This window comes from Alistipes communis (genome assembly GCF_006542665.1).
In the GTDB taxonomy this organism is placed as follows: Bacteria; Bacteroidota; Bacteroidia; order Bacteroidales; family Rikenellaceae; genus Alistipes; species Alistipes communis.
Window position 1 is genome coordinate 3,169,415 of record NZ_AP019735.1, and the last position, 114,629, is coordinate 3,284,043.

The 114,629-nt window shown below is 57.8% G+C and carries 113 protein-coding genes, 1 tRNA gene, 3 pseudogenes and 1 riboswitch (2 of these 118 running past the window's edge); of the genes and pseudogenes, 54 read left to right on the forward strand and 63 right to left on the reverse strand.

Annotation, left to right across the window (positions count from 1 at the left end; translation table 11 throughout):
* From FMF02_RS12945 to FMF02_RS12955, 3 genes are all read right to left on the reverse strand, one after another.
* On the reverse strand, positions 1–243 hold the beginning of the coding sequence (locus tag FMF02_RS12945; RefSeq protein ID WP_244611585.1) for a TonB-dependent receptor. The gene continues 3,228 nt to the left of window position 1, outside the view; the window shows 243 of its 3,471 coding nt (coding positions 1–243); the start codon lies at positions 241–243; its stop codon lies off the left edge, out of view.
* Between the two features lie 129 nt (positions 244–372).
* Complete coding sequence (locus FMF02_RS12950; RefSeq protein ID WP_141413434.1) at positions 373–1,311, reverse strand: FecR family protein; 939 nt, start codon at positions 1,309–1,311, stop codon at positions 373–375.
* A 166-nt stretch (positions 1,312–1,477) separates the two neighbouring features.
* Positions 1,478–2,068: an RNA polymerase sigma-70 factor gene (locus FMF02_RS12955; RefSeq protein ID WP_244611586.1), complete on the reverse strand. Its 591-nt coding sequence runs from the start codon at positions 2,066–2,068 to the stop codon at positions 1,478–1,480.
* Positions 2,069–2,449: 381 nt separating this feature from the next.
* On the opposite strand from FMF02_RS12955, the gene FMF02_RS12960 reads away from it, so the two are divergent.
* The 7 genes from FMF02_RS12960 (at position 2,450) to FMF02_RS12990 (ending at position 6,695) form a co-directional block, all read left to right on the forward strand.
* Positions 2,450–2,725 carry a hypothetical protein gene (locus tag FMF02_RS12960; protein ID WP_141413436.1) on the forward strand — a complete coding sequence of 92 codons (276 nt, stop codon included), beginning with the start codon at positions 2,450–2,452 and terminating at the stop codon, positions 2,723–2,725.
* A gap of 19 nt (positions 2,726–2,744) precedes the next feature.
* Positions 2,745–3,749, forward strand: coding sequence for a fusion protein (locus FMF02_RS12965; protein ID WP_141413437.1), 1,005 nt, complete (start codon positions 2,745–2,747; stop codon positions 3,747–3,749).
* A gap of 47 nt (positions 3,750–3,796) precedes the next feature.
* Positions 3,797–4,054, forward strand: coding sequence for a hypothetical protein (locus tag FMF02_RS12970; RefSeq protein WP_019150797.1), 258 nt, complete (start codon positions 3,797–3,799; stop codon positions 4,052–4,054).
* The gene (locus tag FMF02_RS12975; protein ID WP_019150798.1) at positions 4,051–4,281 is read left to right on the forward strand and encodes a hypothetical protein; all 231 of its coding nucleotides are present in this window, start codon (positions 4,051–4,053) and stop codon (positions 4,279–4,281) included. Before FMF02_RS12970 ends, FMF02_RS12975 begins: the two co-directional genes overlap by 4 nt.
* 18 nt (positions 4,282–4,299) lie before the next feature.
* Entirely contained in the window at positions 4,300–6,024 is a 1,725-nt protein-coding gene (locus FMF02_RS12980; protein ID WP_141413438.1) for a ParB/RepB/Spo0J family partition protein, read from the forward strand.
* A gap of 50 nt (positions 6,025–6,074) precedes the next feature.
* Entirely contained in the window at positions 6,075–6,338 is a 264-nt protein-coding gene (locus tag FMF02_RS12985) for a hypothetical protein (protein ID WP_141413439.1), read from the forward strand.
* Positions 6,339–6,452: 114 nt separating this feature from the next.
* Complete coding sequence (locus FMF02_RS12990; RefSeq protein WP_141413440.1) at positions 6,453–6,695, forward strand: hypothetical protein; 243 nt, start codon at positions 6,453–6,455, stop codon at positions 6,693–6,695.
* A 223-nt stretch (positions 6,696–6,918) separates the two neighbouring features.
* On the opposite strand, the gene traN is transcribed toward FMF02_RS12990, so the two are convergent.
* The 6 genes from traN to FMF02_RS13020 all read right to left on the reverse strand — a co-directional run bounded on the left by traN (position 6,919) and on the right by FMF02_RS13020 (position 11,584).
* On the reverse strand, positions 6,919–7,824 hold the full coding sequence (traN, locus tag FMF02_RS12995; RefSeq protein WP_141413441.1) for a conjugative transposon protein TraN: 906 nt from the start codon (positions 7,822–7,824) through the stop codon (positions 6,919–6,921).
* A 1-nt stretch (position 7,825) separates the two neighbouring features.
* A complete protein-coding gene (gene traM / locus FMF02_RS13000; protein ID WP_141413670.1) occupies positions 7,826–8,956 on the reverse strand; it encodes a conjugative transposon protein TraM in 1,131 nt (376 codons plus the stop codon).
* Between the two features lie 79 nt (positions 8,957–9,035).
* On the reverse strand, positions 9,036–9,296 hold the full coding sequence (locus tag FMF02_RS13005; protein WP_141413442.1) for a hypothetical protein: 261 nt from the start codon (positions 9,294–9,296) through the stop codon (positions 9,036–9,038).
* A complete protein-coding gene (traK, locus tag FMF02_RS13010) occupies positions 9,286–9,909 on the reverse strand; it encodes a conjugative transposon protein TraK (protein ID WP_141413443.1) in 624 nt (207 codons plus the stop codon). The genes FMF02_RS13005 and traK overlap by 11 nt, the downstream gene beginning before the upstream one ends.
* Before the next feature lie 13 nt (positions 9,910–9,922).
* Complete coding sequence (gene traJ, locus FMF02_RS13015) at positions 9,923–10,942, reverse strand: conjugative transposon protein TraJ (RefSeq protein ID WP_162502326.1); 1,020 nt, start codon at positions 10,940–10,942, stop codon at positions 9,923–9,925.
* 9 nt (positions 10,943–10,951) lie between these two features.
* Positions 10,952–11,584, reverse strand: coding sequence for a DUF4141 domain-containing protein (locus FMF02_RS13020; protein WP_055203594.1), 633 nt, complete (start codon positions 11,582–11,584; stop codon positions 10,952–10,954).
* An 80-nt stretch (positions 11,585–11,664) separates the two neighbouring features.
* Between FMF02_RS13020 and FMF02_RS13805 the strand changes: the two genes are divergently transcribed.
* A complete protein-coding gene (locus FMF02_RS13805; RefSeq protein ID WP_179952767.1) occupies positions 11,665–12,009 on the forward strand; it encodes a hypothetical protein in 345 nt (114 codons plus the stop codon).
* Here FMF02_RS13805 and FMF02_RS13030 read toward each other — a convergent pair.
* The 6 genes and pseudogenes from FMF02_RS13030 to FMF02_RS13055 form a co-directional block, all read right to left on the reverse strand.
* Positions 12,006–14,510: pseudogene (locus FMF02_RS13030) on the reverse strand (TraG family conjugative transposon ATPase). The gene FMF02_RS13805 and the pseudogene FMF02_RS13030 overlap by 4 nt on opposite strands.
* A gap of 4 nt (positions 14,511–14,514) precedes the next feature.
* Complete coding sequence (locus FMF02_RS13035; protein ID WP_118406292.1) at positions 14,515–14,829, reverse strand: DUF4133 domain-containing protein; 315 nt, start codon at positions 14,827–14,829, stop codon at positions 14,515–14,517.
* Between the two features lie 3 nt (positions 14,830–14,832).
* Positions 14,833–15,057: a DUF4134 domain-containing protein gene (locus FMF02_RS13040; RefSeq protein ID WP_015546612.1), complete on the reverse strand. Its 225-nt coding sequence runs from the start codon at positions 15,055–15,057 to the stop codon at positions 14,833–14,835.
* A gap of 234 nt (positions 15,058–15,291) precedes the next feature.
* Positions 15,292–16,017, reverse strand: coding sequence for a hypothetical protein (locus tag FMF02_RS13045; protein WP_244611587.1), 726 nt, complete (start codon positions 16,015–16,017; stop codon positions 15,292–15,294).
* Between the two features lie 14 nt (positions 16,018–16,031).
* Positions 16,032–16,415, reverse strand: a complete 384-nt coding sequence (locus FMF02_RS13050) for a DUF3408 domain-containing protein (RefSeq protein ID WP_141413447.1) — start codon at positions 16,413–16,415, stop codon at positions 16,032–16,034.
* A complete protein-coding gene (locus FMF02_RS13055) occupies positions 16,408–17,181 on the reverse strand; it encodes a ParA family protein (protein WP_141413448.1) in 774 nt (257 codons plus the stop codon). Before FMF02_RS13055 ends, FMF02_RS13050 begins: the two co-directional genes overlap by 8 nt.
* Before the next feature lie 332 nt (positions 17,182–17,513).
* Between FMF02_RS13055 and mobA the strand changes: the two are divergent.
* The 4 genes and pseudogenes from mobA to FMF02_RS13075 all read left to right on the forward strand — a co-directional run bounded on the left by mobA (position 17,514) and on the right by FMF02_RS13075 (position 22,278).
* Positions 17,514–18,188: pseudogene (gene mobA, locus FMF02_RS14060) on the forward strand (conjugal transfer protein MobA).
* Complete coding sequence (gene mobB / locus FMF02_RS13065) at positions 18,173–19,468, forward strand: conjugal transfer protein MobB (RefSeq protein ID WP_141413450.1); 1,296 nt, start codon at positions 18,173–18,175, stop codon at positions 19,466–19,468. Before mobA ends, mobB begins: the two are co-directional and overlap by 16 nt.
* A gap of 21 nt (positions 19,469–19,489) precedes the next feature.
* A pseudogene (gene mobC / locus FMF02_RS13070) lies at positions 19,490–21,502 on the forward strand (conjugal transfer protein MobC).
* Positions 21,503–21,669: 167 nt separating this feature from the next.
* The gene (locus FMF02_RS13075) at positions 21,670–22,278 is read left to right on the forward strand and encodes a sce7726 family protein (protein WP_141413451.1); all 609 of its coding nucleotides are present in this window, start codon (positions 21,670–21,672) and stop codon (positions 22,276–22,278) included.
* Here FMF02_RS13075 and FMF02_RS13080 read toward each other — a convergent pair.
* The 3 genes from FMF02_RS13080 to FMF02_RS13090 are packed head-to-tail and all read right to left on the reverse strand — an operon-like array spanning position 22,261 to position 24,444.
* Positions 22,261–23,358 carry a beta family protein gene (locus FMF02_RS13080; RefSeq protein WP_141413452.1) on the reverse strand — a complete coding sequence of 366 codons (1,098 nt, stop codon included), beginning with the start codon at positions 23,356–23,358 and terminating at the stop codon, positions 22,261–22,263. The two genes, FMF02_RS13075 and FMF02_RS13080, sit on opposite strands and share 18 nt — an antisense overlap.
* Before the next feature lie 8 nt (positions 23,359–23,366).
* Positions 23,367–23,873 carry an ImmA/IrrE family metallo-endopeptidase gene (locus FMF02_RS13085; protein ID WP_162502317.1) on the reverse strand — a complete coding sequence of 169 codons (507 nt, stop codon included), beginning with the start codon at positions 23,871–23,873 and terminating at the stop codon, positions 23,367–23,369.
* Between the two features lie 19 nt (positions 23,874–23,892).
* Positions 23,893–24,444: a hypothetical protein gene (locus tag FMF02_RS13090; protein ID WP_141413454.1), complete on the reverse strand. Its 552-nt coding sequence runs from the start codon at positions 24,442–24,444 to the stop codon at positions 23,893–23,895.
* Positions 24,445–24,669: 225 nt separating this feature from the next.
* On the opposite strand from FMF02_RS13090, the gene FMF02_RS13095 reads away from it, so the two are divergent.
* From FMF02_RS13095 to FMF02_RS13115, 6 genes are all read left to right on the forward strand, one after another.
* Complete coding sequence (locus FMF02_RS13095; RefSeq protein WP_138265192.1) at positions 24,670–24,900, forward strand: hypothetical protein; 231 nt, start codon at positions 24,670–24,672, stop codon at positions 24,898–24,900.
* A gap of 198 nt (positions 24,901–25,098) precedes the next feature.
* A complete protein-coding gene (locus tag FMF02_RS13100) occupies positions 25,099–25,935 on the forward strand; it encodes a DUF3945 domain-containing protein (protein WP_232045493.1) in 837 nt (278 codons plus the stop codon).
* Positions 25,936–25,940: 5 nt separating this feature from the next.
* Positions 25,941–26,381: a DUF1896 family protein gene (locus tag FMF02_RS13105; protein WP_141413455.1), complete on the forward strand. Its 441-nt coding sequence runs from the start codon at positions 25,941–25,943 to the stop codon at positions 26,379–26,381.
* Positions 26,368–26,544, forward strand: a complete 177-nt coding sequence (locus FMF02_RS13745; RefSeq protein WP_162852323.1) for a hypothetical protein — start codon at positions 26,368–26,370, stop codon at positions 26,542–26,544. Before FMF02_RS13105 ends, FMF02_RS13745 begins: the two co-directional genes overlap by 14 nt.
* A gap of 27 nt (positions 26,545–26,571) precedes the next feature.
* Entirely contained in the window at positions 26,572–28,485 is a 1,914-nt protein-coding gene (locus FMF02_RS13110; RefSeq protein ID WP_244611588.1) for a winged helix domain-containing protein, read from the forward strand.
* Positions 28,486–28,623: 138 nt separating this feature from the next.
* Positions 28,624–31,824 carry a helicase-like domain-containing protein gene (locus FMF02_RS13115; RefSeq protein WP_518166014.1) on the forward strand — a complete coding sequence of 1,067 codons (3,201 nt, stop codon included), beginning with the start codon at positions 28,624–28,626 and terminating at the stop codon, positions 31,822–31,824.
* Positions 31,825–31,875: 51 nt separating this feature from the next.
* Here the strand turns inward: FMF02_RS13115 and FMF02_RS13120 are convergent, their stop codons facing one another.
* Both FMF02_RS13120 and FMF02_RS13125 read right to left on the reverse strand, forming a co-directional pair.
* Positions 31,876–32,223: a hypothetical protein gene (locus tag FMF02_RS13120; protein ID WP_015546599.1), complete on the reverse strand. Its 348-nt coding sequence runs from the start codon at positions 32,221–32,223 to the stop codon at positions 31,876–31,878.
* Positions 32,224–32,885: 662 nt separating this feature from the next.
* Positions 32,886–33,131, reverse strand: a complete 246-nt coding sequence (locus FMF02_RS13125; RefSeq protein WP_141413457.1) for a hypothetical protein — start codon at positions 33,129–33,131, stop codon at positions 32,886–32,888.
* A 159-nt stretch (positions 33,132–33,290) separates the two neighbouring features.
* Between FMF02_RS13125 and FMF02_RS13130 the strand changes: the two genes are divergently transcribed.
* From FMF02_RS13130 to FMF02_RS13140, 3 genes are all read left to right on the forward strand, one after another.
* Positions 33,291–33,491 carry a cold-shock protein gene (locus tag FMF02_RS13130; RefSeq protein ID WP_026074689.1) on the forward strand — a complete coding sequence of 67 codons (201 nt, stop codon included), beginning with the start codon at positions 33,291–33,293 and terminating at the stop codon, positions 33,489–33,491.
* 306 nt (positions 33,492–33,797) lie between these two features.
* On the forward strand, positions 33,798–35,030 hold the full coding sequence (locus tag FMF02_RS13135; protein WP_026074688.1) for a 6-phosphofructokinase: 1,233 nt from the start codon (positions 33,798–33,800) through the stop codon (positions 35,028–35,030).
* A gap of 84 nt (positions 35,031–35,114) precedes the next feature.
* Entirely contained in the window at positions 35,115–35,918 is an 804-nt protein-coding gene (locus FMF02_RS13140; protein WP_141413458.1) for a tetratricopeptide repeat protein, read from the forward strand.
* Between the two features lie 75 nt (positions 35,919–35,993).
* Here FMF02_RS13140 and FMF02_RS13145 read toward each other — a convergent pair whose 3' ends face one another.
* The 3 genes from FMF02_RS13145 to FMF02_RS13155 all read right to left on the reverse strand — a co-directional run bounded on the left by FMF02_RS13145 (position 35,994) and on the right by FMF02_RS13155 (position 39,529).
* A complete protein-coding gene (locus tag FMF02_RS13145; protein WP_019129352.1) occupies positions 35,994–37,112 on the reverse strand; it encodes a DEAD/DEAH box helicase in 1,119 nt (372 codons plus the stop codon).
* A 345-nt stretch (positions 37,113–37,457) separates the two neighbouring features.
* The gene (locus tag FMF02_RS13150; RefSeq protein ID WP_141413459.1) at positions 37,458–38,645 is read right to left on the reverse strand and encodes a cation:proton antiporter domain-containing protein; all 1,188 of its coding nucleotides are present in this window, start codon (positions 38,643–38,645) and stop codon (positions 37,458–37,460) included.
* 395 nt (positions 38,646–39,040) lie between these two features.
* A complete protein-coding gene (locus tag FMF02_RS13155) occupies positions 39,041–39,529 on the reverse strand; it encodes an SLOG family protein (RefSeq protein WP_141413460.1) in 489 nt (162 codons plus the stop codon).
* 98 nt (positions 39,530–39,627) lie between these two features.
* Here FMF02_RS13155 and FMF02_RS13160 point away from each other — a divergent pair, with 98 nt between their 5' ends.
* Together FMF02_RS13160 and FMF02_RS13165 are read left to right on the forward strand one after the other, a co-directional pair.
* Positions 39,628–39,822: a YtxH domain-containing protein gene (locus tag FMF02_RS13160; protein ID WP_019129349.1), complete on the forward strand. Its 195-nt coding sequence runs from the start codon at positions 39,628–39,630 to the stop codon at positions 39,820–39,822.
* A gap of 9 nt (positions 39,823–39,831) precedes the next feature.
* Complete coding sequence (locus FMF02_RS13165) at positions 39,832–40,143, forward strand: hypothetical protein (protein ID WP_019129348.1); 312 nt, start codon at positions 39,832–39,834, stop codon at positions 40,141–40,143.
* 75 nt (positions 40,144–40,218) lie between these two features.
* Here the strand turns inward: FMF02_RS13165 and FMF02_RS13170 are convergent, their stop codons facing one another.
* The 6 genes from FMF02_RS13170 to FMF02_RS13195 all read right to left on the reverse strand — a co-directional run bounded on the left by FMF02_RS13170 (position 40,219) and on the right by FMF02_RS13195 (position 46,607).
* The gene (locus FMF02_RS13170; RefSeq protein WP_141413461.1) at positions 40,219–41,949 is read right to left on the reverse strand and encodes an acyl-CoA dehydrogenase family protein; all 1,731 of its coding nucleotides are present in this window, start codon (positions 41,947–41,949) and stop codon (positions 40,219–40,221) included.
* Positions 41,949–42,968 carry an electron transfer flavoprotein subunit alpha/FixB family protein gene (locus FMF02_RS13175; protein ID WP_019129346.1) on the reverse strand — a complete coding sequence of 340 codons (1,020 nt, stop codon included), beginning with the start codon at positions 42,966–42,968 and terminating at the stop codon, positions 41,949–41,951. The genes FMF02_RS13170 and FMF02_RS13175 overlap by 1 nt, the downstream gene beginning before the upstream one ends.
* 20 nt (positions 42,969–42,988) lie before the next feature.
* Positions 42,989–43,867 carry an electron transfer flavoprotein subunit beta/FixA family protein gene (locus FMF02_RS13180; protein ID WP_141413462.1) on the reverse strand — a complete coding sequence of 293 codons (879 nt, stop codon included), beginning with the start codon at positions 43,865–43,867 and terminating at the stop codon, positions 42,989–42,991.
* Between the two features lie 74 nt (positions 43,868–43,941).
* A complete protein-coding gene (locus tag FMF02_RS13185; protein WP_026074686.1) occupies positions 43,942–44,637 on the reverse strand; it encodes a YiaD family glycine zipper/OmpA-like lipoprotein in 696 nt (231 codons plus the stop codon).
* 37 nt (positions 44,638–44,674) lie between these two features.
* Positions 44,675–45,940 (reverse strand): adenylosuccinate synthase, encoded by a 1,266-nt coding sequence (locus FMF02_RS13190; RefSeq protein WP_019129343.1) that lies wholly within the window; start codon positions 45,938–45,940, stop codon positions 44,675–44,677.
* Positions 45,941–46,277: 337 nt separating this feature from the next.
* Positions 46,278–46,607: a hypothetical protein gene (locus FMF02_RS13195; protein WP_026074685.1), complete on the reverse strand. Its 330-nt coding sequence runs from the start codon at positions 46,605–46,607 to the stop codon at positions 46,278–46,280.
* 135 nt (positions 46,608–46,742) lie between these two features.
* On the opposite strand from FMF02_RS13195, the gene ligA reads away from it, so the two are divergent.
* Genes ligA through FMF02_RS13215 form a run of 4 tightly spaced genes read left to right on the forward strand, consistent with a single transcriptional unit; the run spans position 46,743 to position 51,967 of the window.
* Positions 46,743–48,809: an NAD-dependent DNA ligase LigA gene (gene ligA, locus FMF02_RS13200; RefSeq protein WP_141413463.1), complete on the forward strand. Its 2,067-nt coding sequence runs from the start codon at positions 46,743–46,745 to the stop codon at positions 48,807–48,809.
* 21 nt (positions 48,810–48,830) lie between these two features.
* A complete protein-coding gene (gene dapA, locus FMF02_RS13205) occupies positions 48,831–49,721 on the forward strand; it encodes a 4-hydroxy-tetrahydrodipicolinate synthase (RefSeq protein WP_019129340.1) in 891 nt (296 codons plus the stop codon).
* Between the two features lie 30 nt (positions 49,722–49,751).
* Complete coding sequence (locus tag FMF02_RS13210; protein WP_019129339.1) at positions 49,752–50,483, forward strand: DUF4919 domain-containing protein; 732 nt, start codon at positions 49,752–49,754, stop codon at positions 50,481–50,483.
* Positions 50,462–51,967 (forward strand): clostripain-related cysteine peptidase, encoded by a 1,506-nt coding sequence (locus tag FMF02_RS13215; protein WP_141413464.1) that lies wholly within the window; start codon positions 50,462–50,464, stop codon positions 51,965–51,967. The genes FMF02_RS13210 and FMF02_RS13215 overlap by 22 nt, the downstream gene beginning before the upstream one ends.
* A gap of 105 nt (positions 51,968–52,072) precedes the next feature.
* On the opposite strand, the gene tsaB is transcribed toward FMF02_RS13215, so the two are convergent.
* The 5 genes from tsaB to dnaG form a co-directional block, all read right to left on the reverse strand.
* The gene (gene tsaB / locus FMF02_RS13220) at positions 52,073–52,777 is read right to left on the reverse strand and encodes a tRNA (adenosine(37)-N6)-threonylcarbamoyltransferase complex dimerization subunit type 1 TsaB (protein ID WP_019129337.1); all 705 of its coding nucleotides are present in this window, start codon (positions 52,775–52,777) and stop codon (positions 52,073–52,075) included.
* Positions 52,778–52,785: 8 nt separating this feature from the next.
* Positions 52,786–53,565 (reverse strand): Cof-type HAD-IIB family hydrolase, encoded by a 780-nt coding sequence (locus tag FMF02_RS13225; RefSeq protein WP_141413465.1) that lies wholly within the window; start codon positions 53,563–53,565, stop codon positions 52,786–52,788.
* Between the two features lie 4 nt (positions 53,566–53,569).
* Positions 53,570–54,034, reverse strand: coding sequence for an SsrA-binding protein SmpB (gene smpB, locus FMF02_RS13230; RefSeq protein WP_141413466.1), 465 nt, complete (start codon positions 54,032–54,034; stop codon positions 53,570–53,572).
* A gap of 949 nt (positions 54,035–54,983) precedes the next feature.
* Complete coding sequence (gene crcB / locus FMF02_RS13235) at positions 54,984–55,358, reverse strand: fluoride efflux transporter CrcB (protein ID WP_141413467.1); 375 nt, start codon at positions 55,356–55,358, stop codon at positions 54,984–54,986.
* 12 nt (positions 55,359–55,370) lie between these two features.
* Positions 55,371–55,444: riboswitch (Fluoride riboswitch) on the reverse strand.
* A 14-nt stretch (positions 55,445–55,458) separates the two neighbouring features.
* The gene (gene dnaG / locus FMF02_RS13240) at positions 55,459–57,453 is read right to left on the reverse strand and encodes a DNA primase (RefSeq protein WP_141413468.1); all 1,995 of its coding nucleotides are present in this window, start codon (positions 57,451–57,453) and stop codon (positions 55,459–55,461) included.
* A 226-nt stretch (positions 57,454–57,679) separates the two neighbouring features.
* On the opposite strand from dnaG, the gene uvrB reads away from it, so the two are divergent.
* Positions 57,680–59,728 carry an excinuclease ABC subunit UvrB gene (gene uvrB, locus FMF02_RS13245; protein ID WP_141413469.1) on the forward strand — a complete coding sequence of 683 codons (2,049 nt, stop codon included), beginning with the start codon at positions 57,680–57,682 and terminating at the stop codon, positions 59,726–59,728.
* Between the two features lie 112 nt (positions 59,729–59,840).
* Here the strand turns inward: uvrB and FMF02_RS13250 are convergent, their stop codons facing one another.
* The 7 genes from FMF02_RS13250 to FMF02_RS13280 all read right to left on the reverse strand — a co-directional run bounded on the left by FMF02_RS13250 (position 59,841) and on the right by FMF02_RS13280 (position 65,549).
* The gene (locus tag FMF02_RS13250; RefSeq protein ID WP_141413470.1) at positions 59,841–60,182 is read right to left on the reverse strand and encodes a hypothetical protein; all 342 of its coding nucleotides are present in this window, start codon (positions 60,180–60,182) and stop codon (positions 59,841–59,843) included.
* Positions 60,183–60,349: 167 nt separating this feature from the next.
* A complete protein-coding gene (locus tag FMF02_RS13255; protein WP_141413471.1) occupies positions 60,350–60,844 on the reverse strand; it encodes a GtrA family protein in 495 nt (164 codons plus the stop codon).
* Positions 60,841–61,845, reverse strand: a complete 1,005-nt coding sequence (locus FMF02_RS13260) for an SPOR domain-containing protein (RefSeq protein ID WP_141413472.1) — start codon at positions 61,843–61,845, stop codon at positions 60,841–60,843. Before FMF02_RS13260 ends, FMF02_RS13255 begins: the two co-directional genes overlap by 4 nt.
* 25 nt (positions 61,846–61,870) lie before the next feature.
* Positions 61,871–62,740 carry a prolipoprotein diacylglyceryl transferase gene (lgt, locus tag FMF02_RS13265; RefSeq protein ID WP_141413473.1) on the reverse strand — a complete coding sequence of 290 codons (870 nt, stop codon included), beginning with the start codon at positions 62,738–62,740 and terminating at the stop codon, positions 61,871–61,873.
* Between the two features lie 15 nt (positions 62,741–62,755).
* A complete protein-coding gene (locus tag FMF02_RS13270; RefSeq protein ID WP_019129327.1) occupies positions 62,756–63,802 on the reverse strand; it encodes a sensor histidine kinase in 1,047 nt (348 codons plus the stop codon).
* A gap of 61 nt (positions 63,803–63,863) precedes the next feature.
* Positions 63,864–64,460, reverse strand: a complete 597-nt coding sequence (locus FMF02_RS13275; RefSeq protein ID WP_141413474.1) for a riboflavin synthase — start codon at positions 64,458–64,460, stop codon at positions 63,864–63,866.
* A 516-nt stretch (positions 64,461–64,976) separates the two neighbouring features.
* On the reverse strand, positions 64,977–65,549 hold the full coding sequence (locus FMF02_RS13280) for a hypothetical protein (RefSeq protein ID WP_227043237.1): 573 nt from the start codon (positions 65,547–65,549) through the stop codon (positions 64,977–64,979).
* Between the two features lie 94 nt (positions 65,550–65,643).
* Here FMF02_RS13280 and FMF02_RS13285 point away from each other — a divergent pair.
* A tRNA-Arg gene (locus FMF02_RS13285) sits at positions 65,644–65,715 on the forward strand.
* A 264-nt stretch (positions 65,716–65,979) separates the two neighbouring features.
* On the opposite strand, the gene FMF02_RS13290 is transcribed toward FMF02_RS13285, so the two are convergent.
* Positions 65,980–67,254, reverse strand: a complete 1,275-nt coding sequence (locus FMF02_RS13290) for an outer membrane beta-barrel protein (RefSeq protein WP_141413475.1) — start codon at positions 67,252–67,254, stop codon at positions 65,980–65,982.
* Positions 67,251–67,796 carry an RNA polymerase sigma factor gene (locus FMF02_RS13295; RefSeq protein WP_026074683.1) on the reverse strand — a complete coding sequence of 182 codons (546 nt, stop codon included), beginning with the start codon at positions 67,794–67,796 and terminating at the stop codon, positions 67,251–67,253. The genes FMF02_RS13290 and FMF02_RS13295 overlap by 4 nt, the downstream gene beginning before the upstream one ends.
* A 147-nt stretch (positions 67,797–67,943) precedes the next feature.
* Between FMF02_RS13295 and FMF02_RS13300 the strand changes: the two genes are divergently transcribed.
* The 5 genes from FMF02_RS13300 (at position 67,944) to FMF02_RS13320 (ending at position 72,430) form a co-directional block, all read left to right on the forward strand.
* The gene (locus FMF02_RS13300; RefSeq protein WP_141413476.1) at positions 67,944–68,657 is read left to right on the forward strand and encodes a NigD1/NigD2 family lipoprotein; all 714 of its coding nucleotides are present in this window, start codon (positions 67,944–67,946) and stop codon (positions 68,655–68,657) included.
* A gap of 23 nt (positions 68,658–68,680) precedes the next feature.
* On the forward strand, positions 68,681–68,902 hold the full coding sequence (locus FMF02_RS13305) for a hypothetical protein (protein WP_141413477.1): 222 nt from the start codon (positions 68,681–68,683) through the stop codon (positions 68,900–68,902).
* Positions 68,903–68,995: 93 nt separating this feature from the next.
* Positions 68,996–70,000, forward strand: a complete 1,005-nt coding sequence (gene ruvB / locus FMF02_RS13310) for a Holliday junction branch migration DNA helicase RuvB (protein WP_141413478.1) — start codon at positions 68,996–68,998, stop codon at positions 69,998–70,000.
* Positions 70,001–70,452: 452 nt separating this feature from the next.
* Complete coding sequence (locus FMF02_RS13315) at positions 70,453–71,091, forward strand: hypothetical protein (protein WP_141413479.1); 639 nt, start codon at positions 70,453–70,455, stop codon at positions 71,089–71,091.
* A 100-nt stretch (positions 71,092–71,191) separates the two neighbouring features.
* Positions 71,192–72,430, forward strand: a complete 1,239-nt coding sequence (locus tag FMF02_RS13320; RefSeq protein ID WP_141413480.1) for a malic enzyme-like NAD(P)-binding protein — start codon at positions 71,192–71,194, stop codon at positions 72,428–72,430.
* A 57-nt stretch (positions 72,431–72,487) separates the two neighbouring features.
* Here the strand turns inward: FMF02_RS13320 and bla are convergent, their stop codons facing one another.
* Together bla and aroB are read right to left on the reverse strand one after the other, a co-directional pair.
* On the reverse strand, positions 72,488–73,372 hold the full coding sequence (gene bla, locus FMF02_RS13325) for a class A beta-lactamase (RefSeq protein ID WP_141413481.1): 885 nt from the start codon (positions 73,370–73,372) through the stop codon (positions 72,488–72,490).
* A gap of 15 nt (positions 73,373–73,387) precedes the next feature.
* A complete protein-coding gene (aroB, locus tag FMF02_RS13330; protein WP_141413482.1) occupies positions 73,388–74,410 on the reverse strand; it encodes a 3-dehydroquinate synthase in 1,023 nt (340 codons plus the stop codon).
* Positions 74,411–74,506: 96 nt separating this feature from the next.
* Here aroB and typA point away from each other — a divergent pair, with 96 nt between their 5' ends.
* Together typA and FMF02_RS13340 are read left to right on the forward strand one after the other, a co-directional pair.
* Positions 74,507–76,309 carry a translational GTPase TypA gene (gene typA / locus FMF02_RS13335; protein ID WP_141413483.1) on the forward strand — a complete coding sequence of 601 codons (1,803 nt, stop codon included), beginning with the start codon at positions 74,507–74,509 and terminating at the stop codon, positions 76,307–76,309.
* Positions 76,310–76,321: 12 nt separating this feature from the next.
* Complete coding sequence (locus FMF02_RS13340) at positions 76,322–76,636, forward strand: hypothetical protein (protein ID WP_019129313.1); 315 nt, start codon at positions 76,322–76,324, stop codon at positions 76,634–76,636.
* Between the two features lie 68 nt (positions 76,637–76,704).
* On the opposite strand, the gene FMF02_RS13345 is transcribed toward FMF02_RS13340, so the two are convergent.
* Positions 76,705–77,043, reverse strand: coding sequence for a YbaN family protein (locus FMF02_RS13345; RefSeq protein ID WP_141413675.1), 339 nt, complete (start codon positions 77,041–77,043; stop codon positions 76,705–76,707).
* Positions 77,044–77,409: 366 nt separating this feature from the next.
* Here FMF02_RS13345 and FMF02_RS13350 point away from each other — a divergent pair, with 366 nt between their 5' ends.
* On the forward strand, positions 77,410–77,856 hold the full coding sequence (locus FMF02_RS13350) for an RpiB/LacA/LacB family sugar-phosphate isomerase (protein WP_141413484.1): 447 nt from the start codon (positions 77,410–77,412) through the stop codon (positions 77,854–77,856).
* A gap of 70 nt (positions 77,857–77,926) precedes the next feature.
* On the opposite strand, the gene ispE is transcribed toward FMF02_RS13350, so the two are convergent.
* Entirely contained in the window at positions 77,927–78,745 is an 819-nt protein-coding gene (gene ispE / locus FMF02_RS13355; protein ID WP_141413485.1) for a 4-(cytidine 5'-diphospho)-2-C-methyl-D-erythritol kinase, read from the reverse strand.
* A 497-nt stretch (positions 78,746–79,242) separates the two neighbouring features.
* On the opposite strand from ispE, the gene FMF02_RS13360 reads away from it, so the two are divergent.
* From FMF02_RS13360 to FMF02_RS13400, 9 genes are all read left to right on the forward strand, one after another.
* Positions 79,243–80,214, forward strand: coding sequence for a GSCFA domain-containing protein (locus tag FMF02_RS13360; protein WP_141413486.1), 972 nt, complete (start codon positions 79,243–79,245; stop codon positions 80,212–80,214).
* 24 nt (positions 80,215–80,238) lie between these two features.
* Positions 80,239–81,858 (forward strand): alkaline phosphatase family protein, encoded by a 1,620-nt coding sequence (locus tag FMF02_RS13365; protein WP_141413487.1) that lies wholly within the window; start codon positions 80,239–80,241, stop codon positions 81,856–81,858.
* 12 nt (positions 81,859–81,870) lie between these two features.
* Positions 81,871–82,296, forward strand: a complete 426-nt coding sequence (locus tag FMF02_RS13370; RefSeq protein WP_019129307.1) for a SufE family protein — start codon at positions 81,871–81,873, stop codon at positions 82,294–82,296.
* 52 nt (positions 82,297–82,348) lie between these two features.
* Positions 82,349–82,669, forward strand: a complete 321-nt coding sequence (locus FMF02_RS13375; RefSeq protein ID WP_019129306.1) for a metal-sulfur cluster assembly factor — start codon at positions 82,349–82,351, stop codon at positions 82,667–82,669.
* Positions 82,670–82,673: 4 nt separating this feature from the next.
* Positions 82,674–83,657 (forward strand): DUF2851 family protein, encoded by a 984-nt coding sequence (locus FMF02_RS13380; RefSeq protein WP_141413488.1) that lies wholly within the window; start codon positions 82,674–82,676, stop codon positions 83,655–83,657.
* 4 nt (positions 83,658–83,661) lie between these two features.
* Positions 83,662–84,495 (forward strand): nitroreductase family protein, encoded by an 834-nt coding sequence (locus tag FMF02_RS13385; RefSeq protein WP_141413489.1) that lies wholly within the window; start codon positions 83,662–83,664, stop codon positions 84,493–84,495.
* Between the two features lie 264 nt (positions 84,496–84,759).
* Entirely contained in the window at positions 84,760–88,053 is a 3,294-nt protein-coding gene (gene secA, locus FMF02_RS13390) for a preprotein translocase subunit SecA (RefSeq protein ID WP_141413490.1), read from the forward strand.
* Positions 88,054–88,128: 75 nt separating this feature from the next.
* Entirely contained in the window at positions 88,129–88,566 is a 438-nt protein-coding gene (locus FMF02_RS13395) for a deoxycytidylate deaminase (RefSeq protein WP_019129302.1), read from the forward strand.
* Between the two features lie 17 nt (positions 88,567–88,583).
* Positions 88,584–89,315 carry an SDR family NAD(P)-dependent oxidoreductase gene (locus FMF02_RS13400; protein WP_141413491.1) on the forward strand — a complete coding sequence of 244 codons (732 nt, stop codon included), beginning with the start codon at positions 88,584–88,586 and terminating at the stop codon, positions 89,313–89,315.
* A gap of 211 nt (positions 89,316–89,526) precedes the next feature.
* Here the strand turns inward: FMF02_RS13400 and FMF02_RS13405 are convergent, their stop codons facing one another.
* The 4 genes from FMF02_RS13405 to FMF02_RS13420 form a co-directional block, all read right to left on the reverse strand.
* Complete coding sequence (locus FMF02_RS13405) at positions 89,527–90,042, reverse strand: single-stranded DNA-binding protein (RefSeq protein WP_141413492.1); 516 nt, start codon at positions 90,040–90,042, stop codon at positions 89,527–89,529.
* Positions 90,043–90,069: 27 nt separating this feature from the next.
* Positions 90,070–90,876, reverse strand: coding sequence for a purine-nucleoside phosphorylase (locus FMF02_RS13410; protein WP_019129299.1), 807 nt, complete (start codon positions 90,874–90,876; stop codon positions 90,070–90,072).
* A complete protein-coding gene (gene lpxK, locus FMF02_RS13415) occupies positions 90,857–91,858 on the reverse strand; it encodes a tetraacyldisaccharide 4'-kinase (protein WP_244611589.1) in 1,002 nt (333 codons plus the stop codon). The genes FMF02_RS13410 and lpxK overlap by 20 nt, the downstream gene beginning before the upstream one ends.
* Before the next feature lie 308 nt (positions 91,859–92,166).
* On the reverse strand, positions 92,167–93,816 hold the full coding sequence (locus FMF02_RS13420) for a DUF4886 domain-containing protein (protein ID WP_162502318.1): 1,650 nt from the start codon (positions 93,814–93,816) through the stop codon (positions 92,167–92,169).
* A gap of 378 nt (positions 93,817–94,194) precedes the next feature.
* On the opposite strand from FMF02_RS13420, the gene FMF02_RS13425 reads away from it, so the two are divergent.
* From FMF02_RS13425 to FMF02_RS13440, 4 genes are read left to right on the forward strand one after another with little or no spacing between them, the layout of a single operon-like run.
* Complete coding sequence (locus tag FMF02_RS13425; RefSeq protein WP_141413494.1) at positions 94,195–95,475, forward strand: M23 family metallopeptidase; 1,281 nt, start codon at positions 94,195–94,197, stop codon at positions 95,473–95,475.
* Entirely contained in the window at positions 95,472–95,906 is a 435-nt protein-coding gene (locus tag FMF02_RS13430) for a pyridoxamine 5'-phosphate oxidase family protein (RefSeq protein ID WP_141413495.1), read from the forward strand. The genes FMF02_RS13425 and FMF02_RS13430 overlap by 4 nt, the downstream gene beginning before the upstream one ends.
* The gene (ispD, locus tag FMF02_RS13435) at positions 95,894–96,589 is read left to right on the forward strand and encodes a 2-C-methyl-D-erythritol 4-phosphate cytidylyltransferase (RefSeq protein WP_141413496.1); all 696 of its coding nucleotides are present in this window, start codon (positions 95,894–95,896) and stop codon (positions 96,587–96,589) included. The genes FMF02_RS13430 and ispD overlap by 13 nt, the downstream gene beginning before the upstream one ends.
* Entirely contained in the window at positions 96,586–97,077 is a 492-nt protein-coding gene (locus FMF02_RS13440) for a PH domain-containing protein (RefSeq protein WP_019129292.1), read from the forward strand. The genes ispD and FMF02_RS13440 overlap by 4 nt, the downstream gene beginning before the upstream one ends.
* Positions 97,078–97,129: 52 nt before the next feature.
* Here the strand turns inward: FMF02_RS13440 and FMF02_RS13445 are convergent, their stop codons facing one another.
* Positions 97,130–98,296 carry an alkaline phosphatase gene (locus FMF02_RS13445; RefSeq protein ID WP_141413497.1) on the reverse strand — a complete coding sequence of 389 codons (1,167 nt, stop codon included), beginning with the start codon at positions 98,294–98,296 and terminating at the stop codon, positions 97,130–97,132.
* A gap of 89 nt (positions 98,297–98,385) precedes the next feature.
* Between FMF02_RS13445 and ung the strand changes: the two genes are divergently transcribed.
* Entirely contained in the window at positions 98,386–99,048 is a 663-nt protein-coding gene (ung, locus tag FMF02_RS13450; RefSeq protein ID WP_019129290.1) for a uracil-DNA glycosylase, read from the forward strand.
* A gap of 368 nt (positions 99,049–99,416) precedes the next feature.
* Entirely contained in the window at positions 99,417–99,620 is a 204-nt protein-coding gene (locus FMF02_RS13455) for a hypothetical protein (protein WP_019129289.1), read from the forward strand.
* A 123-nt stretch (positions 99,621–99,743) separates the two neighbouring features.
* Here the strand turns inward: FMF02_RS13455 and FMF02_RS13460 are convergent, their stop codons facing one another.
* The 9 genes from FMF02_RS13460 to FMF02_RS13500 all read right to left on the reverse strand — a co-directional run bounded on the left by FMF02_RS13460 (position 99,744) and on the right by FMF02_RS13500 (position 110,610).
* Positions 99,744–100,037, reverse strand: a complete 294-nt coding sequence (locus tag FMF02_RS13460) for a PG0541 family transporter-associated protein (RefSeq protein WP_019129288.1) — start codon at positions 100,035–100,037, stop codon at positions 99,744–99,746.
* Positions 100,038–100,052: 15 nt separating this feature from the next.
* Positions 100,053–103,190 carry an efflux RND transporter permease subunit gene (locus tag FMF02_RS13465; protein WP_019129287.1) on the reverse strand — a complete coding sequence of 1,046 codons (3,138 nt, stop codon included), beginning with the start codon at positions 103,188–103,190 and terminating at the stop codon, positions 100,053–100,055.
* A gap of 18 nt (positions 103,191–103,208) precedes the next feature.
* Positions 103,209–104,216, reverse strand: a complete 1,008-nt coding sequence (locus tag FMF02_RS13470; RefSeq protein ID WP_141413498.1) for an efflux RND transporter periplasmic adaptor subunit — start codon at positions 104,214–104,216, stop codon at positions 103,209–103,211.
* Positions 104,217–104,258: 42 nt separating this feature from the next.
* On the reverse strand, positions 104,259–105,629 hold the full coding sequence (locus tag FMF02_RS13475; protein ID WP_244611590.1) for a TolC family protein: 1,371 nt from the start codon (positions 105,627–105,629) through the stop codon (positions 104,259–104,261).
* Positions 105,630–105,636: 7 nt separating this feature from the next.
* Complete coding sequence (locus FMF02_RS13480; protein WP_232044677.1) at positions 105,637–106,218, reverse strand: TetR/AcrR family transcriptional regulator; 582 nt, start codon at positions 106,216–106,218, stop codon at positions 105,637–105,639.
* Positions 106,219–106,854: 636 nt separating this feature from the next.
* Positions 106,855–107,490 carry an HD domain-containing protein gene (locus tag FMF02_RS13485; protein ID WP_141413500.1) on the reverse strand — a complete coding sequence of 212 codons (636 nt, stop codon included), beginning with the start codon at positions 107,488–107,490 and terminating at the stop codon, positions 106,855–106,857.
* Positions 107,491–107,559: 69 nt separating this feature from the next.
* A complete protein-coding gene (locus FMF02_RS13490; protein WP_081584198.1) occupies positions 107,560–108,102 on the reverse strand; it encodes a DUF805 domain-containing protein in 543 nt (180 codons plus the stop codon).
* 12 nt (positions 108,103–108,114) lie between these two features.
* Positions 108,115–108,723: a DUF805 domain-containing protein gene (locus FMF02_RS13495; RefSeq protein WP_141413501.1), complete on the reverse strand. Its 609-nt coding sequence runs from the start codon at positions 108,721–108,723 to the stop codon at positions 108,115–108,117.
* Positions 108,724–109,077: 354 nt separating this feature from the next.
* On the reverse strand, positions 109,078–110,610 hold the full coding sequence (locus FMF02_RS13500; RefSeq protein WP_019129280.1) for a peptide MFS transporter: 1,533 nt from the start codon (positions 110,608–110,610) through the stop codon (positions 109,078–109,080).
* 436 nt (positions 110,611–111,046) lie between these two features.
* Between FMF02_RS13500 and FMF02_RS13505 the strand changes: the two genes are divergently transcribed.
* Complete coding sequence (locus FMF02_RS13505) at positions 111,047–111,409, forward strand: hypothetical protein (RefSeq protein ID WP_019129279.1); 363 nt, start codon at positions 111,047–111,049, stop codon at positions 111,407–111,409.
* 185 nt (positions 111,410–111,594) lie between these two features.
* Positions 111,595–113,622, forward strand: a complete 2,028-nt coding sequence (locus FMF02_RS13510; RefSeq protein WP_141413502.1) for an alpha amylase C-terminal domain-containing protein — start codon at positions 111,595–111,597, stop codon at positions 113,620–113,622.
* A 63-nt stretch (positions 113,623–113,685) separates the two neighbouring features.
* Here FMF02_RS13510 and FMF02_RS13515 read toward each other — a convergent pair whose 3' ends face one another.
* Together FMF02_RS13515 and FMF02_RS13520 are read right to left on the reverse strand one after the other, a co-directional pair.
* Positions 113,686–114,411 carry a DUF5131 family protein gene (locus tag FMF02_RS13515; protein ID WP_141413503.1) on the reverse strand — a complete coding sequence of 242 codons (726 nt, stop codon included), beginning with the start codon at positions 114,409–114,411 and terminating at the stop codon, positions 113,686–113,688.
* Positions 114,412–114,451: 40 nt separating this feature from the next.
* On the reverse strand, positions 114,452–114,629 hold the 3' portion of the coding sequence (locus tag FMF02_RS13520) for a NanQ anomerase/TabA/YiaL family protein (RefSeq protein ID WP_019129276.1). The gene runs 272 nt beyond the window's last position; 178 of the gene's 450 nt are visible here — the last part of the coding sequence; the start codon falls outside the window, past its right edge; its stop codon occupies positions 114,452–114,454.

Consider the following 114,629-nt stretch of genomic DNA (forward strand, 5'->3'; position numbering starts at 1 on the left):
CAGCGAGGCGTTACGAACATCGAGGCTTATTTTCCGTTCAAGATCCATCGTCTTGTCCTTGTACAGAAAAATATAACCTTCGTCCGTTTCGATTTGGTTGAGCACCTCTTTCAGCGGTTTGTCTTTCACACGCAGGGAGATACTCGTATTCTGAGCCAGAAGAGCGCTGCCTGCCCACAAACAGAAGGACAGACAAAGCAAACATCCCTTTTTCAGAACATGGGTTCGTAGATTTTGATTCATACAGGTTTGATTTTCAGATATAACACTATCGGAATTCGCAAAGAACGGAACGGTTCCCGCGAATAGTTCAGGATGGTTTTCGTATCGTCATAGGCAGTAGTTTAAGTCGGTAAATATCATGCGCATGTATCATTGTCGAATCGTGATGTCGATTTCCCGTTCGCCGGAGCGCATATAGGAAATGGGAGCCAACAGTTTAAGATGGTTCAAAGCGCTTTCGAGTCCGGTTCTGAGTTCCAGTTTGCCGCTGATCATAATCTCTTCCGTCAGGTGCGAATCGCAATTGATCCGAACTCCGTAAAAATGCTGCAACTGCATAAACACCTGTTCCAGAGGCGCGCTTTTGAATTGGAGGAAGCCTTCGGTCCAGGAAACAAAATTATTGGTATCCACCAAGCGTATCTGCCGTTCCCCGGTGCGGGCGTCGTAGGTGAACATCTCCTCGGGTCGAATGCGGCTGCTCTCACCCTGTTCGAGAGCGGTGACATCCACCGAACCCGACACCAGCACGACAGACTGTTTTTCATCGTAGGCATTGACGTTGAATCGGGTACCCAAAACCCGGACCTCCATGTGCGATGTCTCCACGATAAAGGGACGGTCGATGTCGCGCGCGACATCCAGATAGGCCTCGCCACAGAGTTTCACCCGGCGTTCGCCCTCGGCCCGCTCGCAGATTTCCAATTCCGATCCGGAATTGAGCCATACGACCGTACCGTCGGAAAGCACCGTTTTGGTCTGCTGACCGATCGGCGCGGAGAGCGATCGGAACTGCAAGTGCGGCGTCGGATCATCCCTGAAATTTTCGGGGAGATAAGAGATGCCTGCAACGAAAGCAACGACTGCCGCTGCTGCAAGCCACTTCCAGTAACGGCGGAGTTCTGTCCGGCGCTTCGACATTGCAATGTCATCATCCATGAGTAGTGTGGCATCGTAGATCCGCCGCAATGCATTGAATTCATCGCGCTGCGTATCATTCCCTTCAGCCCATTTCATCACTTGGATACGTTCCTCCAAGGAGGCATCTCCCCGCAGATATTTTCCGATCAGATTAAAATTCTTTTTCATAAAAATGAAATATGCGCATGTATATATTAGTTCCCCGAGAATCGGGAAACCCTAAACGAAAAATAATATTTTTCGGCCGATTGCTGAAATAAAAAGCCGGGCGACAACTGCGGCAAATGCACCGCAGACACGTTAACCCGCAAAAAACGAATGTATTGAAGGGTGGTTAAATCCCCAGAAAAAGATAGATGAGCGGCAGGTAGTCCTTCAGGTCGGTGCGAAGTTGTTTCAGCGCCTTGGTAACATGGTACTCCACGCTCTTTTCGCTGATGCCGAGTTCCTGAGCTATCTGCCGGTTAGACATTCCCTCGAACCGGCTGAGCATGAAAACGCGGCGGGTCTGCCTTCCCAGCGCATCCAGCGATTTGTGCAGAATGGTTTGCACATCCTCGGCATAAAGCGCATGCGGGTCGCATGCTTCGAGCGTATTGATTCGGAACTGTATTTCCCGGGAAGCATCCGATCCGACGCTTCCGTGTATCTGATATTTCAGGCTCTCGCGCCTCAAATAGTGAAGCGCTTTGTTGCGGATGACCGAAAACAAAAACGGAAGCACGAACTCGACCTGTTCACCGGCAGCCATCTTTTCCCACAGAACGGCCATGGCTTCAGCGGCCATACATTCAGCCTGGGCAGAATCATAAGTATAAGATTTCGCAAACAAGACACACCTTTGGTAATAACGGTTGAAGTCGTCGCCCAAAAATCGTATGTCAGTTTGATTTGAACCCACGCGGCCTTTTTCTTTATAATACAAAGTTAGAGAAAATATTTCGACATTCGCAAATCCTGATTCAATTTGAGGCTTGATAAAATGGCTATCAATTATTTATAAATGATTTGAAAATTCCACGTATGTCTTTGTGCTGTTTCCGAGACTACCTACTCCCCGTTTAGCACGTTATGCACCGCATTTGCCTTGCTTCCGTTTCCGTGGGCAAAGCTATGGCAGGGGGTCGGAAAACAACCAAGATCGGAGCCCTTCGGGTTCAGACAAATAAATCAGCCGCAATATATAAGTTGCGGCTGATTTATTTGTCCTGAAATCTTGTTTGTATTCCGCCCCTCTGAAATATAGCCCACAGAAACGGAAGCAAGGCAAACGCGGCCCATACGGCATAAAAAAAAGGTCGTAGTTATGAAACAGCACAAAGACATACGGGAAATTTTGAAACGGAGCGGCACCGCTCCCACCGGCATCTGCGGGTTTTGGGGGTCTGCGGCAAGTTTCGCGGCTGTGCTTTTCGGCGCGTTTGCGGCGTTCAAATTTCTCGCGGGTATCTATCTCGGCGCGGGCGGTTTTTGGGGGTTCTGCCTCTCGTTATGGCTCTTGCGGCGGTGTCGGGACATCGTGTGTCTCGTCCTTTCCCCTGGGGGCGTCCTCGTGCGGTTTCTTCTGCGGCTGTTTTACTAACATTCAACACTTTACAACTATGGGAAAAGTCACATTGTTATTCGCAGGAAAGAGTTACGACACCGACGTACAGAACGTGCGGGAGAATCAGATCGTCATTTTCGACGGCCCTTACAACATGCGTCAGCGCATGGTCGTGGCCGGAATCGCACACACACAATCCGGTTACAATTACCGATTGATCGACCCCGAAACCGCCGAGGAGCACACTGCCGATCTGATCCGCCCCTTGCGGGACAAATTCGGTATCGGGCACTATTACGACGACGAGCACCCCGAATTTATGGATGCCTCCGAGGTCGCGGCGCTCCGCACTCGTGCCGACGCCCTCAAAGCCGAGCAGGAAGCCGCCCGACGTGCGGCGGCGGACGACGCGGAACGGTTACGCACCATCGGCGCGGAGCGTCTGCGGCAGATCGTTCCCGACGATGCCGTGGCCGTCATCATCGGCGAACAGCACGAAAGCGAATGCGACCCCTATACGGACTATTTCGGCTCGCGTATCGTGCGCACGGTGCTTCTCGGATTCTCGACCCACACGCGCGATCTGTTCCCCGAAATGCGCAAGGCCGCGGCCCGGTTCGAGGGCACGGCGCACCTGGCCGAGCGTAATGCCGAGTACGAACACCGTGAAAAGTACAGCATGGGGCACGGCTATTACCTCGGCACGCACCGTTATTCGGGCTGGCAGGTCAGCAAGGAATCGTGCCGCGACAAAGAGGGCATTATCAAGCGTTTCGCCGTCGTGGCCGGAAATCCCGAGAACGTATGTATCGAGAACCCTGCACCCGTGCAGAACGCCGCCCCCGAAACCGTGGCCGACGCACGTGTCGAGATCGTGGAATACTCCGCGAAGTCGATCGCCGTATTCGGCGATACGAAACCCCTGCGCGACACGCTCCGCGATCTAAACGGGCTGTTTCGCGCCTACCTTACGCACGACGGCACCCGGTGCGCCGGGTGGATTTTCTCCAAACGCCGAGAACAAGAGGTGCGCAGCGCATTGGCCGCCTATCTCAAATAACATTCAACCCGGGGCGGGCATCCGCCTGCCCCACAACACCCGAAACCATGAACGAACAGATAACAGCTATCGCCGCGCTCCTGCTGGAGATCAACGGCAAAGAAAAATACACCGCCTTTTTCGATTTCAGCGGCCATGTACGCACTTTCAGCATCCGGATTTATTCCGGCAAGTGGTCGAAAGGGAAAGACCCTCTTTTCAACCTCTCGTTACAAAACAAGGACGGACAGCAATGGCGGAATTGGGACAACGCGCATGCCATGTCCGGCGATTCGATCCTCTCATTCTTAACGACTTTATTATGAAATCATACGAAGAAATCATACAGCGCACGGCGGATTTCGACTACATGATGCGCACCCGGTTGCCGGAAAAGTACATGCCGGAGGTATTCGGCGTCACGGCCGAGGAAGACCCCGATCTGCGGCAACTCCTCCACAACGCATCGCGTAACGGCATAGGCATTACCTACCTGCTGTTCAAAATACCGTACGACCGCCATAAGCAACTGATCAAATACCTTTCAAAATAATCTTAAAACCATCACACCATGAAAACGAACGAAAACAACACCACGACCGCAATCGCCGCTCAGAGCACGAAATCGACCGTTCTGCTCTCCATTGACAAAATCCGCCCCAACCCCAACAATCCGCGGCGGAGTTACGATGAAAACGCCCTCGCGGAACTGGCCGCCTCCATTGCCACACACGGCCTTATTCAGCCCATCCGGGTGCGAGCCGCAGAACAGGACGGCTACATCATTGTCTGCGGCGAACGCCGCTACCGCGCCGTGCAACTACTCGGCCAGACCGAGATCGAGGCCATCGTCGATACCGCCCCCGCGGACGAACGGGCGATCTTCGACCTCGCGCTTTCGGAGAACATTCAGCGCGAGGAAATGCCGCCGCTCGACGAGGCCGAAGCCTACAAAGCCGCCATGCAGACCCTCCGAGGAGATGCCGCCGCCGTGGCCGCACGCTTCGGCAAGAGCGAGCAGTATATCTACTACCGGATGAAACTCGACGAACTGATCCCCGACATCAAAAAACTTTTACGCGAAAACTCTATTACATTGGGTCTCGCTATGGAGTTGGCACGATACGGAAAAGACTTGCAAAAGACGATCTGCAAAGACCGCCTCAAAAACGAGGAGGGGTGGCGGAAATACTCTGTAAAGGAGTTCAAGCGAATGGTGGACGCCCATTATACGAACGATCTGGCCCGGTATCGCTTCGACCAGACGGCGTGTGCCGCATGCAAGTACAACGCAAATACCTACGATATGTTCGCCACGGGAAGCGGACGGTGTACAAACCGGGAATGTCTCGAAGCCAAAAACCGCGAATTCATCGAGCGAAAAAGCGGAGAACTGATCGCGCAAAACCCGAAATTCATCCTTTGCAAAGACCGTTACGGATACGACGACCATGATAAGGCCGTAGAGCATATGACCGAAAACGGGGTCGAATGCAAGGCGTTCGAATACGGGCAGGTGCAGGAAATGCCCGCTATACCCGCTGAACCATGTCCGGCGGATTATGCCGCCGATGCCGATTATACCGCGGCAATGCAGATCTATGAACAGCAGAAAAAGGCTGCCGAGGAAAAGACCGCCGACCTGCTGGCCAAGCACGACGCCGGGGCGATCCGTATCTTCGTCAAGACTTCGCGCGACGACGCCCGGCTGGTCTATGTGAACCAAGCCGCTAAAGGCAGGGAATCGACCGGGGAACTGATCGCCCGCCTTGAGGAGAAGAAAATCCGCAACACGGAACTCGCACACGAAAAAACCGTCGAAGCCGTCCGGCAGATCGTCCGCGACGAGGAGATCGCCCCGACGCCGTTTACCCAGCTGGAAGACAACATTCTCTATTACATCATGCTCGGAAGCCTGCGGCGCGAGCACCTCGCCGCCGTGGGATTCCCCAAGGCGTATTATTTGACATCCGAACAGAAAATCGCTGTCGTCAACGCGCTGACCGACGAACAACGCGATCTCATCACCCGCGATTTTCTTGTAAAAAGCCTTACATCCGACATCGGTTTCGACAAAACGGGGAAGCAACTGCTGATGGAATTCGCAGCCCTGCACCACAAAGAGAAATACGAGATTACGAAAGCGCAGTTCGACGAGGAATACACGAAGCGCAACGACCGTCTCGACGAGCGTATTGCCGTGGCCGAAGCGCAGGAGAAAGCCAAGACCAAAGCCGCCAAGAAAGAGGGCAAAACGGGTAAGAATTCTAAGAAAATGACAAAGAAAGCCGCCTAAAGTCTGATCGGGGACGACCTGCGGGCCGTCCCCATAAAACCGAATGAATCATGTTGAAAGAATTTATCGACGATCTTCGCCGGCATGGAATCGCCGTTTTCGATCTGATCCATGTAGGTGCGGGGAATCACATTTTTTTCGCACGCCGAAACGGCCATACTTGGGGTATCCGGATTTCCCGGCAACGAGGCGAACACCGTTATACCGTGCATATCTTCTCCGAAGAATCGGACATAAGGGGCACTTATTCCTGTCCGCCGGGATTGTTGCTGACAACTATCGAACTGCGATTCAACGACCTTGCGACACCATAAATAAGTCCCGGTTTCCGTCTGCGGCATGACTGCCGCAGACGCGAACGGGCGGACGCCCGCGGCTCCCGCCATACCGCCACCCCGAATTGTGTCAAAACATCATCTGACGAACCTATGAAATCTTATATACGTATCACTCCCGATGTGGAATATTTCACCGATTACGACCGTTTCCGCGAGGCGCAAATCTACTGCGCCGTCGCCGAAGACGGCACAAGCCTGTTCAGCCGCATCGAGAACCGCCGCTTCATGCACACGGTGCGGCACGATCTTTCCGAACGGGTTATCGAGCTGCTATGCCGGCAGATACATCGTGAAATATGCACATTGCACTATGGCGGACAAGTCGTGGAATGACCTGCCTGCCACACCAGAGAATTGTAAGTTGTAAAATATTAAAAGTGCCCGGTAAAACCGGGCACTTTTAATTGGGTTCAACCCCGGATCAATATCTGTGTTTCGGATACTCCGGAAAGAGGATCAACCAACATAGTCCGATGGCGACCAGTACCGACAATATTCCCATTGTCAGGCAAAGAGCCGTTAGAAAGTGTGCGAACATCGAATCTTATTTTTCCCGTTACAGCAGTTTTGCTTCTAACAACTCTTTGGCAGGTATTTCCACCGTCTGATGCCGGGCTCCGTTCTTCTCGATGATTTCCAGCAAAAGCACCTTGTCGTCGGAGATCGTCAGTTTGGGCAGTGCGAATACCGTCCGCTGACGCTGGTGTCCCCTCACGACTGCCGGATCGTTGCATACACGCAGGATTTCGAGCGTCGACTGCTGTTGTGCCGTACGCTTGGTGAGTTTGCGATCCGCTACAATGAAATGTCGTGCATCTACCTCGAATGAGATATTCGTGTCATTCGAGATACAGGAGTGAATGTATATCACGTCATTGAACACGTAAATCCCCAACACTTCGACTTCAATGCCGTACTTCTTCGTGCGAATGCCCTTCACGTCCGTACGGTTTTGGCGGTATATGTCGCTCAACATGCGTTTTATGGTCGCAGGTTTCTCGCGCCCTACCTCGCGCAGCAGCACCCGGCCTTCGGATGCTGGGGCCGTTGGCTGCGGATAGCCCACGGCAGCCGGTTTCTTCATACTTTCTGGTTGCGGTTCCTGTACTGTAAGATTGAGGGTCGAGACAGCCGGATTCTCGGCATAATAGACATCGAAAGTGAAAAATCCGCCGTCCTCGGTGATGACCGTCAGGTTTGTTTCTGCTGCGAAATTCCGCACGGCGGCTTTCACGCGCACGACGTTCTCGGCTCCGTCGGCCTTACCGGCGATGATGTCCATCGAACCGATGTCGATATACGTAACGGGCGACGGGAAAAGGATATGCACGGTTTTGGTGAATCCCGCTTCGATCTTGCGGGATTCGATCTGCTGCGGCCCGTCCTGCATGGCCTTCGCCGCAGCGTGTGCTGCCCAAATTGAGGAGACAATCAGGAATAGATAAATGAGGTTTCTTTTCATGTTACTGCTGTTTTGAAATCAATAATAGCTGATGGTTGGCTTTGAGGGTGATCTTCACCTCACGGAGCTTCCCGGCGACATACTGCGACGAAGCCTGCAATCCTCCGCGCGCCAGCTCGGACAATACCTGCTGCCCGGCCGAACGGGTGACGTTTACGCTCGTGCCGGCGGTCTGCCCGACGGACGCCAGCGCCTCTTTGAGAGCCGTCCGCTCGCGGGAGTTCGGGACGTTGAGTCCCGGCTGGCCGTCGAGGTCGTAAGCCGCGGCTTCGACGGCGAAGATTCGTCCGCCGTATTCGACGGACGACACCGTGACTTGCAGCCGCATCCCGGAGATCGTCGCAAGACCGTATAACGGAGTGTTGCGTGGGATCACCGTATCGTCGATGCGCACGGCTTCCAGCAGCCGCAGCTGCACGATGCTTCCGGCACGTATGACCTGTGTCTGAGCGACGCAGGCCTTGACGGTCGGAATATCGGCACGCGCAACGCCTCCTGCCGCCGTGAGAAATGCCAAGTTACGCTCGACGGTGAAATCCGCCCGCGGGTCGAGCGTCGAGGCTTCGACCGTACCCTCCCGAACGGGCCGCATGACGGAAAGGCGCGAATCTTTCCGCTGCTTCGTCGGCTCAACAGCTTCTTCATCTACGGCCACTCCGCCGCCGAGATACTTCCGGGCGAGCTTGTACTGCTCCTCGGCCAGTTCCAGCGGGTCGGGCTGCTGCCGCTCGGCGTCGAGCTGGGATTGCAGGGCCGCGACCTGCTCTTTCAGTGCTTCGACCTCGGTATTGCCGCAAGAAGGGGCCGGGGTGTAGAAAGCCGCCATTTCACCCGATATCCTCCGGTAGGCAGCATCCGATTCGTCGATCGCCGTCGGTGCTGCCGGAACTGTAGCATCCGCCATTTCCCCGGTCACAGGCAAGCGGTCGTCCATAACATCACCCAACGATTGTAGTTTCTCGCGCCGCTGCTGCTCGTACTGCTCCTGTTCGTAGACCTTGCGTTTGTCCGTTTCCGCCGGCTTTACCGTCGCTTCCGGAATCGTAACATTGTATCCGTCCGTTCCCGCCTGCTGCGGAGCCGGTTTCGGGGCGAACAGGTACCATAGGAAAATGCCGCACAGCAGTGTCATCACCGTCACGACACCTACGAACTTAAGTTGCCGGAGGTGCTGAGGCGTGAGAAAGTGCGATAGTTTTTCAACCGCTCCGTTATCGCTCCTGCGTATCATCTTCATCTGTATTTAGAGGTAACGGGCGCGTTTCCGGTAGTAGCAATGGCTGCCGGAGGTGTCCAACGGCGGGAATCGACGTCTCCCGACTCCGCATTCCACCGAACAGAATCATCAGGGCGACCGCCGCATAGACGAGCAGCAGCACAGTAACCAGCCCGAGCCGCTGGCGCGGCGTAAGACGTTCCATGCGGGCCTTCAGCCACGCTTCGGCCCGCGTCTGTAAATCCTTAGCGCTCATAACTTCCGAGGTCTTTGTTTTCGAGAATGCGCAGGTCTTCGATCAAGAATCCCTGCGGGTTGTTGTCCGAGCGTACGGCATTTCGCAGGCGGCATGTCGTGACGAGCGTCCGCTCCGTCACGTTGCTTTCACGGACGATCTTCTGCCGTGCGAAGGTCTCGACAGCATAGGGATAGCAGTCGAAATCGCATCGGATGCTGTCCACGACGACATTCTGCGATACGTTCGAGGCGATGATGCGGTTGAAATATCCTTTCTCTGCGAGACTTTGGTAATAGGCGATGGCGCTTCCGTCCGCAAGGTACAGCGCCCTGCGGACATTGCCTTCGATGGCCTCGCGGTCGGGAGAGAGGGTGAAGAAGAGCTCGTGGAAGCGCCGCACGTGTTCGCGGGCTTCGACGGGACGGTTCTGGGCCATATCCTGCGAGAGAGCCAATATCAGCGACTTGCCCTGATCCAGTACGTAGATCTTCTGCCGCTGGGCTTCCGCGAAGCGGTAGGATGTCCACACTGCCGCCACCGAGATCAGCGTGCAGGCTCCCAGAAAGAGCATGCTGAAGAGCCGCAGGTGGCGAAAGGACGATTCTATATTCCTCAATGTTTTGAATTCCATATTTTATTACGTTTTATCGTTTCTTCAAAGCCCCTTTTATACGGCCTCCGACATTTCCGATCGCCGCTCCGGCGACTCCGGCAGCGCCCATCGCCACGGCACGTCCTGCGCCTGCGACTTTATCGCCGTAACTTCCGGCGCCTCCGGCCTGAATGATCCACGACGCAACGGTCGGCACGCAGAAATATCCGATGATTCCGATAATCATAAAAATGCAATAGACCGTATTGCTTCCGTCGGGTATGAACGTCGGGTCTTGCAGTCGTTCGATGTCCTGCTGGAGCATTAGAATCTGGATGCGCGAAAGGATCGCACCGAACAGGTCGCTGACGGGCAGCCACAAATAGATACAGATATAGCGTGCCAACCAAGATGCCAGCGTATTGTGGAAGCCGTCGTACACGGAGAAGGCGAAGGCCACGGGCCCCAGCAATGCCAGAACGATCAGGAAAAACGTCCGCACGGTGTCGATGGTCAGCGATGCCGCCTGGAAGAGCGTTTCCAGAAACGTCCGGAATGCCTCACGGACTTTCTGACCGAATTGATACCCGGCTCGCTCGGCATACATCCCGGCAATCGCCATGAGGTCTTTAGGCTTCCAGCCCAATTCGTCAAGCCGTTTGTCGAACTCTTCATTACTGATAAGATAGGCTTTTTCCGGATCGCGGAGCATCGCCTGACGCTGCAATTCATCCTTCTGTGTCTGGTATTTTTCCAGATCGAACGCCTGTCGATCGACCAAATGCGATGTGGCATTGCTGATGGGTGACAATAGGCCGTTCAAAGGCCCCAGCACGAGGGTCGGGAAAGCCATGATGCACAGCCCCAGCACAAAAGGCCGCAGCAGCGGGAATACCTCGATCGGCTCCGCGGCGGCGAGGGATTTCCAGACCCGGTATGCGATGAAAAACAAGGCGCCCAATCCGGCGAGTCCTTTGGCAATGCCCATCATATCGCTGCACAACGGCAACATATCGGCGTACAACGAGCGGAGAATCTGATGCAGGTTCGTCCACTCTACGGCTAACGGCATCGTCATAGGTTACCAATATCTGTCGTTATGGCCGCCGTACAAGGCCCGCACACGCTCCGAATCCCCGCGCTGACGGCTGCGCAGGAACGACACGGAGATATTCTTGCGTGTATAATATTCCGTAAGATTGCGGTATTCGAGCATCTCGTAATAGATCCTGTCGATAATATCCAGCCGCTCCTTGTCGGTCATCGAAAGCCCCGACGGAGTGATGATCTGCTTCAGGTCATTCAACAGGTCGGCACTCGCCGACAGCAGCTTCGTATAGCCTGCGGCCATTGCCGTGAGTTCCTCGGCCGAGTAGTTCGTATCGTCGAGCATCGACCGGAAATTCGAGATGTATATATCGGAGATGTCGCCCACGAGCAGCATCGTCTGCTGCACGCGACGGGCGCTTTTGACGAGGTTATGCACCGACCGCAGCGCATCGTAATATTTCTTCGACTGCTCGTAAATCTTTACCGTCTGCTGAAAACTCTGAAGCAGCGTACTTCCGTTCCGGGATGCTTCGACGACCTGCTTGGTGGAATTCACGATACCCTGCGCCAGATTCGAGGGGTCGCTCACCACCCACTGCGCCCGAAGCGGATGGCCTGCCAGCAGCATCGCTGCCAGCAGGCCGAAGCCTATTCGCCGTCCCATCGCACCGGAGCCTGAAGGATTACTTCCCTCCCTATACGCTGCGGCCGGTCGTCGCGGACGAAAAGCCCGAAACATCCGATATGCAGAATATCGTTGGTCGTGTGATGAATGACGCATCCGCCGGTTTGCCCGTACAAGACATGGAGCCACAGACCGTCATCGCGTTTGAGAATGACCATGTCCCGCACGGGACGCTCGCCGCAGAAAAGCGTCGCGGCATATCCCGGAGCCGTTTTGCGGATCGTGATCCGCTCTCCGTATTCGTTCTTTCAGCAGCCGCAGATACGGTCGTCGGCAGCCTCGGATTGCAACTCCCGGATGGTCTGTTTCAGCGACTCGATCTCTTCTTGTGCCCGGCGCAGCCGTTCGTCTCGCGCGGCGAGTTCTTTTTTGGATATGAACATGATTTTCGGATTTTAGGTTAATGATATTCATTGCGTTTTCGCTCGGCCAACTGGCGTATAGCCAGCTCGATATTGCCGCCGAGCTTCTCCGTGAGACGTTGCAACTCCAGTTTTTCAGTCTCTTCGGTGGTATAGCAGAGGTATTCCTCAAGACTCGTTTCGGTAGCATAGACAGCAGAGTGCACGCCTCCGAGTCCGATCCACACCTCTTTGTAGCGGCGCTTGGGGTCATTGGCCCGATTGATCGACAACACCTGATTGCGTTCCTTATCACTCAATCCCAACAACTCCTGAATCTCGTCGAACTTGTTAGCATACTTACGCATGTCCAAAAGGATGCGGCAGTCGCAGTTGGCGATGACGCTCTCCTTGAGGACGGGCGACGACAGCAGGTCGTCCAACTCCTGCGTTACGCACATACACTCGCCGAAATACTTGCGGCAGGTTTTATACAAATACTTGATAAATCCCGCCATGCCCGCCTTGGCGATAGCTTTCCATGCTTCTTCGAGCAGTAAAACTTTGCGAATACCCTTCAGCCGCCGCATTTTTGTAAGGAAGGTCTCCATGATAATCAGTGTAATGACAGGATAAAGGACTTTGTTTTCGCTGATATTATCCAGTTCGAAGACGATGAATCGCTTATCCAACAAGTCCAACTGCTTGTCAGAGTTCAAGAGGTAGTCGTACTCCCCGCCACGATAGTAAGGTTCGAGAACATTCAGAAAATTTTCAATATCGAAATCCTTTTCCCGGACGCGCTTTTTTTCCAACAGACGGCGGTAATCCGTTGCGACGAACTCGTAGAAGGTGTTGAACGAAGGTGTGGCCGCAGTGCCGGTCTTGAGTTGCGAGAGGTATAGGTTCACGGCATTCGACAAGGCCACCTCTTCCGCACGTGTCGGTTCCTCGGATTCGCGCTTCCACAAGGTCAGCAACAGCGCCTTGAGCGATTCGCGCTTCTCGACGTCGTACACTCCGTCTTCGACAAAGAAGGGGTTGAAGGCAACGGGGGCATCCTCCTGATAGGTGAAATATATCCCATCCCGACCTTTGGTTTTCTGCCGGATAAGCGAGCACAATCCTTGATAGGAGTTTCCCGTATCGACAATCACGATATGTGCGCCCTGTTCATAATATTGCCTGCATATATGATTGAGGATAAAACTTTTGCCTCCCCCTGAAGGCCCGATGACCACACGGTTCCGGTTGCTTATCCATCCTTTTTTCATCGGGTAGTCGGAGATGTCGAGGTGGATGGGGATACCGCTCACCCGATCCGCCATCTTAATGCCGAAAGGCGACAAAGATGAGCGATAGTTCGTCTCTTCGTTAAACAGACACAAGCCCTGTTCGAGAAACGTATAGAAACTTTCTTCGGCGGGAAAATCCCCTTCGTTGCCGGGGATCGCCGCCCAGAAAAGCGTCGGAACATCCACAGTATTATGACGCGGCGTGCACCCCATAAGTGCCAGCTGCGCCCCGACATCGTTACGGATCTGCTTCAATTCCTCGCTCCCTTCGCCCCATGCCATGACATTGAAATGGGCGCGTATCGAGGTCAGAGAGAAGGAGTGCGCCTCATTGAGGTAATCGTCGATCCATGCTTTATTGATCTGGTTCGAACGGCTGTACTGCGCGAGCGACTGCATGTTACGGGCCGTACGCTCGAACTGCCTGAGGTTCTCGTCGCTGTTATCCAAAAACAGATATTGATTGTAGATGTGGTTGCACGAGAGCAGCAATCCTACGGGAGCGGCAAATGAAAGCCGACAATCGGAACGCTCCGTCGAGAGGCGTTCGTAGCGGTCATCCGTACGAACGCTGCCGGGAAGGTCGTCCAGATCGGAAAGCGTATGCAGACACAACGCCTTGTCGCCGATCCACATCCGGTCGGGATCGAGACGCATGTCCTGCAACGGGGTCTTCCCGGACGGTGACAGCGTGAGATAACGTTCGAGGATTCCCGAAGATTCGGGAGTTCCGGCAATCTCGTCCGCTCCGAGACGCCGCAGCCGAATATGGCCGCTCTCGCGGACGATGCTGGCGAACTGCTCCACAGCTTCCAGAAAGCGCGTCGTCGTATCTTTGTCCTGCAACTCTTTCGGGACGAGCGTACCCCGGCACAGCACACTGCAATCGCTCTGACGGCGGCTTTGCGCACGGGTTGTCTTCGTAATAAACAGGTAGCAAGTATGATGCAGAAAAGGACGTTCGTTGAAATGCCGCTCGAACGACCGGCTCAAGAAACTCAAATCGTCTTTCCCGATATCGGAACGATACCGCTCCTGAACGAAAATATCCTGCTTGTGCACCACGGTATAGTCCGGAAGCACCTTCACCGCTTTGAGCCATACGCCGTGCAGCGCTTCATATTCCTGCGAAGAGACGGTAAACAACTCCGGAAGCGTAACCTCGAACGCCACCGTGATGTTGGCGTCTTTGGAGAGGATACAATCGTGTTCGACCTTTCAGATCGGGAATTTCCGTTCGAGGGTTTCGGTTTTCAAGGTGTTATTCATGTTCTTAATGTCGGTTTAGAATTCTTGCCACACTTTTTCGGGAGACGATACGTCGCGGATGCCGCCGTGCGGCGAGGAGCTTCATCAGTCCGTAAGCCCCGTACTTGCGGTTCAGACGGAAGGTCAGCGCCACAAGCGCGCCGCCCATCCCCACGCCCGCGACAAGGCATGCCACCTGATCGACTCCGCCCATATAAAGTACGACTACGAGAATGAAAACGGCGAGCAGGCCGCCGGCGAAGAGGAAGAGGTACTGCGCCCGCAGCCCCTTGAACTCCACCTGGCGGCCCACGCCTTTATTGATCGGATATTCGGCCATCGTCTAAAGGAAAAACGAACGCAGAATCGTGGCGGCGACGATCAGGAAGATACAGGCTCCGAACCAGCTCGCAGCGGTTTTAGACGTATCCGGATCGCCCGAACTAAACTTCTGATAGACCCGCACTCCGCCGATCAGGCCGATGACGGCGCCGATGGCGTAGATCAGCTTGGTCGCCGGGTCGAAATACGACGTGACCATCTGCGTAGCCTCCTGAATGCCGGCCATGCCGTTGCCTTGCTGCGCTGCGGCGTGCTGCACCGTGGCGAGCAGTCATACGGCGATTCATGCCGAACTGAAAATGAGTTTTCTTTTCATGGATGATTGTGTTTTTTAATTCGACTTCAGATTTTCTCTCCGGGCGCTGGGCCCGTGATTCATGCGTGCTGCTCATCCTGCCGTCAGCCTGAATCGTAGTATCCGGGAGCTTTCATAGCTTCGCTTTTTTTTAAGTTGAACAATCTATTTCGGAGCGGCAGCCATACGCTGCGCCGCTTCCTTCTCGGCATCGTCCAGATAACGGGCGATGATCGGGCTGGCGCCGGAGATGGCGTCCATGAGTGTACGCTGCACTTCCGTATGGCGGATGTCACGCAGCACTCCGGCCAGGGTTTGCCGCTGCTCTTCAGGCACGGCCTGCCCCTTGCATAAGGCGAGGATGCAATCCAACTGCTGCGGAGAGAAACTCTGCGTCCCGGCAGGCGGGGCCGTCGTTTCGCATCCTATGTCCATCACCTCTTCGGTCGCAGCTTCGCACATCAGGGTGTTCTCTTCCTCCGCGGTGAGCGCCGTAGGTTCCTTATGTATCCACCCCTGAACGGTCGCTTGCACAGCGCGATGTTCCTTATCGCTGTCGCTTGCCGGTACAAATGTATGGTCGCTCTTGTCTGAATTGTTCCCCTTGCGCCGGGAGTGGCGTGACGCGGCGCGTGCTGGCGTCCGCTGACCGGCGCCGTAGTCCCGGGTGACGACCAGCGCATCGTCTTTAGGGGTAACGGCTGCCGTCCGACGCGTGCGGCGGCGCGGCGGGTCGAGACGGTCGGCTTGCCGTCGATGCCAACGCGCCAGCGCCCGGCGCATCGGGCTGAAGCAAATTTCGCCCAACTCGCCCCGGAAGAGGAATTTATCCAGAAACAAATAGCAGAACAACACAAGGAACAGCACGACGAGGGCTTCCGTGATTTTCATAACGGGTGTCATTCTTACAGGATTTTATTGAGTCCTTTGGAGCAGAGCGACCGTATTTCCGTCCGGTGCCGCTCGAAGTGCTGTTCCAATACGTTGTCTATGAAGTTTCCGACCGTAAAACGCCGGTTGCCCGCAACGCCCACGAGGGTCGTGATCTTACGGAGCAGACGCCGATCGATATAGACGCATTGCCGGGCTTCGGAAGGAGTGTTCTTCAGAAACCGCGACGCATAGTCTTCCGCATCCGAACGCCTAACGCGCGGCTCCGAAGCAGACGCTTCCGCCGGCTCCGGGGCTATGGCATCTGACGCCGAGGCAGCCGGTTCGGGGCTGGCCATCAGGCTGCGCAGGTACTCTTCGTCGATCTCCTGTTGGGCGGGAGCCTTCCTGCTACTCATGGCTCGGAAGTTTCAGTACGGCGCAGATCTCCGTCATCAGGCGGTCGAAACCGCACTCGGCGACGAAAGCCCGGTCGGGCGGCAGCAGCGTACACCGGTACACCGGGCCGCCCGCTTCCTGAATATCCTTATTGAAGTTGCTCCGCACGGGAATATGCGTGCGCAGATGCCGCAGCCCCAACTGATCGAGGACTTTCTCGTACTGCTCATAGAGCGGCGTCCGCTCGCGGCGATCCACCAAGTTCCAGAACAGGAACAGCTCCCGAAGATGCGCCCGTCCCGTCTTGATCAGACGGTCGTTGAGAACAGAGGCGAAATTGAGCGTGCTTTCCAGCACGATCCGGTCGGCTTTCATCGGGATGAAGAGGTAGTCCAGTTCGACGATCGTGGAGAGGACGCCTTCGTTGCCCACCGTTCCCGGAAGGTCGAACAGCACGACGTCGTATCGTTCTTCGGCGACAGCGGCCCATTTCCGCCATTCCGACATCGCCTCGGAAGGTTTGCAACAGAGAATACGATAAGGTTTCACCCCTTTGTTCTCGGCGAGTGAAACGAGGAGTCTGCCGTAGATCGCCGAAGATTGCACGACGGCCTTGTCGCGGTTCGAGAGTTTGAGGATGGAGTGCTGCGGGTAGTCGCAGTCCACCACCGCGACGCGGATGCCGTGCAGGTAGTGCAGCCACGAGGCTGCCAGTACTGTGAGGGTCGATTTGCCGACGCCACCTTTCTGGGAGGCGAAAGCGATGCACAAAGGGTTCTGTTCCATACGAGAATAATTAAGCGATTAATATTTAACTTGTTCCGATACGCGGATACGTACTTGCGTATTCACGTATCTTCGGCGATTCATACGCCTTTGCGGATTCGCATACTTTTGTCGGCAGATACGGATATAAGCTGTCACATACGAACTTCGGCATCTATGCAGACATCTACATCCGTATCCGCATAGCCGCGCAATGACGGATGTACGGGAGGAAGAGGCTACGCGGGCAGGTAGATTCGTAAGTACCGATCCGCGCACAAAGAAAATGCGAAAACGCCCCCGTTCGGCGGCTCCGAAAACGGGTGGCGCCCAAAGGCGCGTATCGGCGTCCGTTGGCAGGTATATATCTGATACAACATAAAATAAAACGCTCTACCTTTGCCTCCGAAAAGAGTAATCCCGCCGCGACGCCGAAGGCGCGCACCTTCATCCGGCCCCTGGCCGGATTTCTATATGCGCCCGCATATAGCAAGGGGTACTTTCAGCCGCTCGGAATATTCCGAGCCGCCGAAAGTGCCGCCGCGACCTGCGGCGCGGCGGACGGTTACTCCCGAGTCGTAACCTCAAAACACGGATGCCCTATGGATGCTGCCGATAAACCGACCTCCGCCGCGGGCCGCAAAGCCCTCGACGATCCGCGCATACATCGCTATTACGTTCGCCTGACAAGCGAGCAAAACGAGCGTTTCCTGCGCATGTACGAACAGTCCGGAATGAAGAATAAAGCCGATTTCATCTGCCACCGCATCTTTGGATGACCCTTTACGGTCGTCGTCCGAGACAAGAACACCTACGATTTCTATGTCCGGCTGACGGGATTTTACGCCCAGTTCCGGGCTATCGGGGTGAACTACAACCAGTGCGTCAAAGCCATACACACGACCTTCGGCGATAAGAAAGCGTTGGCCTATCTCTACCGTCTGACGCTCGAAACACAACGGCTGGAACAACTCGTGAAGGCGGTCGTCGAACTTACGAAGGAGTTGCTGCAATGGTGCCGAAAGTAAACTCCGGGGCCAACGTCTACGGCATACTTCAATACAATCGCATCAAGGTCGAAGCCGGTGAGGGCCGGATATTATACATGCAGGGAATACCCGAACGCAGCGACGGCAGATTCAGTATCGAGGAGTGTGCGGAAGCCTTCGGGTACTACACGGCGCTCAATCCCCGTATCCGAAAACCGGTCGTGCATTTCTCGCTCAACCCCTCACCCGAAGACCGGCTTTCGGAAGCGCAGCTCACGCGACTTGCCGCCGAGTTCATGGAACGCATGGGATACGGTCGCCAGCCCTATGTCGTCTTTCTGCACGAAGACATCGCACGGCGACACATGCACGTCGTCTCGGTGCGGGTGGACGAGCAGGGCCGGAAGATCGACCACAACAACGAACTGCGGCGCGCCATGGCGGTTTGCAGGGAATTGGAACACGAGTACGGCCTGCATGTGCCCGAAGACGGCGGCGGCATGCAAACAGAACCGGAAGAATTGCACCGGGTCGATTACCGTCGGAGCGATCTGAAGCATCAGCTGCGCAACGTCGTGATGACACTCAAACAGCAGTACGGATTCCAGTCCCTCGCGGAGTTCAATACGCTGCTCGAACGCTTTGGCGTCGCAGCCGAAGAGATCCGAGGCGACGTGCGAGGCAGACCATATCGGGGGCTCGTTTACCACGTGCTCGATGACGACGGGCAGCGCACGGGAGCGGCGGTCAAAGCGTCCCGGCTGGGCGATTTCTTCGGATGGAAGGCGCTGGAAGAAAAATTCGACGCCTCGAAACAACGGCTTCGGCAACATCCCGCAACGCTCGACCGCACACGCCGCGAAATCGACCGCGCCCGGAGCGGAGGCCGCAACCGCAAGGAATTCACGGCCGAACTTCGGGAGAACGGTATCGACGCAGTTTTCCGGGAGAACGACGCCGGGCGGATTTACGGCGTCACCTTCATCGACCGCACGAAACATCAGGTGTTCAACGGCTCCCGGCTCGGAAAGGAGTATGCGGCCGACGCTTTCGAGGCGTGGTTCAACGGTCGGGAGCAAGAGTCGTCCACACCCATGCCGGAAGAGTTACGGCCGTTGCCACCCCTCGAACCGCCCCTGCCGGGACTATCTTCGGTCGAAGAGTTCGAGGAGTACATCGAGACCCATTACGTTTCGATGCCCGGTGTAATGGGCGAACTCATGGAATATACGCCCGAAAAGGAGTGGGAAACAGCTCCCGAATACCGGCTCTTCCCCCGCAGGAAGAAGCGGCGGCGGAAAATCCGGAAAAGAATTTAACAACCTCGATACGTTACGATCATGCAAGAAGAAGACGATCTGCGCGGCTTGGCCAAAGTCGCGGATTTCATGCGGGCGATCAGCTTTCTGTTTCTCGCCATTCACATCTACTGGTTTTGTTACGAGTGGTTTACGCAGGCGGGATGAACGCTCCCTGTCGTAGACCGCATCCTGCAAAATTTCCAGCGGACGGCTGCCTTGTTCTCATCGCCGCTCTGCACCAAGCTCTTCTGTACGGTATTTCTTGCATTGTCGTGCATGGGAAACCGTGGCGTGAAGGACGAGAAAATATCGTGGAAGCATATCACCGCGGTAGGCGGCATCGGCATACTGCTATTCTATGGCAACGGCTGGCTGTTCGGGATGAATGTCGCTACGACCCTGCGGGCGGCGCTTTATACGGCGACGCTGCTGGCGGGATTCCTCGGAATGCTGGCGGCCGGGCTATGGAGCAGCCGTCTGCTGAAAAACCGTATGACGGATGATCCGTTCAATGCCGAAAACGAGAGTTTCATGCAGGAGACACGCCAGCTGAAAAACGACGATTCGTTCAACTTCCCGACCGAATTCACCTTTCGGGGAAGGAAACACAGCGGATGGCTGAACGTCGTAAATCCCTACCGTTCAAGTGCGGTTTTAGGGATGCCCGGCTCGGGAAAATCCTATGCACTCATCAACAATTACATTAAGCAGGCCATCGAGAGGGGCTATGTGCTTTATACTTACGATTATAAATTCGACGATTTGTCGCTGATCGTCTACAACCACCTGCGAAAAAACCTTAAGGCTTACGGCGCTACGCCACCGAAATTCTACGTTATCAATTTCGACGATCCACGCCGCTCGCACCGATGCAATCCGCTCGCGCCCAATCTCATGTCCGACATCACCGATGCATACGAGGCCAGCTATGTCATCATGCTCAATCTCAACCGTTCGTGGATACAGAAGCAGGGCGATTTTTTTGTCGAATCGCCGATCGTGCTGCTCGCGGCGATCATCTGGTTCCTGAAGATTTACGACGGCGGAAAATACTGCACCTTTCCCCATGCCATCGAACTGCTGAACAAACCCTATGAAGAGTTATTCACAGTATTGATGGCCCACGAAGAGTTGGAGAACTATCTTTCACCCTTCGTCGATGCATGGAAAGGTGGAGCCGCAGAGCAGCTGATGGGACAGATTGCCTCGGCGAAGATTCCTCTCTCGCGCATGATCTCGCCGCAGCTCTACTGGGTCATGTCGGGAGACGATTTTACACTCGACATCAACAATCCCAAGGAACCGAAGATTCTTTGCGTGGGAAACAATCCCGACAGGCAGAACATATACGGTGCGGCGCTTGGATTGTATAATTCGCGCATCGTCAGGCTGATAAACCGCAAGAAGCAACTTAAAAGCTGCATTGTGATCGACGAATTACCGACGATCTATTTCCGGGGGCTGGACAACCTGATCGCAACGGCGCGTTCCAACAAGGTCGCCGTATGTCTGGGTTTTCAGGATTTCAGCCAGCTAAAGCGCGACTACGGCGACAAGGAAGCCGCCGTGATTCAGAATACCGTGGGCAATATCTTCAGCGGACAGGTGGTCGGAGAAACGGCCCGGACGCTCTCCGAACGATTCGGAAAGATCGTGCAGAAGCGCCAATCCGTAAGCATCAACCGCAGTGATACCTCGACGTCAATAAACACCCAGCTCGACAGTCTTATTCCTGCGTCGAAAATCTCGACGCTCTCGCAGGGCGTATTCGTCGGGGCTGTATGCGACAACTTCGGAGAGGAGATCGAGCAGAAGATTTTCCATGCCCGGATCGTCGTGGACAACGAAGCCGTGAAAAAAGAAATGGCGGAGTACAAACCGATCCCCGAAATATCGTCGTTCCTCGACGCCGACGGACGGGACATCATGCAGGAGAAAATCAAGGAGAATTACCGCCGCATCAAGCAGGATGCGCTCGACATCATTGAAGCCGAGATGAAACGCATAGAGAAGGATGGAAAACAGGATACAACTGAAAAATCAATAATTTAATAGTATAGAATAAACTGTAACTAAAATGGACACAAGTGTCATTTAGAAATGAATATTAAGAGTTTTTTTGAAATTTGAGTGTAGGCTCTTTTCTTTTTCGTAATTTTGGGAAATAAAAATTTAATAAGACAGGGTATTAAAGTGTTATAAACTGATTATTAGACATAATGAAGGACATTGATACACATCCAAACGAAAATATAATAAAGGCTGCGTTAATCAATAATTATGCTCATATAAATAGCAAACCATTCGTGGTTTGTAATGAATTAACTATTTCTGAAGAATACAAAATCGTTGATTTAGTTTTTTGTAAGGATCATTTAAGCTATGCGTATGAAATCAAAGCGTGGAACGATGATATGCGCAGATTGCCATCTCAATTAGATGTCTATTGCAAACTCTTTGATTATGTCTATGTAGCTACTACCACAAATCATCTTAATCAACTCCAATCAATACCTGACTTTGTTGGTATTGTTCTTTATTCAACAAAGACAAAAAAAATCTTATATAAACGACAGGCAAAAAGGAATCATTTAATAGATAAACAAGAGCTGTTAATGTCTATTCCGATTCTCTTCATTAGGAATAATAGCTTACATCCTAAATATACAAGATCAGATAATAATTTGTTTTCCTTATCACAAGCACATAAACTTTTTATAGAACATATATCGAGTAAATGTCGTTGGACAAACAATGATCTTAAAACAATTTTACATTACGAGGATATCTTAATGAATACAGACTATATATCATTGGATTATAGATAATCTTTTTAATTGCTCAATAATAAAAATATTCATTCGTACAGACAACCAAAATGAAGGTGTTGCTCCCGGCTTAAAACCCGTTGCTGCACTTCTTATTGTTTTAACTCCCCAACAATCAACATCACTCGGGAAAAGAGAATCTGATATACATTTTTTTGCTACATCTATATAAACGTCTGCATAGTCTCTCTTTTCTCTTTTTTGACGATAATAATATATTTGTTGTTTAGAAATTGTAGGGACATCTATTCTTGGAGTCCATCCTCTGCTGTAGTATGCCGCTTCATCATTACGTTTGGGAGTAATACTACCATAATCGGAATATGACACCTTAATATCTTTGACTGCACTAATTATTTGATCATAAAGCAGCATCTCTGAACATTTAATATGTCCGTCCATATTTCCGCTTAAACTGGTTACACTGTCAGGAAAAGATGTGCTGGTAAATATATACTCCACATTACGGACAGTCTCTAATATTGCAGATGTTTTGCCCAAATAGTCCACAGCTCTTGCTGTTGCCATCTTTATAAGACCATCAACAATATATCCTTGATCATAAAAGATAAACAGCTGTGTATCTTCTTTAATATTGTCTCTTATGATTTTTATTTCTTCTTCAATAATATCTTCATCTACAGCTGGATATATTTTATATCCAATTTTATTGTATTCCGCTGTAAATGTTTTAATTTGTGCTACAAAGTTTGTATAATCATTATCTTGATCATTGACAAGGAGCATAGGAACGGCATTAGGGTATTGCGTATGTAATTCGGCGAATAATATTCTCCAATTTACATACCCATATTGAAAATCATATAACTGATCTATTTGCTCATTACTTAAACTTTCTTCAGATGTAATATCGAAAAATACAAATGAAGAAGGATCTAAAAAATCATCTAACGCATCAACCCTTTTTTGCAAATCTCCTATTTTGTCGTTTTTGCTTTTTCGTCCACGAGTAATCTCAATCAATAATCGAAAATTAGGATTAGCAAATATCTCTTTAGGAATGTTTTTCAAGGCACGATATTCTGCATCTCCTGTTTTAATTTGCAATGTATATTTCATAGATCAAACTAATTAGGGAATGACTTTATTATACCGAGTTTATATGCACGATATAAAATAGCTTTTTCCGTTACTTGAAAAAGATTGCTTAACTGTTTGGGTGTATTTTTCCCAGATTTAATAGCATCTTCAAATGATTCTTTTGGAATTAACAATTCAGCTGCAAAATCATTTGCTGCATACTCGATACCTAAACTATCTTCGTTAGCATCACGGAATAATACTGTATCTTGGTGCTTGCCTTCCAAATCTGCTTTATGCAATGAATAATGCCCAAATTCATGTGCAAGCGTAAATCTTTGGCGAAGAGGCGACTGTAAACTATTTACAACTATAACAAATTTATCTCCCACCTTTTCTATATATCCAGATATGTCATCGCACAAAGGCTCAATTTTTAATTCGACATCTGATAATGATTTTACATAGGAAAATATATCAAATGTGGAATTTTTGACATATTCTGGTTTATTTCTGATAATATCTGCAGCAACCTCTTGTGAAGAATTTTTCACGATTGAGGTTGAATTTTGTTTAGTCATTCGCCGTCCCATCGTTATCTGTTGTTTCAAAACGTATTGATGTATCTTCTAATTTTTTTATTCTTTTACCCAATTCTTCAAGATCGTGAGATATATCGGATAAACCGCTACTAATCTTATCATCAATAATGCCTCCAATTGTAGCGTCTACCTCTTTGTCGACTCTCATCAACTCCAACCATTTAGTTTTAAGATGAGAATTAATAATTGTTTCTATTTTTTTATCAACGTTCAATCCAAACACTAATACAACAATCCCAATTACTGCCACTAAAATAGTAAGCAGCCATGAAAAAAAGTTATATGTATGATTCGTATATTCTTGTGGAGATAAAACTAACCCATCACGTTTTAATGACGTAAGTAATTCCATTGAGTTATTACTTAATGAATCAACTTTCAATAATTCTTCAGAATTAACAACCCACGGATATTTTTCTCCATTAACTATATAAACTTCATATCCACAAGCATGAAAAAGAAAGAATGCTATTGGAATTAATACTAAAATAATTGTTGGTAACCACGTGCAAAATCTTTTCATAAGCAATAAAACCATCTTTATATACAAATATACAGAATTCTATCTAATAAAGAATATGAATTAACTAATATTTGTCACCAAGTTATACTCCCATAAGTCATTTCCTGCCACCTCGCGCCTCTTCCCGCCAGAAGGGGCGCATTTGGTGTTATGAACTGAAAAAGGCTTTATCTTGCCGGCGGATTTTCACCATTCATTCGATTTATTCATTTAATTATCTGCATTATGGCAAGAGAACAGGAAAAGCTATCGAAGGACGTGCTGGCCGTCCTCGACAAAAAGACGAACGATCTGCGTCTGGTCAGCGAGATGAACGAGCAGACGGGAGAGTTCAACACCGTGAGCACGGCTCCTGGTGACCGGCGTAGAGCCCTTTCGTTCGACAGCCGAACGGTTTTGGGAACCTTTTTCGAAAATCTTCGCAACCAATACGGACGCCCGTCCGACCTGGGCTGAAGTTTCTTTCGGATCGGAATCGAAAAACTCGACCGTATCCTCGATTCCATCATCCAAGTCCGCGAAGGCAAGGATCAGGACGGCTCCCTGGCCAAAGAGGTCTCCGACTACGAACTCAACAACGAGGGGCGTATCGCCAAGTTCGCCGACCGCTATAAGTTCGAGGAGCGGGAGCTCCCGTGGGATCAGATTCAGGCGTTGGGCCTGAACAAAGAAATCCTGCTGGAGAATCAAAGCATGGGCGACATCCTCAAGGGACGTATCCCCAACAAACTGGTGCCGCTCAAACATAAGATGGACGGCCGCTGGGTCGATCTGGGACTCGGCACGATTTCGCCGATCCGCGACGATGCGGGCAATGTCCAACTCCGTATCTTCACACGTCTGGACGAGCCGCAGTACAAAATATCGCCGTATAAGGAGCTCTTCACGGACAAGGAAATCGAGCGCCTCGAAACCGACGGACATCTGGGTTCCACCAAGAAAATGAAAGATTTTACCTCGGGCCGCGAGTGCGAGTGTTATGTCAGCGTCCATGAGGCGACGAACCGCCTGACGACGCTTCCGGTCGATGCGCTGACGCTCCCCACCCGAATCTACGGCAAAGAGATCGGCGACGACATCGAGGCGCTGCGCTCCGGCAAGGAGATCTTCGTCGAAGACATCCACCTCAAGGACGGTCGGGTCATCTCGGGCCATGCACGCGTGGACGCCAACCGCGGAGACGTGGTGTTCCGCAACGACAATAATCCGCATCTGCGCATCCACGATACGGTTTTCGGAGTCAAGATAAGTGCAGACATCCAAGCGAAGCTGGCCAACCACGAGGTCGTCTTCATCCCCGGCATGAAAGTCAGCGGCAAGACGATCAGCACCGACCTTCGTTACAGCGACACGGGCCGGCCTCTGTTCGGCAACAACGCCCGCAATTACCGTTCGCGTCTGGGCGAGGAGAATCCGCGTCCGCGCCAGCGCGTCCGCCGGCGTCTTCCGTCGCTTCCCGGCGCACAACCCAAAGGCATGAAAATCGGTTAGCCATTATGAAACGACACGTAGAAGAGAAAGAGTTGCCGTACTTCGCGGCAACTCTTACCGCTTATTTGCGCGAAAGCCATCCCGAACTGCTCCCCGACAAACACTTCATCGCCGAGCGGAGCGACCATGCGGCGCAGACCTATGAACGTGCCGTTCGCAACGGCAACAGCGTCTACGAGGCTCTGGAACTCTCGAACGCCGTTCTGTACCAAGACCTGCGCTTTTCGAAATACGATGCGATCTTCGAGGTCGTGTCGGAATGGTTCCCGGAGGTCGCAGCCCGGCAGCGCACCGCTTTCTGCCTGAAACTGCTTCCCGTCTGCGAAGAGGCGTTCGAGATGTACGACCTGACCGACGACTTCGAAAGCAGCCCGTCCTATAAAAATCTCCTTTTAGAACTCACCGGACTCATCCAAACCCACATCGAACGGCATGGCATACAATAAAAGGAAACATCTGGAGGCGAACATCGTCGCCCTGCGTATCGCTTTCGCTCCATCGACGGTACTTACCCCGCAGCAGCGAGATGCCCTGGCTGCGTACAGCGGCTTCGGAGCGTTGAAATGCGTCTTACAGCCGGCCGCTGCGGACGACGACCTCACGCAATGAAAGACCGACCGGGAACTCTTTCCACAGGTGAGGGAGCTGCACGAACTGCTGCGCCATTATGCCGGCAGCGAACAGCGGTATAAAGACTTCGTGCAGAGCATGCGCAATTCTACGCTGACGGCATTCTACACACCGCCGGCCATCGTGCGTACGCTCGCCGAGACGCTCCGGAATGCAGGAGTCGTTCCCCGCAGGCTGCTCGATCCCAGCGCCGGGGCCGGGATTTTCCCGTCGTCGTTCCGGGAAGCCGCCGACGGCGAAATCGAAATCCTCTCCTTCGAGAAAGACCTGCTGACCGGACAAGTGCTCTCCGCACTGGCCCGGGAACGAGAGCAGGTCGTCATCGACGGTTTCCAGACCATCGAAACGGCCTATGACGATTATTTCGACGTAGTAACGTCCAATATTCCCTTCGGTGATACCCGGATTTTCGACGCTGCCTTTCGGAAGAGCGACGACCCGGTTCGAGGACAAGCGCTCAAGGCCGTTCACAACTATTTCTTCATCAAGGGTCTGGATACGCTCCGCGAAGGCGGTATTCTGGCGTTCGTCACCTCGGCGGGCGTCATGGACGCTCCCGGCAACGAACCTGTCCGCCGCTATCTGATGGAGCATGCGCGGCTGGTTTCGGCCGTGCGGCTGCCGAACAACCTCTTTACGGAGTATGCCGGCACGGAAGTGGCCAGCGACCTCGTCGTCCTTCAGAAATGGAGCGAAAAGCGGGAGCTTACCCCCGACGAGCAATGCTTCGTCAGTTCGTCCGAGATCGGCAACGGAATTTACCTGAACGACTACCACCGGGATTTCAAGCACGCGATCCATACGATGGTTTCGCATGAAAAAAGTCTCTATGGACAATCCGCTCTCGTACTGCACTACGACGGAGGTCCGGAACGGATCGCCGAGCGGCTGCGCGGAATCCTCGCAAATGATTTCACAGCCCGCCTCGACACCGAACGATATACGCAATATCTCCGTCCGCTCCATATCCCGCAGGCGCAAACCGTGCCGCCGACCGCCCGGAGGCAAAATCGGGTCGCGGCTCCGCAGCCCATGCTGACACCGGAGCAGGCATCCGTTGCACCGACTCCGGAAGTATCGGCTCCGGCCGCATCGCTTTTCGGCAGCGCTGCCGCCGTTCCGATCGCCCGCCGTCCGCTGGGACAGCGGCGGGCCGGGCGCAGAACGGATACGACCGGCATGTCCGATCTCTTCACGCAGGGAAATCTGTTCGCACAACCGGCGGAGGCCGCGGAGGCCACGGATGCCCCGGCAGCAATCGCTGCGCTGGTTTCGGAGAATAAAGATCCGCGGCCCTTTACCGGCACGATGCTTCCGCACTACAAAGAGCGGTCGTTGGTTCTGTTCGAAGGGCAAGTCGGGCGTCTGGGCGGCCTGACACGACAGGGCTGTACGTTCCATCCCGAAGAGCTGGGAACCTTGTCCCGATACCGGGCCGAACGCTATATCCCGCTGCGGGATACCTACCAGCTGCTCTGCCGGCTCGAAATGCAGAACGAGATCGAATACAAGGGCCTGCGGCGCAAACTCAACGGATGTTACGAGAACTTCACGGCTCTGTTGGGCGATCTGAACAAGAAGGAGAATGTCGCCTTCATCCTGAACGATCCCGGCGGGCGGGAGGTGCTGGGGCTCGAACGTTTCGTCGAAGGCCGAAAACAGCTCTCCGACATCCTCCGACGCCCCGTATCGTTCGACTCTAACGAGATCAAACAGGTCGATACGGCGACCGAAGCGCTGGCCGCCTCGCTCAACAAGTTCGGACGGGTGGAGTTTCCCTATATGGAGTCGCTCGCATCGCGTTCCCGGCAAGAGCTGATCGACGAGCTGGGCGATCGCATTTTCTACAATCCGATGGTTAAGGGGTATGAAATCCGCGAACGGCTCGCGGCTGGGAATGTCGTCGCCAAAGCCGAATGAATCGAAAATTACCTCAAGGAGAATCCCGATGACGATGCCAGCCGCCGCTCGCTCGCACTGCTTCGTGAGGCCGCACCCAAACGCATCGAGTTCGAGGAGCTGGATTTCAACCTCGGCGAGCGATGGATACCGACCGATATTTACGAAGGCTTCTGCGGGCATTTCTTTCAGGCTCCCGTATCGGTAAGCTATTCGTCGAAGATGGATGCCTTCGGCATCGAGAACCACGGGTACAGCCCTCTGATCTCCCAGAAATACGTCGTCAAAGGGGACTTCGAGGTCTACGACGGTATGGATCTGCTGCACCATGCCATGCTCAACACGCTGCCCAACATCAACAAGGACGGCGGCAAGGACGAACACGGCAAGACCATCCGGATTCCCGACTTCGAGGCCCGGCAGAAGGCCGACACGCTCATCACCGAAATCCGGCAAGCGTTCGTCGAATGGCTGCATGCGCAGCCCGACGATTTCAAGGAGCGGCTTACCGATCTCTACAACCGCAAATTCAACTGCTATGTCCGTCCACGCTACGATGGCAGCCACCAACAGTTTCCGGGGCTCGACCTGCGGGGGCTGGGCATCGAAGACCTGTATCCCAGCCAAAAGGATGCGATCTGGATGATCAAGCAGAACGGCGGCGGCATCTGCGACCACGAGGTCGGTACGGGCAAGACGCTCATCATGTGCGTCGCAGCGTATGAGATGCACCGTCTGGGACTGGCCCGCAAGCCGATGATCATCGGTATCAAAGCCAACATCCACGAGATCGCCCGAACCTTCCGCACGGCCTATCCCAATGCCCGTCTGCTCTATCCAGGCAAGGAGGATTTCACGCCGGAAAACCGCCTGCGGATCTTCAGCGACATCAAGAACAACAACTGGGACTGCATCATCCTTACGCACGAACAGTTCGGCAAGATACCCCAGTCGGCTGAGGTGCAGCAACGGATTCTCCGGCAGGAGATGGACGACATAGATGAAAATCTGGCGTCCTACGAAAAGCAGGGCGGACATGTGGACGGCTGGATTCTGCGCGGTCTGGAAAAACGCAAGGAGAATCTGGATGCCAAGCTCCACGAGTTGCAGGAGACAATCGACGCGCAAAAGGACGATACGGTGGATTTTCAGCAGATGGGAATAGACCATCTGTTCGTCGATGAATCGCACAACTTCAAGAATCTGATGTTCAACACCCGCCACAGCCGTGTGTCGGGACTGGGAAATACCGACGGCAGTAAGAAGGCCATGAATTTGCTGTACGCCATCCGCACCATTCAGCAGCGCACGGGGCGCGATCTCGGCGCGACGTTCCTTTCGGGAACGACCATTGCCAACTCCCTGACGGAGCTGTATCTGCTGTTCAAGTATCTGCGTCCCAAAGAGCTGGAGCGGCAGGACATTCCCTGCTTCGATGCGTGGGCCGCGGTATTCGCGCAGAAAACATCGGAGTTCGAGTTTTCGGTGACCAACGAAGTGATCTCCAAAGAGCGTTTCCGCTATTTCATCAAGGTTCCGGAGCTGGCCATGTTCTACAACGAGATTACCGACTACCGCACGGCCGCAGACGTGGGAATCGACCGTCCCGAGCTGGACGAGGAGCTATGCCAGATACCTATGACCGACGATCAGCAGGCGTTTTTGGACAAACTGGTGCTCTTCGCCAAGACGGGAGATCCCGAACATATCGGACGCACCGACCTGAGCGACGGGGAGGTCAAAGCCCTGATGCTGTTGGTGACGATGTACTCCAACAAGCTCTCGCTCGACATGCGGCTGATAAGTCCCGCGTATGCGGATTCGCCGGGCAACAAGGCCAGCCGCAGTGCCGCCAACATCGCAGAATACTACCGGCGATACGAAGATCAGAAAGGCACGCAGATGGTCTTTTGCGATCTCTCGACCTATAAACCCGGCATTTGGAACGTATATTCGGAGATCAAACGCAAACTGGTCGAAGACCACGGTATTCCGGCGCAGGAGATCCGCTTCGTACAGGAAGCCGCGAGCGACAAGGTGCGGCAGGCGATGTTCGACGCCATGAACGAAGGGAAAATCCGGGTGCTTTTCGGCTCGACGCAGAAACTCGGAACGGGAGTCAATGCCCAGAAACGAATCGTCTGCATGCACCACCTCGACATTCCGTGGCGGCCGATGGATCTGGAACAGCGCAACGGCCGCGGCGCACGGAAAGGCAACATAGTCGCCAAGGAGTATGCCGGCAATAAAGTCAAAGCCTATGTCTATGCCGTTCTGCGCACGCTCGATGCCTATAAGTTGAATCTGCTGCACAACAAGCAGCAGTTCATCGACCAGCTCAAGCGCAACCGGTTAGGTGCGCGGCGGCTGGACGAGGGGGCCATCAGCGAGGATTCGGGGATGAACTTCGCGGAATGGATGGCAGTGGTATCGGGAAATACCGACCTGCTGCAAAAGGCCAAGCTCGAAGGCAGGATCGCGGCGCTGGAGAGCGAGCAGACGATCTTCATGCGTACCCGACATGAGGCGCAGAGCCAACTGCAGCGCTACACGGCAGAGATCGGACGACGGGCTACGATGCTCGAACGTCTGAAACGCGACTGGGACTATATCAACGAGGTGGCGCCGCTGGACGCCAAAGGCAAGCGGGCCAATCCCCTGCGGATCGACGGCGTAGAATCCGCGGATATTGTCGCTCACGGCAAACGCCTCGTGGAAATCGACCGCACGGTAAATACCGGCGACGATTACCAGAAAATCGGCACGCTGTTCGATTTCCGCATTCTCGTCCGCACCGAGCGGATGCAGAAAGACGGGCTGGCGCTTACAGTCAATAAATTCATGGTCGAAGGGTTGGACGGCATCAAGTACACGTTCAACAACGGGCATTTGGCTGCGGAGCCGAAAACCGCAGCGACGAACTTCATCCGGGCGCTCGACACGATACCGTCACTGATGGCGACCTACGAGAAAGAGAAAAAGCAATTCACCCGCGACATTCCGACCTTCGAGCAACAGATCGCAGCCGTATGGCCCAAAGAGGAGGAGCTGAAGCGGCTCAAGGCCGAGGCAGAGTCGCTGACTCGGAAGATTCAGCTCGACATCGCACAGAAGCAGCAGGAGATGCAGGCGAAAACAGCTGATAACGGCAATGAGCTGAAGATCGAAAATGCGGAGATTGTGGACGAGGCCGCCAGACCGTCGAAGGCAGAGCTGCTTTCTGCGGCATCCGGGAGCCAAGAAGAACCGCCGGAAGAACGGGAGCACGTCGTGTCTCCGCCCGAATCGGACTTTATTCGCAATCATATTCTTCTCGTGCGGCCCGCGACGAACGTGAAGGCCAAAGGGCCGAAGTTATAAAAAAACGAGGCTGTCTAAAATTTGTTAGGCAGCCTCGTTGAATTTGAGTGGTTATTCCCGATCAATCGTAATCGCCGTATCCGGCACTGCTTGTTCCATTGTCTGATAGAAAATACGCTTACTCTCCTGCATGTCTTTCAGATTGATGAAATCCAGTACATTGTAATATTGTTTGCCATCCTGATCCTCGACGGGACAGAGTTTTCCGCGACGTTTGTATTTCTCGACGAAATCCGGATCGAGTCGGATGAGCTGGCAGACTTCCTCCTGCGTCATCGAAAGAGAAATACGGCGCTCCCGGCAGACATGCTGCAATACGAGGAGCATGTTCGAGGCTTTCATGTGGCTGCGAACGAGCAGAGCGAATTTGCTTCGCTCAATAAGAATCATCTTTTTCATGACTTCTTTACTTTATTAGTTGATGTGGTATTGGGTTCATTCCGGAGGGCTTCGAGAACGCGCGATCTGCTGTAATAGATTTTGCCGCCGTGCTTGACATAAGGGATCGTGCCGTCGCTCCGACGACGGGAGAGGGTACGGTCGGACATCCGGGTAAGCATACGGACTGCCGGAGTGTCGATCAGGTCATCGGGTAAAGGTCGAGAATTGTTTTGGATGAGTAGTTCGAGACGATTGAATCGCCGCAATACCAGACGTAACAAACGCAGAATCGGATTACCTTTCAATGGCTTCATTACAATGATCGTTGGTTAGACGATGCAATGATAGGAAACATTCCGATAGCAATAATTTAGTTAAAACAGGCAACTAAATAATCAACCCGTCGTAGCACAAAAAAGCATATCCAACTCGGATATGCTTAAATAGTACTTAATGCTTTTCTATTCGTTAATTTGCTTATGTATAATATTTTAACTATATTTGTCGTGAGTTCTTGGATATATTGTATAAGGGTGCAACAAAATGTAAGACTTCCGTCACCAATTCGTAACCCTTGCTCTTTTCAATAAAAATACCGTTCTGATTTACAGAACGGTATCTCAAAAACAGTCAGCCGTTTGGCAAGCCGGGGTTTTCGTATCGCAGCAGAAAGGGCGCCGTCACTTCGCCGGAACATCTTCCGGCTGCGCCTCGGCGGACGGAAGCCGCCCTTCGCCGCGAGCCGAATCGGCCAGCGGCCGTGCCTGGAATTCGCGCACCGGCACGCCGTACATCAGGCGGATCGGCCGTTGGACCCTCACGCTGTCCGCACGGCTGCCCGCACTCTTCGCGGTCTCCTTCACGCCCGAACAGGCCGCTCCGAAACCCAGCAGAGCGAGCAGCGCGGTTATGATTCTGGCATTCATATTCTTAGTTCTATCGGTCACGTTTCTTGCCGAATTCACAGACAAATATACTAATAATTTCGCATTTTTTCATGAATCGGTTCAAAAAACAAGCCAAAAAGTTTTGACATTCAATTGTTTTTATTTTACTTTGCCAGACAAATCTATTATTCTATTTTTATGAAAGGCAAAGTTAAATGGTTCGATGGCAAGAAAGGCTACGGATTCATTACTGGCGAAGACGGTAAGGAAGTGTTCGTTCACTACTCGGGCATCGTCAAAGACGGTTTCAAGGCTCTCAACGAGAAGCAGGAAGTTGAATACGAACTCGGCGAGGGCAGCAAGGGCATTCAGGCGATCAATGTGAAAGTAGTTGAGTAACAATCATACATTTTCACCCAGTGGTGGACGGTCCGCACGAAGCGGACCGTCCTTCTTTTTCAAAACGCCGTGCCGACGGAGACGAAAGACGCCCCTCGGAAACGGAACTCTTTGCCGTCCGGCATACGACGGACTGCCTCCGCCCGCATTCCGGGAAAACCGGCCGGCGACGGACAAAGGTAGATTTTTGCCCCGACCGGCCGGAATTTTGCCGAGGATTGTTTCGGGTTTATTAAAATATTTTGTAATTTTGGACGCGAAAAGAACAGATTCGGAACATCTGAACAATCATAACTTTAAAGCACTATGAAAGAGGCAATTGCAATTCTTACAGGTGGCGGTCCCGCACCGGGCATGAATACGGTGGTGGGCAGCGTCGCCAAAACGTTCCTTGCCAAAGGGTATCGCGTGATCGGTCTGCACTACGGTTATTCGGGTCTTTTCAATCCCTCGCCCCGCTACGAAGACCTGACTTTCACGCAGGCCGACTACATCTTCAATCAGGGCGGTTCGTACCTCACGATGAGCCGTTTCAAACCGACCGACAAGGATTTCGAGGAGAATTTCAACCTCAATTTCTTCACCGAGAACAACGTCAAGCTGCTCGTGACCGTCGGCGGCGACGACACCGCATCGACGGCCAACCGCATCGCCAAGTTCCTCGAAGCGAAGCACTACCCCATCGCCAACATCCACGTCCCGAAGACGATCGACAACGACCTGCCGCTGCCGGCCGGCACGCCGACGTTCGGCTACCAGTCGGCCAAGGAGGGCGGAACGGTCATCGGCCGCGCCGTCTACAACGACGCACGCACGTCGGCCAACTGGTTCGTCGTAGCGGCCATGGGCCGTTCGGCGGGGCACCTCGCCTTCGGCATCGGCTCGGCCTGCCACTACCCGATGATCGTCATTCCGGAGATGTTCAACAAGACGGAGATCACCGTCGAGAAGATCGTCAACCTGGTCGTTTCGTCGATCATCAAGCGCAAGATCATGGGCATCGACTACGGCGTGGCCATGATCTCGGAAGGTGTGTTCCACGCCCTGAGCGATGAAGAGATCAAGAAATCGGGCATCCATTTCTCCTACGACGAGCACGGACATCCCGAACTGGGCAAAGTATCGAAGGCGCATATCTTCAACGAGATGCTGGAAAACAAGCTCAAAGAACTGAAAATCAAGGTAAAGTCGCGTCCCGTAGAGATCGGTTACGAAGTACGCTGCCAGACTCCGATCGCCTACGATCTGGTCTACTGCTCGGAGTTGGGCATGGGCGTCTACAAACTCTTCTCGGAGGGCAAGACGGGCTGCATGGTCTACATCAGCCAGGACGGCTTCGTGTCGCCGCTCTATCTCAAAGACTTGCAGGATCCCGCCACGGGCAAGATTCCGCCCCGTCTGGTCAATATCGACTCGGACAAGATCCAGCAGGTAATCGACAACCTGATGAATTACATCACGCCGGCCGACTACGAGGCCGCCAAGGCGTACGTGGCCGACCCCGAAGTCTTCGATTTCAAGAAGATTCTCAACTGGTAGCACGCTGCCGAACCCGAAAGAAAACACTGCGGCAGCCGATCCGGTCTACCGCAGCGTTTTTTTCAATCCTTATCCCAACCGACCATGAACTCCGACAAAAGAGCCGAACGGGAGCAACACCGAGCCTGGCTACGCGAATGCATCGCCCGCTGCCGCGCGGAGGTCGCCCGCTACGAAAAGGCCGTCGAACGACGCCCGAACACCTACCGTCCCAGACTCGCAGAGGCACAGCATACGCTGGGAAAATTCTACTGGTGGCGCCACACGCCCGCCTCCTACCGCACGGCGCTTCGCCTGTTCACGCAGGCGCTCCGCAACTACGACAGCTACCGGGGGCGGCGCGACCTGACGCTCAACCGCCTTACGCTGATGAGCGATCTCCAACAGTTGAGCCTTCGTCTCGACGACGACCGCGCCGAGGAGGTGCTGCTCGGCCTGCTATCCGCTTACGAAAGCATGGCCGCCGCTGCACCGCTCGTCTACGGCGAGGACGTAGCCTCGACGCTCTGGCAGTTGGGAAACCTCCATGCCGACGCACGGCGCTTCGGCGAGGCCGAACGCATGTACCTGCGTGCATTGGACAAACACGCCGAGTTCGACGGGGAAGACCCGCACCGCTACCGTCCCGCAACGGCACAGTGCCGACGATCGCTGGGACGACTCTACGAGGAGATGCACGACGATGCCCGCGCCGAAGAGGCCTACCTCGCATCGGCCGCCATACTGCGCGAACTGTGCGAAGATCCCTTCGAACGGTGCAACCATCTTCGTTCGCTGGCCCGTACCCTCGTGTTGCTGGCCGACCTCTGCGAACGGCGGGGCGCCTGCGGCGAAGCGGCCCGATACCGCACCGAAGCGGAGGCGCTGGAGGCCGAACGCGGAGCATGACGGGAAGCGAACGATGGCGACGCCCCGCATCCGTGACGGATGCGGGGCGTCGTTGGTTTTCCGCAGAGACCGGCCTTAGCCTGCGATCACGCGCAGTTTCTTGCCCGTGAGTTTCTGAATATCGGCCAGCATGGGACGTTCGTCCGATGCACAGAAAGTCAGTGCCATCCCCGAATGCCCCGCACGGCCCGTGCGGCCGATCCGGTGCACGTAGGTCTCGGCGACATCGGGCAAGTCGTAGTTGATGACCATTTCCAACTGATCGATATCGATACCGCGCGCGGCGATGTCGGTCGCTACGATCACGCGCGTTTTTCCCGCCTTGAAATTCGACAGGGCGCGCTGGCGCGCCGTCTGCGACTTGTCGCCGTGGATCGCGTCGCAACCGATACCGGCCTTCGACACGATCCGCGCGATGCGGTCGGCACCGTGCTTCGTGCGCGAGAAGACCAGCACCGAACGGCCGTCGTTCTCTTTCAGCGCCGAGATCAGGGCCTGCTTCTTTTCGGGTTTCTCCACGTAGCAGAGCCGCTGCTCGATCGTATCGACCACCGACGCCACCGGTTCGACGGCGACGCGCACGGGATCGTTCAGCAGATCGGCGGCCAACCGTTCGATCGTCTTGGGCATCGTCGCCGAGAAGAGCAACGTCTGGCGCTGTCCGGGAAGCAACGGCAGCAAGCGCCGGATGTCGTGGATGAATCCCATGTCGAGCATCCGGTCGGCCTCGTCGAGTACGAAAAATTCGATCTGCTTCAACGAGATATGCCCCTGCCCGATCAAGTCGAGCAGACGCCCCGGCGTAGCTGTCAGCACATCGACGCCGCGCTTCAAGCAGTCGATCTGCGGACGCTGGTTCACGCCGCCGAAAACGACGCAGGTACGCAGCGGCGTGTACTTGGCGTAGTCGCCGAGCGACTCGTCGATCTGCAACGCCAGTTCGCGCGTGGGCGTGAGGATCAGCGCCCGGATCGGACGTCCGCGGCCGACGGGCGGCCGACGCAGCAGGTTCGCCAGAACAGGCAGCGCGAAGGCTGCCGTCTTGCCCGTACCCGTCTGGGCCGTACCGAGGATATCCCGGCCTTCCAAAGCGGCGGGGATCGCCTGCATCTGAATGGGCGTGGGTCGTTCGTATTCCTTGTCCCGCAATGCGCGCAACAGCGCATTCGGCAAATTCAATTCCTGAAAATTCATGTATTTATCCGTGAGTCCGACGTAAGATAAGTTTATCGATAATTGTAAAGTCGTGTGAATATGGAATCTCGCCGAACTCGTATTACGGCATCCTGCGGAGCCGGATTTCATATTGACATTTCCCGTAAACACCCGTTGCGGGCGCTTCACCCTTCGCACCTTCGCTTCGCCGGCCGGATCGATACCTTACGACGCGCTTCCCGCCCTTCGGTTCGGGCTGTCGGATTCGACGGATTCGTAATAAAATAACGGGGAGAAGAGCGGCTCCGAAAGCCGGCGCGAAAGATTATTACGCCGTAAAGATAGGTATAATTTCCCGAATAAACAAATTTTGGACGAAACTTCCTATGACGGCTGCGTCCCGTAGGCTTTCAGCGCCAACCGTTTCACCAGCAGGACGAAGCCGCCCGTGAGGATCAGGTTGAGCACGATCGTCAGCACCGAGACGATCAGCACCGGGCCGCCGAGGTTATACCCCAGCGCGATGAAGATCACGCCGGCGCCCACTTCGCCGCGTGTGAACATACCGATCGAAAGCGCCAGCCGCTCGCTCAGTTTGCGGTCGCGGTAGAAAAAGACGGGAAAGAGCTTGCCGAGATTCGACAGCAGCGAGACGATCAGCACATGCACGGCGATCGTCCCCCACGACATCATGGGCTGCGAGCCCGTCACCGAATGATGGCCGGACAATGCCTCGGCGTGCTGCACGCCGATGAACAGCGGCATACTGACGCCGACCAGAAACATGAACAGGAACGACACGAACGACGACGCGCGCGCCTCGGCCGCCGAATCCACATGGCGGTGACGCATCGTCATGCCCAATACGAAGGCAGGCAGGAGCACCTCGATATGAATGCCGCCCGACTCGCCGAACAGCGAAGCGGTGAGCGCGTAAAGCCCCTGCGTAAGTGCAAAAACGACGACGGCGTAGAGCAGGATCGATTTCCAGTCCTGCCGCAGGTCGTAATGCCCCAGTTTCCGCCATCCCGCGACCAGCAACAGCGTCACGATCGCCACGACGACGAACATCTGCCATTGAAGGCCGATCATCGCTATTTGCAGGGGAATCATCAGCAGGATGGTGTCCAGGTCGTCGAAAATCGCCAGCACCTGGATCTTGCGGTACATCCAACTCGATTTGAGGTGCAGCGCCGCCAGCATCGTGAAGAGGATACCGGCCGAGGTCGGGGCGGCGAACCGGCTCAGCAGCAGGTTCTCCTTCCATGCTTCGGCGTCGCCCCAGTAGACGGACGGGAGCATCACGAACATGTAGTAGAGCGTAATGAAAATCCACGGCACGGCGGCCGTGGCCATTGCGATGAAATAGTCGCTTACATAGGAGCGCCACTCGCCCTTTTCGATCTCGAACTCCCGGCCGACGTTGATCATGATAAACGCCAGACAGACGTACAACAGCGTATCGGAGCACATCTTGAACGAAGTGTAATCGGCACCCAGCAGCCCCGGCAGCAATTGCGAGGCGACGAGCCCCAATACGAGTAAAAGGGAAAAGGTAAGGACTTTTTTCATAATCAATCTTGTCGGTTCCGACGCGGTTCGGTCCGCGCGGCCGGCCGAGGCGGCTTTCCCCTCCTTCGGCTCCGCCCATGCGGGCAAGTATCGCCCGATCGCCACCGAAGCGGAATCCATCCGCAGGAGGGCTTCTCCCGCAGCCCGTGCGGCCCGCCGTCCCATCCGCATGCAAAGATACGAAAAGTCGAGCGCAGAAGCAAGCGTTAGCTTGATTATGCCGAGACGGAGTATCTAAGACACAGTCAAAGATACGAAAAGTCGAGCGCAGAAGCAAGCGTTAGCTTGATTATGCCGAGCGGGAGTATCTAAGGCGAAGCCGAAAACTATTAAGGCACTTCGGCCGATCTGTCCCGAAATTCACCCGATAACCGCAAAAAAGAGGCCGCAATGCCTCAGAAAAGTTCCTGTTGACCGTCGCACCACAAGTTGATCCGCTCCGCCTTGCAGCGCCGCGCATAATCCCAGGTATAGCGCGTCCCTCCCTTGCCGCCGTCGAACCATGCCACGACGGCGGCCGACCGCTCCACCATAAACTCGTCGCGGCGCAGGTAACAACGCGGTTCATAACGCGGAGCGAGCGTCGCCACCTCGTCCGCCCGATCGAGAATCCGCATATATCGGAGGCGATCCGCCTCCGGAAAACGATCCGCCTGCCCGGGGAAAGGAACGGCGCAGCAGAGCCACAATCCGGGCAGTTCCCCGCGCAGGGCGAGCACCGCCTCGGCGGCCGCGAGGTCGAATCCCAGGGCCATGCCGCTCCAAAACACACGGAAACCCCGGCCGTACAGCTCCCGCACGACGGCACGCAATGCGTCGTCGCACTCGCCGTCGTAGCGTCGATGTCCGGTAAATGCCGCCGTATGTTCCCTCGATCGATCCATTCGGTACGTCCGCTTCGTGCGGGAATGATGCTGCAAGTTACGCTTTTGGTCTGAACTTTGCAATCGTAGCGGGTGAATTTCAAATACATTTTGCCACTATGAAAGGTTCTTGTTTTTTCGCGATGCTGGGCGGTATGGTGCTCGGCTCGGTCATTACCCTGCTGGCTACCCCGAAGTCGGGAGCCGAAGTGCGGGGACAGATCAAAGATCTCGTAAACCGCGAAGCCCGGAAAGTCCGCGACAAATACCACGAGGTCGAGGGTAAGGTCGAAGAAGCCGCCGCCAAAAAGTAATTCGCAGCCATGTATTCCGACTCCACCGAACGCTCCTTCGCCGGCGCACTCGTATTCTTCCTCGTCATGGCCCTTTCGGCCTACGTCCTGCTGGTGACGGCGCTCGTATTCTGGCTGGCCGAACTGCTCGGGTCGCTGCCGCTGGCAGCGGTTCTGCTGGGCGGATTCACGCTGCTGATCGCTCTGCTCACCTACCAGCTGGCCGTCCGCGACGCCATCGCACGGCTGCGCGAACGTTGGGAAGTCGTCTACGAGGTCATGCGAACCGTCCACGACGGGTATCGGCGCGTGTCGGGATTCCTTCACCGGCTCCTGTGGTAAGGCCCCGCGCCGCCACGCAACCGAAAACGCCGGACTGTCGATGCAGTCCGGCGTTTTCGGTCTATATACCGCCGCTTAACAGAGCGTCTCCGACTCGATCTTCTTGAACAGCTCCACGTCGGCGGCCGTCGAAGCCATGACGTAGGCGTAAGCCTCTTCGATCTTCGAGGCGGCGAGTTTTCCGTAGATTTCGGCCGAAAGGAGGTACTCCTCACGATCTCCGGCCTGCAACGCCAACAGGTGCGTAATGGCCAGGTAACCGGCCATTTCGACCAGACGGCGGGCATGGAGTTCCTTGAAGCCGCAGGTCTCCTTCTCGATCTGCTCGACATGGGCGACCGCCTCCTCGAACTTCGCGCGCAGCGAGACGAGCCGCTCCACGAGCGGCTGCACGGCCTCGATATGCCCGGCTTCCTCGTAACGCTTGATCTGTTCGAGATAGGTGCCCTTAGTCACGTGGTTGATCGCCGCCACGACCTGCAACTGCGACGTGCCCTCGTAGATATTCATGATACGGGCGTCGCGGTAGAGCCGTTCGCAGGCATAATCCTTCATGAAACCCGAACCGCCGTGAATCTGGATCGCGTCGTAGGCCATCTGGTTGGCGTACTCCGACGAGAAGAGTTTCAGCAGCGGCGTGAAGCCGTCGGCCAGTTTGTTGTAGTATTTCATCTCCTGGCGCTCCTCCGCTTCGAGCGGACGCTCGTGCGAGATATGGGTGTACTGCTTGTAGATCTCCACGAAACGGGTCGTCTCGTAGAGCAGCGCACGCACGCCCTGCGTCTTGGCCTTCATGTTCGACAGCATCTCCGAAATCGCGGCGAAGCGGATAATGTTCTTGCCGAACTGCGCACGCTCGTTGGCGTATTTCAGCGCTTCGCGGTAGGCCGCTTCACACAACCCCACCGACTGCGCGCCGATACCCAGACGGGCGGCGTTCATCAGCGACATCACATATTTGATGAGGCCCATCTTACGGTCGCCGACCAACTGTGCCGGAGCGTTGGTGAAGACCAGCTCGCACGTGGGCGAGCCCTTGATTCCGAGCTTGTTCTCGATGCGGCGCACCTTCACGCCGCCGTCGCGCTTGTCGTAGACGAGCATCGACAGGCCGCGGGCGTCGGTCGTACCCTCCTCGGTACGGGCCAGCACCAGCGATACGTCGCCGTCGCCGTTGGTGATGAAACGCTTCACGCCGTTCAGGAGCCATGTGCCCTTCTGCTCCGACCACGTGGCCTTCAACATCACGGCTCCCAGATCCGAACCGGCATCCGGCTCCGTGAGATCCATCGCACAGGTCGCACCGGCCGAAACCCACGGCAGGTACTTCTGTTTGAGCTCCTCCGAGGCGAACTCGTTGAGCGTCTCGGCGCAGTCCTGCAAGCCCCAGATATTCTCGAAGCCGGCATCGGCGCGCGCCACCATCTCGTTGGTCATCACGAAGCAGAGCAGCGGGAAATTCAGGCCGTCGTACTTGCGCGGCAACGTCAGACCGCTCAGGCCGGCCTTGACGACCGCGTCCAGATTGCGCTGCGTGCCCTCGGCGTAGACCACATGGTCGTTCACCACCTTCGGCCCCTCGTGATCCACGCTCTCGGCGTTGGGGGCGATCACGTCGCCGCACACCTCGCCCGCGATCGCCAACACCTTGCGGTAGGAGTCCATGGCGTCTTCGAAATTCTGCGGCGCATAATCATAGGTGTCCTTCTCGGCGAATCCGCGCTCTTTCAGTTCCACGATCTTACGCATCAGCGGATGCTCGAGGTGGTACTGCAAATCCTTGTTATCTAAAAAGAAATTAGCCATTACTTCGAGTTTTGTTTGTAATACTTAATCATCTTGGGGATCACCTCGTTGACGTCGCCCGTAATGGCGAAATCGGCGATCTTGCAGATCGGCGCCTCCGCGTCGGTGTTGATCGAAATGATCATCGACGACTGATCCATGCCCGCCGTGTGCTGGATCTGGCCCGAAATACCGCAGGCGATGTAGAGTTTCGGACGCACGGTGACACCCGTCTGCCCCACCTGACGCGCATGTTCGGCGAAGCCCGCGTCGACGGCCGCACGGCTGGCGCCCACCTCGGCGCCCAGCACCTCGGCCAGTTCGTGCACGAGCTTGAAGTTCTCCTTCGAACCCATCCCGTAGCCGCCGGCCACGATCACGCCCGCACCCTTGATGTTGATTTTGCGCTCCTCGATCTGGCGGTCGATGATCTTCACCGCCAAATCCGTATCCTGCACCATCGGACGCCAGTCGATCGGCTTCACCTCGCCGGCGCCCGCTTTGGCGGCGTATTCCTTGCGCATCACGCCCTCGCGGACGGTCGCCATCTGCGGACGGTGGTCGGGATTGACGATCGTGGCGATGATGTTGCCGCCGAAGGCGGGACGAATCTGGTAGAGCAGGTTCTTATAGTCGGTCTTGGTCTTAGGATCGGTGTGGTCGCCGATCACGAGCTGCGTGCAGTCGGCTGTCAGACCGCTGTGCAGCGCCGACGACACGCGCGGCGCGAAATCACGGCCCACGGGCGTCGCACCGAACAGGGCGATCTGCGGCTTCTCCTGCCGGATCAGGCCGCACAGCACAGCCGTATGGGGCAGCGTGCGGAACGGCGCGAAGATCTCGTCGTCGGCCACCCAGACCGTGTCGGCGCCGTATTTGGCCAGCTCCTTCTCGATGCCGGCGACGCCGTGCCCCAGCACTACGGCTTCGAGCTTGACGCCCAGCTCGTCGGCCAGCTCCCGGCCCTTGGTCAGCAATTCCAGGCTCACGTCGGCGACCGCGCCGTTTTCGAGCTCGATATAGACAAATATGTTGTTCATAACAGAATATCCTCCGATCTTTAACCGAGCGTGTGGCTCGCAATGAGTTCAACCATCAGTGATTCGATATCGGCATCGGCCGCCGTGAGCCGCTTGGACTCCTTGGCCTGGAAAACGACGTTCTCGATCTTCTTGACCTTCGTCGGCGAGCCGACAAGCCCCAGCTGCGTCTCGTCGGGATCGACATCGGCCGCCGCCAGCTCGACGATCTGCAAATACGCTTTCGCCGAGGCCATCGCCGAAGCCATGCAGTCGGGAGCGGCCGCAATCTCGGACTTGGTCTGCGCGAACTTGTACTTCATCACGCGCTTGGCATTCTGCGGACGGCATTCGGGCGCTGAGCCGTTGACGGTCATCACCAGCGGCAGCGGGCATTCGACGATCTCCGTACCGTGTTCCAGACGGCGCTTGACAACCAGCGAGTCCGCCTTGATTTCGAGCAGCTCCTCGGCATAGGTCACCTGCGGCCAGCCCAGCTTCTCGGCCACCTGCGGCCCCACCTGCGCCGTATCGCCGTCGATCGCCTGACGACCTGCGACGATCACGTCGGGACAAATTTTGCGCAGCGCGCACGACAGCGCATAGGAGGTCGCCAGCGTATCGGCACCCGCGAACTTGCGGTCGGTCAGCAGATAACCGCCGTCGGCGCCGCGGAACATGGCGTCGCGGATGATGTCGGCTGCACGCGGGGGACCCATGGTCAGGATATGCACGGTCGAACCCTCCGTCTCGTCCTTCAAAGCGAGCGCCATTTCGAGGGCGTTCAAATCCTCGGGATTGAAGATTGCCGGCAGAGCGGCGCGGTTGACCGTCCCTTCGGGCGTCATCGCATCCTTACCCACGTTGCGGGTATCGGGCACCTGCTTTGCCAATACAACGATTTTCAACGCTTTTTTCATTCGTATAGTTTTAAGTTAGCATTGTATATTCACGAAAAACGGCAGGTTTCCCACCGGAAAACCCGCCGAAAATCCTATTGGAGCGTCCCCTCCTGCGCCTGCCGGATCATCGCCTGACCGGCCGAGATATAAACCTCGACGCGGCGGTTGGCCGCCCGGCCCTCGGCCGTATCGTTCGAGGCGACCGGCTCGGTATAGGCCTTGCCCTCGACTTTGAGGAAGCGGTTCGAGGCGATTCCTTTCGTCTCCAAATAGTTGCGAACGGCCTGCGCACGTTCGAGCGAAATACGCTCGTTGACCGCGAGCGTCCCCGTGCTGTCGGTATGGCCGAAAACGGTCACGTCCGTATCGGGATTCTGCAACAGGCTGATGGCGAACTTGTCGAGCGCAGCCTTCGCCGAAGCGTTGAGCGCCGTCCCGTTGGTCGGGAAGAGAATGCCCGTGTCGAAGGTTACCTTGATGGCGTCCAGCCCGTTGGTATCGGTCACCGTTTCGACTTCGGCCCCCTCGATAGCCGCCAATTCGGCCTTCTGCTTCTCCATCTTGCGGCCGATCAGCGCACCGGCCGTCGCGCCGAGCGCCAGCCCTACGCCGGCACCGATCGCAGCGCCCTTGCCGCCGCCGGCCAACGCACCGATACCGGCGCCGACGGCCGTGCCGCCTCCGCCGCCGATGAGGCCGCCTTTGAGCGTCCCCGACATCGACGCGCAGCCGCCGGCCACCATCATCGCCGCAGCGCACGTCACGCACAGCAAAGAGATTCGTCTCATAGAATATTCAATATTTTGATATCGTCAATACGTCTATCTACTGCCGAACGATCGTCTCGTCGCGGTCTGGCCCGACCGAAATGATCGCCACGGGCACGCCCGTCTCGCGTTCGATATATTCCACATAGGTCTTGAACTCGGCAGGAAAATCCTCGTAACGGCGCACCTGCTTCAAATCGGTTTTCCACCCCTTGAACTCACGGTAGACGGGTTTCACGTCGTCCTGAATGTCGTAGGGGAACTCCGTCACGCGACGGCCGTCGATCTCGTAGGCCTCGGCCACCTTGATCGTATCGAAATCGTTCATCACGTCGGCCTTCATCATGATGAGTTTCGTCACGCCGTCGACCATGATGGCATATTTGAGCGCCACCATATCGAGCCAGCCGCAACGACGCTTGCGCCCCGTCACCGCACCGAACTCATGACCGAGCCGGCACAGTGCCTCGCCCGTCTCGTCGAACAACTCCGTCGGGAAAGGCCCGCTGCCCACGCGCGTACAATAGGCCTTGAAGATGCCGTAGACCTCGCCGATACGGTTGGGGCCGATGCCGAGGCCCGTGCAGGCGCCCGCACAGATCGTATTCGAAGAGGTCACGAACGGGTACGAACCGAAATCGACGTCGAGCAGCGTACCCTGTGCGCCTTCGGCCAGAATGGCCTTGTCTTCGGCGAGGAAGCGGTTGATTTCGTGCTCGCTGTCGATGATGCGGAACTTTTTGAGGTATTCGATCCCCTCGAACCACTGTCGTTCCAGTTCGTCGATATCGTAGTTGTAACCCAGCGATTCGAGAATGTTCTCGTGACGCGCCTTGGCCACTTCGTAAATCTTCTTGAAGTCGAGGAAGATGTCGCCCACACGCACGCCGTTGCGGCTGATCTTGTCCGTATAGGTCGGGCCGATGCCCTTGCCCGTGGTGCCGATTTTCGAACTGCCCTTCGCCGCTTCGAACGCAGCGTCCAGCACGCGGTGCGTGGGCAGGATCAGGTGCGCCTTTTTCGAGATGTAGAGCCGCTCCGTCAGGTCGTGGCCGCTGCGGGCCAGTGCCTCGGCCTCCTCCTTGAAGAGGATCGGGTCGAGCACCACGCCGTTGCCAATCACGTTGACCTTATCGCCCTGAAATATACCCGAAGGGATCGAACGCAACACGTACTTCTCCCCGTTGAACTCCAATGTATGCCCGGCATTGGGGCCACCCTGAAAGCGGGCCACGACCTGATAATGGGGGGTCAACACATCGACCACTTTGCCTTTTCCTTCGTCGCCCCACTGCAAACCGAGAATGACATCGACTTTTTTCATCTCTTTTCCGTTATCTGTTTTATGCAAAAGACATTTTTTGCATTCAAAGATACGAATTATTCTCCGAAATACCCAATCCCGCTGCGGGACTTTTCAACAAATTGTCAAGAATCCGGAGTTGCCGGCGCTTTGCCGACGGGCACCCGCAACCCCCTCTCCCTGCAAAGCAAGGGCCGAAAAAGCCGGTCCGCCTCCATTCGGGTTCTCGGCGGTTCCGCCTGCGGAATCGGGCCGCCGCCCGCAGGGCGCACATCCGTTCGGAACGCCGTCTGCGGCGGCAATGAAAAACCCGACCGTCCTCTCGGAAAGTCGGGTAGCGCACCGGCAGCACCGGCCGTCAGATTTCCACGTCGTCGTCCGTCGCCTCCTCCGCCTGGGAGCTCTCCTCCTGGATGTCGTCGGCGCCCTTGATCTCGTCGTCGTAATACTCCTTCTCCTCCTCGTCTTCGGACAGATCGTCGATCTTTACGTCGATTTTAACGAGATAACTGATCTCGTCGGTATCATAAGGAACGGCATAGAAGAAATCGCCGTTCGGTTTATCGACACGAATCATCGCATCGGTAAAACCAAGCGGATATTTCTGCTTGATTTCCTCCTGTAATTCAGGAGAGAGATTGTGGAAACTCGCTACCAAATGTTTCTTATTCGCCATGGCTTTTACCATAAAACTCGTAAAATTTTGTGCAAGTATAAACAAAATTTGTATACCGCCCTTCATCTTCCGATTTTTTTTGCATTTTTTTTGATTTTTATGGATGTTCCAAACAAATTGTGTAATTTAGCGCGAACAATAATATATATGGGTATACTCGAACGCATACGCGAACTGCGCACGCAGCTCAACGATCATAACCGAAAATACTACGTCGAAAACGCACCGGAAATCTCGGATTTCGAATTCGACCGCCTGCTGCGCGAGTTGCAGGAACTCGAAGCGGCGCACCCCGAATACGCCGATCCCAACTCCCCCACCGTGCGCGTGGGCAGCGACATCACCTCGGAGTTCCGCAGCGTGCGGCACCGCTTCCCGATGCTGTCGCTGGGCAATACCTATTCGCTCGACGAGTTGCACGAATTCATCGAACGGGTCGAAAAGGAGGTGGGCGAAACGGAATTCGTCTGCGAACTGAAATTCGACGGTACGGCCATTTCGCTCACCTACGACCACGGCCGCCTGTCGCAGGCCGTGACACGCGGCGACGGCACCGCGGGCGACGACGTGACGGCCAACGTCCGCACGATCCGCAGCGTGCCGCTGGTGTTGTCGGGCGAGGGCTATCCCGATCTGTTCGAAATACGGGGAGAGATCCTGATGCCCTATGCGTCGTTCGACCGTCTCAACGCCGAGCGCGAAGCCGCCGGCGAGCCGCTCTTCGCCAATCCGCGCAACGCCGCCGCAGGGACGCTCAAACAGCTGTCGTCGGCCGTCGTGGCCCGCCGCGGCCTGGACTGCACGCTCTACCAGCTGGCGGGCGACGACCTGCCCTACGACTCGCATTGGGAAAACCTGCAAAAGGCACGCGAATGGGGATTCAAAATCTCGAACGAAATGCGCATCTGCCGGAGCATCGCGCAGGTCGACGAATTCATCGCCCATTGGGACGAAGCGCGCAGCCGGCTCCCCTTCCCCACGGACGGCGTAGTGGTGAAGGTCAACCGGTATGCCGACCGGCGGGCGCTGGGATCGACCGCCAAGGCCCCCCGCTGGGCCGTAGCCTACAAGTTCAAGGCCGAGCAGGCGCTCACCGAACTGCTGAGCGTCGACTTCCAGGTCGGGCGCACGGGCGCCGTCACTCCCGTGGCGAACCTCGCCCCCGTCCAACTGGCCGGAACGACCGTCAAACGCGCCACGCTGCACAACGCCGAACAGATCGCGCAACTCGACATCCGTCTCGGCGACAGGGTCTACGTCGAGAAGGGCGGCGAGATCATCCCCAAGATCACGGGCGTCGATTTCGCACAGCGCAAGGCCGACAGCCGTCCCTTCGAATACATCACCGTCTGTCCGGTCTGCGGCACGCCGCTGGTGCGTTACGAGGGCGAAGCGAAGTACTATTGCCCCAATCAGAACCACTGCGAGCCGCAGATTCTCGGACGCATCATCCACTTCATCCGCCGCAAGGCGATGGACATCGACGGATTGGGCGAGGAGACCGTCGAGCTGCTCTACCGCAACGGTCTGGTGCACGACGCCGCCGACCTCTACGACCTGCGGGCCGGACAGATCACCTCTCTGCCCCGCATGGGCGAGAAATCGGCCGAGAACATCATGGAGAGCATCCGCCGTTCGAAGCTGGTGCCCTTTCCGCGCGTGCTCTTCGCACTGGGCATCCGTTTCGTAGGCGAAACGACAGCCAAATACCTCGCCTCGCATTTCGGGTCGATGGACGCCGTGATGCGTGCCACGCGCGAAGAGTTGGTCGAAGCCGAGGAGGTGGGGCCGAAAGTCGCCGACGGCATTCTCGACTACTTCGCCGACGAGGGCAACCGGACGCTGATCGAACGGCTGCGCCGCGCCGGGCTGAAATTCGAGGCCGAGGCGCCTCGTCTCCGCTCCGACGCGCTGACAGGCAAGAGTTTCGTCATTTCGGGCAAGTTCTCGACGCACAGCCGCGACGAATTGAAGGAGTTGATCGAACTGCACGGCGGGCGCAACCTGGCCGCCGTGTCGGCCAATGTCGACTACATCGTGGCCGGTGAGAATATGGGCCCCGCCAAACTGAAAAAGGCCGAGAAACTGGGCATCCCGATCCTCACGGAGAAGGAGTTCCTCGCGCTGATCGCCGACGACGAACCCGCAGCGGCGACCTTCGCGGCGGAGGAACCTGAAACGCCCGCGCAGCCGACGCAGGGCGCATTGTTTTAACCGAAATACAAATCCCACGATATGAAGCCAAACCTTTTCCGCGGCGCAGGAGCCGCCATGATCACCCCCTTCACCGCCGACGGCCGCGTCGATTACGAAGCGCTCGGACGCATGATCGATTACGTCATCGAAGGCGGGGCCGACTATATCGTCGCACTCGGCACGACGGCCGAGACGCCGACGCTCTACATTCAGGAGCGCGCCGTCGTGGCCATGTTCATCGCCAATCAGATCCGCCACCGCGTGCCGCTGGTGATCGGCGTGGGCGGCAACTCGACCTCCGAGGTGCTCGACCAGCTGCGCGAGTTCGACCTGCGCGGCGCCGACGCCATCCTGAGCGTGACGCCCTACTACAACAAACCGTCGCAGGAGGGACTTTACCAACACTTCAAGGTCGTGTCGGAACACTCGCCGCTGCCGATCATCCTCTACAACATCGCAGGCCGCACGGGCGTCAACATGACCGCCGAGACGACGCTGCGCATCGCCGCCGATTTTCCCAACGTCATCGGTATCAAGGAGGCGTCGGGCAACATCGGCCAGATTCAGGAGATCATCGACCGCCGGCGCGAAGGGTTCCTCGTCCTGTCGGGCGACGACGGGATCGCCGTCGACGTGATGCGGCGCGGCGGCGACGGCGTGATCTCGGTGGCGGTCAACGCCTTCCCCCGACGCTTCATGGCGTGCATCGACCTGGCCAAGAGGGGCGATTTCGATGCGGCCGAAACGGCCTTCGCCCCGATGCACGAAGTCGTCGAAGCCCTCTTCGCCGAGGGAAACCCCACCGGCGTGAAATGCGCGCTGAGCATCCTGGGGCTGATCGGCAACCGCCTGCGCCTGCCGCTGGTCGCGGGTACTCCGGCGCTCGAAGCGCGCCTGCGGGAGTTGATCCGTACATACGATTTGCGCTGAAACGGCGTTTTCCGAAGAAATCGACGCATTATGAAACGACTTCTCATCCTGTGGCTGCTGCTGCCGTTGCTGTCGGCTGCGAAGGTTCCCGTGGAGAGCGACATCAAGGCCCGCATCGAAGATCCGGCCTCGGAACAGTACTATCCGAACCTCCGGCTGCGCTACGAGCAGGCCGACTCGACCCTCACGGCCGACGACTACCACTACCTCTACTACGGCTACGCCTACCAGCCGCAGTACCGCCCGTTGGAGACGAACCCCGCACTCGACCGTTTCTACGAAACGCTCGCACGGCTGAACGTCGACGCACCCGCCGACACCGACCTGCTGGCCGTCATCGAGGCCGGTACGGAGGCGTTGGAAGCCGATCCGTTCTCGCCGCAGGTGCTCAACTTTCTCTCGTTCGCCCACGCACAGCGGGGCGACACGGCACAGGCGGCCGCCTACCGCGACAAGATGAACCTCGTACTGGCGACAATCGAAAGTTCGGGCGACGGCCTGACGGAAGAGACCCCATGGCATATCCTGATGTACGCGCACGCCTTCGACCTGTTGGCCGCCAAGAACATTCCGGTGCGCGAGAGCTCGATCATCAGCCGCACGGTGGAGTACATCCCGCGCGTCAAGAAGGACGAAAAGGGAGTGAAAGGGTACTATTTCGACTACGGCCGCATCTATTGGAAAAAGCCCGAACAGGGGTATAAACGCGAACGCTCGTGGCAATTCAACAATCTCAAACCGTGGAAAAGCGACAAAAAATAAGGGGCCTCGCGCTGGGACTGCTCTGCGCCGCATTCGCATTGTCCGGCTGCGAGCGCTCCGAGGAAGAACCCCTCGCACTGCTCACGCTCGACAAGGAGCGGATCGTCTTCGATAATCCGGCCGAAGGCGAAACGGCACAGGCCGTGCTGCGCATCGAGGCCGACCGCCGTTGGAGCGTCGGTTTCATCGGGAACGGGCACGACTGCCGCGTGTCGGTCTTGTCGGGCGAAGCCGGCGTGCACGAACTGCGGATCGAAACCTCCGAGACCAACACGGGGCGCGACCTGCACAGACTGGGACAACTGACCGTCGCGCTCGACGACGGCTCGGCGAACCGGACCGTCGATCTGCAACAGCGTCCGCAGGCTGCACGTCAGACCTTGCTCATGTACTTCTGCGGCACCGATCTCTACTCCTATTATAAAAACAATCTGTCGGACGTCGCCAAGGCGCTCTCGCGGAATATCCTGCCGCTGGGCCGTATCGTGGCCTTCACGCAGCCCGCCGCCGGCGAAGGATACGTCGTGGAGTACCGTTACGACGAAGCGGCGAACGCCTGCGAACGCGACACGCTGATCCGCTATACGCCGCTGCCCGGGCGCACGACCGATCCTGCGGTCATGGAACGCATCCTCGGCGACATGGCGGCCGCCGCGCCCGCCGAACGTTTCGGGCTCCATCTGGCCTCCCACGCAAAGGGATGGTTGCCGGCATCGATCGAAAGTTCGTCATGGCTGCGCAGCAACGCCCGTCGCACCGACGATCTGTGGCGGAAGATACCCGGTGCGGCCGAAACCCGCTGGTTCGGCCATGACCGGGGGCGCTACATGGATATTTCGGAGCTTGCCGCCGCGATCGACGGCTCCGGCGTGCGGTTCGACTACCTGCTCTTCGACGCCTGTTTCATGTCGTCGGTCGAAGCACTCTACGATCTGCGCCGCGCGGCCGACTACATCGTCGCCTCGCCCTGCGAGGTCATGGCGCACGGATTCCCCTACGACACGGTGATTCCCTCGCTCTTCGCCGACGACGGCGCACGGTACGATCTGGCCGCGGCCTGCCGGAACGTCTACGAATACTACAACGCCGTCGACTCCTACAAATCGGGGTGCGCGACGCTCACGGTCTGCGATGAATTGGAGGGGCTGGCCACGGCCCTGCACGACATCAACGCCGGCGCCACGAAAGCCGTCGACGCGACGACGCTGCAAAGCTACGACGGAATGGAGACGCACCAGTTCTACGATCTGGAAGAGTACGCCCTGGCGCTGACAGCCGACGACGCTCGCGGTCAGGCGTTCGTGCAACAGATGGAACGCTGCTTCCCGCCCGAAGGACGGTTCCACACGGCGCAGTTCTTTTCGGTTTACAACAATCGCATGAACGACATCCGCTACTATTCGGGCGTAACGACCTATGCTCCGGCCGAGACCTACCGCAACGAGTGGCAACAGACCGCGTGGTATGCCGCGACGAAGAGATAACGACTCGGTATCCCGATACGAATTCACCCCTGCCGCAAACAGTGCGGCAGGGGTGAATTATTCCATTCAGCGGCCGCATCGAACGGCCTGTCATCCTCCGGCGACCTAAAACAACTTCTTGCGCGAGGTCGTCACCACGAAATCTTTCAGATAGAAGGGTTCGAAATAGGCCAGATCGGCGAAATCGCCCCCGTCGAAAGCCGTCTGCGCCAACCGCGCCAACCCGCGCGCCGAGGGGGCAACGTGCACCAGCACGGCGTCCGACAGCACATCGGCGCACTTCGCCGCACCGCTGCCGAAAATCACGAAAGGCCCTTTCGCCCGCCATGTGGAAAAACTCCCCGCATCGACCACCTCGGCCGACACCTCCGTGAGCGGCCGCCCCTGCGCGTCGAACAACTGCGTATAAACCTCCATGCGCCGCGCGTCGACCATGGGACACAACACGGCGCGCTCCCAATCCTCGACGGCGAGAATCCCCGCTTCGTAATCCTCGCGCGCCACCTCGCAGAGCGCATCGAGCGAACCGACGGCGACGAGCGGCTTGCGCAAACCGTAGCACAGTCCCTTGGCGAACGACACACCGATGCGCAGCCCCGTGTAGGAACCGGGCCCCTTGCCGACGGCTACGGCATCCAGATCGTCGGGATCGAGCCGGTTCTCTTTGAGAATTTCATCGACGAAAACGCCGACCTTGCGGGCGTGGTCGCGGCCTTCGTCGCTCTCGCGCAACGAAACCAGTTCGCCGTTTTCGGCGATCCCGACCGAACAGATGTCCGTGCCCGTTTCGATACATAAAATCAATGCCATATCTCTCGCTATAATACTTCGTAATGTTGCAGTGCACGCAGCACACCGTCGTCGTCGACCGTGGCGGTGACATAGTCGGCCGCCCGTTTGGCCGCGTCGACGGCGTTGCCCAACGCCACGCCGACACCCGCATGGCGGATCATCTCCACGTCGTTGCCGCCGTCGCCGAACGCCATCGAACGGCTCCGGTCGATGCCGTAATGCCTCAGAAAGACGTCCATGCCGCTCGCCTTCGTTACGCCGCGCATGTTGATGTCGGCCATGAGCGGACTCCAACGGCTCGACACGCACTCGGGAAATTCGCGCATGATCCGCTCCTCCTGTTCGGGCGACATGAAGACGCACATCTGACGGCAGGGCGTACGCTGCGCCACCTCGCGCAAATCGGCCACCGCAGGATCGAGCGGCATCCCCAACGCACCCAGAAACTCGCGCATCCCGTCGTTTACGCTACTGGCGACCATCCCCTCGTCGGTCAGCATCGAGACGGGAAATCCCTCGCGCATTCCCACATGCAGCATCCTGTCGAGAATCTCCATCGGGATCGGACGCTCGGCCAGCACCTCGCCGTCGGTCGTCAGGCAATGGCCGCCGTTGACCAGAATGTATCCGTCGAAAGTCAGCCCTTCGAGCGGCGGAAGGCTCCGCCGGTCGCGGCCCGTGGCGATAATCACCTTCGCCCCGCGTCCGCGCAGGCGGGCGAGCGCTTCGCGCGCCGATGCGGGCACCTCGTGCGTCTCGAAACTGCGCAGCGTACCGTCAATATCGAAAAAGAAGATTTCGTACATTTATTTAACGTTTATGGGTTTTCATCGCCTTGTCCATTTCACGGCGGGCGTCGTTCTCTTTGAGGTATTCGCGTTTGTCGTACGCCTTGCGGCCGCGCGCAAGCCCGATGACGATCTTCACCAATCCCCGCTCGTTGAGAAACATCCGAAGCCCCGCTATCGTCAGGCCGCGATCCTGCAACGACCGCTGCAACTTATTCAGTTCCTTGCGGTTGAGCAGCAGCTTGCGGTCACGTTTCGGGACATGGTTATTGCAGGTTCCCCAATGGTATTCGGCAATCGTGACATTGCGGATCCACAACTCGCCCTTGTCGAAATAGCAATAGCTGTCCACCATCGACGCCTTGCCCAGCCGCACGGACTTGATCTCGGTACCGACCAGCACGACGCCGGCGACGAACTCTTCGAGAATCTCGTAGTCGAACGTCGCCCGCTTGTTGCGGATATTTATCGTTTTATAATCGCCCATCTATCTCTCTGGCTTTGAAACGTGTAAAACTTATCTCTCGACTTCCCGCCCGTCGGCGGCGATTCCGGCACTCGGTTTGCACGTAAACGGGCGTAAGGCTGGGTGAAGGTAACTAATTCTTTTATCTTTGATATGTTTTACACATCTTTCTGTTTATTTTCTGTTTGCACACGGTATGCGTAGCGATACGTGTACGACCCAGCCTTACTTTTTTGACATTCTGCGAATGTAAAAAAGTAAAAAGTTATTTTTACATTCCTTCCCTCATGCTCCCTCCCTTTGACAAAGGGAGGGACTTTTATAGTCTTTTCTCCTACTTCTTTGACATTCTGCGAATGTAAAAAAGTCATTTTTACATTCCCTCCCTCATGCTCCCTCCCTTTGACAAAGGGAGGGACTTTTATAGTCTTTCCTCCTACTTCTTTGACATTCTGCGAATGTAAAAAAGTAAAAAAGTTATTTTTACATTCCTTCCCTCATCTCCCTCCCTTTACCTTCGCTGCGCTCGGTTTCTGCGGCGGCGCCTCGGCATCCCGCAAGCGGGTGCGCTCGGCTTGCACACAGTCGACAAAGGGGTGGGACTTTTAGAGCCTACGTGCTGCATCGGCAAAACGTCTCCTCTCATACCCCGCTCAGCGGGAAAATACGGCTCTCTGCGCCGTGCGGGCCGAAGTCTCCGCACGCGGAGGCCCGCCACACGGACGTGCTCCGCAGTCTTCGCCCCGTACGAATTCGCATAAAACCGCACTCCGCAAATCCATCACCCTCCGTTCAGTACGGTCGGAGAGCGGCTGCCTGCAACCGCTCGGTACGGCAAGCCGACCGCCCTGCCCGTGGCGTCCGGAATATCCTTCGCCGGCTGCGGAGTAAAACCGCAGCACCGGCCGGGAACTCTATCTTGCAAAAATAGTGACTTTTTCCGGATATCCAATCAAAATCCCCGCACGGACTATCCCATTTTCACAAGCCAATGCCCCGCATGGACGGCCAGCAGCCCCGACGCCACGCTCAACGAGACGTAGAACGCCAGCCCCGCCAGATCCGACTGGCGGACCAGCAGGAGATTCTCGTGGATAAAGGTCGAAAATGTCGTGAAACTGCCGCAGAACCCCACGATAAAGAGCAACCTGATCTCCTCCGACAGCACCCGGTAGTGCTCCAGCAGACCGTAGCAAACCCCGAGCAGCAGGCATCCGAGGATATTCACGCAAAAAGTTCCCAACGGCAGGGAGAGCCACTGGCTACCCTGCAACAACCGCGACACGCCGTAGCGCAATACGCCACCGGCGAAGCTGCCGCAGCCGATCAACAGCAATGTTTTCATCCAAACCGAAATTTCAGGGCAGGCATCATCAGCGTCCGCGAAGGGGACACGGTTTGGATCGGGCGGATACCATCGCCCGGCGTTATCGACATCGAACGAATCAGAGAATCGTCCGCTGCACCTTGTGCGAAATATTGGTTTTCTCGCAGTTGAGCGTATTGATGAGAGTCGTCGCCTCCAACTCCTCCTCCTCGGTAAGTTGCCCCGAAGCCAAACGCTGCATCTGCTCGTCGATCAGTTTCTTGATCGCGTTCGACTTGTAGAGGATCACCGCCTTCGGCACACCCTGCGCGAGAATCTCCTCGACGCTCTCGACATGAACCTCCTTCTGCTTCCAGAGCTTACTCGGCACGTAGTTGTCGTCCGACGTAAGGATGTCGACCGCCGCATTGCAGACCGCGGGATCGGGGTGATTGATGAACAGATGCGCCGGCACCTCCACCCCTTCGCCCAGTTCGGCGCGCTGCTCGCGGTAGGTATCCAGCATCTTCCGGTAGACCTCGGTCTGGAAATGGAGTTCCTGCGCATCGAGCGTCGACAGGATCACGTCGGCGACATTCATCTGGATGACGTCGCGCCCCTCCTTGAAGTCGAAATTACGGTGGCCGTATTTGAGCAGGTATTTCAACAGTTCCTTCTCCAACTCCTGCGTGGCGCTGCCGGCCGCGACGCCCTTCGTGAAATCGACCTGCGGCTCCGGCACGGCGGCCTGCTCCTCGCTCCGCTGCCGCATCTGCTGACGGCGGATGAAATCCGAAGCCTCGCGGCCGCCACCCGTCTGGACGACGCGCTTGCGCGCCACCTCCTCGACGAGCACCCGCTCGTCGATGTCCATCAGCCGCGCGCACTCCTTGACATAGACCGAACGCTGGATCGAATCGGGAATCTGCGTAATCGACTGCACCATGTCGCCGATGAGCGCCGCCCGCTTGATCGGGTCGTTCTGAGCGTCCTTCATCAGCAGCTGCGCCTTGAAGGTGATGAAATCGACCTCGTTGGCCTTGATGTACTCCTGCACCTCGGCAGCCGTGTGCGCGCGCGCGAAGGAGTCGGGGTCTTCGGGTTCGGGCAACAGCACCACGCGCACGTTCATCCCCTCGGCCAGGATCATGTCGATTCCGCGGATCGAGGCGTGGATACCCGCCGAATCGCCGTCGTAGATGACGGTGATGTTCTTCGTGAAGCGGTTCAGCAGCCGGATCTGATCGGTCGTGAGCGATGTACCCGACGACGACACGACATTCTCCACACCGGCCTGATGCATCGAGATCACGTCGGTATACCCCTCGACCATGATCGCATAGTCCTGCTGCTGGATCGCCTTCTTGGCGAAATAGAGGCCGTAGAGCTCGCGCTTCTTGCTGTATATCTCGCTCTCGGGGGAGTTCTGGTACTTGCCGACATTCTTGTTCGTTCCCAGAATGCGGCCGCCGAAGGCGACGATCCGCCCCGAAATGTTGTGCACGGGGAAGATCACCCGATCGTGGAAGCGGTCGAACAAATGCCCGTCGCGTTCACGTCTGATCGACAGTCCGGTCGAGAGGAGAAACTCCTCCTTGTATCCGGCAGCCAGGGCGGCGCTCGTCATCGCATCGCCCTTGGCCGAACAATAGCCCAATCCGAACTTCTGGATCGTGGCCTCCGTAAACCCGCGCTTCTGCCGGAAATAGCTCATGCCGACGCTTTGCCCCTCCGACGACTTACGCAGGTAGTCGGCGAAATAGTCATAGGCCCAGCCGTTGAGGGCGAACATCGATTCGCGGTTGTCGTTGCGGCGGATATCCTCCTCGGTGAGCTCCCGCTCCTGCACCTCGATGCCGTAGCGCTTGGCCACGGCTTTGAGCGCTTCGGGGTAAGAGATGCCCTCGTGCTCCATGACGAAGGTAACGGCGTTGCCCGCCTTGCCGCAGCCGAAGCACTTGAAAACACCTTTCGAAGGCGATACGACGAACGAGGGAGTCTTTTCGTTGTGGAAGGGACAGCACGCCTGATAGTTCACACCCTTGCGTTTGAGCGTGACGTAATCGCCGATGATTTCGACGATATCGGCTGCCGCATAGATGCGGTCTACGGTGGCGCGGTCGATGAGTCCCATGCTCGCAAAGTTACGAATAATTCGGCAGGCGGAACAACGTTTGCGGAATTAAATTCGATGCGCTCCGTTTCGGCTTCTGCGACAGCTGTTTCGCCGCCGCACGCAAACCGGCTGCCGCCGGACGGACAATATCGCCGGCAGGTTTCGCGTTGAAAAGGGCATTCCGGAAGCGGAATTATCCGTCGTTGCGGCCTCCGAATTCCGAATTTATCGTACCTTTGCATCTATGGATTTCAAACTCGTCTCGGAATACAAGCCCACGGGCGACCAGCCCGAAGCGATCGCGCAGCTCGTCGATTCGATCCGCCGCGGATCGAAACACAACACGCTGCTGGGCGTGACGGGTTCGGGCAAGACCTTCACGGCCGCCAACGTCATCGCCCAGATCAACAAACCGACTCTCGTATTGAGCCATAACAAGACCCTCGCGGCGCAGCTCTACGGAGAGTTCAAGAATTTCTTTCCCGAAAACGCAGTCGAATATTTCGTCTCCTACTACGACTACTACCAGCCGGAGGCCTACCTGCCGGCCACGGATACCTTCATCGAAAAAGACCTGTCGATCAACGACGAGATCGAAAAGATGCGTCTGCAAACCTGCGCGACGCTCCTTTCGGGCCGCCGGGACGTGATCGTCGTCTCGTCCGTCTCGTGCCTCTACGGCAGCGGCAACCCCGAAGACTTCCATGCGACGGCCGTCTCGTTCAAGGTCGGCGACATCGTCAGCTACAAGCAGTTCCTCTACAAACTGGTCGAAGCGCTCTACACCCGCACCGAACGCGACCTGCTGCCCGCGACGTTCCGCGTCAACGGCGACACGGTGGACATCATGGCCGCCTTCGGCGAATTCGGCAGCCAGTGCTACCGCGTGATGTTCTACGACAACGAAATCGAAGCGATCTGGATCGTCGATCCCGCGACGGGCGCCCGCATCCAGACGATCGACACGCTGACGATCTACCCCGCACGTCTCTTCGTCACCACGAAGGAGCGTATCAACGCTGCCGTACAGCAGATCTACCTCGATCTGGGCAAGCAGATCGAGTTCTTCGAACGCGAAGGGAGGACGATGGAAGCGCAGCGCATCAAGCAGCGGGTGGAATACGATTTGGAGATGATCAAGGAGCTGGGCTACTGTCCCGGCATCGAGAACTACTCGCGCTACCTCGACGGGCGCGCCGCCGGAACGCGCCCCTTCTGCCTGCTCGACTACTTCCCGAAGGACTATCTGCTGCTCATCGACGAGAGCCACGTGACGCTGCCGCAGGTACACGGCATGTTCGGCGGAGACCGGGCCCGCAAGGAAAATCTCGTGGAGTACGGATTCCGTCTGCCGGCGGCGAAGGACAACCGCCCGCTGCGCTTCGAGGAGTTCGAGCAGATGATGGGCACGACGGTCTACATCAGCGCCACACCCGCCGACTACGAGCTCATGAAGAGCGAAGGCGTGGTGGTCGAGCAGCTGATCCGCCCCACGGGGCTGGTCGATCCGCCGCTCGAAGTGCGCGTCACGGAGAACCAGATCGACGACCTGCTCGAAGAGATCGACAAGCGGGTGCGCGTCGAGGACAAGGTGCTCATCACCACCATCACCAAACGCATGGCCGAGGAGCTGTCGAAATATTTCGACCGCATCGGCGTGCGCAACCGCTACATCCATTCGGACATCGACACGCTGGAACGTATCCAGATCCTCGAAGACCTGCGCGCCGGCATGTTCGACGTGCTGATCGGCGTCAACCTGCTGCGCGAAGGGCTGGACCTGCCGGAGGTGGGGCTCGTCGCCATTCTCGACGCCGACAAGGAGGGGTTCCTGCGCAACGTGCGGTCAATCACCCAGATCGCGGGACGCGCCGCACGCCACGCCAACGGCAATGTGATCCTCTACGCCGACCACTGCACCGACTCGATGCGCTACGCCATCGTCGAGAGCAACCGCCGCCGCGAAAAGCAGGTACGCTACAACCTCGAACACGAGATGCTGCCGCGGCAGGCGCAGCGCAGCGGCACGGGACAGAGCACGCTGCTGGCTTCCCAGGGCGAAAAGATCCAGGAGGCGACGCCAGCCTTCTACCTGCCGGCGGAGGATCACTACATGCAGGCCGCCGACGTACAGGGAACCTACGTGGCAGGCGAAAACCTCGACACGCTGATCGCAAAGGCGAAGGAGGATATGGAACGAGCCGCCAAATCGCTCGATTTCCTCGCCGCAGCGAAGTACCGCGACCGCATGTACGAGTTGCAGAAACTGCGCGAGGAGAACCGCAACCGCTGAAACCGCGTCTGAAACCGCAAGCGGGCCTTAATCCGCCCTCTCACAAAGAAGGAGAATAGAAAACGGGAGGACGTCATTTCCCGGAGACATCCTCCCATCGCATTCCGAAATGTTATCTACCGAAAATACGGAACAATACCCGAACGAGCAAAACAGCGAAAAAAACGGCGAACGCCGCATTGTTCCAACAGTTCCAGCGGCGAACCTGCCGTTTGTCGATCGGCAGCCTCTTCCATCGTCCGCAGGGCAGCCGCAGCAAATAGACGAAGCGCACGATCAAAGCCGTAACGGGAACCATGCACCCCCACGACACCACATCGGCAAGCAACGAAGAAGCGGGCAGAAGAAACAGTACCGCCACGCACAACGCACCGACCGTTGCGAATCGCAGCACCCATAAGTCGTTGAAAGCGAGATCGAGTTTTTGCGCCCATTTACCTATATTCTCACTCATAGCACTCCCAATATTTCGCGCTGTATGCCGCAACGGTCAAGCCGATATAGATACATTGTGTCTCCTCCTCGGTCAATTCCGGCGAAGGATCGATATTCTCATAATAACAATTGACGATCGCAGACAGCTCCTTCGGAGCATTCCGTAATGGATTATTTTCTCAAGACTCAATCCTCGATCGCCCCGCGAAAGGTGAAATACCGTGCTGCAAGAAAACTGTATGCGGCCGAAAGGAGAGAGGTCGCGAGTTTCGCGGGTGTAGGCCAGATACCGACGACCTCCACGAACAGTTTCATGCATAGATAGTTGAGCAGGATCGCTCCGGCGACCGACAACGCATAGCGCAGCAGTTGCGTGCGCGTGCCGAGCGGCGACGCACGGAACGCCACGTTGCGATTGAGCCAGAAACCGGTGAAAAAGGTAATCGGAAAGACGAGGAACAGCGACGCGATCGGGGCAGACATGTAGACGAAGCCCAGATCGATCATCCGCCCTTCACCGATCAGAAAGTGATAGATCACGAAATACCACACCGCATCCAACGCCAGATTCATCCCGCCGCAAAAGGCGTAGCGGAACAACTGCCGCGAGACGACCCCTTCCAGCCGACACCAGTAGAACGCATCGACAGCACGGGTTACCAACGAAGCGGGAGAACTCATTTTTTCGCGTAAATCCACAAGTCGGGCCACGCCGAACGGTGTTCCCGCGCGAAACGCTCGCAGACGCCGCGATCCTGCGCGGCGAAGAGCGAGACCATGTACTTCGCACCGAAAGGATAGACCCCGACAGCCAGCGACGGCGCCTCGCGCAACAACTGCTCGCGGCACCGCGCAGCGTTCTCCTCGGTCGAAAATACACCGAAAACCACGTAACACCACCCCGACTGCATCCGTTCGGAGGCAGGCTGCGGTGTGGCGGCCGGTCGTGCGGATGTCGTCTGCGGGACTTCGGTTGATGCCGTGGCGACGGTCGGTTGTGCAGACGCCGCCTGCGGAATTTCGGCAGACGCCGTGGCGCCGGCCGGCCGGTCAGGGCCGGCAGCTCCGTCCGGTCCGGCCGCCGATTCTTCCGTACTCCGTTCGCCCCCCGTCGCAACGGCAGCGGCCGAAACGCCGTCCTCCGCCGATCCGGAAGAAGCTTTCGGCCTCTCGACGTTCGACTTCTCCGCCTGCGCCGCGAAACGCGATACGGATTTCGGGGCGAACTCGATATAACCGAACACGGCGACAGCCACGACAATCGCAGCAACGGCGATCGCCACCACGGCCCGATTCATACGGGGCTGCAAGGTCACGACCTCCTCGCCGGCCGGATTCAGTTGCGCGGCGAACGCCGGTTCGGAGGTAAACGCACGGTGGCGCAGGATTCCGATCCCTTCGAGCGTCAATACCTCGTCTTCGCGCGTCTTAGCCAGCCAACGCCCGAAAACGGCCTGCGCCTGCGCTTCGTCGCACCCTGCGGCGCGGCGGATCAATTCCACGAGCGAAACGCCCTCTTCCGACGGGCGGAAATCGATTTCGTTGCGGGGCGCCGCGATCTTCTGCCGCGACAGGCGGCGCGCACCGCGATGCGCCACATAGAGCATACCTACACCGGGAATTACGACGGAACGGTGATTCAGCAGCTCACCGGCAATGATCTTATTTACCTCTGCGACCATGGTGTTCTCTGTTTCGGCGAAAAGGCTATTTCCGCGCAGGTTTCGTTTTACGGCCGGGCGAAGCGGGCTTCGCCTCGACGGCAGGGCGCGACAACGCCCGCCAGATCATATAAATTCCGAAAAGGATGAAGGGGATACTCAACAACTGCCCCATGTTGAGCAGCATTCCCTGCTCGAAGGCCTCCTGATCCTCCTTGATGAACTCGATGAAAAAGCGTGTCAGGAAGACGCCGATAAGCCCCACGCCGAACAACAACCCCGGCCGGCGGACACCCGTGTCGCGGCGGTAATAGAGCCACCACAACACCCCGAACGTCACCACATAGCACAACGCTTCGTACAATTGCGTGGGATGCTGCACGGGAACCGCGTCGAGCGGCAGGTCGCGGTAGAGACGCACGAACTTGAAGCCCCACGACATATCGGTCACACTGCCGACGATCTCCGAATTGAACAGATTGCCGAAACGCACCGCCGCACCGCCGATCGCCACAGGGATCATGATGCGGTCGAGCGACCAGATGTAAGGCAGTTTGTTCCGGCGCGAAAAGAGCCACAACCCGATCAGAAGCCCCACGGCCGCACCGTGGCTCGCCATACCGCCGTTACGGATTTCGGTGATGATCGCCAGCGGATGCGCAAGATAGTGCTGCGGCTCGTAAAAAAGGCAGTGACCCAGCCGCGAACCGATGATCGTAGCCAGCGTGCCGTAAATGAAAATCGACTCCGAAACCGACGAAGGAAGCCCCTCGCGCTTGCAGAAATTATCGAAGAACTTGGCACCGACGAGAATCGCCAGCGCCCACATCAGCCCATAGTAACGGATATCCAACCCGCCGACGGAGAAAAGCACCGGGTTGAAATTCCATACGATGTACAACGGATTGAATACCATTTTATCGAAATTGGTTTACTTGATTTCGTTCGGGTCCGCCTTCTTGAGCGTGAAGGAGAAGGTACTGCCCACGCCCACTTCGCTGCGCAGCGTGATATGCTCGCCGTGCGCTTCGACGATATGTTTGACGATCGCCAGCCCCAGCCCCGTGCCGCCGTGTTCGCGCGACCGCCCCTTGTCGGTGCGGTAGAACCGTTCGAAGACACGCGGGATATCCTCCTTGGCGATGCCGACGCCCGAGTCCTCGACCTCGATCAGGATCTTGTCGAGCATGTCGCGGAAACGCACGCGCGTCTGGCCGCCCTCGCGGCCGTAGCAGATCGAGTTGGTCAGCAGGTTGACCATCACCTGCCCTACATAGTGCTTGTCGGCCAAGACCCAGAAGGGCGACGGCAGATCTTCGGCCCCCTTCACCAGCAGTTTGATGTGCCGCTCGCCGGCCTTCATCTCCAACTGGTCGGCGATCTCCTTCGTGAGCGCCACGACGTCGAACGGCTCCATTTTGAGCCGCGTCATGTCGCTTTCGAGTTTGGAGATCGTGTCGAGGTCGTTGACGATATTGATCAGCCGGTCGATGCTCTTTTCCGTGCGTTCGAGATACTTGCGGTTGATGAGTTCGTCTTCCAGTCCGCCGTCGAGCAGCGTCGAAATATACCCCTGAATATTGAAAATCGGGGTTTTCAATTCATGCGCCACATTGCCGAGATACTCCTTGCGGAACTTCTCCGTCTCTTTCAGGCGGGCGATCTCCATGTCGCTGGTCTCGGCCCATGCCGACAACTCTTCGGAGATGCTCTCCACGTGCTTGTCCTTCAACTCGTCGAGAATCTCGTGCGTATGCACGTTGCGCGAAAAGACGATCGAATAGATCGGTTTTAGCTTGTAAGCCACATATTTACGGATCACAAAGAGGGCGAACAGCGCCACGATCAGGAACGTCCCGACCGCCACGCACAAAACGACCCACCACGCCACATGGGCCAATGCCGTCGCCAGAGCGACGATCGCCGCCGCCAGCACCGCAACCAACAGCGAGGAGGCCTCTTTCGTCTTGATGTTCATCGTAACAAAAATTAAAGGTGAGACAAATCCGCACTCCGCCCCGTCGAAGGACGACCGTGCGTCAACGCTTCATGTAATTGCGCATCAGGCGGGCGATGTACTTGCCCACGATGTCGAATTCGAGATTCACCACCGAACCGACCCCGATGCGGCAGAAATTGGTATGCTCATAGGTATAAGGAATGATCGCCACACGGAAACCGTCGTCGCGCGAATCGCACACCGTGAGGCTCACTCCGTTGACGGCCACTGAACCCTTCTCGACCGTACAGTTGTCGCCCTGGGGTTCGTAGCGGAAGGTGAAATACCAGCTTCCCTCGGCATCCTCGACCGCCGTGCAGACGGCCGTCTGATCCACATGCCCCTGCACGATATGCCCGTCGAGCAGCGCATCGGGTTTCATCGACCGCTCGACGTTGATCAGATCGCCGACCTGCAACGCCCCCAGGTTGCTGCGCAGCAGCGTCTCCTTCATGGCCGTCACCGTGTAGGTATCCTCCGTAAGGTCTACGACGGTCAGGCACACGCCGTTGTGGGCGATGCTCTGGTCGATCTTCAATTCGCGGCAGAAATCGGCGCGCAGGATGAAATGCTTGTTCTGTCGTTCGCTGCGGACGGCCACCACGGTCGCCGTCTGCTCTATGATTCCGGAAAACATACGATCGTCAATACTTAAATTTAAATGGATTGTTAAAGTTAAGCATAATTTTTCAAACACCCAAACCCGAAGGGACGGAACAACTCCCCCAGCGGGACGAATCGTTTCGGATTCACACCGTCCGGAATCGCAGGACGAACCGACAACTGCCTAACAATTCAAGGTTTTGCGCCATAAGTCCGGCGAGGAAGACAACTATTGCGCCAGGATCGTATGGTAAACTTTTTCGATGAACGTTTCATAGTCATTCAAGATGACTCCCGGCTCCATCGGACCGAACTCAACCTCCGACAGCATGACCGAACAATCCTGATTTCGATAATAGCCCATATATCCATCTTCGGCTCGCAGGACCCGATCGGCAGTTCACCGTGCAGGACGGCGGGCCGCTTTTGGGCGAACCTCGTGCGTCTCAGGCAGGTCGCGACGGACAGTTATTCGCCCGAAGTTATTGGAGATGGTGCTGCGGACGGCCAACCGAGTCCGATCCGTTTGCGAAACCGGAAGGCATGTCGCTCAGTCGACGATAAGATGCGCTTTTACCCGATAAATTTTCTGTATATCCTTGCTTTTGACGACCATTTCGTCGAACCCGGCCTCGCACGAAGCCGTCAGCCGTACCGACTGTGCGCCGGCTTCCAGATGGAGCTGCCGCAGCGTCACGATCTTGCGCGTCACGACGACATACATGCCGCCGGGGATAACCGACTCCACATCGGACTCCTTCAGAAAAACCAGCGTTCCGGCAGGCAGCGTATCGCCCATCGCACGGCCGTAATAGTAGAGCGCGCAGTCGGCATCGTCGCCCATCGGCAGCACGACGTACCCGTCGGGACTCAACAGCTCCACGCCGCGGATCGACTTTTCGACATCAGCATTGAAAAAGGGTATCTGCGCGCCGCGGTCCTCGCTTCCCGAAACGAACATCTGGCCCCTGCCGGTCAACAGCCACAACAGGTCGATCTGCGGAAAATGCTGGACGATCCGTTCGCCGAGTTTCCGGGAGATGCCGTTGTGCCCCCGTTTGATCTGGTAAAGATTTTCACCGCGGGAGAGTCCGATATAACGGGCAAAATAATTCGTCGTCATGTTGGCCCATTTGACGACACTCTCGATTCTTTGCCAATTATTTTGATTTTCGTGCATTATTTCAAATTTTTTTTGCATCTTTGCATCATCATTTGGTCTCGTAGTTCAATGGATAGAATATAAGATTCCGGTTCTTACGATGTGGGTTCGATTCCCGCCGAGACTACTTTTTATCTTATTTTCAGTCACTAACCCCTTTCGATTCATTCTTATATTTTACTACAAAATTAATAACAAATTTCTATTCTCCAATAAAAAATAGCAAATTTAGGCAACTTGATATTGTAAAAGGGTTTTATCGATCTTCCGGTACCGGAAATGAATTCCGACAAAAAAATGCACAAATGTTTCCGAAAGGCGGAAACGGGAGCGAAATAGAAAAGTCCGGCAATGTTTCGACATCGCCGGACTTATTTTTACCGAAACCTTCTCAATAAGTCAGACGCACGCCCAACTGCAAAGACAAATTGACCGGCGAAACCGTCCGGGCCGTCCGCAACGCGGTTTCCGTCAGGTAATAGGAGACGCCCGGTTCGAAGTAGAGGGCCGTCCGCCGCGTAAAATCGTACTGCACACCCGCGTTGGCGGTCAACGACCATTGCAGCTCCTTTTCGGCGACGGACTCGGAGCCGAATTTCGCATAGAGGCACTTTTCGACCATTCCGCCGGCACCCAGATAGAGCTTCCAGTCGCCGCGCGACAGAAAATCCCAGTTGACACGCAGCGGAATACCCAGCATGTGAAGCGTCTGCGAGAACGACTCGTCATTCTGCGATACCCTGACATCCGAACGCAACAGCGAATAGACCAGACCGCTTTCGAGCGACAATCCGTATCCGAATTCCTTGCGAACGGAGATGCCGAAACTGAGCGGTTGCTTATGCCGGTAAAGATAATCGTCGTAACCGCGTTTCATTCGGAAAATGCCGCTCGAACTGAGCACATGAGAGGGCGAAGCCGAAGCCAACGGCGTCGCCCGCCCCGACGACACCTGCTGCGCCGTCGGCAATCCGGCGGCGAAAAGCCCCACCGACGTCCGCCGCTGCACCCGCTCCGGTTCGAAGGAACGCCGTGCGGCTTCCCCGGGAAGCGTGCGGGCGATCGTCCGCTCCGACGAACGCGAGGCGGCGGCCTTTGCGGCAGGTTGCGCCTCTTTCTCCTCGGCTACCGCTTCTTCCCCGGCCGCAGAGGGTTCCGCATCCGACGGTGCTGCGGCTTCCGTCTCGCTTCGGGACGACCGCACCTCCGCTAACGCATCGCCCGAGAGAGTCTGTACCGACCCGTCGGCCGCAACGATCGCAGCCGGCCGACTTTCGGCCAAAGCCTGCCGAACCTTCGCTACCAGCGGCGCCGGGGCTTCGGAGAGTGCCGTCAGCGCCTCGTTCCGCAACGGTTCGTCATCATATAAAAGCTGACCGTCCGCCGTCGTAAGTTCTCCGGCAAAGAACGTTGTTTGTCGATCACCGTCCACAACACCTTGATTTACGACAGTCTCACCTATTAATACGGCAATCGCTACGACGGCGGCGACGGCAGCTATTTTTTTCCAGGCGGGAGTGAAAGCCCTGCGCCGCCGGCCGGCAGCGGCCAAGTCGCGCTCCAGCGCCTCCCAGCCTCCTTCCGGCAACGACTCGTCGGCACCTCTCAACTTCTCCCGAACCGTTGCAATCCACCGTTCCTCCCGCTCCATCCTATTCCGTTTCATTTGTCCTTTACATACTCCTTAATGCGTCGCGCCAACAAGGCCTTTGCGCGAAACAGCTGCGACGACGAGGTTTTCTCACTGATTCCCAACCGCTCCGCAATCTCCCTATGGGAGAGCTCCTCGATACAATAGAGGTTGAAAACAGTCCTGTATCCGTCGGGCAGCTCGGCGATCAACCGTTTCAGATCGTCGTAGGGCAACCGCTCCATTTCGTCCGACGTCGGCTCTTCATAGCGTTCGGGCAGCCGGTCGACCGTAGTCGGATAGTGCAACCGCCGCTTCTGACGCAGCGCTTCGAGCGAAACGTTCACCGCGATCCGTTCCATCCACGCCCTCAAGGAACCCTCGCCGCGCCATGAAAAACGGTCGATTGCCGCGAACACCTTGATAAAACAGTCATGGAGCAGATCCTCGGCCGTCGCCCGATCCCCGACATAACGCAGGCAGATACCCAACAAACGTCCTCCGAAACGAGTATACAGCTCGCGGCGGGCATCGTTATCTCCGGCTTTACAACGCTCTGCGAGTATCCGTTCCTCCATGCTCATCGTTCGTCATATAATAAATGGTGTCCTCTCCCGAATACTGCATCCCCGTAAAAAAAATATTTTTTTATCTCTTTACGCAGTATTTCGTACTTTCGTGCGTTTATAGAAAGGAACAAATTTAGAAATAAAATAGCTAAACCCATGAAAAAGTTCAAATTATTTCTCCTCGCGGCGGTCGCGGTGCTGCCCGTGCTCCAGTCCTGCAACGACTCCGACGTAGAGGGCGCCGACAGCATGGCGCTCGTGACCATCCTCAATCCGGGCGGATTGAGCGGGACGTTCTATTTCAAGGCGGACAACGGACAGACGCTCTATCCTTCGCAATTCGCCGTACCTACCGGCGGCTACAATCCCGAAGACGGACAGCGCGCCTTCATCTATTACTCGCTGCTCGAAGAGAAGAGCCAACAGTACGACTACAACATCAAGCTCTACGGCATCAGCGAAATTCTCACCAAGGACGTCGAAGAGATGAATGACTCCAACGAAGCCGAGTTCGGCGACGAGCCGATCGAATTGGTGAAACTCAGCGGCGAGGACAGATTCGACTGCCTGATCAGCGCCGGATACTTCACCTGCTCCTTCCAGATCAAAGTCACCGGAAGCGAGAAACACAAGATCAGCTTGGTTCGAAGCGCTTCGGCGGACGATACCGAAGACCCCGACTACACGCTGCTCGAACTGCGCCACAAACCCGACGACATGGGATCGGACACTCCCGTAGCGAGATCCAGCATGGCTTCGTTCAAACTCAACTCCTACGATCCGGCCGTCACTCAGAAGAAAGGTCTCAAAATCCGCTATAAGGATTTCGACGGGAATCTGCGTACGGCGCTGATCGATTACACGGAATAGACACATCCCATCTCAATTAATAAATGATTCAACCGGAAGGTCTGTCCGCTGCGGCGGACAGGCCTTTTTTCTTTTGCGGGAAAAGTCCGCCGCATCGCCGCAAGGCGATGACGGCGTTTTTTGAAGCGGCGAATGCGGAGATTTTCCGAAAAATAAGTATATTTGTAACACGATTGCATGTTTCGGGTACCGGCAGCCGCAACCTGTTACAGTCAGGCCGCAGGCGGGGAAAGAAGGATCCGTAAATGCAGCCGCCGCTGCGAATGGCGGCGACCGGAAAATGAAAAACCGTACCGGAACTACCGGCATACCGGAACATACGATTACCCTTTGTAACCATGTCTACGATCCGAAACATAGAGAGCGATCTCGAATTCGAAAATAAAATCCGCCCGCAGGAGTTGCAGAATTTCGCCGGACAGGAGAAGATCGTCGAAAACCTGCGCATCTTCATCCAGGCGGCCCTCATGCGCGGCGATTCGCTCGACCACGTATTGCTGCACGGCCCTCCCGGACTGGGCAAGACCACACTGGCGAACATCATCGCCAACGAGATGCACTCCCAGCTCAAAGTCACCTCCGGCCCCGTTCTGGACAAGCCGGGCGATCTGGCGGGCCTGCTGACGAACCTCAATCCGGGCGACGTGCTCTTCATCGACGAAATCCACCGCCTGAGCCCCATTGTCGAGGAGTATCTCTATTCGGCCATGGAGGACTACAAGATCGACATCGTGCTCGACAAGGGTCCTTCCGCCCGTTCGATCCAGATCGAACTGGCGCCCTTCACGCTCATCGGCGCCACGACGCGCAGCGGCCTGCTGACCTCGCCGCTTCGCGCGCGTTTCGGCATCCAGTGCCATTTGGAGTACTACGACACCGCGGTGCTGTCGGGAATCGTGAAACGTTCGGCACGCATTCTCGACGTTTCGATCGACGACGACGCGGCGATCGAAATCGCCCGCCGTTCGCGCGGCACCCCCCGTATCGTCAACGCCCTGCTGCGCCGCGTGCGCGATTTCGCCATGGTCAAGGGCGAGGGGCACATCGACTTGGCGATCACGCGCATGGCACTCACAGCACTCAACATCGATGCGCGCGGGTTGGACCAGATGGACAACCGCATCCTCCAAACGATCATCGGCAAGTTCAACGGCGGCCCTGTCGGGCTGAATACGATCGCCACCGCCGTGGGCGAAGATGCCGGAACGATCGAGGAGGTCTACGAACCGTTCCTCATCATGGAGGGGTTCCTCAAACGCACCCCCCGCGGCCGCGAAGCCACCGAAACGGCGTTCCGGCACCTGGGACTCACGCCGCCGACGCTCGGCGACACGCTCTTCTGACGGGATTTCCCGACCGGAGTGCGGCATAAACTGGACCAAACCAACACTGAAACAGATATGTTACACCCCTCTCTTCCGTCTCGGACCGGCTTTCGTTCCACGATCGCCGGTCTGGCGTAGCGTGTATCCTCTGCGGCTGCTCTTCCAGAATCTACACCTCTCTTACCGAGGCGGGCGCCCCGCTTCCCGCCGACAGCGTCAGGCTCTTTACGGAAGATCTCCCGCGGCCCGCTTCGTCGCGCAAAATCGGAGAACTGACGATATCGAGTTCCTCGGAAAATGCCGACGAACGCAATCGGGAAGCAGTCGATCTGGCCGTCCGCGCGACCGCCGGCATCGGCGGCGACGCCCTCTCGGTCACGGAACAGAACGAAACCGCGACCTCCAACGGCACGACCTATACCCTGAGCGCCGACCTGCTCCGCATCGACGGCAGGGACACCTCCGCGACGATGCGGTTCGATCCGCCGCTGCGGCTCCGTTCGAAACATCCTGCCAAGGTTATCCGACGGATGAACGACCGACAGCGGAACCGCCTTCCCCGCCACCTGTTCTACGGCAGTGCCGGAGCGGGGTTCGTCGTCAGCGATCTCTACACGATCGACGGAGCGCCCTATGACGGGAGCACCGCCGGCATCGCCTACAACGCAGGCTACGACTATTGTTTCGCCCGCGGTTTCACGCTCGGACTCCGCTACGCCTGCTTTCGCATGAAAGCCGAACTCTCCATTCCCCACCCGATAGCGCCAATATCGAGCGTCCTACGGTGCAACATCGGCACCCACTACGCGGCACCCGAAGCGGGATATTCGTTTCGCGTCGGAAACAAGTTCATGTTCTCGGCACTCGCCGGCATCGGCTACGTCAACTACTTCGAGCGGATGGAAGGCACACGGTTCTCGCTCGACGGATTCGGTACGCACGGCATCGTGCGTGCGACGCTCCTCCTTTCGAAACGTCTCGACATCGGCGCCGAAGTCGGCGGTTACAGCTCCTACTTCACCTCTTCCGCGCTTGAAACGGCGGATTTCGACGGACACGCCGGAATAAAATATGTCAGTATCGCAATGGGTCTTCATCTCCATTTTTAAAAAACATCGTTTTATTTTTAATAAATCTATTTTAAAAACTAATATTTTTTATTAACTTGCGGGCGTGATAATTGTTTGACATACCGGTAAAATTTAGCTTATGGACACGAACGAATTGATGAAGGAAGCGCTCGCCTATCACGCCGAAGGAGGCCCCGGCAAAATCGAAATCCGGCCGACGAAACCCGACGCCACCCAGTACGATCTCTCGCTGGCCTACTCGCCCGGCGTGGCGGCGCCGTGTCTGGCCATCGCCGACGATCCGGCCAAGGCGTACGACTATACGATCAAGGGCAATCTGGTGGCGGTCATTACCAACGGAACCGCCGTACTGGGACTGGGCGACATCGGCCCGCTGGCCGCCAAACCGGTCATGGAGGGCAAATGCATGCTTTTCAAGCACTTCTCCGGAATCAACGCCTTCGACATCGAGATCGATACGACCGATCCGGAGGAGTTCATCGCCGCCGTCAAGCGAATCGCCCCCACCTTCGGCGGGATCAATCTCGAAGACATAAAAGCTCCCGAATGTTTCGAGATCGAACGGCGGCTCGTCGAGGAGCTGGACATTCCGGTCATGCACGACGACCAGCACGGAACGGCGATCATCGCCTCGGCAGCGCTCATCAACGCGATGTACCTGAGCGGGAAACGCATCGACGAGGCGCAGATCGTCGTCAACGGCGCCGGTGCGGCCGCCATCGCCTGTGCAAGGATGTTCCTCGCGCTCGGCGCGCGCCGCGACCAGATCACGATGTGCGACAGCCGGGGCGTAGTCACGACCCGCCGCACCGACCTCAACCCCGTCAAGCGCGAATTCGCGACCAGCCGGCCGGTCACGACGCTGCGCGAAGCGCTCGTCGGCGCAGACGTCTTCCTGGGCGTTTCGACGGCCGGCGTGCTCGACGCCGACATGGTGCGGTCGATGGCCGGCAACCCGCTGGTCATGGCGCTGGCGAATCCCGATCCCGAAATCTCCTACGACGAGGCCAAGGCGGCACGCCCCGACGTGATCGTCGCAACGGGCCGTACAGACTACCCCAATCAGGTGAACAACGTGCTGGGATTCCCCTACATCTTCCGCGGCGCACTCGACGTCCGCGCCCGCAAGATCAACGAAACGATGAAACTCGCCGCTGCGCACGCACTCGCGGAGCTGGCACGCGAGGAGGTTCCTGCGGAGCTGGCTGCCGCCTTCGGCGTCGACCGGCTCGAATTCGGCCCCGACTACCTGATCCCGAAACTGACGGACCCGCGCCTGCTCGGCCGCGTCGCCCCCGCCGTAGCCCGCGCGGCCGTCGAATCAGGCGTGGCGCAGCGCCGTCCCGACATCGAATAAACGCAAAGACGGGAAGTCTTCCTTCCGGAGAACTTCCCGTCTTTGTTTTCTTAATTCCTACTCGGCCGACAACCGCTGCCAGACCAGCCGTGAAATCTCGGCGATCAGCGCCGCGGTCTCCCCGTCCGAAAGCGCCGTTTCGGCGACGTAGACGCAGATCGCATACCCGCTGCCGTCGGGCAACTCGACATACCCCAGATCGTTGTCGGCGATCTTCACTCCCCGCGCATCCCGATCCGACGAACCGGTCTTGTGCCCGATCGTCGTCCCGTCGGGAAGTCCTGCCCGCAGTTTATTCATCCCCGTGGTCGTCGTGCACAACGTCTGCCAGAGAAAATCGCGGTATTCGGATGCGAACAGACTGTCGTGCCGAAACCGATCCAACAGCAGCGCCATCGCCTCCGGCGTCGCACGGTTGCGGCGCTGGGCATCCGGCGCCCCGCTCATCTCCCGCTCCGTCATCCGGAAATCGAGTCCTTCGGCGGGCAGCCCCTCCACGTAACGCTGCAATGCCCCGATGCCGCCGATCTCGCGGATCAGACGGTCGCAGGCGCAGTTGTCGCTTTCGGCCACCGTGTAACGCAGCAGTTCCCCGAACGAGAAACGTCCGCCCGCCGGATGCGCCTCGCGCAACGGCGACCACGTATCGGGCCACAGATCGTCGCCCGTCACTTCCAACTGCGCCGAAAGCGGCAGCCCCAGCGAGTCCAACCGCGCCGCTGCGGCCAGCGCCAGCGGAAATTTGAAGGTGCTCATCGCCGGCATCGGACGGTCGCCGCCGACCGAGGCGATCACCCTGCCCTCGCGCACGACGGCGATACCCACCTCGGCGTCGACACCGCGCACGGCCCGGCACAGATCGCGTTCCAACCCGTGCGGTGTAACGAACCACAGCGTCCCTGCCGCACCTGCTAAAAGCAAAAGAAGAAAAAATCGTTTCATCGGACCACAATAGAATCAAACCGACCGGACGAGCCGCGACAATTCGTCGAAGGTCATCGTCCGCACCTCGCAGGCACCGACTGCGGTCGGCAGCACCAGACGGATCGTATCGCCCTCGCTCTTTTTGTCCTTAGTCACGGCCGCGAGCAGCCGTTCGGCCGGCACCGGCGGTTCGGTCGCGAAGCCCAACGCCGCAAGCAGCCGCACGATGCGGTCGCACGCGGCCGGGGCCAGCAGCCCCAGCTTCACGGCCAGCCGTGCGGCGATCGCCATGCCGACGGCCACCGCCTCGCCGTGGATCATCTCGCGCGAGCATTTCTCGACGGCATGGCCGAACGTATGGCCCAGATTGAGTTTGCGCCGCTCGCCGTGTTCGCGTTCGTCGCGGCTCACGACCGCGGCTTTGAGCCGCACGGAGTGCACCACGACCTTATCCATGGTCTCCGGATCGGCGCACAGGCCGTCGAGTCCCGCCCGCTCGATCAGCCCGAAGAGCGGTTCGTCGCCGATGATCCCCGCCTTGACCGCCTCGGCCAGTCCTGCGCGAATCTCCCGCAGGGGAAGCGTCGCGAAGAGCGACGTGTCGCAGACGACGAATTGCGGCTGGGCGAAAACGCCCGCCATGTTCTTGTACCCGTCCAGATTGACGCCGTTCTTGCCGCCGACGCTCGCATCGACACACCCCAGCAGCGTCGTCGAGACGAACCCGAACGGAACGCCGCGCATGTAGACCGATGCCACGAAGCCCGTGACGTCGGTCACGATGCCCCCTCCGACCCCCAGCAGGAAGGTCGTGCGGTCGGCGCCGCGGCGGATCAGCTCGCGGCAGACCTCCTCGACGGTCTGCAACGTCTTGTGCTCCTCGCCCGGCTCCATGCAGATCGGGTCGCAGTCCTCGAACAGTTCGGGACGGCAACGGGCGACATTGCGGTCCGTCAGCACGATCACCCGCCCCTGCGGCAGCAGGCGCGGCAGCTCCTCGACGGTGCGCCCCACCACGACGCGGCTGCGTCCGGCTACTTGCAACGAATAACTCATCATCGAACAGATTTACCTGAATGAATACCTGAGCAAATGTAACACATTTTCCTGAGATTTTATTACCTTTGCCCCCGTAAATATCCCGAGTAACATATGCAAAAACTACGCAATATTGCGATTATCGCCCATGTAGACCACGGAAAGACTACATTGGTCGATAAGATGATCCTTGCAGGAAATCTCCTGCGCGACAACGCCCAGCAGAACGGCGAACTGATTATGGACAACAACGACCTGGAACGCGAGCGCGGCATCACGATCCTCTCGAAAAACGTTTCGGTCATCTATAAGGACTACAAAATCAATATCATCGACACGCCGGGACACGCCGACTTCGGCGGCGAAGTCGAGCGCGTGCTCAACATGTGCGACGGCGTGCTGCTGCTCGTCGACGCTTTCGAAGGCACCATGCCCCAGACCCGCTTCGTGTTGCAGAAGGCCCTCGCGCTGGGCAAGAAACCCATCGTGGTCATCAACAAAGTCGACAAACCCAACTGCCGCCCCGAAGTGGTCAACGAGCAGATTTTCGATCTGATGTTCACGCTCGACGCCACCGAGGAGCAGCTCGACTACAAGACGATCTACGGCTCGGCCAAACAGGGCTGGATGTCGCACGTATGGACAGAACGCACCGACTCGATCGCCCCGCTGCTCGATGCCATTATCGACGAGATTCCGGCACCCGCAACCGTCGAAGGGACGCCCCAGATGCTCATCACCTCGCTCGAATATTCGCCCTACGTGGGACGGATCGCCGTGGGCAAGGTGACGCGCGGCTCGCTCCGCACCGGCCAGAACGTCACGCTGGCCAAGCGCGACGGCGTGACGATGCAGAAGACCCGCATCCGCGATCTGATGATCTTCGAAGGGTTGGGCAAAAAGAAGGTCGAGGAGGTCGCCTGCGGCGAGATCTGCGCACTGGTAGGCATCGAAGGATTCGAGATCGGCGACACGATCTGCGACTACGAGAACCCCGAACCGCTGCCGCCCATCCAGATTGACGAACCCACGATGTCGATGCTCTTCACGATCAACAACTCGCCTTTCTTCGGCAAGGACGGCAAATACGTCACCTCGCGCCATATCAAGGAGCGGCTCGACCGCGAATTGGAAAAGAACCTCGCCCTGCGTGTCGAACCGGGACAGAACGCCGATTCGTTCGTCGTCTACGGCCGCGGCGTGCTGCACCTGTCGGTGCTGATCGAGACCATGCGCCGCGAAGGCTACGAGTTGCAGGTCGGCCAGCCGAAGGTGATCGTCAAGGAGATCGACGGGGTGAAATGCGAACCGATCGAAGAGATGAGCGTCGACTGCCCCGACGAATCGGCCGGCACGGTGATCGAACTGGCGACCAAGCGCAAAGGCACGCTCACGAACATGGAATCGGCCAACGGCCGCACGCGGCTCGAATTTTCGATCCCCTCGCGCGGGATCATCGGCCTGCGGTCGAACATGCTCACCGCCACGGCCGGCGAAGCGATCATGACACACCGGCTCAAAGATTTCGAACCTTGGACGGGCGAGATCGAAATGCGCACCAACGGCTCGCTCATCGCATCGGAGACGGGTACAGCCTATGCCTACTCGATCGACAAGTTGCAGGATCGCGGCCGCTTCTTCATCTCCCCCATGGATCAGGTCTACGAGGGAGAGGTCATCGGCGAGAGCACGCGCGCGGGAGACATCACGGTCAACGTCACCAAAGCCAAACAGCTGACCAACATGCGCGCTTCGGGTTCGGACGACAAGGCGTCGATCGCCCCGCCCAAGATCTTCTCGCTGGAAGAAGCGCTCGAATACATCAAGGAGGACGAATACGTCGAAGTGACGCCCCATGCCATGCGTCTGCGCAAGATTCTGCTGCACGAGGTCGACCGCAAACGCGCGTCGAAATAATCCGGAAGGGCGATGGATCACGTCACACTGTCGCTTGCCGTCGGCGCCGTCGCAGGCGCATTGGTCGCCATTCCGATGATCTTCCAGCGGTCGTCGGCACGGTCGTGCTTCTCGGCCTTCTTCGTCTACCTCTTCGCGGCAGTCCTCGTCTTCCACGGCCGTCTGCCCTACCTGCCGTGGTGGGCGCAGGGAATGGCCGTCGTCATGATGCTGACCGTTCCCCTGCTCTTCGCCTTTTCGGGCAAGGAGCGCAAGGCGATCCCCGTCGTGGTGTTCAATGCACTGCTCTTCGGTTTTCTGATCTCGGCGGCGGAGCGTTATCTCTGAAACGACCGAAATCGAACGGGCGGAACTTTTTCGGAAGGTTCCGCCCGTTCGATTTGCCGGACAGCCGCCTATTCCGGCCGCCGCAGCGTCGCATAGGAGAGAATATGCCACGTGAGTCCGACGGCGAGCAGCAGCAACCCCGCCTGCGCCCACCACCACGCACGCACGACTCCGAAGATGCAGTAGAGCAGCGTCGCCCAGATCAACGTGACGGAGATGATCTTCGCATGCAGCGGAATGGCGCGGTACTCCCTGAAATTGCGGACGTAGGCGCCCAGGCAGGGATGTGCCAGCAACCGGTCGTACAACCGCGGTGAAGAGCGGCAGAAGGCCCACGCCGCCAGCAACAAAAACGGCGTGGTGGGCAGCAGCGGCACGAAAATCCCGACGACACCCAGCACGAGCATCGCCCACCCGAACAGGATGTAGCCCGCCCGCGAGAGGCGGGAGCCGCCCGCAGGTTTGGCAGGGCGTGGAACACGCGGAGGAACAGTCGGAGATTTCACGCAGTAAAAATAACGCTTTTATCGATTCGTTCGTATCTTTGCCGGGAACGAACTGCCGTCCGGATTCGCGAAAGCGCGCCTCGGCAAATCCGTAAACAAGTTTGCTTTTACACTCGGCTTGCACGACTTTGCGGAGGACGAGCCTCCGCTTAGATAGGCGGCGCCTCGGCAAAACCGCAAACTTCGTTTGCTTTTGCGCTCGGCTTGCACTATCTTTGTATCCGGAAACATGCCAAAACGAACCCGTCACGAAATTAATCTTGCTGTATGGAGAAAAAAATAGGAATCGCCTGCGACCATGCGGGCTATGAAATGAAGGAGTTCCTGATCGGTTATCTGGGAACCAAGGGGTACGATGTCTACGACTTCGGCACCGACTCGCCCGAAGCGGTGGACTACGCGGATTTCGCGCATCCGCTGGCCGAAGCGATCGAAAAGGGCGAATTCGAGCGCGGCATCGCCCTCTGCGGTTCGGGCGAAGGAATGGCCATCACGCTCAACAAGCATCAGCGCATCCGCGCCGGTCTGGTGTGGCGCAAGGAGATCGCCGAACTTGTCAAAAAACACAACAACGCCAACGTCATCGTTCTGCCGGCACGCTTCATCACCAACGACGAAGCGATGGAGTTCATCGAGACCTACCTCACTACCGAGTTCGAGGGCGGCCGTCACGAACGCCGCATCGCCAAGATTCCCGTCAAGGGCCGCGAATAGATCGGCCCGCCCGGCATCGAGCTTGCTTCGCTACGGCACTCGCTGCGAAACGGATGCGGCCGCAAGGCCCCTACAACCGCTCCCTGTGGAGAAATACCCCGTCGAAAGGCGGGGTATAGTTTTGCGCCCGCACGGGATCGTCGAACAATCCGAAAAGAGCCGAGCCGCTGCCCGACATCGCGGCATAAACGGCGCCCGCCTTCAACAAACTCTCTTTGAGCACCGCCAACCGCGGATGTGCGGCGAAGACGTGCGGTTCGAAATCGTTCTTCACTCGCCCCTGCCAGGCGGTCACGGGCAGCCGCATCGACTCTTCGAGCGACTCGGCCGGTACCGCAGGCCGCACGCCTGCATACGCCTCGCGCGTGGAAACCGTCTCATCGGGCTTCACGATCAGCAGCGTATATCCTCCGAAAGCCGGCTTCACGGGCCGCATCACCTCGCCGCGGCCCGTGCAGAGCTGAGGAGCGTTGCGCACGAAAAAGGCCGTATCGCTGCCCAGTGCCGCCGCGCAGTCGATCAGCTCCGCCTCCGCAAGCCGCAGGCCGAACAATGCGTCGACCCCCTGCACGACCGCCGTCGCATCGGCCGAGCCGCCGCCCAGCCCGGCCCCGTAGGGCACACGCTTGTCGAGCACGATTCGTACGGGCCCCGCACCGTAGCGTTCGTGCATCAGCCGCCAGGCCCGCAGGCAGATATTGTCCTCCGACGGACAATCGACCGGCAACCCCCGCTGCACGAGTTCGGTTTCGATCGCAGGCTCGATCTCCAACCTGTCGTACAACTCCCTCACGGGCACCATTACCGTCGACACGTCGTGGAATCCATCGGCCCGACGGCGAAGCACGTCCAGCCCGATATTGATCTTGCAGTTGGCTCGTAATTTCATGCGTTGCGATTTTGTCGGCAAAATTACGATAAATTCCCGACACCGGAACCCGCACCCCCGAAATTCATCCCGTCTGTCGCGTTTTCAAGGCTCCTCTCCCGCACCCGTGACAGAACTCTATACAGCCATACTCGCGGACGGCATGTTAACCCGAAGAACGAATCTTTCAAAATCGGATTTAGCAGGCCTTTGATCCACCCAGTCGCACCGTGAAAAGCATGGAAGAATCCCGAACCTTCTCTTTGGACGTTTCCTGCGAACAGCAGTTTTCCACCTCTTGATGCCAAAAGGTGGCACCCGAAGCCCGCGCGGCGCCACGGGCACCGCAATACCTCAACAGGATGTAAGAGGTTTAGCAGGCCGCAAATCTGCACGGCCGCGCCGCAAGAAAAGCGATTGATTCCCACGCTTCGCTGTGTTCCGTTCGACATGGCGAAATCTGATTTTTTAACTCTCAATTTTTCTTTTTTAATTGCGGAGCTTCGTATCTTTGCCCTATGAAATTCCGTACCGAAATCGAAATCCTCCCCTACGACCGGCAACTCTCCTACGACGACCGCCTGCTGGCGCTCGGCTCGTGCTTCGCCACGGAGATCGGACGCCGGATGGCCGAAGCCAAATTCCGCATCGCAGTCAATCCTTCGGGCGTGCTGTTCAACCCGCTGTCGATCGTGCGCACCCTGCGGCGTTACCGCGACGGACGCCCCGTTGCGAAGGAGGAGTTGCAGCACGCCGACGGAAGGTGGTTCCACTACGATTTCCACGGTTCGCTGGCAGGCGACACGGCGGACGAAGCACTGACGCGCATCGACGACGCCGTCGCCGAAGGCGCCCGCGCACTGCACGAAGCGTCGGCCGTCCTGCTGACGCTGGGTACGGCATGGGTCTACGAACGCACGGATACGGGCGACGTAGTAGCCAACTGCCACCGGCAACCCGCCGAACGGTTCCGCCGTCGCAGACTTTCGGTCGAAGAAGTGGTCTCGGCGATCGAATCGGTTCTGCCGGACGAATCGAGCGGCAAACGAATCCTGCTCACCGTCAGCCCCGTCCGTCATCTGGGCGACGGACTGGCGGGCAACGCCGTAAGCAAGGCCGTGCTGCGGCTCGCGGCCGAGGAGCTGAGCGAACGCCATGCGCAGGTGGCCTACTTCCCCGCCTACGAAATTCTCTGCGACGACCTGCGCGACTACCGCTTCTACGCCGACGACCTGACGCATCCCTCGCCGCAGGCGGTCGCCTACGTCTGGGAACGTTTCTGCGAGGCGCTGCTCACGCCCGACGCACGGGCGCTGCTGCCCCGCATCGCCGAGATAACGGCCGCAGCACGGCACCGGCCGCTGCACCCCGCGTCGGAGGCCTACCGCGCCTTCTGCCGCCGCCAGCTGGAAGCCATCGAACGGCTGCCGGGAGTGGATTTCACCGAAGAAACGGCATTTTTTCGCAGCCGAATCGAAATTAATTCCTAAATTTGCCGTTCAATAGATGCTATGATGAAACTCCGCTATTTCCTCCCCTTTCTCGCTCTGTCCGCGACACTCCGCACGACGGCGGCCGAACCGCCGCGGCTGGTCGTACAGATCGTCGTCAGTTCGATGCGCGCCGAAGACCTGAACCGCTACGCCGACAACTTCTCCGACGAGGGTTTCCTGCGGCTCGTACGCGGCGGCACCTTCTATCCCGAGAGCCATTACGACTACCTGCATACCTCGACCCCCGTTTCGCTCGCCACGCTCACCACGGGAGCCAACCCTTCGGTACACGGCATCGTCGCCGAGCGGTGGATCGATTACGTGAACAACAACGTCGTGGAACTCATCAAGGACCGCTCAGCGATGGGCATCGACTGCGACGCCGGCATCGGCGACTGTTCGCCCCGCAATCTGGTGGCCCCGACGCTGGGCGAAAGCCTCCAACAGAGCTCGCCCAAGAGCCTCGTCGCCACCGTGGCGCTCGACCCCGCATCGGCCGTCGTGGCAGGCGGGTACACGCGCAACGTATTCTGGATGGACGCCCCGCGCGCCAACTGGATCACCTCGTCGTTCTATGCCGAAACGCTGCCTGTGTGGGCCCGAAAATACAACCTCAGCCGCGAGATTCTGGGATACATTCCCTTCGCGTGGGAACTGAAATACCCCCGCGAGCGCTACCGCAACTCGCAGAGCACGGTCATCGACCTCAACAAACCCGAACACCTGCGCCGCAAACGCCACCGTCTGACGTCGGTCGAGCCCGAAAAGCCTGCACCGAACGTCCCCTCCGGCATCGAACGGATGCTCTACACGCCCTCGGGCAACGCAGTCACGCTGGCTTTCGCCAAGCAGCTGCTCACGCAGATGCGGCTGGGCAAGGACACCGCACCCGATCTGCTGAACATCTGCCTGGATGCCCCGCGCCGCATCGCCGAGAGCTACGGCCCCGAATCGATCGAGGTGGAAGACATGTACTACCGGCTCGACGAGGAGCTGGCGCAGTTCCTGAACTACCTCTACGCGCAGATCGCGCCCGAAGAGGTGGTCGTGGTACTCACCTCCGACCACGGCACCAGTCCGTCGTACGACGCCGGCATCGTCGAACGCGACCGCTTCAACGCCGCTCAGTTCCAGGTGATCGTCAACAGTTTCCTCTGCGCCCAGCACGGGCCCGGGGAGTGGGTCGTCGACTACGAAGACAACAACCTCTACCTCAACCATACGCTCATCTACAACAAGGGGCTCGACCTGGCAGCCATCCAGAACGAGGCGGCGACCTTCGCCATGCAGTTCCGCGGCGTGTCGCACGCGCTGTCGTCGACGGCCATGCGGTCGAGCTACTTCGGCAGCGGCTACGGCGAGAAGATGCAGAACAGCTTCTATCCCCGCCGTTCGGGCGACGTGGTGGTCAACCTCATGCCCGGTTGCATCGAGGAGCGGCCGGACGTGCGGTCGAAATCGGGATCGATGTACGGCTACGACACTACCGTGCCGCTCGTCCTCTACGGCGGCGGCATCCCCGCCCGCAGAGTGGGACGCAGCGTCGACATGACCTCCGTCGCCCCGACGCTGGCCTACCTGCTCGACATTCCGGAGCCGGCCGCTTCGGAGGGCACGGTTTTGGAAGAATTCAGAAAATAGAAGATTCAACCAATGGATAAGATTCAGGACGAAATCATCGGCGAGTTCTCAGTCTTCGACGACTGGCTCGACAAATACGACTATCTGATCGAACTGAGCGACGCGCTGCCTCCGATCGACGCGGCGCACCGCACCGACCGCTACCTCATCAACGGCTGTCAGTCGCGGGTCTGGATCGACGCACGGCTCGAAGGGGGCAAGGTCTACTATACGGCCGACAGCGATGCCATCATCACCAAGGGCATCATCGCGCTGCTCATCCGCGTACTCAACGGCCGCACGCCGCAGGAGATTCTCGCAACCGACCTCTACTTCATCGACGCGATCGGGTTGAAGGAGAACCTCTCGCCCACACGGTCGAACGGGCTGCTGGCCATGCTCAACCAGATGCGGCTCTACGCGCTGGCGTTCGAAAAGGAGTCGGAAATGAAGCGCTGAGCCTCGGACGACGGCCGGTTTTCCGTTCTTCACCCATAAACACTGCAAAGCAATGACTCCCGAAGAGATACTCAAAGTCGAAAAGGACATCGTCCTTACGCTCAAAACCATTTACGACCCCGAAATCCCCGTCAACATCTACGACCTGGGGCTGATCTACGAAATCGACTATACGCCCGACGGCGCAGCCAACATCCGCATGACGCTCACGGCGCCCAACTGCCCGATGGCCGAACAACTCGTCGAGGACGTCAATCGGCAGGTAGCCAAGGTCGACGGGGTCAGAGAGGTCAACGTCATCCTCACGTTCGACCCCGTATGGGACAAAAGCATGATGTCCGAAGAGGCGCTGCTCGAACTCAACCTGCTGTAAGGCCATGACGGACGAGGAGCTGCGACGTGCCGAACACCGGCTGCTGGCCGGAGCCGCGACTTACGCCTGCGGCGGGTATATCGTGCGCCTCGACGCGCTGCACCGCAACGACCTCTACACGCGGCTGGCCTACGACCGGCTCGAACGCAAGTACGACGTCGTGCGCGAACTCTTCGCCGAGAGCGACAGTAACTGGAACCAGACCTTCTACGTCCTGCTGTTCCGCACGATCGGCGACGTGACCAACCGCGACGCATTCCTCACGCTGGCGCGGCGTGTAAGCTACCGCATGGTGCTGCGCGAACGAGCCTCGCTGCATGCCGTCGAGGCGATGCTTATCGGCGCTTCGGGATTGCTGGACAACTACCGCGACGACACCTACACCCGTTCACTGAAACAGGATTTCGACTACTTCTCCCGCAAATACGAAATCGCACCGATGACGGGCGCCGAATGGAATCTCCGCGACATCCGGCCGGCCAACCACCCGCTGTTGCGCATCGCCCAGTTGGCGGCGTTCCTCGCATCGAACGATTTCCTGATCGACCGCCTCGTCGAATGCCGCACGGCCGAGGAGGTGCGCCGCCTTTTTTCGGCCGAAGCTTCCGACTACTGGTACACCCACTACATTCCGGCGACACCCACTCGCGAGCTGCCCAAGCGCATCGGGAGGATGAAGTCCGACCTGTTGGGCATCAACCTCGTCTCCCTGATCCAGTACGCCTACGGTGCCTACAACGGCAACGAGCGGCTGCGCGAGCGGGCCTTCGCGCTGCTCGAAGCCATTCCCGCCGAGGAGAACCGCTTCATGCGCCGCTGGCGTCTCTACGATCTGCATCCGGCCAACGCCTTCCAGTCGCAGGCATTGCTGCAACTGGCCACCGAATACTGCGACCGGCGCCGCTGCGCGGAGTGTCCGGTGGGTCGCCGCCGGCTGGCAGCGCTCAGACAGTCCGTCCCCGCCGACGAATCCCTCAGCCGACATTGACGTTATGACCCTACGAATCGAAAACAAAAGTTGCATCGCCTGCGGAAAATGCGTGCAGGTATGCCCCGCCGGAATCATGGTGCGCAGCACGGACGGAAAAGGGATCGAAGCCGTACGGACCGACCGCTGTATCGGCTGCGGGCACTGCGTCGACGTGTGTCCCACCGGTTCGGTGATCCACAGCGACTTCCCGCCGCAGCGCGTACACACCGTCGATACCAGCCGTCTACCCGCACCGGAGCAGGTTTTGGAGCTGATCCGCTCGCGGCGCTCGAACCGCGCGCTGACGCCGCGCCCCATACCCGACGAAGCCCTGCAACGGATCGTCGAAGCGGCACGCTACGCCCCCACGGCCTCGAACTCCCGGCAGGTCTCCTTCACGCTCGTCACCGAGCCCGAACAACTGCGCCGCATCGCCGACTTCACCGTCGGCGTCTTCGCCTCGACGGCACGCAAACTGCTGCATCCGGTGGTACGGACGTTGCTCAAACCTTTGCGTCCCGACCTCTACCGTTATGCCGCGCGCTTCGCCGAGATCGAACGCGAACACGAAGCCGGCAATGACCCGATCTTACGCAGGGCGACTGCCCTGCTCATCATCCATACGCCCGCTTCCAACCGATTCGGATGCGAGGATGCGAATCTGGCCTACCAGAACGCATCGCTGATGGCCGAGTCGCTGGGCGTGAGCCAGATTTACATGGGATTCGTCCTCACGGCCGCCCGCATGGGCAGGAAAAATGCGTTCGCACGGATCGCCGGCATAACGGGCCGCCCGCAGGCGATCATGGCGCTGGGCATACCCGCGTTCCGCTATTCGAAATACACGGAGAGGTGACGGCCAGGCCATGCAATCCTCTCATTTTCAAACAACGGCGCAACCGACTCCCTGAACGGCCGCACGGATGCAGCCGCAGGCGTTCCGACCGGGAAGGCCCCGAGCCTGTCCCGCCCGATATGCTGCGGCAAACGGGGAAAAGCGCCGGAGCGGCATTTCAAAACCGACTGTTCGCCAATCCGATCCCGTTTTTTTCTCAATCTCGCATTTTTATATTATCTTTGTTGTTCTAAGATCGAAAATCAATAAAACAGACTCATCCGTATGGATATTGTAACCGGTATAATCAAACTCCTGTTCGGTTCGAAGGCGGACAAAGACCGCAAGGCCATCGAACCCTATGTCAACAAAATCAAGGAGGTCTACCCCTCCATCGCCGCACTTTCGAACGACGAACTCCGCGGCCGGAGCCAGGCGCTGATGAAGCAGATCGCCGATTTCATCGCCCCCGACGAGGAGCGCATCGTCACCCTAAAAGCGCAGCTGGAACGCGCCGAAACCGCACTCGAAGAGAAAGAGAAGATTTCGAAGGAGATCGACGAGATCACCAAACGCATCGACGAGAAGATCGAACAAAAGCTCGACGAAATCCTGCCCGAAGCGTTCGCCATCATGAAGGATACGGCGCGTCGTTTCGCCGAGAACGAAACGGTCACGGTCACGGCCAACGATTTCGACCGGCAGCTGGCCGCCTCGAAGGATTTCGTCACGATCGACGGCGACAAGGCCGTCTACGCCACCCACTGGCTCGCGGGCGGCAACGACGTCAAATGGGACATGGTGCACTACGACGTGCAGCTCTTCGGCGGCGTGGTGCTCCACAAGGGCAAGATCGCCGAGATGGCCACGGGCGAAGGAAAGACCCTCGTGGCGACGCTCCCCGTATTCCTCAACGCACTGGCACGCAAGGGCGTGCACATGGTGACGGTCAACAACTACCTGGCCAAGCGCGACTCCGAATGGATGGGCCCGATGTACGAATTCCACGGACTGTCGGTGGCCTGCATCGACGATACGCAGCCCAATTCCGCCGCCCGGCGGCAAGCCTACATGGCCGACATCACCTTCGGCACGAACAACGAATACGGCTTCGACTATCTGCGCGACAACATGGCCTCGTCGCCCAAAGACCTCGTGCAGCGCAAGCATCACTACGCCATCGTCGACGAGGTCGACTCGGTGCTCATCGACGACGCCCGCACGCCGCTGATCATCTCCGGTCCCGTCCCCAAGGGCGACGACCAGCTCTACGAGCAGTACCGCCCCGCCATCGAGAATCTCTACAATCTCCAAAAGAATCTGGTGACGGGACTCGTGGCCGAGGCCAAGCAGCTGATGGCCGACGGCAAGACGGAAGAGGGCGGCATCAAGCTGTACCGCGCCCACAAAGGTCTGCCCAAGTACAAGCCGCTCATCAAGTTCCTCTCGGAGCAGGGCATCAAGGCGCAGATGCAGAAGACCGAGAACATCTACATGCAGGACAACAACCGCCGTATGCCCGAAATCACCGACGACCTCTTCTTCGTCATCGACGAGAAGCTCAACTCGGTGGAGCTGACCGACAAGGGACACGAGGCGCTGTCGAAATACTTCAATGAAGACGGATTCTTCGTGATGCCCGACATCGGCGCCGAAGTGGCCGAGATCGAAAAGGGCGAAGGGACAGTCGAGGAGAAGGCGCAGAAGCGCGACGCGCTCATCAACGACTACGCTGTCAAATCGGAGCGTGTGCACACGGTGCACCAGCTGCTCAAAGCCTACGCCATGTTCGAGAAGGACATCGAATACGTCGTGATGGACAACAAGGTGAAGATCGTCGACGAGCAGACGGGCCGTATTCTCGACGGCCGCCGCTATTCGGACGGCCTGCACCAGGCCATCGAAGCCAAGGAGCGCGTGAAGGTCGAAGCGGCGACGCAGACCTTCGCCACGATCACCTTGCAGAACTATTTCCGCATGTATCACAAGCTGGCCGGTATGACCGGTACGGCCGAGACGGAGGCTTCGGAGTTCTGGAGCATCTACAAGCTCGACGTCGTGGTCATCCCGACCAACAAACCGATCCTGCGCGACGACCGCGAAGATCTGATCTACAAGACCAAGCGCGAGAAATACAACGCCGTGATCGACGAAATCGTGCGGCTGGTCGAAGCGGGCCGTCCGGTACTCGTCGGTACGACGTCGGTCGAGATTTCGGAGTTGCTGAGCCGTATGCTCAAACTGCGCGGGATCAAACACAACGTCCTGAACGCCAAGCAGCACCAGCTGGAAGCGCAGATCGTGGCCGAAGCCGGCCGTACGGGACAGGTGACCATCGCCACCAACATGGCGGGCCGCGGTACCGACATCAAGCTGTCGCCCGAAGTGAAGGCGGCCGGCGGTCTTGCGATTATCGGCACCGAGCGCCACGAAAGCCGTCGCGTCGACCGCCAGCTGCGCGGCCGCGCCGGCCGACAGGGCGATCCGGGTTCGTCGCAGTTCTTCGTCTCGCTCGAAGACGACCTGATGCGTCTGTTCGGCTCGGGCCGTATCGCCACATGGATGGACCGCATGGGCCTCAAAGAGGGTGAGGTGATTCAGGCCGGCATGATGACCAAGGCGATCGAACGCGCGCAGAAGAAGGTCGAGGAGAACAACTTCGGCATCCGCAAGCGGCTGCTCGAATACGACGACGTGATGAACTCGCAGCGCGAGGTGATCTACACGCGCCGCCGCCACGCCCTCTACGGCGAACGCATCGAAATCGACCTGAACAACATCATGTACGACTTCGCCGAAGCGTTCCTGCAAGCGCACGAAGGCGCCGAGTTCGAAGATCTCACCTACGAAATGATCCACGAAGCGGCCATCCAACCCACGTTCGATGCCGAGACCTTCGCCAAGGCCAAGCACGACGAACAGGTGGAGCTGATCGTCGCCGATCTGAAAGCCGCCTACGCACGCCGTGCCAAGCTCATCGCCGATACGGTGCGCCCCGTCATGGAACGCATCTACGAAGACCGCAAGGATCAGCTCGACAGCAACATCTACTTCCCGATCACGGACGGGCACCTGGGCTACAACGTTCCGGTCAACCTGCTGCGCTGCAAGGAGACGGACGGTGCCGAAATCTTCCGCGTCTTCTCGAAGGTGGTGATGTTCACCACCATCGACGACGCATGGCGCGAGCACCTGCGCGAAATGGACGACCTGCGCCAGAGCGTTCAGAACGCCACCTACGAGCAGAAGGACCCGCTGCTGATCTACAAGTTCGAATCGTTCGGACTCTTCTCGAAGATGCTCGAAAAGATCAACCGCGACGTACTCTCCACGCTCAACAAGGCCTACATTCCCGTCCGCGAGCAAAACGCCGAAGCCGTGCAGCGCGAACGTCAGGAACGCGCCAAGGTCGACGTCAACAAATTGCAGGCCTCGCGGATGCAGGCCGCTGCGCAGGCCGGTCAGGGCGAACGCGGCCCCACGGCTCCGATCCACGTCGAAAAGAAGGTCGGCCGCAACGACCCCTGCCCCTGCGGATCGGGCAAGAAATTCAAGAACTGCCACGGAAGAGGACTTTAAACCGCACCCGATTGCGAAGAGGTTAAAGACGGAAAACGCCTTTAACCTCTTCGTTTCGAAACGAACCGACATTTTATGGGATACAAGGAAGAGAAACAGCGCCAGCTCGACCGCCGCTACCTGCGTATGGCGCGCATCTGGGCGGAGAACTCCTACTGCGTCCGCCGCAAGGTGGGAGCGCTGATCGTCAAGGACAAGATGATCATCTCGGACGGTTACAACGGCACTCCCTCCGGGTTCGAAAACATCTGCGAGGACGAAACCGGCAAGACCAAATCCTACGTGCTCCACGCCGAAGCCAACGCCATCACGAAGGTGGCCAAAAGCGCCAACAACTGCGACGGCTCGACGCTCTACATCACCGCTGCGCCCTGCATCGAGTGTTCGAAACTCATCATTCAGGCCGGCATACGGCGCGTGGTCTACTGCGACGAATACCGTTCGGAGGAGGGGCTCGACCTGCTGCGCAAGGTGGGAATCGAGTGCGTGCAGATCGACGACATCGGAGCCTGACACCGGCAAACCGACGCATGAAACGGATCGTCATCATGGGCGCCACCTCGGGCATCGGGCTCGAAACGGCCAAACGCTGCATCGCCGCCGGCTGGCGCGTCGGGGCGGCCGGACGGCGCTCGGAGGAGTTGGAACGGTTGCGCGGACTCGCCCCGCAGCAGGTCGAGACCGAAGCGATCGACGTCACGGACGATGCGGCTCCCGCAGCGCTCGAACGGCTCATCGAGCGGCTCGGCGGCATGGATGTCTACTTCCACGTGGCTGGCGTCGGCAGCCAGAACCCGCAGCTCGATCCTACGGTCGAACTCCACACCGTCCGCACCAACGTCGAAGGATTCACCCGCATGACGACGGCGGCCTACGGCTATTTCGCCGCACACGGCGGCGGCCGCATCGCTGTCGTAAGTTCAATCGCCGGTACGCGGGGACTGGGCGTGGCCGCGGCATACTCCGCTTCGAAGCGGTTCCAGAATACCTACATCGATTCACTGGCCCAGCTGGCACGGATGCAGGGATCGAAGATCCGCTTCACGGACATCCGTCCGGGATTCGTCGCCACCGCTCTGCTCCGAAATGCGGATTACCCGATGCTCATGCGCCCCGAGAAGGTCGCCGAGACGCTGTTCCGTGCTTTGGAATGCGGCAAACGCCGCATAGTGATCGACCACCGCTACGCCCTGCTGGTGCGGCTCTGGCGACTGATCCCGCAGGGAGTGTGGGAGCGGCTGCCGATCCGCAGCAGGGATTGAACCGCGATACGAAATTCGTTCGTACCGTCGCTTTCCGTCCGCAGCCAGCAACGGTTCGGAGTGCCACTGACACGAGGAGCGGCCCTCTGTATGCCGGGTGGTCGACATTCAACCACCCCTCATCTTTGAATAAAAATACGGGTGCCGTTCCTTTGAACGGCACCCGTCAGTACATGAAACGAATACGGCATCATCCCCTGCCGCAACCGTTTCAGAACGGCAGATCGTCGGGATCTTCGGCCGGCGGAACGACCGGAGCGGCGGCGGGCTGCACGGGCTGTGCCGCGGGTTGCGCATACCCGCCCGCCTGCGATGCGGGCGCGGCATATCCGCCCTGAACCCCGCCCTGCGGCTGATAACCGCCCTGTCCGGCAGATTGTCCGCCGGCAGGATTGTCGGATCGCTTGCCGAGCAGTTTCATGTCCGACGCGATGATCTCGGTCGTATAGCGTTTCTGGTTCTCCTTGTCCATCCATTCGCGCGTGCGCAGGCTGCCCTCGATATAGAGCTGGCTGCCCTTGCGCACGAAACGATCCACTACATCCGCAAGGCCGCGCCACAAAATGACCGTATGCCATTCGGTATGCTCAGTCGATTCGTTGGTCTGACGATTGAATATCCGTTCGGTCGTCGCCAGACGCACCCGGGCGACCTTCACGCCGCTCTCGATCGCGCGCACCTCGGGATCGATCCCGACGTTGCCCACCAATATCACCTTATTAATCATGATCTCGATTATTTACTTAATATAAATTTATACCTCTTTGAGCAGTTCCATGAAAAGCCGCGCCATCTTTACGCCCGCCTTTTTTCCCTGGCGCTGTACATCCTCATGGTCGCCGATCTCGTCGCTCAGGCCGCAGTTGGTAATCACCGAAACGCCGAAGACGGGCAGCGACATGTGGCGTGCGACGATCACTTCGGGTACGGTCGACATACCGGCGGCATCGCCGCCGATCGCCTTGAAATAGCGGTATTCGGCCTGAGTCTCGAACGTAGGGCCCGTGCCGCCGACGTAGACGCCGTACTGCAACTTGATCCCCTCGCGTTCGGCGATGGCCGTCGCCTTGGCGCGCAGTTCGCGGTCGTAACAGTTGTGCATGTCCGGAAAGCGGGGCCCCAGCTCGGCGATGTTGGGGCCGATGAGCGGATTGGGCATCAGATTGATATGGTCGGTGATGATCATCAGGTCGCCCGTACGGAACGACGGATTGATGCCGCCCGAAGCGTTCGATACGAACAGGCAGCGGATTCCCAACTGTTTGAGCACCCGCACGGGAAAGGTCACCTGCTGCATGGTGTAGCCCTCGTAGTAATGGAACCGGCCCTGCATGGCCACGACACGGCGGCCGTCGATCCGGCCGAAAATCAGGCGCCCCTTGTGCCCCTCGACCGTCGAAACGGGGAAATTGGGAATATCCTTGTACTCGATCGCGTACTCCACCTCGATATTGTCGGCGAAATCGCCCAGACCCGTACCGAGAACGATCCCCACCTCGGGGGTAAACTGCCCGACCTTCGCACGGATGAATGCGGCGGTCTCAAGAATCTGATTTAACATCTTTTTCAAGGTTTTGAAGAAAATCCGTTGCCGAATCGTCTATGAATGAAATGTTTATCGGTTGGTAAAACAATCTGCTGCGAATCTCGGCGGGCACCTTGCCGCGCCCCGCAAGTTTGACGGCGTCCTTCTCGGTCGTGAGCACCATTGCAGCCGGATGCTGTGCGATAAGCCCCGCCAGCGTCTTCAAATCCTTCACCCGATAGACGTGATGGTCTTCGAATCGCAGCTCCCCGACCACGCGATAGCACGCTGAGGCGCCGCGCACGAACTGTGCCGGATTGCCGATTCCCGACATCAGGATCACCTCCGTACCCGGATCGAAGCCCTCGGCCGGAGCCTCCCCGAAGACGGGCTGCGGGCGGAACGCCTCCATGCGGGTGAAATAGATGTTCTGGTAGGCGGCTTCGATCAGCACCTTGCGCATGATGCGCCGGTCGAGCGGATTCATCTCCTCGGGACATTTGGTCACGATGAAATAGTGGGCGCGGTGCAACTGCCCGGGCACGTCGCGCAGCGAGCCGAGCGGAAGCATCCGATCCTCCTGCACGGGGCGTGTGGCGTCGATCAGCACGACGTTGATCTTCGCCTCTACATAACGGTGCTGGAAACCGTCGTCCATGACGATCAGATCCACCTCGGGATGCTCGGTGCGGATGCGGCGGATACCGTCCGCCCGCCGTTCGCACACCACGACGCACACATCGGGAAATTTGCGTTTGATCTGCAACGGTTCGTCGCCCACGTCGCGGTAATGATCCGTCGCCGCAACCTCGCGGTAACCCTTCGTGCGACGGCCGTAACCGCGCGACAGCAATGCCACGCGATGCGTCTGCGACATGTAGTCGACGATCATTTCGGCCAGCGGAGTCTTGCCCGTACCGCCGACGGTGATGTTGCCGATGCAGATGACCGGAATGTCGAACTTCTCGCTATGCAGAATCCCCCAATCGAACAACTGATGACGGAACAGAACCGCCATCTTGTAAAGCCATGAAGCAGGATACAGCAGGAATTTGAACATTACTCTCGGTGCACAATCTCTCGATTTTCAAAGGTAGCAAAAAGAATCGGATCCCCCAAACAATAAGCGCCAAAACCATCCGGGAAAGGATTTATGCCGCAATATTCGACAGGATTCGATCGTTTCCCGGGTAACTTCGGCTTCGCCTTGGCCGCTTCCGTTTCCACAGAATCGACGGTATCTTTTTCGACGAAATGACGATGGCGAAACGTCGAAAAACAGAGCGAGAGAAATTCATCCCTCGCTCTCGGCAACTCCGTCACTCCCTATAACAACAGATCCATCTGCGGAAGCGGTTTGTTCTCATTATTCGGATCACCGGCAATACGCGAGACACACTTGATATTCGGATGGCCGAGCCACTTGTCATTCACCTGGTATGCCGAACAACATATCTGACGCACCACGAACTCCGAGGTGGGATTGTCCAGAACGACCGTAAATTCTATGACTCTCTGAGACGCATCGAACGCCTGATTGTATGTGACGGTTTCGCCGCTCAAAGGGAGGGTTTCGGTTTTTAACTCAAAACTCGGAACCGGCTTGAAAACATCTCCGTCCTTGTATTCGATGCGCCAATATTTCGCACCATAGTTGCCAGGGTTGTAGGTATAAACGATACGAAGCCGCGTGCCCTCGGCAAATTCGTGACCTCCCGTCGTTGCGAACTGCCAGTAATCTCCGGCCATGGGCCCGCTCATCACCGGCTGGCCTCCGTTCGAAACATCGAGCGTACTCAAACCGGCAGCGTCTTCCGGCCATTCGGTCTTATCGACCTGGACATAACTCAATCGACCCGCACCCTCTTCGTTGGCCTCGAAATAACCCCTTTCACCGGGTTCGTTGTCATATCGGTAGACTCCGAGTTCATCCTGTCCCGTCCATGTTTCACAACCGCCGTCGGCAACCGTTCGTTCACGACTGAAATACCACTTCGCCAGCACGGTATGCGGTTCGTCCCCGTCTTCGCCGGCAGGCTTTTCGAAATACGACAGATCGGTAACGACATAGGGATGTTCGCACGCCTCGTGAGCCGCGGTCTGACAAACGAGCGCATCGGTTTCCGAGATCGCGGACGGACGATACGCATTACCGACAACGCTCCGGCCCATGATCTTTTCGAACCACAAGCACCCTGCCGTATAGCGGCCGATCGTATAGTTGAGATGCCAACCGTCGCGGGTAACGTTGTCGCCGAAATAAGACGTTCTGACATTCTGAATCGCATCCATACTGTTCATAACCAGACCTATTTCAGGATGAGCGGCTACGACCTCCTTCGTCGCGCCGCATATCATCTCGTACATTTTCGCCTGATCGTAACCATAATAGCTGAATTTAACGCCGGTGTAGCCCTCTTTCGCCGCCCACGGGGCATGATATACGAGTCGGGCATCGGGACATTTCGACCGCACGTAATTCAACAGATTCGTAAGATCGGGCTCCATCGAATGAGTCGTACCTTCGTACGTCGTATCGTAAAACCCGTGGAATCCCCTACCTTCCTGAACACTGACAAACGTCCAGTCCTCGTCTGCCAACGCCGTCGACAGTTTTACGGAAGAGGTTTTGGTCATAACGCCATCCACAATCTTACGATAACTGTAAGCCGCCGCATCCGATGCGGCATTCGCAGCATGAGTTTCCAGAGGACATCCGCCGATATACATATTTCCGATGACCACCTTTTGCCCCACGGCCTCGAAGAGCCCATACAACTCCTGCTCGACCGCATCGGCCGAGAAACTGTTGCCGATAGCAAGGATTTTGACGGTTTCGGGGAGCACCGGAACCTCCGGTTCGGAATCGCCGCTCCCCGAAGGAGCGGCCGCAGCCTCTTCGGCATTGGTGCAATTCACGAAAATCAATGCAAATGCAATGGACATCAAACGACATATCCGGCTCATTTTTCCCATATAATTAGATAGTTTCAAGTTGATATTCATCCAATTCCGATGCCCGTTCCAGACCAAGGGTCCGATTCTCCGGCCAGCTTTGACGAAACCGACAACGTCGATTCCGGATAACCGGACATCTCGAACCACACGGTATTCCGAGATCGTTTTCACCGTCCGATCTTCCCTAGCGGAACTCGATATCCATTGTAAAATTACAGAATAAAATCAGAAAATACATAGAATATTTCATCTTTAATTGGTGTTCATCCGTTATTCTATCCCTAAACTCACCGACAACCGACACAACAGGTCGCATAAGACAAAGGAGGCCCTCTTTTATCCGCGACAAACAATATTTATCGCTATTTCGCCGTTTTTTTATAACTTTGTAACATGATGGAACGACTGATGAAATTCGCGGCGCTGGGCGTCGCATGGATCGCCTGGGGCTGCGGTTCGGGCAACACCGCCGCTTCGGACGACGCAGAGACCGAAGAAGAGATCGTCGAGCAAAATCTGCTCTACGGCATCCCTGCCGACGACTACCGCATCGAACACGGCGAAATCGCCCCGGGAGAAACGATGGGACGTATCCTGAACCGCTACGGAGTAGGCGCAGCGACCGTCGACCGGCTCGACCGCGCAGCCAAAACCGACTTCCCGCTCGACGGCATCCGTGCCGGCAATCCCTACACGGTCTTCATCCACGAAGACTCGCTCAACACCCCGCATCTGGACTATCTGGTCTACGAACGCAACGCATCCCAATACGTCGTTTTCGGTCTCCACAGCGTCGATTCGGTCAGCGTCACGCTCGGCGAAAAACCCGTCAGCGTCCGCCGTCAGAAGAAACAGGCCACGATCGACAGTTCGCTGTGGGGCGCCATCATGCGCGAGCAGATGCCCTATGCGTTGGCCGCCGAACTGGAAGAGATCTACCAATGGAGCATCGACTTCTTCGGCATCCAGAAAGGCGACGCCTTCACGGTGGTCTACGACGAGCGGATCATCGACACGACGGCCGTCGGCATCGGGCGCGTCTGGGGCGCCAAATTCACCCATGCCGGCAAGGACTACTACGCCATTCCGTTCCGTCAGAACAACCGCATCCAATACTGGGACGTCAACGGCGGCAGTCTGCGCAAGCAACTGCTCAAAGCGCCGCTCAAATATTCGCGCATCAGTTCCCGTTTCTCCAACGCACGCCTGCACCCGATCTACAAGGTCTACCGTCCCCACCACGGTGTCGACTACGCCGCGCCGAAGGGGACTCCCGTCCGTGCCGTAGCCGACGGCGTGGTAACCTTCAAAGGCTGGGGCGGCGGCGGCGGAAATACCCTGAAAATCAAGCACCCGGGCAATATGATGAGCGGTTACCTGCACCTGAGCCGTTTCGCCAAGGGTATCGCGCAGGGGTCGCGCGTGTCGCAGGGCCAACTGATCGGATACGTGGGCAGCACCGGCGCTTCGACCGGCCCGCACCTCGATTTCCGGCTTTGGCGCAACGGCAAGCCGATCGATCCGCTCAAAGCGCCCTCCGAGCCTGCCGAACCCATCGCGGCGCAGAACCGTGCGGCCTTCGAGTTCGTGCGCGACCGCATCGTGGCCGAACTCGACGGCGAAGTGAGCGACTCGCTGCGCATCACGCAACTCGACTCCATTCGCATCGGGCAATGAGCGCACGGCAACAGCAACCTACGGAGGTCGACGAACGGATCGCACGGTTCCTCGGACGGCATCATGTGCTGACGCTGGCCACGGCAGCCGACGGAACGCCCTACTGCGCCAATGCGTTCTACGCCTACGACAAGGGACGCAACCGGCTGGTCTTCACCTCCGACCTCTCAACCCGCCACGCGCGGGAGATGCTCGCCGAGCGACGGGTCGCCGCCTCGGTCGTGCTCGAAACGCGGATCGTGGGAAAGGTACAGGGTTTGCAGCTCTGCGGCACGGTCGCACGCGGCGACGAGGAGGACAAACGGCGTTATCTGCACCGGTTCCCCTATGCGGCGCTGGCGGAACTGACGCTGTGGGCGCTTGTGCCCGATTACCTCAAATTCACGGACAACACGCTCGGATTCGGAAAAAAACTGATATGGAAAGCATAACATCGCACATAGGGGTCGTCGTCGTCGCCGGCGGCAGCGGCTCGCGCATGGGCGGCAACCTGCCCAAACAATTCATGCTGCTCGACGGCCAGCCCATACTGGCCCGCACGATCAACAACTTCGCGGAGGCGCTGCCCGGCGCCGAGATCGTCGTCGTCCTGCCAGCCGACTACATCGACTTTTGGCAGGACTACGCCCGCCGTTTCGACGTCGCCGAACACCGCACGACGGCCGGCGGCGCCGAGCGCTTCCACTCCGTTGCGAACGGCATCGCCGCACTCTCCGATGCGTGCGACCTGATCGCCGTGCAGGATGGCGTGCGTCCGCTGGCGACGCACGAGGCTATCCGGCGGATCGCCCGAACGGCAGAGCGGGAAGGTTCGGCCATTCCCGTCGTACAGCCGGTCGATTCGTTTCGCATCGTGACGGCGGAAGGAGCGTCGCATCCCGTGGAACGGGCGACGCTGCGCATCGTCCAGACTCCCCAATTCTTCCGCGCCGAACTGCTCCGCAGAGCCTATGCCTGCGCCTACGATCCCGCCTTCACCGACGACGCGACGGTCGTCGAAGCCGCAGGCGGCGTTCTGCGGCTCGTCGAAGGCGAGACGACGAACCTGAAAATCACCACCCGCGACGATCTGGCCGTCGCAGAGGCCATCCTCGCCCGCCGCACGGAAGCATGAAACGGGTCTTCAAATACCGGTTCAGCCGCCGGACGCTCTACCTCAGCGCGTTCTACATCCTCGTGCTGGCACTCATCGGACTGGGGCTACATTCGCTCTACATCGGAGGCTACCTCTCGGCATGGTTCGTCTCGCTCGTGGTCGCCCTTTTCGCGCTGATGTCGCTCTCTATCCCGCGCAAGATCGTGGTCAAGAAGGCCACGGTCGAGATCCTGTGTCTGCTCGACATGACCGAGATCCCGCGGATGGAGATCGCCTCCGTACAACGGGTCGACCCGCGGCAGATGCGGTGGGTCGTTCCTCTGTTCGGCGGATACGGATTCTTCGGTTATTACGGTTATTATTTCGACCTGAAAACGTTCGAGAAAGTGGTCGTCTACGCTTCGGAGTGGAAGAATCTGGTGGAGATCGTCGACATCTACGAACAACGCTACTACGTTTCGTGCACCCAGGCCGACGAACTCGTCGCCCTGCTGCAATCCGAATGAAAAAGAGCGCCCGTCCGCCGAGCACTCTTTTCTATTTCCGGTCTCTTCGCACCTATTCCAGTTCGAGTATCTCCATCAGCCGGTTCGCCAGATCGGAGTTCTCCATCACGCCGTTGATGCGCTCGGCGCCCGTACCGTAAAGATAGACGGGAACCATGACGGCCGTATGGCTTTTCGAGCCGTATTTATACAGCACGCCGCTCTCGGACTTCGTGAAATCGGCATTGCCGCTCGGCAACGTCAGACCGCCCGTTTCGTGGTCGGCCGTAACGACGAGCAGCGTCCCCGGATGCGCATCGACGTACTCCATGGCCACGCGCACCGCCCGATCGAAATCGCGCATCTCCGCGAGAATTCCCTCCGAGTCGTTACGGTGCGACACGTAGTCGATCATCGACCCCTCGACCACGAGCATGAAGCCTTCGTCCCGCTCCGCAGCGTCGTTCGACAGAATCTCCAACGCCTTCCCGACGGCGCGGGGAAGATAGTCGCCGCGCCCCTTGTGTGCATAGGGCATGTGCTTGGATGCGAACAGCCCGATGACCTTGCCCGACGTGATCGTATCGGCGGCCGCAAGGGTGTCGATCACACGGTATCCCTTCGTCCGCAACCGATCGACGAGCGTCGTTCCGTCCGCCCGGCGTGCGGTGAAATAGCGCTTCCCGCCGCCGAACGCCACATCGACGCCACTCTCGACCAGCTGTTCGGCGATCGGTTCGAGCGTCCGCCTATAAACCTGATGCGCATAAAAGGCTCCCGGCGTGGCATGGGGCAGGTAGCAGGTCACGACCAGCCCCGTCGCCATTCCCCGCCGCACGGCCTTCGCCATCATCGACTCGACGGCCGTACTGTCGGGCAGAACGCCCAGCATACTGTTGTTGGTCTTGTGGCCCGTGGCCAGCGCCGTGCCGGCCGCGGCGGAATCGGTCACCCTGTTGTTCCGCGAATAGCTCTTGATGAGCGCCACGTTCTCGGCCCGCATGAACGAGACGGGATTGTCGTACCCCTCGGCGATCTGCAACATCGTCACATGGGCCAGCCCCATACCGTCGCCGATCATGTAGATCAGATTCCGCACCGTATCGCACTCCGCGACGCAGGCGGCCTGCCGCACAGGATTTTTCGCGCCGCCGCGCTTTACGCGACGAGCGTCCGCAGGCGTCGCCAGCAACAGCACGGCAGCCGCGAACACGCCCAAGCATCGTTTCCAATCGTCCATCTTCCGAATCTTTTTCAAACGACAAAAATAGCCACAATCAACGGATAATACAATCTTTTTTATTACTTTTACGAAAAATTCGAGCGACTATGAACGTGAAAATAGCCCCCGACTGGCAGGAACTGCTGGCCCCCGAATTCGAAAAACCCTACTTCGCGCAACTCGTCGACTTCGTTCGCAACGAATACGCCACACAGCGCATCTATCCGCGCGGCAGCAACATCTTCCGCGCCTTCGACAAGTGCCCGTTCGAGAAACTCAAAGTGGTCATCATCGGCCAAGACCCCTATCACGGCGAGGGGCAGGCCAACGGACTCTGTTTTTCGGTGAACGACGGTATTCCCTTTCCCCCGTCGTTGCAGAACATCTTTCAGGAGATATCGACCGACATCGGTACGCCCGTTCCTTCGACCGGCAACCTCGACCGGTGGGCCGAACAGGGCGTCCTGCTGCTCAATTCGGTACTGACCGTGCGGGCCCATCAGGCCGCTTCGCACGCCGGACGCGGGTGGGAAACCTTCACCGATGCCGTCGTCCGTGCCATCGCCGAGCGCAAAACGGGGATCGTCTACATGCTCTGGGGCAGTTACGCCCAGCGCAAAGGCGCGATCGCCAGCCCGCTGAACAACTGCATACTGAAAGCCGTCCACCCCTCTCCGCTTTCGGTCTACCGCGGATTCTTCGGCTGCCGGCACTTCTCGCAGGCCAACGAATATCTCCTGAGCCACGGAAAAGAGCCGATCGTCTGGTAGCAGCGCAGGATTACCACGGCTTTCGCATATCTGCGGCTTCGGCTCGCGGAGACTCCGTTTCGATAAGCGTAAAATTCGCTTTGCACGCGGTTTATTCGTACTTTGGCTGCGCCGTAGATACTCCACTCGGCAAAATGCAAACGAGTTTGCTTTTGCCCTCGCTTATTCGTATCTTTGACTTCGTCGAAGATACTCTCGTTCGGCAATGTTCAAATAAATTTGACATTGCACTCACTTATTCGTATCTTTGTCTTCGGATAAACTCCTGACGGAAGAGGCGATCACCGCACCCCGCCTGTACTCGAACCCAGGCCCGATGTGCGGCGCGTACGGCCCTCGCAGGAAAACTCACATTTTAACCGACCGTTATGAAAGGCCTGAAATTTCTGATGACGCTCTGCTCGATAGCGCTCGTCGTATTCATTTTCCTCACGCTGTGGAAATTCATGACCGGCGGCTTCATCTTCGCCGCCGTCGGAGCGGTGGCGTCGGTGGTATTGTTCGCCATACTGACCGTACTGCGGCGCCAGTTGCGGATCATGAAGATCATGAACACCGAGGATTTCGAGTAGCACGCCATCCGCCCGAACCGACGGAGGACGTCGTCCGCACGGCATCCCTCGTTCTCGCCGGGAACATACGGAGGGCCGCCCCGATCGGGGCGGCCCTCCGTATCGTAAGGATGCGGCACAGCGTCACATCATCTGTTCGATATTCCAGACGAAGGCGCGCGAACCCTGCATCTTCGTCTGTGAATCCAGTTTGCGGAAGGCGTCGAGCAGCGGGGCTACCTTCTCGTCCTCGACGATCATCAGCATCGAAGAGTTCATCGAAGGCCACGCATGGGTTCCGTAATGCGGTTCGCCGTCGAACGACCCGCGGCCCATCGTGAGTTCCCATTTGGTGAACCCGCGTACGCCGAGATCGTCCAGAATCTCCTGCATGGGATCGGTCAATGCCTGGTTGTAAGATACAAATACGGCTTTCATGATTTTTCGTATGGTTTATGCGTTCAACGATACTTGTCTGGCAGCGGCCTGCTTCTGCTGCGCCTTGCGAATCCGACGGTTGACGAAAACCGAGTAGAGAACCGGCACGACGAGCAGCGTCAGCAGCGTCGAGCAGGTGAGACCGCCGATCACGGCGATACCCATCGGCTGCCAGGTCTCCGAACCCTCGCCCGTACCGAGCGCCAGCGGCAACATGCCGAGGATGGTGGTGAACGACGTCATCAGCACCGGACGCAGACGGCTCTTGCCGCCGGCCACTACCGCATCGAAGACGCTCGATCCGCGTTCGACGAGCAGGTTGGTATAGTCCACCAGCACGATACCGTTCTTCGTCACGATACCCACGAGCATGATCGCACCGATCAGCGCGATGATCGACAGCGGCGTCCCGGTCAGCCACAGCGCGAGGAATGTCCCCGTGAAGGCCAGCGGAATGGTGAACATGATGATGAAGGGAAACACCAGCGACTCGAACTGCGTGGCCATGACGATGTAGACCAGAATCACGATCAACACGAACAGCGTCAGCAGGTCGCCGAACGCATCGCCCTGATCCTCGACCGTACCGCCCAGATCGAGACTCATGCCGTCGGGCAGCGGATATTCGTCCAGAATGGCGTTGATCTGCGGCACGACCGTACCCAGCGCCACGCCGTCGCCCAGCGAAGCCTTGACGTAGATCACACGCTGGCGATTCTCGCGTTCGATCGACGGCGAGGCGAACTCCTCGACCACCGTCGCCACCTCCTTCAACTTCACGGGCTGCCCGTCGGCCCCGTAGAGTACGATGTTCTCCACATCCTGAATACTCGTCCGGAACGGTTCGCCGTAGCGCACCACGATGTCGTACTCGTCGCCGTCCTCACGGTATTTCGACGCATCCAGACCGTTGATCCGGTTACGCACCGCCTGCGAGGCCGTCGCGGAATTCATGCCGTAGTAGGCCAGCTTGTCGCGGTCGAAAACCACGTTATACTCCGGACGCAGGTCGTCGCGCGAGAGCTGCGCATCGCGCAGACCGGGTATCTGCGAAAGTTTGGATTTCAGATCGTTGGCCACGTCGTTGGTCTGGTTTATATCATGTCCGTAGACTTTGACCTGAACGTAGGACGAACCGCTCATCGAGCCCTGATTGCCGCCCGGCGTGACCTCGTAGCGGTCGATTTCGGGAATCCGGTCGAAATCCTGACGCAGCAGGTCGGAAATCTGGTAGATCGAACGATCGCGCTCACCCGAACGCGGCAGACGCAGATTGTAGTTGATGATGTGCGACCCCGTGGTCTGCATGGCCGAGAAGGCGTCGTCGCCCGAACTTGCGCCGGCCGAAGCCGAAATCAGGAGCACTTCGGGATACTTCGTCCGGATGACGCTGTCGATCTCGCGGGCGATCCGCGCCGTATACTCCACGCTCACGTTCTGTTGCAGACGCACCGTAGCTGCAATACGCCCGTTGTCCGCAGGCGGGAAGAACTCGAACGGCACCCGCGACAGCAGCAGCAACGAGGCGCAGAAGACGACGAGCACCGCCCCCAGCGTCCAGCGACGATGGTTCAGCACCGTAGCCAGCATACGTGCGTAGGCGCCGTCGAGCCACGTGAGCGCCCGATCGATCGGCTTGTAGACGATGCCGAGACCCTTGTAGTCGTGTTCGCCGCCCTCCTTGTGCAGGATGTAGGCCGACAACATCGGGGTCAGCGAAATGGCCGCCGCCGTCGAAACGCTCACCACGATCGACACGATCCAGCCCAACTCGCGGAACATGATGCCCGAAAGACCCGACACCAGCGTCAGCGGCAGGAATACGGCCACCGTCACCAGCGTGGTGGCGATTACCGACAGCCACACCTCGTTGGTGGCGTAGATCGCGGCCTCTTTCGGCTGCGAACCGCGTTCGATATGGGTCGTGATATTTTCCAGCACCACGATGGCATCGTCCACCACCATGCCGATGGCGATCGACAGCGACGACAGCGAAATGATGTTGAGCGTCGATCCGACGGCATAGAGGTAGATGAACGAACAGATCAGCGAGACGGGAATCGTCAGACAGATGATGAACGTCGCCCGCCAGCGGCCCAAAAAGATCATCACCACGAGCACCACGAAAATGAAGGCGTACATGATCGTCTCCGACAGCGACCCGATCGCGTCGGTGATCTCCTGCGAACCCTCGTAGATCAGCTCGATGTCGACGTCGCCCGGCAGCGAGGCGGCGATCGCCGGCAGACGCCTCTGCACCTCGTGCACGATGTCGACGGTATTGGCGCCCGACTGTTTCTGGATGATTACGCGCACGCCCAGCTGGCCGTTCACGCGCTCGTCCATCGTCGCCTTTTCGAGCGTATCGCGGATCTCGGCCACGTCGTTCAGCAGCACCTTGCGGCCGTTGCGGTTCGAAAGCACCACCTTGCCCAACTGCGTCGAGGCGTCGGAGAACTCGCCGTCGGCCTTGATATTGAAGGTGTTGTTGCCGATATCGATCGTACCGCTCGGGATGTTGACGTTCTCGGCGGCGATGATGCTGCCGATCTGCTCGACCGACAACCCGTAGGCTTCGATCTTCTTGGGATCGACATTGACCTGCACCTCGCGTTCGGGAACGCCCATGACCGACACCGATCCCACGCCGTTGATGCGGTTGAGGTCGTTGACCAGCTTGTCGTCGAGAATCTTGTTCAGCGCCGGATAGCTCTCATCGGCCGTGACGGCGAGCATCATGACCGGAATCATCGACGACGAGAACTTGAATATCGTCGGGTAATCCACGTCGTCGGGCAGCAGCGACTGCGTACGGCTCACGGCATCGCGGATGTCATTGGCCGCCTCCGTCAGATCGGAGCCGTACTCGAATTCGAGCGTAATCATCGAGAAGTTGTCCGACGACTTCGAAGTCATCTTCTTGAGGTTCTCCACCGTGTTGAGGTTGTCCTCCAACACACGGGTGATATTGGTCTCGATATCGGCCGCATTGGCACCCGCATAGGACGTAATGACGGCGATCTGCGGGATCTCGATATCGGGATATTGATCGACGGCGAGGTTGTTCAGCGAAAATAGGCCGAAGACGATGACGCCGACGAAGATCAGAATGGTCGAAATCGGTTTTCGAACCGCTGTTTCGTATATTTTCATGTTCGATTCGTGCTAAAATTACTCTTTCACCTCCACTTCGACGCCGTCGGCCAGTCGTGAAAGCGCCGTCACGGCGATCTGTTCGCCATCGGCGACACCCGACAGAATGTCCACGTCGCTGCCGATCTGGCGGCCGACCTTCACGCTGCGGCGTTCGGCCTTGCCGTCCTCGACCACATAGAGGTAACGCTCGGACGAACCCACCTGTTTCAGCACGGCCACGTCGGGCACCATGATCCCCTCCTTGTCGCCCATGTTGAAGGTCGAACGGGCGAACATGCCCGGACGCAGCTTCTCGTTGCCGTTGGGAACGGTCACCTCGACGGTGAAGGTACGCGTCGAAGCGTCGAGCGCCGGATAGATCAGCGACACCTTGCCCGCGAACACTTCGCCGGGAAAAATATCGGTGCGGATCTCGACAGGCATCCCCAGCTTCACGGCGGGATAGTACTGCTCCTGAATGTTGGCGATGATCTTCAACGGATTGATCTGCATGACGTGCAGCACCGGCGTCCCCGTGAACAGGTTGCCCGCTTCGTAGTTGCGCGCCGTCACGACGCCCGCAATGGGCGAACGCATCTCGATGTTCTTTTTCAGGTTGTCGAGCACCTCCTTCTGCACGTCGAGCGCAGCCTTGGTCTGTTCGAGCTGCTGCGCCGAGATGCCGCCGGCCTCATAGACCGGAACCAGCCGGTTGTAGTCGTCGAGCGCAGTCTGGTACTGCAACCGCTGCTGGTTGTACTGCGTCGGATCGAGCGTCACGAGCAGCTGCCCCGCCTTCACGCGCGAACCCACGTCGACCAGAATCCGGTCGATATGCACGCCCGAAACCGCAGGGGTAATATCGTTCTCCTTATAAGGCTCGATCTCGGAGGTATAGACCTCGTTCTGTTCGATCACCCGAAGCGCGGCGGGCACCGTCTTCGTCAACACTTTCTCGTCGGAGGCCGTCGATTCGGCCTGTTTCTTGCCCGTGCAGGATGCAGCCATAGCCGCCGCAACCAACATCACCAAAACTCTTTTCATACTTCTCTATCCGTTATATTCTTATTTTCAACTTTCGAACCGTCAGTTTCCGCCTACCTCCCTGCCGACGATCCGATCGTAGTCGGCCTGCGCGGAGAGGTAGTCGTAGATCGCCTGCGAATAATTCAAATGCGCCTGCGTACGGTTGAGCTGTGCCGAATTGAGTTCGAGAATCGTGCCTGCGCCCGCACGGAACCGCGTGTCGGAGATGTGGTAGGCTTTGTCGGCCTGTGCCATCGTCCGCGCCTGCGCCAGCATCATCTCGCGCGCCGTCAGCAGGTTGTTGATCGCCGACTCCACGGCGACCGTCGTCTGGCGCTGCGCATAGTCGCGCTGCAAATCGAGCTGCTCGATCTGATTCTTCACCTGACGGGACTTATAGCTGTTCTTCAACCCTGAAAAGATCGGAATCGAGATCTGGACACCGACCGAAATCGGATGCGTCCAGAAATACTTGCTGCTGTTCAGATCGGCCACGGCCTCGCCCGTACCCGCTTCGGCACCCCCGCTCACCATTTTGCGGAAATCCTCCATGTCGTTACCGGTAATGGTCGCCGAACCGAACGCCGCGACGGTCGGGATACGGGCGGCATTGGTCGTTTTCAACTGGTAGCGGAGCATTTCGGCCTGAATATCCAATGCGCGCAGATCGCTGTTCCGCGACACGTCGGTCGAGAGCGTTTCGCCGCCCGCGAGAACGACGTCTTTCATCTCGTCAAGGTTGCCGACCAGCTCGATCGACAACGCCTCGGGAACCGACAGGTACATTTTGAGTTGCAGCATGGCCATCCGAATCGAATTCTTCGTCTGCGTAATGGTCGGAAGCAGATTGCTCAGCTCCACCTGCGCCGTCAGGTAGTCGTACTCCGAGGCCACGCCCTGTTCGAACTTCACCTTCGTATCGTCCACCGTGCGCTGGATCGTCGCACGCGACTCTTCGAGCGTCGCCAGCGACTGTTCGGCCAGCAGGATGTTGTAGAAGGCCTTTTTCACCTCGGCCACCAGCGTAATGCGCGACGACCGCGCCGCCTCGACGGCCGATGCGATCTGCGTGCGGTTCAGCTTCAACGTCCGATAGACTGCCGGCGCGAAGAGCGGCACCGAGAGGCTGGCCGTACCGGTAAAGGTATTGTCGGCGCCGAACGAGATACCGCCGCGCATCGTCGACTTTTCGATCGCGCGGGTGTACTCCCCGCTCGCCGACAGCGACGGCAGCAGATTGCCGCGCGTCTCCTTCTTCACGTAATCGTAGCGCTCCACGTCGAGATCGGCCACCTTGATCGTGGGGTTCTCGCTGAGGGCCATCTGGATCGCGTCGTCCAGCGTCAACCGGAGCTGCGCCGAGGCACTTCCCGCTGCAAACGCACCGAAAGTCAGTGCTAAAATCAATCGCTTCATACCCGTTCTTCTCATCTGTAAGTTATTTCTTTCCGTTCTGTTTTTCGAGGAAATCGTCGATCAGGCGCATCCCCTTTTCGGTCGAAATACCCCGCAGGAAATTCACGACCAGAAACACCAGCGCCTCGTTCGTCGACATGTTGTGCGACAGCAACACGTCCTTGCGCACGATCAACCCCTCGACCGAATAACGCAGCAGCGTAATGGCCAGATCGAAGTTGACGATTCCCTGGAAATAGCCTTCTTCCACGCCGCGCGACAGTGCGATCTTGAACTGCTCCAACCCGTCCCGGTTGCGGCGTTCGGCGACGAGCCGCTCGTAGACTTTGGGATAGAAGCGCCGCAGGTTGCTTTGCAGCCGGTGGCTTATCTCCGCCTTATCCATTACGTCGCCGAAGACCAGCAGCATCGCTTCGAGCACGTTCTTCGCCTGTGCACCCAACTCGGCGTGCCGCCGGTCCTGCTCGCGCACATAATAGCTCAGACACTGGTAGAGCAACTCCTCCTTGTCGCCGAACTGTTCGTAAATCGTCCGTTTCGAGACGCCTATATGACGGGCGATATCGTCCATCCGCACCGCCTTGATGCCTTGTCCGACAAACATTTCGGCCGCCAATTGAATAATGGTCTCACGTTGCATACTCATCTCCTCACTGGTACGGCAGCAAAGGTAGACAAGAAAACTAAAAAAACAAAAATAGTTTTCTCTTTTTTGCGATGAATTTCCCGGAAGAACTCTCCGATTCGGCTTATTTCAGGATCAATATGCTATATTTCAGATATTTAAAAAAAGATCAAAACCATATTTTCACGTCGCACTATCAGATATTATATCTGCGACAACTCGCTCTTCATACCACGTCCAGCCGCCTAAAAGGAGCTTCTGAAAAGACACGACCCCGAACGAAAGAATTCCATCAGGCAATTCATCCCCGCCCAACCCTGTCTCCGTTATTCCGCCCCGTATACAGACACAGGCTCCGGCGGGCGGTGAAGCGTCATCCGGAACGACGATATACCGCAAAAAAGGAGTATGAAAAATCGGGAAACGGCAGCGGTCGCATCACACGCACGGCGAACCGCAGGCGAGACATCCGGCACCTCCTGTCCGACAGGCAGGTATGGCCGGAAACCCGCCGAGAAAGAATACCGGCCGGATTGCGGCGGCCCGGCACAACGGGGTTCGCTCGCGCCTGCCGACCGTCGCCGGCAACGGCTGAGGGGCTGGAAACGGCAGTGGTCACGCCTCGCGGCGAAGTTCGTCGTCGTAGAGTTCGTCGAACCGCACACGCAACTGCCGGTCGTCGCGGATAACGGCACGCAACTCGTCCAGACGGGAGGCGTTTTCCGATTCGGGCAGCCACAGACGCAAATACCCGCCTTCGCCGTACTTCGTCCGCAGATGTTCGGCAAAACGGGCGAACTGCCCCTCCCGATCGAGTTCGGGAGCGTGTTCCAACCCGTACTGCACCGTCCGCCGCAATGTCGTTTCACAGTCGATCACCCGATCGGCTTCGGCCACGATACGGCCATAGATCGTTCGGGGCGGACGTCCCGACGACGCGCGGTGATCCTCCGCCGCCTCGGCGATCGTCGCCACCTCCGCCTCCGTGAACCAGCGCCGCAGGTTCCGATCCCCGCGCACGATGCGCGCCGACGCCTCGTGGTGCCGCTCGCGCCCCTCCCGCAGCCCCGTATCGTGGTAGGCCGCCACGGCATAGACCATATCGGGATTCACCTCGTAATATCGAGCCAAACGCAGGCTCGCAGCGATCACCGTCAGCGCATGGTCGCGCCGGTGCGCCCGATCGAACGCATCGTAACGAGGCAGAATCTCGCGTTCGACATACCGGATCAACTCTTCATTCACATTCATCTCCGCAAAAGTAGAAAAAAAGAGCGTCGTTCCGCGCGGGAACGACGCAAATCCGCCGACGGAATCCGGTTACTCCGCTTTCGGAGTCTCCGGCTCCGACGGCTCGGCAGCGGCGGCAGGCGCCGCGGATTCGACCGGAGCGGCGATCTGCTTGGGATTGGGGCCGTACTTGTTCTCGCCCGCCTGCGAATCGAAACACATCCAGACGATCATCCAGACGGCAGTGATCATCAGCACTGCGAATCCGACCCCCGTCAACGCCATTCCGCTGCCCTTTCCGCCCAGCATCAGCACGCTGCCGATCATCATCAGGATCGTACAGACGAACGCCACGCCGTAGTAGCCGGCCAGCCACCAGCCGCTGCGACCGATATCGTGCAGACGGCGTACCACCACTGTCAATGTCGGCAGAAAAACGAAGAGCCCGTAAAGCGTCGTCAGATAGCGCGGCGACGTCGGATTGTCGGGAGTCGCCCCGAAAAGCAGAATATCGAGCAGCATCGTCACGACCACGAAAACCACATTGAACAACGTGAACATCCAGTACTCCTTGCGGCGCGCACGTCCCTCGAAAGTCACATACTTCCTAATACAAGTCAACCACCATTTCATAAACTATCGATTTTAAGTTAAACGATCCGTAACACACTCCGCATCCCCTGCGTCCGCCGCCGGAACCTCCGCCGTGGGATCGGCGCCATACCGATTCTCCCCTTTCTCGGAACCGATGCACATCGCCGCGATACCTGCCGCCGACAACAGCGCCAATGCCAGCAGCATCGGCCGCACTACGATCCAGATCGCCGCAGCCGACTGCTGTCCAGACAGACCTTCCAAAGCACCGTCCTCGGCAAATTGCATATACGATGTCGACATCCAATAAAAGCAGACCCAATAAAGCGCATAGTAGCCCACCAGCCATTTGCCGCTCAGCCCGATGTCGTGCAGCCGACGCACCCGCACGGCCAACCCGGGCAGGAAGGTGGCGAGCATCCAGCCGTACACGAGCAGGAGCGACCCGGCGACAGCCAACGTATAGGCCGTCGCATGCTCCGCCGCATCCCCGCCTTCGGCAACGCTCTTATAGATCACTGCTCCGAGCAGGACGAGACCGACCGCCAGAAGCAACAGATAGACGAGCGTGTTGAACAGCGTAAACATCCAGAACTCCCGCCGGCGGGCGCGCCCGCGGAAATTGACGTAATTACGCATACATTTGAGCCACCATTTCATCGCACAAGAGGATTTGTTTTCAACCGTTGCCGTCCGGCCGCCGATCTCCGCCGCGGCCCGGAACCGTCGGGATTCATTCCCGCCATGTACAAATATAGAGAAAAAATCGCAGAACCGTCACCGCCTTCCTCGAAAAAGCAAAAAAGACCGGATTTCCGGGATTGTTCAGATTTTCGGCTGGTTACGAACGTCAGTCCGCACATCCTCAGCCCGTTCCACCCTGCACCGCCTCCCCTGCACAGCCAGACCGTCGCCCGCACGCGCACAAGGAAGTGCGACGACCGCCTGCAACAAAAACAGCAGACCCGAAGGTCTGCCGTTTTCACGTATATATCGCGTGTACCGCACGGAGTCCTATGCGTCTGTCGTGACGCTCTCGAGTTTCTTCATCATCGAGAACATAAAGACCGCAGAGAGGAGACAGAGGACGATGAATACCGTCCAGACGGCCCACAGAGGAATTCCGCCCCAAAGGAACCCGCCGACGGCTACGAGCAGATTGCCGATGGCCGTAGCACCGAACCAGCCACCCATCATCATCCCCTTATATTGGGGAGGCGCCACTTTCGAGACGAACGAAATACCCATCGGTGAAAGCAACAGTTCGGCGAAAGTCAACACGAGATAGGTCGAGATGAGCCAGTTCGACGAGACGAGCGGCACTTGCTCGCCAGCCTCCACAGCCGCTTCCTGCGCATCGGGCGTGAGCAATCCGAGCGAACCGACGGCCATGATGGCGAACCCCGCCGAAGCCACCAGCATCCCGTAGGCGATCTTACGCGGCGCCGAAGGTTCCTTGCCCCTGCGGGCCAGTGCCGAGAAGATAGCTATCGAAACCGGCGTGAGCGCTACGACATAGAAAGGATTGAACTGCTGGAAGATCGGGGCCGAAACGGCAACAGGCCCGTTCAGATTCAGATATTTATAATAGAGGACAGCCACCACGCCCGCCACGATGCTGCCGGCAACGACGCGGCCTCGGGTCGTCTCGGACTGAAAGAGCGAGAAGAGAGCGTAGACCCCGATGATGATCAGCACGAGGTTCCACACGCTGAAAAACATGCTCTGGAAACCCTCCGAGCTCTTTTCGTTGAACTCATTGGCGAAGTAGGTCAGTGTCAGCCCATTCTGGTGGAAAGCCATCCAGAAGAAAATCACCACGGCGAAAACGAGGCAGAGGGCGATGATACGCTGGCGCATCTCGCCAGCCGAAAGTTTTTTCTCCGCCACGGCCTTCTCGCCGCTCTTGCTCTTGCCGCCCTCGATGTGGCGGAAGGAGGAGCGGAAGGTGTAATAAATCCCCATTGAGATGATAAGCGCCACGCACGCCACGGCGAACGAGAAGTGGTAGGCGTCGTTCGACGAGAACCCGAGGCTCGTCTCAGCCCACTCCTTGATCTCGACGGCGGCCGTCGGAGCGAAAAGGGCCCCCACGTTGATGGCCATGTAGAAGATCGAAAAAGCCTCGTCGCGCTTCGAGGCATACTTCGGATCGTCGTAGAGATTGCCGACCATCACTTGCAGGTTGCCCTTGAAAAGCCCTGTGCCGACACTGATGAAAATCAAGGCTGCCAACATGCCGATCATCGCCAGCGTGTCGCTGCCAAGCGGAAGCGAGAGCAACAGATAGCCGGCAAACATCACGGTAATACCGATGGTCACCATCTTTCCGTAGCCGAACTTGTCGGCCAGAACACCGCCGACGAGCGGCATGAAATAGACGAGGCCGAGGAACGTACTGTAAATGGCTCCCGCCACACCGGCCTCCAAACCGAAGTTGGCACGCAGGAAGAGCGCGAAGACGGCCAGCATGGTGTAGTAGCCGAACCGCTCGCCGGTATTGGCAAGCGCCAGCGCGTACAGCCCTTTGGGTTGTCCTTTAAACATAGAGCGGATTATTTTTGGGTTATTTGAATCTCGTGCGGAATTTTCATTGCCGACAAATATAGCAAAAAATTCGGAAAAAGAGACCTCCGCAGGCGAAAAAAGCACGACCGGATTCACCATGCCGCCCTTGTTACGAACGGGATGCGACCCCGCAGGGCAGGACGGCGGCCTACCCGATTCCGTTCGTCGGCGATCTTCCGGAAGGTCGCCCGTACGAACGGAATCCCGTCGGAATCCGACGGATCCGGAGCGGGAGACCGGCTCGTTCGGATTCGATCCGGACGGACACGCAGGTTTCGGACGCCGCACCTTTCGACCGTTTCCAGCCGAATCGACCATTTATCCGGCACTATCGCCCTCCAATCCGGAATCGAGTTCCAAACCGATGCCTAACTTACCTGCGGCATATGCCGTAAAATCATTAATTTTTCACATTATGTGTTATTCCAATCACCATCATCGCTTTCGCGACAAGGCGATCCAGCAATTCGATGCGCTTTTCTACGAGAAGGGCAACCTGCGCCGCTGTCACTACCGGATCTGGTACGACCTTGCACACCGCATCTGGGGAATTTCCTACAAGAGCTACCTCAGCGCGCTGCGCAAGGACGTGAGCGACGTCCCCGACATGCCGCCGCAGGCATCCGAAGCGTTGAAGGCTCTGATCGGATCGCTGTTGCACAACGCACCGGAGTGGAAACGCAAACGCTATGTCCATCGGCGGCGACTCCCCGAAGCACTCGCCGGGCAGGAACGTCCCCGCAATCGGACCGCAGCGCTCGAACCCTTCCGACGATAATCCGTCCGCAGCCCCGGCCTTTGAAGGCCGGGGTTGTTCGCAACGGTACCGCGAACCTTCGGTGCGGACGACGACCGCCTGCCGGCGTTTTCCGCACGCCGAACCGGAACTTTCCGTTCCGGAAGGCCGGAATCGCAAATTTTTTGTATATTTGGGGAATAACCGTACCACGAAAACGTCGCCTTATGGAAAACTCACACCGTCTGAAAATGGTCGAACGCGACGAATGGCTCCGTCCCGTCGAAGGGCAACTCCTCGCCCGTCACGAAGCCTACGAGAAGCGGCTCGACGAGATACGCCGCACGGCGGGATCGCTCGTTGACTACGCCAACGGCCACCGGTATTTCGGCTGGCAATACGACTCAACGCTCGAAGGGTGGTGGTTCCGCGAATGGCTGCCCGGCGCCTGCGACGTTTACCTGTTCGGCGACTTCAACGGCTGGCAACGCACCGAACTGCGTCTGGACAAAGACGCTCAAGGGGTGTGGAGCATCTTCCTGCCCGAGGCCATGTACGGCCACCGGCTCCGGCACGGATCGCTCTACAAGATCCACGTCCACGGCCGCAACGGCTGGCTCGACCGGATTCCGGCCTACGCCACGCGCGTAGTGCAGGACGAGCGGACGAAGGACTTCACGGCGCAGTTCTGGATTCCGCGTCCCTTCGACTGGTCGGACGACACGTTCGACATCGCCCGCCATGACGAACTGCTCATCTACGAAGCCCACGTAGGCATGGCGCAGGAACGGCCCGGCGTGGGCACCTACCGCGAATTCGCCGACCGGATTCTGCCCGTCATCGCGCGCGACGGCTACAACACCGTGCAGTTGATGGCCGTAGCCGAGCACCCCTACTACGGTTCGTTCGGCTACCACGTATCGAGCCTTTTCGCACCGTCGTCGCGCTTCGGAACGCCCGAAGAACTGAAAGGATTGATTCGCCGCGCACACGAGCTGGGCCTGGCCGTCATCATGGATCTCGTCCACTCGCACTATGTCCGCAACCTCAACGAAGGAATCAACGAACTGGACGGCACCGACCACCTCTACTCGCCCGCAGGCCCCGCCGGCGACCAGCCGCACTGGGACTCGAAACTCTTCGACTACGGAAAACCGCAGGTCGAACATTTCCTGCTGTCGAACATCAAATACTGGCTCGAAGAGTACCGTTTCGACGGGTTCCGCTTCGACGGCGTCACGTCGATGCTCTATCACCACCACGGCTACGTCGCCTTCGACAGCCGCGACCGCTATTTCGACGAAGGGGTCAACGAAGGGGCGATCACCTATCTCTCGCTGGCCAACCGGCTCGCCCACGACCTGCGTCCCTCCTGCGTCACGATCGCCGAAGACGTGAGCGGAATGCCGGGCATCTGCTTCCCGCAGGAGGAGGGAGGCGTCGGGTTCGACTACCGGCTCGGCATGGCGATTCCCGACTACTGGATCAAGCAGATCGAAGAGGTACCCGACGAACAGTGGGACATCCGCGAGATGTGGTCGGTGATGACCGACCGCCTGCCGGGCGTCAAGACCGTCGCCTACGCCGAATCGCACGACCAGGCCCTCGTGGGCGACAAGACGATCGCCTTCCGGCTCATGGACAAGGAGATGTACACCCACATGGATCGTGCGTCGGAAAACCTCACGATCGACCGCGGCATGGCGCTGCACAAGATGATCCGGCTAATGACCGTCTCGACCGGCGGCGACGCCTATCTCAACTTCATGGGCAACGAATTCGGACACCCCGAATGGATCGACTTCCCGCGCGAAGGCAACGGCTGGAGCTACGCTCACGCCCGCCGGCAGTGGTCGCTCGCCGAGGACGGTCTGCTGCGTTACTCGTGGCTGGGGGCATTCGACCGGGCAATGCTCGCGCTGGTCAAACGCTACGGCATATTGCGCGACGGCTATCCCTACTGCCTGCAAATGGACGACCGCAACCAGACGATCGCCTTTTCGCACGGGCGGCTCGTCTTCGTCTTCAACTGGCATCCGGCAGCATCGATCCCCGACTACCGCTGCCGAGTGCGCGAAGCCGGACGCTACGAGTTGATCCTCTCGACCGACGAACGCCGTTTCGGCGGCACCGAACGCGCCCGCATCGGCAGCGAACACTTCTCTTCACCCGCAGACAACGGCGACGGCACGACCTCGCCCGCGATCAGCATCTACAACACCTCGCGCACGGCGGCGGTATATCTGCTCCAATAAGATATCGATTCGCGCGTCGGGCGGCAACCGCACCCGTACGGCGAATTGCTCTCACAAGCGGATTCAGCCCTCAACGATGAAATCCACGCCCGCCCTGCGGGCCTGCGAATGCTGGAATTGCCGCCGAATACGGTAGATACGCCCCTCCTTGCGCAGCCGCGCACCGGTCTGCCGGAAGCGGAACGCGACACCCGCATCGACGCACTGTCGCCTCAGGTCGAGTACCCAATCGAAATCGCACACACGCGCGTCATCGCCCGACTCGCCCCCGCACGACACCGAATCGATCCGCCCCTCGGCGAGGTAGCGGCTCAGGTCGAGGCGTTCGAGCAGCGGTTCGCAGATCACCTCGCGGCGGCACAACGGCAGCGAGAGGTAGATCGGCAGCCGATAGTCGGCGCGCTCCTGCGTCTCGCAGGTACAGCACAGCACCACGTGCGGCCAGCCTTCGCCCCAGTCCGCCGGCAGGCAGGCCGCGACGCGATCGATGCGCTTGGTAATCATCAGGAAGGTACAGTCGCTCCGCTCGCGGATCATCGCCCACGCTTCGCCGCGCCACGCGTCGGCCTCCTCGATGAAAAAATCGGAGGTGAAACAGGTATAGACCGTCTGGCCGGGAGGAATCTTGTAACGTCCCGTCCGGTCGCGCCGCACGGGAAGGTCGAAGGCCGCCGTCCTGCGCACCTGCGAAGCATCCTGCTCCCACCGCGCATCCTGACGGTAGACATAGCAGCGACGGCATCCCTCGCTCACTTTGCGGCACCCGTGCCACAGATTCCAGCCGGCCATAAAACAGGGAATCGTCCGGAGCCGAACGGCCCCGGGAACCTCAGACGCGCACCTTGACGATCACCTTGCGGATCGTCCCCTCGCCCACCATCGGGGCGTGCGCATCTTCGGGAAAAAGCAGCGTGAACTGGCCGGGCGTCACCTCGTAGTAGGTCTGCGGCACGTCGTCGTAAAACCGGATGTCCTTCTGCACGTCGAACGCGCCGAGCGGACGGGTC

Coding starts and splice junctions, on each gene's coding strand:
- FMF02_RS13500 (WP_019129280.1), bottom strand. CDS start 110,610: ATGTTTAAAGGACAACCCAAAGGGCTGTACGCGCTGGCGCTTGCCAAT.
- FMF02_RS13475 (WP_244611590.1), bottom strand. CDS start 105,629: ATGAGAAGAACGGGTATGAAGCGATTGATTTTAGCACTGACTTTCGGT.
- FMF02_RS13495 (WP_141413501.1), bottom strand. CDS start 108,723: ATGAAATGGTGGCTCAAATGTATGCGTAATTACGTCAATTTCCGCGGG.
- FMF02_RS13130 (WP_026074689.1), top strand. CDS start 33,291: ATGAAAGGCAAAGTTAAATGGTTCGATGGCAAGAAAGGCTACGGATTC.
- FMF02_RS13805 (WP_179952767.1), top strand. CDS start 11,665: ATGCAGAATATCGTTGGTCGTGTGATGAATGACGCATCCGCCGGTTTG.
- FMF02_RS13020 (WP_055203594.1), bottom strand. CDS start 11,584: ATGGGACGGCGAATAGGCTTCGGCCTGCTGGCAGCGATGCTGCTGGCA.
- FMF02_RS13745 (WP_162852323.1), top strand. CDS start 26,368: ATGGCATACAATAAAAGGAAACATCTGGAGGCGAACATCGTCGCCCTG.
- FMF02_RS13140 (WP_141413458.1), top strand. CDS start 35,115: ATGAACTCCGACAAAAGAGCCGAACGGGAGCAACACCGAGCCTGGCTA.
- FMF02_RS13125 (WP_141413457.1), bottom strand. CDS start 33,131: ATGAATGCCAGAATCATAACCGCGCTGCTCGCTCTGCTGGGTTTCGGA.
- FMF02_RS13045 (WP_244611587.1), bottom strand. CDS start 16,017: ATGAAAATCACGGAAGCCCTCGTCGTGCTGTTCCTTGTGTTGTTCTGC.
- FMF02_RS13165 (WP_019129348.1), top strand. CDS start 39,832: ATGTATTCCGACTCCACCGAACGCTCCTTCGCCGGCGCACTCGTATTC.
- FMF02_RS13515 (WP_141413503.1), bottom strand. CDS start 114,411: ATGGCCGGCTGGAATCTGTGGCACGGGTGCCGCAAAGTGAGCGAGGGA.
- FMF02_RS12965 (WP_141413437.1), top strand. CDS start 2,745: ATGGGAAAAGTCACATTGTTATTCGCAGGAAAGAGTTACGACACCGAC.
- lpxK (WP_244611589.1), bottom strand. CDS start 91,858: ATGGCGGTTCTGTTCCGTCATCAGTTGTTCGATTGGGGGATTCTGCAT.
- FMF02_RS13305 (WP_141413477.1), top strand. CDS start 68,681: ATGATTCAACCGGAAGGTCTGTCCGCTGCGGCGGACAGGCCTTTTTTC.
- FMF02_RS13375 (WP_019129306.1), top strand. CDS start 82,349: ATGACTCCCGAAGAGATACTCAAAGTCGAAAAGGACATCGTCCTTACG.
- bla (WP_141413481.1), bottom strand. CDS start 73,372: ATGAAACGATTTTTTCTTCTTTTGCTTTTAGCAGGTGCGGCAGGGACG.
- ispE (WP_141413485.1), bottom strand. CDS start 78,745: ATGAAATTACGAGCCAACTGCAAGATCAATATCGGGCTGGACGTGCTT.
- smpB (WP_141413466.1), bottom strand. CDS start 54,034: ATGGGCGATTATAAAACGATAAATATCCGCAACAAGCGGGCGACGTTC.
- FMF02_RS13315 (WP_141413479.1), top strand. CDS start 70,453: ATGCGGTTCGATCCGCCGCTGCGGCTCCGTTCGAAACATCCTGCCAAG.
- FMF02_RS13080 (WP_141413452.1), bottom strand. CDS start 23,358: ATGAAATATACATTGCAAATTAAAACAGGAGATGCAGAATATCGTGCC.
- FMF02_RS13485 (WP_141413500.1), bottom strand. CDS start 107,490: ATGAATGTGAATGAAGAGTTGATCCGGTATGTCGAACGCGAGATTCTG.
- FMF02_RS13105 (WP_141413455.1), top strand. CDS start 25,941: ATGAAACGACACGTAGAAGAGAAAGAGTTGCCGTACTTCGCGGCAACT.
- FMF02_RS13300 (WP_141413476.1), top strand. CDS start 67,944: ATGAAAAAGTTCAAATTATTTCTCCTCGCGGCGGTCGCGGTGCTGCCC.
- FMF02_RS13510 (WP_141413502.1), top strand. CDS start 111,595: ATGGAAAACTCACACCGTCTGAAAATGGTCGAACGCGACGAATGGCTC.
- FMF02_RS13395 (WP_019129302.1), top strand. CDS start 88,129: ATGGGATACAAGGAAGAGAAACAGCGCCAGCTCGACCGCCGCTACCTG.
- dnaG (WP_141413468.1), bottom strand. CDS start 57,453: ATGGGACTCATCGACCGCGCCACCGTAGACCGCATCTATGCGGCAGCC.
- traJ (WP_162502326.1), bottom strand. CDS start 10,942: ATGCCGTTAGCCGTAGAGTGGACGAACCTGCATCAGATTCTCCGCTCG.
- traM (WP_141413670.1), bottom strand. CDS start 8,956: ATGACACTGCTGTGCGGCATTTTCCTATGGTACCTGTTCGCCCCGAAA.
- aroB (WP_141413482.1), bottom strand. CDS start 74,410: ATGAGTTATTCGTTGCAAGTAGCCGGACGCAGCCGCGTCGTGGTGGGG.
- uvrB (WP_141413469.1), top strand. CDS start 57,680: ATGGATTTCAAACTCGTCTCGGAATACAAGCCCACGGGCGACCAGCCC.
- FMF02_RS13420 (WP_162502318.1), bottom strand. CDS start 93,816: ATGGGAAAAATGAGCCGGATATGTCGTTTGATGTCCATTGCATTTGCA.
- FMF02_RS13055 (WP_141413448.1), bottom strand. CDS start 17,181: ATGGAACAGAACCCTTTGTGCATCGCTTTCGCCTCCCAGAAAGGTGGC.
- typA (WP_141413483.1), top strand. CDS start 74,507: ATGCAAAAACTACGCAATATTGCGATTATCGCCCATGTAGACCACGGA.
- FMF02_RS13425 (WP_141413494.1), top strand. CDS start 94,195: ATGGAACGACTGATGAAATTCGCGGCGCTGGGCGTCGCATGGATCGCC.
- FMF02_RS13075 (WP_141413451.1), top strand. CDS start 21,670: ATGAAGGACATTGATACACATCCAAACGAAAATATAATAAAGGCTGCG.
- FMF02_RS13405 (WP_141413492.1), bottom strand. CDS start 90,042: ATGATTAATAAGGTGATATTGGTGGGCAACGTCGGGATCGATCCCGAG.
- FMF02_RS13005 (WP_141413442.1), bottom strand. CDS start 9,296: ATGAGCGCTAAGGATTTACAGACGCGGGCCGAAGCGTGGCTGAAGGCC.
- FMF02_RS13320 (WP_141413480.1), top strand. CDS start 71,192: ATGGACACGAACGAATTGATGAAGGAAGCGCTCGCCTATCACGCCGAA.
- FMF02_RS13170 (WP_141413461.1), bottom strand. CDS start 41,949: ATGGCTAATTTCTTTTTAGATAACAAGGATTTGCAGTACCACCTCGAG.
- ung (WP_019129290.1), top strand. CDS start 98,386: ATGAACGTGAAAATAGCCCCCGACTGGCAGGAACTGCTGGCCCCCGAA.
- secA (WP_141413490.1), top strand. CDS start 84,760: ATGGATATTGTAACCGGTATAATCAAACTCCTGTTCGGTTCGAAGGCG.
- FMF02_RS13195 (WP_026074685.1), bottom strand. CDS start 46,607: ATGGTAAAAGCCATGGCGAATAAGAAACATTTGGTAGCGAGTTTCCAC.
- tsaB (WP_019129337.1), bottom strand. CDS start 52,777: ATGGCATTGATTTTATGTATCGAAACGGGCACGGACATCTGTTCGGTC.
- FMF02_RS13175 (WP_019129346.1), bottom strand. CDS start 42,968: ATGAACAACATATTTGTCTATATCGAGCTCGAAAACGGCGCGGTCGCC.
- FMF02_RS13380 (WP_141413488.1), top strand. CDS start 82,674: ATGACGGACGAGGAGCTGCGACGTGCCGAACACCGGCTGCTGGCCGGA.
- FMF02_RS13455 (WP_019129289.1), top strand. CDS start 99,417: ATGAAAGGCCTGAAATTTCTGATGACGCTCTGCTCGATAGCGCTCGTC.
- crcB (WP_141413467.1), bottom strand. CDS start 55,358: ATGAAAACATTGCTGTTGATCGGCTGCGGCAGCTTCGCCGGTGGCGTA.
- FMF02_RS13160 (WP_019129349.1), top strand. CDS start 39,628: ATGAAAGGTTCTTGTTTTTTCGCGATGCTGGGCGGTATGGTGCTCGGC.
- FMF02_RS12950 (WP_141413434.1), bottom strand. CDS start 1,311: ATGAAAAAGAATTTTAATCTGATCGGAAAATATCTGCGGGGAGATGCC.
- FMF02_RS12970 (WP_019150797.1), top strand. CDS start 3,797: ATGAACGAACAGATAACAGCTATCGCCGCGCTCCTGCTGGAGATCAAC.
- dapA (WP_019129340.1), top strand. CDS start 48,831: ATGAAGCCAAACCTTTTCCGCGGCGCAGGAGCCGCCATGATCACCCCC.
- ispD (WP_141413496.1), top strand. CDS start 95,894: ATGGAAAGCATAACATCGCACATAGGGGTCGTCGTCGTCGCCGGCGGC.
- FMF02_RS13440 (WP_019129292.1), top strand. CDS start 96,586: ATGAAACGGGTCTTCAAATACCGGTTCAGCCGCCGGACGCTCTACCTC.
- FMF02_RS12975 (WP_019150798.1), top strand. CDS start 4,051: ATGAAATCATACGAAGAAATCATACAGCGCACGGCGGATTTCGACTAC.
- FMF02_RS13490 (WP_081584198.1), bottom strand. CDS start 108,102: ATGAAATGGTGGTTGACTTGTATTAGGAAGTATGTGACTTTCGAGGGA.
- FMF02_RS13050 (WP_141413447.1), bottom strand. CDS start 16,415: ATGAGTAGCAGGAAGGCTCCCGCCCAACAGGAGATCGACGAAGAGTAC.
- ligA (WP_141413463.1), top strand. CDS start 46,743: ATGGGTATACTCGAACGCATACGCGAACTGCGCACGCAGCTCAACGAT.
- FMF02_RS12960 (WP_141413436.1), top strand. CDS start 2,450: ATGAAACAGCACAAAGACATACGGGAAATTTTGAAACGGAGCGGCACC.
- FMF02_RS13135 (WP_026074688.1), top strand. CDS start 33,798: ATGAAAGAGGCAATTGCAATTCTTACAGGTGGCGGTCCCGCACCGGGC.
- FMF02_RS13260 (WP_141413472.1), bottom strand. CDS start 61,845: ATGGTCGCAGAGGTAAATAAGATCATTGCCGGTGAGCTGCTGAATCAC.
- traK (WP_141413443.1), bottom strand. CDS start 9,909: ATGGAATTCAAAACATTGAGGAATATAGAATCGTCCTTTCGCCACCTG.
- FMF02_RS13035 (WP_118406292.1), bottom strand. CDS start 14,829: ATGGCCGAATATCCGATCAATAAAGGCGTGGGCCGCCAGGTGGAGTTC.
- FMF02_RS13480 (WP_232044677.1), bottom strand. CDS start 106,218: ATGTTTGTCGGACAAGGCATCAAGGCGGTGCGGATGGACGATATCGCC.
- FMF02_RS13360 (WP_141413486.1), top strand. CDS start 79,243: ATGAAATTCCGTACCGAAATCGAAATCCTCCCCTACGACCGGCAACTC.
- FMF02_RS13400 (WP_141413491.1), top strand. CDS start 88,584: ATGAAACGGATCGTCATCATGGGCGCCACCTCGGGCATCGGGCTCGAA.
- lgt (WP_141413473.1), bottom strand. CDS start 62,740: ATGGTATTCAATCCGTTGTACATCGTATGGAATTTCAACCCGGTGCTT.
- FMF02_RS13470 (WP_141413498.1), bottom strand. CDS start 104,216: ATGAAAAGAGTTTTGGTGATGTTGGTTGCGGCGGCTATGGCTGCATCC.
- FMF02_RS13250 (WP_141413470.1), bottom strand. CDS start 60,182: ATGAGTGAGAATATAGGTAAATGGGCGCAAAAACTCGATCTCGCTTTC.
- FMF02_RS13465 (WP_019129287.1), bottom strand. CDS start 103,190: ATGAAAATATACGAAACAGCGGTTCGAAAACCGATTTCGACCATTCTG.
- FMF02_RS13210 (WP_019129339.1), top strand. CDS start 49,752: ATGAAACGACTTCTCATCCTGTGGCTGCTGCTGCCGTTGCTGTCGGCT.
- FMF02_RS13255 (WP_141413471.1), bottom strand. CDS start 60,844: ATGAGTTCTCCCGCTTCGTTGGTAACCCGTGCTGTCGATGCGTTCTAC.
- FMF02_RS13345 (WP_141413675.1), bottom strand. CDS start 77,043: ATGCTCGTGCTGGGTGTCGTCGGGATTTTCGTGCCGCTGCTGCCCACC.
- FMF02_RS13040 (WP_015546612.1), bottom strand. CDS start 15,057: ATGGCCGGCATTCAGGAGGCTACGCAGATGGTCACGTCGTATTTCGAC.
- FMF02_RS13295 (WP_026074683.1), bottom strand. CDS start 67,796: ATGGAGGAACGGATACTCGCAGAGCGTTGTAAAGCCGGAGATAACGAT.
- FMF02_RS13410 (WP_019129299.1), bottom strand. CDS start 90,876: ATGTTAAATCAGATTCTTGAGACCGCCGCATTCATCCGTGCGAAGGTC.
- FMF02_RS13225 (WP_141413465.1), bottom strand. CDS start 53,565: ATGTACGAAATCTTCTTTTTCGATATTGACGGTACGCTGCGCAGTTTC.
- FMF02_RS13155 (WP_141413460.1), bottom strand. CDS start 39,529: ATGGATCGATCGAGGGAACATACGGCGGCATTTACCGGACATCGACGC.
- FMF02_RS13385 (WP_141413489.1), top strand. CDS start 83,662: ATGACCCTACGAATCGAAAACAAAAGTTGCATCGCCTGCGGAAAATGC.
- FMF02_RS13290 (WP_141413475.1), bottom strand. CDS start 67,254: ATGAAACGGAATAGGATGGAGCGGGAGGAACGGTGGATTGCAACGGTT.
- FMF02_RS12980 (WP_141413438.1), top strand. CDS start 4,300: ATGAAAACGAACGAAAACAACACCACGACCGCAATCGCCGCTCAGAGC.
- FMF02_RS13185 (WP_026074686.1), bottom strand. CDS start 44,637: ATGAGACGAATCTCTTTGCTGTGCGTGACGTGCGCTGCGGCGATGATG.
- FMF02_RS12990 (WP_141413440.1), top strand. CDS start 6,453: ATGAAATCTTATATACGTATCACTCCCGATGTGGAATATTTCACCGAT.
- FMF02_RS13445 (WP_141413497.1), bottom strand. CDS start 98,296: ATGGACGATTGGAAACGATGCTTGGGCGTGTTCGCGGCTGCCGTGCTG.
- FMF02_RS13095 (WP_138265192.1), top strand. CDS start 24,670: ATGGCAAGAGAACAGGAAAAGCTATCGAAGGACGTGCTGGCCGTCCTC.
- FMF02_RS13350 (WP_141413484.1), top strand. CDS start 77,410: ATGGAGAAAAAAATAGGAATCGCCTGCGACCATGCGGGCTATGAAATG.
- FMF02_RS13270 (WP_019129327.1), bottom strand. CDS start 63,802: ATGAACATCAAGACGAAAGAGGCCTCCTCGCTGTTGGTTGCGGTGCTG.
- FMF02_RS13190 (WP_019129343.1), bottom strand. CDS start 45,940: ATGAAAAAAGTCGATGTCATTCTCGGTTTGCAGTGGGGCGACGAAGGA.
- FMF02_RS12985 (WP_141413439.1), top strand. CDS start 6,075: ATGTTGAAAGAATTTATCGACGATCTTCGCCGGCATGGAATCGCCGTT.
- FMF02_RS13370 (WP_019129307.1), top strand. CDS start 81,871: ATGGATAAGATTCAGGACGAAATCATCGGCGAGTTCTCAGTCTTCGAC.
- FMF02_RS13505 (WP_019129279.1), top strand. CDS start 111,047: ATGTGTTATTCCAATCACCATCATCGCTTTCGCGACAAGGCGATCCAG.
- FMF02_RS13090 (WP_141413454.1), bottom strand. CDS start 24,444: ATGAAAAGATTTTGCACGTGGTTACCAACAATTATTTTAGTATTAATT.
- FMF02_RS13180 (WP_141413462.1), bottom strand. CDS start 43,867: ATGAAAAAAGCGTTGAAAATCGTTGTATTGGCAAAGCAGGTGCCCGAT.
- FMF02_RS13365 (WP_141413487.1), top strand. CDS start 80,239: ATGAAACTCCGCTATTTCCTCCCCTTTCTCGCTCTGTCCGCGACACTC.
- mobB (WP_141413450.1), top strand. CDS start 18,173: ATGGTGCCGAAAGTAAACTCCGGGGCCAACGTCTACGGCATACTTCAA.
- FMF02_RS13120 (WP_015546599.1), bottom strand. CDS start 32,223: ATGAAAAAGATGATTCTTATTGAGCGAAGCAAATTCGCTCTGCTCGTT.
- FMF02_RS13340 (WP_019129313.1), top strand. CDS start 76,322: ATGGATCACGTCACACTGTCGCTTGCCGTCGGCGCCGTCGCAGGCGCA.
- ruvB (WP_141413478.1), top strand. CDS start 68,996: ATGTCTACGATCCGAAACATAGAGAGCGATCTCGAATTCGAAAATAAA.
- FMF02_RS13150 (WP_141413459.1), bottom strand. CDS start 38,645: ATGAAAAAAGTCCTTACCTTTTCCCTTTTACTCGTATTGGGGCTCGTC.
- traN (WP_141413441.1), bottom strand. CDS start 7,824: ATGAAAAGAAACCTCATTTATCTATTCCTGATTGTCTCCTCAATTTGG.
- FMF02_RS13460 (WP_019129288.1), bottom strand. CDS start 100,037: ATGAAAGCCGTATTTGTATCTTACAACCAGGCATTGACCGATCCCATG.
- FMF02_RS13145 (WP_019129352.1), bottom strand. CDS start 37,112: ATGAATTTTCAGGAATTGAATTTGCCGAATGCGCTGTTGCGCGCATTG.
- FMF02_RS13280 (WP_227043237.1), bottom strand. CDS start 65,549: ATGACGACGAATTATTTTGCCCGTTATATCGGACTCTCCCGCGGTGAA.
- FMF02_RS13275 (WP_141413474.1), bottom strand. CDS start 64,460: ATGTTTTCCGGAATCATAGAGCAGACGGCGACCGTGGTGGCCGTCCGC.
- FMF02_RS13430 (WP_141413495.1), top strand. CDS start 95,472: ATGAGCGCACGGCAACAGCAACCTACGGAGGTCGACGAACGGATCGCA.